The sequence below is a fragment of the Cellvibrio mixtus subsp. mixtus J3-8 genome (assembly GCF_000766945.1).
GTDB lineage: Bacteria > Pseudomonadota > Gammaproteobacteria > Pseudomonadales > Cellvibrionaceae > Cellvibrio > Cellvibrio mixtus_A.
In genome coordinates this window covers 538,531-636,491 of the sequence record NZ_KN266207.1, presented here as the reverse complement: position 1 = coordinate 636,491, position 97,961 = coordinate 538,531, and the positions used below count along the sequence as shown (strand labels likewise).

Genomic DNA, 97,961 nt, shown 5'->3' with positions numbered 1-97,961 from the left:
GCAAATGACTGTTAATCATTGGGTCGCTGGTTCGAGTCCAGCAGGCGGAGCCAAATTTTAGTTTGCAGAATATATTGTGCAAACATTGCAAAAAAGCCGCACTATTGCGGCTTTTTTGCTTTTAGCTCTGGCCAGGGCAGCAACCAGGGCTCATACCACCCCGCCATTGCCGTATCAAAATTCAATGAACAAAAATACTCCCCCTCCCGCGGCGTCACAGTAAAACGGTACTGCTCGCCTTCGAATAAAAAACCCAGGCTAAATGCGTGAAGATAAACGCGATCCACAGACATGCCAATTTGATCGCCACCATAAAGCTCATCACCTAAAATAGGTGCACCAAGGCTTTTTAATGCAACACGAATTTGATGGGTTTTTCCAGTATGCGGTTTTACGATAAACAACCGCAAACCATCGCCAAGGCCTTTATTAAAAAATTGCGTAATTGCAGGATTTTCACTACTGGGTAATAACTTCCAGGCGCCGCGCCTTGCCGGTGCCATATCACCTTTTACCAAGCCTTGTTTCTTGAGCGGTTTTTTTGCGCTAATCGCTAAATAAAATTTTTCCACTTCGCGATTAGCAAATGCCTGCGTTAATGCAAAATTAGCGGCAGCATTTTTTGCCATCACCAATAAACCCGACGTCACTTTATCCAATCGATGCACAGGAAAAAGCTCGGTAAAACCCTCGCGTTGTTTGAGTATTTCAAATATGCCAGGCGCGCCGGATTCACTGTGAAAACTGGTGCCCGGTTTTTTATAAATCACAATAAAATCCGGGTGATTTTCAATAATTTCGTACATAAAAACAGGCCGTGAAAACAGGAAGGCCAGAATATCAGTCATAGATTTTTTCGACTATAAAAAGCCGCTCAATGTGACACAAAAGACTAAACCGCCCCTAGCGGCAAAAATCGACATGGCTATAATCAATTCAGGTGTCCGCCTCGGTTGCCGTAATGACGGGTTCACCCTATGAGTGCTTATGTCAGCGCTCCATGTTTTGATTTGTGCCCAGCTTACCGTTATACGGGAAGCATCAGCGGCCAAGCAAACAAACCAATCACCTGCAACCGGCGGCCACCTTTTTTATTTATAATCTGCACACTATTTTGCTGTGTGCCTGCCATGACAATAGATCCTTCAATTACCGCTGTGCCGGAAAACAACCCACCCGAAAAATCGCCCGCTGAGACCCAGACCTATCGGACCCAACATAAGTTGCGTTCGAGTTATATGCCCTGGCTGTATGAACGGCTTAAACCTTTACATCGTGCCTGGGCCCAGGCATGGCAAGACGAAGTGCAAGCCTATTTCCGGGCGATGGAGACCATCACTATTGGCACTAACTGTTTTATTGCTCCGGAAGCCCGTCTGTTTGCCGAACCCGGCCGCCCGATTGTCATTGGCGATAATTGCTGGATAGCAGCGGATACGGTAATCCATGGCCCGGTGACGCTCGGTAGCGGAGTATCTATTAATCACCATGTAACGTTGGATGGAGGTAGCAAAGGAATAGTTATTGGCAACAATTCTCGCCTGGCAGCTTACAGCTGCGCCTATGCATTCAACCACGGTATGGAATCGGACCGGCTTATCAAAAACCAGCCAGTAACGTCTCGTGGAATTTATATTGGTGACGATGTCTGGGTTGGCGCCCATGCCGGGATCCTTGATGGCGTCAGCATCGGCACCGGTGCAGTAATTGGAATGGGAAGTATTGTTACCAAAACAGTTCCCGTCTATACAAAAATGGCTGGAAACCCTGCTCGCCCTATTGGTGTAAGGCTTGCTACAGGACTTGCTACAAGAGATCCCGATAAAAACATCCCACGCGGATAATCACCCACTAGAATTAGTCGAGACAAAAGACTTCGGATTCAGCCATGGTTTTTTTCCAGCGAAATATCTTTCTTATTGGTGTATTACTGCTTTTAAGTATGCGAGTAATAGCAAAACAACAACTCAATATTCTCGCATGGGAAGGTTATGCCTTAGTGTTGCCGACGGTATTCCGCCGCAGGAAAAGGCGCATTTTTCCTGTAGCACAACACCTTGAAATTCAAAGCCGGTGAAGTATGTATTTCATCAATCAAATTAAATAAAGAGCGAGGCTTATTAGATGGTTACGGTAAACCCGGCATCATCCTCGCTACACCGATTTATTCAGCAGATAGCAAAATATTCGGGCACTGCAGCCAATTAGGAGCAACGGCATTAAAAAGTGCACTGGCACTTAGCGTGATATTTATGTTGCCCTCACTGTTTCTCGCGCAAAAAATATCAACACCCTTGCGCCGAATGGCAACTACTTTTGCCCGTTTAAAACAAGGCGATCCAGTGCTGGAAGTAAATCTGCAACGAAATGATGAGCTGGGTTTACTGGCCCGTAATTTTTCTATAATGGCTAAGAAATTAAATGCTCAATTGATGGAACTTAACAACCAACGCCAATATTTTCACAAGGCTGCACACCATGCTGCATCAACCGGTTTGCCTAAGGGAAACTGACACGGTAGAACATTTGGCGGCGATGAATTCATGATTATTATTCTGCCCGCGATCTGCAGTTGCGGGCATGAGTACTCACCTTATCAGCCGGCAAGTCGCGGATAAAATTTGCTATGCATTAAACCTGGCATTTGTAATTGATGACCTGGAAATACATATTTCCTGTAGTATTGGGATTGCATTATATTCCCAGGATGGCAACGACAAGAACACGTTAATCAAACACGCTGATTCCGCCATCTATATGGCAAAATCCCTCGGCAAAAACTGTGTTAAACACTTTAGTGATATCGATTAGGAAAATTTTCCCATGATAAATTCTCACTGGGCGCTTACCTTGCTTACCTGGCTGGAAGTTGTTTTTATCGCAATACTCGGACTCGCATTATTGGTCGTGGTGATTATGTATGTTACCGATATCACCCAAAATACCCATGCTATACGCAAAAATTATCCGGTGCTGGGGCGTTTCCGCTATTTCTTTGAGCATCTGGGTGAGTTTTTTCGCCAGTATTTTTTTGCGCAAGATCGCGAGGAAATGCCGTTTAATCGCGCTGATCGCTCCTGGGTTTATCGCGCTGCGAAAGATATTGATAATAATCTTGGTTTCGGCTCAACACTCGATTTGAATCAACCGGGAACACTGATTTTCCTGAATTCAGCATTTCCTATCCAGGAACAAGATGCATTAATGCCATCACCGGTTACTGTCGGGCCATTTTGTAAATTCCCTTATACAACCCATTCAATATTTAATATTTCCGGCATGAGCTATGGGGCCATTTCAAAACCCGCAGTACTCGCACTATCGCGCGGTGCCGCTAAAGCAGGTTGCTGGTTAAATACGGGGGAAGGTGGTTTATCGCCCTATCATTTAGATGGCGGATGCGATCTGGTATTTCAAATCGGCACGGCAAAATACGGCGTGCGTGATTTATTGGGAAACCTGAGCGATGAACATTTGCGTAATTTAGCCGCAAAATCACAAATCAAAATGTTTGAAATTAAATTAAGCCAGGGCGCCAAACCCGGTAAAGGTGGCATCCTTCCCGCCGAAAAAGTATCAGCAGAAGTAGCGCAAATTCGCGGCATTACTGAAGGTGAAGCGTCCATCAGCCCTAATGGCCATACGGATATTCGCTCCGCAGTTGATTTATTGAATATGGTAAATCACATCCGCGATGTAACCGGCAAACCCGTTGGCTTTAAAGCAGTTCTGGGCGAAAAACGTTGGCTGATGGAATTGATCAACGAAATCCGCACGCAGGGAATTGAATCTGCACCGGATTTTATTACCCTTGATAGCGCTGATGGTGGCAGCGGCGCTGCGCCGCAACCACTATTGGACCATGTCGGTTTACCGATCAAGGAAAGCTTGCCCTGGCTCACAGGATTGTTGCGTGAAGCAGGATTAAAAGAGCGCATTAAAGTGATTGTTGCCGGAAAATTAATTACGCCGCATATGGTTGCCTGGGCACTGGCATCCGGTGCAGATTTTGTAAATAGCGCGCGTGGTTTTATGTTCGCGTTAGGGTGTATCCAGGCATTGCAGTGCCACAAAAATACGTGCCCTACCGGTATAACCACCCACAACGCAAAATTGCAAAAAGGGCTCGATCCCACCGATAAAGCGGAGCGTGTAGCGGCCTATCAGCGCAACATCACCAAAAGTGTAGCGATGATTGCACATTCCTGTGGTGTTGCAGAACCAAGGCAATTGCGGACAGAACATATTAATATCGTCGGTGCAAATGGCTTTTCTGTTCCATTGGATGAAGTGACCCCACAAGCAATCATTATTTTGCCGCCGCAATCCCATAGTTCATCTATTGATAAACTGGCTGATAAATCCTAAATGCATCCCATGAAAGCAATACTCCTGCTTTGTGTACCCGTGCTACTGGCAAATATGAATATCGCCTGTGCACAAACCGTATTGAATACCGAAGGAAAAAAAACAGCATCGGATATAGCGCCGCCGAAAAGACAAATTGAAGAGCTCGATTGGATCGATAAAAAGCACATGGACGAAGCGGAACAAAAAATTAATGCATTATTTCAAGCCAAACTAGGCACAGGTATTCGCCACGATTTAACTGACCTGAACTCATTACAACGAATTTTTGATAGTAAACTGGTAAAGACCGATGATTATAAAACCCTGCAAGCAATGGGTATTGTTTTAGGAAATGTTATGCAGGCAGATTTTCCCAATGCACTGGAATGGAAGGTCTACAGTGATGACCTCGGGCGCAGCCGTGCATTGTGCGTAAAAAACACTGCCAATTGCTTGTTCCCTGTCACTATGCTGGAACGCCGTGTGGAAGCCGGCATACATCCCGATGTGAAAAAGATTTATTCTGATGCGATATTATCAATGGAAAAGCACCTTCCCCAATTACCCTATGGGGGCGGCATTATGTATAGGCTGCCACGATAATTAATCCCTATTGTCGAAAACAACCTGGCTGGCACGACTAATACCAGGCATTGCAACTCCTGATTGTATCTCCAGGCACCGTTTTACATTTACTGACATTTGCTGGCAGCAAAAATCGTTAACCTGTGATTCCTCCACGGATTAGCATTTAATTAACGGAAGTACTTTATGACTGACTATTCTACCCACCCGGTCCCCTCACGGATTTCATCCGGGGAATTCACGTTACTGGTCGCCCTGATGATGTCGATTGTTGCAATTTCAATTGACGCGTTATTACCGGCATTGGGATTCATCGGTAGAGAAATTACGCTAAGCCACCCCAATCAAATCCAATACGTGATTAGCATGCTTTTTTTAGGCATGGCATTTGGCCAGCTGGTGTGCGGCCCGTTATCAGATGCAACGGGGCGCAAAAAAGTTCTTTATGGCGGAATCACATTATTTTTCTGTGGTAGTGCGATATGTTTTTTTGCAACAACGATTGAAGGTTTATTACTTGGTCGATTTATCCAGGGACTGGGCGTTGCAGGGCCATATATATCGGCCATTTCCATCGTGCGCGACAAATATGCCGGCAATGAAATGGCTCGCATTATGTCGCTAGTGATGATGATTTTTATTATGGTGCCCGCGATTGCACCCAGCCTTGGCCAAGCCGTGCTACTGATTAGTTCATGGCATTATATTTTTGTGCTTTATATTGTCTACGCACTTATTATCGGAGTCTGGATTTTCTTGCGATTGGAGGAAACCCTGCCCAAAGAGTATCGAATCCCCTTTACCCGCACCGGTTTTTTCGAAGGCTTCAAAGAGGTTGTCAGTAATTATTCCACCATGTGTTACACCTTGTGCATGGGATTATTTTTTGGCAGCTTCATGGGCTATTTAAATTCATCACAACAGATTTTTCAGGAGCTATTCAACACTGGAAAAATGTTTACCGTTTATTTCGGTGTGCTCGCGTTATTATTCGGTGCCGCATCAATGGTAAACGCCCGCTTTGTACAAAAATGGGGAATGGAGTTTTTGTGCAGCCGTGCGACTTGGGGGATTATTGGTAGCTCCGGTATCTTCCTCATCCTGCAATTGCTAACTCCACCTAACCTCTGGGCATTTTTACTCTATGCAGCAGTATTGTTCTTTTGCTTTGGACTAGTGTTTGGCAATGTGAATGCAATGGCAATGGAACCTATGGGGCACGTTGCGGGAATTGCCTCGGCGGTAATCGGTGCAAGCTCTTCGATTTTATCGATGGCAATAGGTACTGCCATAGGGCAAATGTATAACAACACACTTATTCCTATGACCTGCGGCTTTTTATTCCTGGCCACCCTCTGTTTGGTTATTTTAAATCTGGCCAAACAACGCAAACTTGCAGAAGCCGATCCTGTCGCCTAAAAAACCATAAAAGTTGCTGGCTTATTGAGCAGCAACTGCGTACTATGCGCGGCGACACCCTTAGGTCAGTGTCGCCCTCCCATGCAGCAAACCCACGTGTTTGCCCTATCTCCGCTCGCCAGACCTTGCCCGCAACGCGGGAGGCCGAGCCACAGGAATTATCTATGTCGTTTGAAAGTCTCGGTCTGCGGGCCGATATTCTGCGTTCTATTGCCGAAGCGGGTTACAACACCCCTACTCCCATTCAATCACAAGCCATCCCCGCTGTTTTGAAAGGCGGTGATATTCTTGCTGGTGCCCAGACCGGTACCGGCAAGACAGCAGGTTTTACCCTTCCTTTATTGGAAAAACTCAGTCAAAAAGCGGTAGATAAAACCGCCAAAGGTCGCCGCCCGGTTCGCGCACTTATCCTGACGCCCACACGTGAACTGGCCGCACAGGTGCACGAGAGCGTGCGCACCTATGGAAAATATCTACCCTTGCGCTCCACTGTAGTATTTGGTGGTGTCAGTATTAATCCGCAAATGATGAACTTGCGCGGCGGCACCGATGTGCTTGTCGCCACACCGGGACGCCTGCTTGACCTGGTAAACCAAAATGCAGTGTCGTTGCGCGAAGTTGAAATATTGGTATTGGATGAAGCGGACCGCATGCTAGATATGGGGTTCATTCACGACATTAAAAAAGTGCTGGCATTACTACCAAAACAACGCCAGAACCTGCTGTTCTCTGCAACCTTTTCCGATGAAATCAAAGCACTGGCTGATAAATTATTGAACCAGCCAACATTGATTGAAGTGGCACGCCGCAATACTGCATCAGAGCGCGTCACCCAACGCGTTCATCCAGTTGATCGTAATCGCAAGCGTGAACTTTTATCGCACCTGATAAAGCAAGGCGATTGGCAACAAGTATTAATTTTTACTCGCACCAAACACGGTGCGAATAAATTAACTGAACAATTATTGGATGACGGCATTAGTGCAGCTGCAATTCACGGCAACAAAAGCCAGGGCGCACGTACAAAAGCACTTGAGGATTTTAAACGCGGTGAAATTCGTGCATTAGTTGCTACCGATATTGCCGCACGAGGCATTGATATCGATCAGCTGCCCTATGTGGTGAATTATGAATTGCCTAACGTACCGGAAGACTATGTGCATCGTATAGGCCGTACAGGTCGAGCTGATGCGGAAGGTATTGCGGTATCACTGGTATGTATCGATGAAGACAAATTTTTGCGCGACATTGAAAAGTTAATCAAACGCACAATCGACAAGCAAATCCTTGCCGGCTTTGAACCTGATCCGAATGCAAAACCGGAACCGATTGTACTGGGTCGTCGTATGACAATAGGCGCCGGCACCGGTAAACCAGGAAAGAGTCGCAGTGGCAAACCGGGATCATCAACTCCTTCCCTTGGGCAAAAACCCAAAAATGGTAACGGCAAAAAAAGCTCAACAGGAAATCAACAACGCACAGCCAAACCCGTTAGTGCTGCAACCCAAACGCATCGCAAGGGAAATTCGAAGCCGCAAAATCGCTCACAATCTGCCAATTAAAATATTGGCAAAAAAAATCCCCCTCAGTTCTGCCAAGGGGGATTTTTTTATTTCTCAATATTGATGGCGAAAATCGGGGGCATTAAACCAGTTGCCCCCGAACTACTATCAGGCTTCCGCCAATTGCTCCAGATCCTCACGATCATGCTGGTGATCTTTAGCAAGCAACATGTACACAGAAGGCAACACAAACAGAGTAAAGAAAGTACCAATCGTCATACCAAGTACCAATACAATACCAATTGAGTTACGCGCTTCTGCACCGGCGCCTGATGCAAAGATCAATGGTGTATGACCTGCAATAGTTGCCACGCTCGTCATCATTACCGGACGTAAACGTAACGCTGATGCTTCACGAATAGCTTCCAGCTTGGCCATGCCCTGCTCTTGCAATTTATTGGCAAACTCCACCACCAGGATTCCGTTACGGGCAATCAATCCCATCAAGGTCACCAATCCCACTTGTGAATAAATATTCAAGGTACTGGTAAAACCATCAGTGAAGAACGGAATCGGCATCGGTATTTTCCAGAACGTAAACAAGAGCGCACCAAACATCGCCAAAGGTACGGAACCAGCTAGAATTACCAATGGATCGCGGAAGCTGTTGTATTGTGCTGCCAACACCAGGAAGATCATTACAATCGCCATAATAAATGCAGGCAGGAACGTATTACCCTCACGCTTCAACTGACGCGACTCACCGGTGTAATCAATAGTGTAGCTTTTGGGCAGGATCTGACGCACTTCCCCTTCCAGGAAAGCCAATGCTTCTCCCAAGGGCACGCCAGGAACACCACTGATTTTTACCGCATTCAATTGCTGCATCCGGTTGATCGTGCGCGGCTCGGTAGAATGCGTGATGCTCGCAACCTGATCCAGGCGAATCAAACCACCATCCGGACCGGTAACATACAAGCTTGCCAGGTCATCTGCATTTAAACGCTCAACACGCTTCACTTGTGGAATCACTTTGTAGCTTTGTCCGGCCATGTTGAAACGATTTACCCAACCGCCGCCAAGCAAAGTACCTACATCATTGGTAACGGTTTGCAGATCCAAACCAAGGTCGGCAACTTTTTCCCTATCGATACTCAACTTGTAGTCCGGCTGATCTACTTTTACATCCAGCGTCTGGAAGTAGAATTTGCCTGACTTCATCATGATGTCCTGCACTTTCAAGGCGTATTCGTAGATCTCTTTGATATCAGCAGTAGAAGCCAGAACAAATTCCACCGGGAATTGCCCACCACCGGGTAATGCCGGGGGAGTAATTGGCAGAATCTTCACGCCGGAAATCTCGGCAAGCTTCTGTTGTACCTCAGGCATGATCTGGAACACATCGCGATCACGATCTTCCCATGGTTTAACCACCATGCCAGAGAATCCGCCAGTCGGCATTGTCAACTGAAAGGTAAAATCAGTTTCAGGTAAGCTCATAAATGCTTCATTGACTTGCTTACCAAAAAAAGAAGATTGATCTACGGTGGAGTTCGACTGGGAATCGACGATCCCGAAAATAACCCCCTGGTCTTCTGTAGGTGCAAGCTCTTTGGGAGACTGCATATACAGAGGGAAACACATCAATGTAATGCCGCCCCAGAAAATATAGACACCCACGCGATTCTGCAGGCTCACTTCTAATTTGCGCTTATACCATTCACGGAAATTTTCAAATGGCTTTTCCAATGGCGCATTCAGGCCCTTATGCGCCTTCAACATACGCGAACCCAGCATCGGTGACAGCGTAATTGCAACTATCGCAGAAATAGTCACTGCCCCCGCGAGAGTAATTGCAAATTCCCTGAACAGGGAACCAATCAAACCACCCTGTAAACCAATCGGGATATACACTGAAGCCAACGTGACTGTCATCGCTAAAATCGGGCCGGCCAGCTCACGAGCAGAAACGATTGCGGCCTGAAATGGTTTCATGCCGTCCTGGATATGGCGCTCGATGTTTTCAACCATCACGATCGCATCATCAACTACCAACCCAACGCAAAGCACGATAGAAAGCAGAGTGAGTAAATTCAGCGAGAATCCACATACCTGCATAATAAAGAGCGCACCCACGAGTGAAAGCGGAATTGCTAACACAGGAATAATCACTGACCGACTAAAACCAAGGAACAGGAAAATTACAATAACGATAATTAACAGAGTTTCAGTGAGGGTTTTAATTACTTCATGAATTGCCGCATCAATATATTCAGTAGAATCGTAGGCAACTGTACCGGACAGGCCTGTGGGCAATTCGGATTTAATTGCGTCCATTTCTTTATTAACAGCCTTCATTACATCCAATGCGTTGGCATTAGGTGCAACCCAAACCCCCATAAATACTGCAGTATCGCCGGAGTAGTTAACGACCGTGTCATAATTTTCTGCGCCAAGGGCAACATCCGCAATATCGCTCAAACGGATAATACCTTCAGCAGAATTACGGATAATTAATTGCTTAAACTCATCCACGCTTTTTAAATCCGTGTCAGCGCGCAAATTAACTTGTGTATAGGAGCCGCGTGTTTGCCCTACCGCTGCCTGTACATTGTTAGCTTGCAATGCCGCACGCACTTGAACAGGTGTTACATTCAATGCAGCCATTCGTTCCGGTTTTAACCAGATACGCATTGCAAATGTCCGCCCGCCCAGAACCTCTGCTTTTTGTACGCCATTAACAGCGGTTAAACGCGGCTGAATTGAACGGGTAAGAAAATCAGTAATCTGGTTTTGCTCAAGAATTTCTGAACTGAAACTCAAATATGCCGCAGCAAATTGTGAATCAGCAGCTTCAATTCGAATTGCCGGGACTTCCGCCTCTGGTGGTAACTCATTACGTACCTGATTCACCTTGGCCGAAATTTCGGTCATGGCTTTGAGTGGATCATAGTTCAAACGCAAATGCGCAGTTACGGTAGACATCCCCATAGCACTTTGGGACTCGATGTAATCAATACCGCCCGCTGATGCAATAGCACGCTCAATGGGTGTTGTAATGAATCCTCGCACCAGTTCCGCATTCGCACCTACATAAACGGTATTGATGATAATCACGGAAATATCACTACGGGGATACTGACGCACCGTCAGATTGCTCCCCGCCTGAATTCCCAGGATCAAAATAAGCAGGCTCACCACTATAGAGAGAACCGGGCGCTTAATAAAAATATCGGTAAATTTCATAAGTTAGGCTCGTTGGCTTTTTGGCTTATGTGTTTAATCGGTTGATTAGAATGTTCGCTGTTTGTATAAAACAGCGAACAATAAAACGAATGGATTAACTATCGGCCGGAGTTGGATCCAATTTGTACTCTGGTACAGGCTTGGTGCTTACCGTCACAGTCTGGCCATTTAATAATTTAAACGCACCAGCACTTGCCACAACGTCACCGGCCTTCAAACCATCAACAATCTCAATGAAATCGCCGCGCGCTTTACCCAAACGCACAAATTGTTGGCGCGCTTTGAAAGTACCTGCTTTTTTATCTTTTTCGATAACAAATACGGTATCTCCAAAGGGGGCGTAGATCACAGCAGTTGAAGGAACAGCAAGGACTTCCTGAGGATCTGACAAGGTTACCTTGGTCTCAACAGCCATACCCGGAATCAGTTGGCTCTTCTCATTATTCAAATACGATTGAACAATGGCATTGCGGGTTGCGGTGCTGATCTCTGCACCAATAGCTGTAATTTGGCCTTTCATGGTTGCATCAGAACCGTCACCCACATTTACTTCCACCGGTAAACCACGATTCATTTGTACCAGCCAAAATTGCGGTACTGGGAAATTTACACGCACGCTGTTTGTCGCTTGCAACGAAACAATAGCACCGCCGACTTGCAAATCTTCACCCAGGTCAATTTGGCGTATACCTAGACGACCATCGAATGGAGCGCGAACCAGCTTTTTCTCCAGGGTAGCCTGCAAATCGCCTACGTCCCCTTCTGCTGATTCCATTTGTTGCACCGCAGTGTCCAACTCACTTTGTGAAACAGTATTGCGCTTACGCAATTCGACCAGGCGTTCATGATTGGATTTTGCCAAACGTAACCTGGCTTCAGCGGCATTTAGTTGAGCTTGTTCATTGCCGGATTCCTGTATCAAAATCACAGTGCCTTTTTTAACTTGCTCGCCGGACTTAAAGTTGATTTGTTTTACCTTACCCGCCACTTCTGCGGTAATCATGATGCCTTCAGAGGCCTCCACGGTTCCCATTGCGGTATAGGTATTAGGCCAATGTTGAACCTCTGCTGTAAATGTACTCACGGTTTCCGATGGCGCGGGGGTATTTTTCCCTGCCTCAATCATAGCCATGACCTGGGTTGCTTTGATTCCGGCAACCACTACAAAAACCCCAAGCAGACTGGCAGCGGCAATAATTGAAGATTTCACCTTAGTCATATATGAAGAACCATTTATGAAAAACTATTGAAAGGATGAGATAACTAAATCGAAGGGCCAGGCATCATTACAGGCGGGAAGGTATGTTTGAACGGTATCCCAACCATAATTCCAGCTCTTATTGAATTGAGTAAGCGCAGGAAAATTGTTGCATAGCCACAAATAAAACCAAAATCAACAAATGTCACAAAGTGTAATAAAGGATTAGCTGATTTGGTTATCAAAAAACCAGCCGACCATCTGGTCGGTTGGTGAATGATATTCCCTTTTCAATGTCAGATCCAAGAAATTGTTAGGCTTAACAACAATTCATGACATTCATCATCGGAATAGCCTGGCCATTATGGACATGGTAATGCCAGGGGCTGTCAGTAGACTGAATCAGGTTCAGGGAGTCAGTATTAAATAATCTACATGCGGCTCTCGAATTCCAAGGCAGCCAATTTCAGGAACACGATCAACGGTATAGTCATCTCCGGTTATTTGTTTCAAAAAATCACACAATTTTGAACACTGTAATTTGGAATCGATAAACGCGTCACCTTCTACAACAACCAGATTGGCATGATCCATCTTTTTAGCCTTTTCACCAGACAACCACTGACTCACAGCAACCACATAAATGCGAACAATCCCATAATGGTATCGCTGAATAGTTTCCTGCTTTGGAACAAACTGTCGATAAGCTGTGCCCGCCGTATAAGCAGATGATGCGCGAAAGCGGCTCCCAACAATTCCAGAGGAAAGTAAATGCCGCTCAATGAGCTGGGTTTTATTAAATCCGACAAAAGATACAGGATGGAAAACCATTGCAGTTTTATACATAAATATCCCTATAAGTAATCCAAATTTTGAGAGGGCTGAGCCTAACAAAAATAAAATACAATGGCTAATAATTGAAATAATTTAGAAGACAAAAGTTTTTATATCTATCTAAACCGGCCCAAGCTTGAACCGATAGCCCGATCCAAGCATGAGCCAACAGTCAAAAAGGATTAGCCTACTCCCTGTTGGCTAATTTATAACCTGACGGAATCATAAAAATGCTGTCGTTGCGCTGCTCAAGCCCCACAGAAGTAACATCATAAACAAAACGAATTAATGGCTTGGCAGGGTCACGTTCAACTTTTTTAGATGCTGTGGTTTTTGCCTTATTCTTCAAAAACCCGCCCGCCAAACTACCTAAAGAACCAACGGGATCTTTAAAATCAATTTGTTCATTATTTTTCTCAGTATTTGCATTACGCTTTTCCAACGCCTCGCTGCAAGTATTACCATTCGCCAAATACCACTCCAGTTTAATGGAGATGGGATATCCTTTGAGCGCCGACAATTTTCCATTTAACACTTTCATTGTGTTACTTTTTTCTGTGTCACCGCTAATAGCGGCTAACGGTTTATATACTTGCTCACCCAAAAAACGCCCTAATGCAGAATCATTAGCTCCAACTGCTTTCAGGTAATTATTCTGAAATTCCTCATTAATTCTCCATGCATCTTTCATACCCTCATCAGGAGCGGTCATCCAAAAATCCATAACGATTTTATGCTCGTCTTTACGACCTTTATCATCAGTGTTAGTTACATTCCAAACCAATTGATACTGGCTTGCATTAAATCCATTAACCTGACGTGAATTTTTTTTATCAATCACATCAAATGTAGCTTTACTAGTTAATGAACAAGTTGCGGAGGTATTAGGAAAAAAACTTTCTTCTTCACTTTCTTCGTCTGATTCTTCATCAATTAATTGTTTCCATACATTTGTAGCGCAACCAAATAAAGGGCATTCGATATAGGTTTTCTTGGGATTGTTAAAATGCCAGCTCAAGTTCTTCTCGGTAAAACCAATCTGTGTCTCGTTTACATTTCCCAATACCTTGCGCGACACCCAGCTCTGGCGATTCCAGATGTTATCAATACGACGCACAGTACCGCGCGTATAAACGGTTTGAGTGCCTGTGCTATCAGGTAAGATATAGCCACTTATTGCTGTATTAGCGGTTAAAACAACTGTTGGATTTTTAGGCGTTGTATCGACGGTTTCTTTTTTTGTTGCGCAACCAACAAGCCCTAATCCAACAAATGATAAAATTATGTATTTTTTCATGATTAACTCTTATGAAGTAGGCGACTTATTCGCCAGATTTATCCAATAACAACATAGAACCCGCCACAAAAATATCATCTTCAGGGTCTGCAACATCAAATGTAAATTCCAAACCATCAACGGTATCCACATCTCCGCCCTCGGAATCGGCTTCCTTCCACTCACCACTGGTTGAACCCCATAACCTAATCCAAATTGCATGCTCTTTATAACCTAAGGCCGCAGCTTCAAAATTAGCGCTTACCTTAAACTCTGCCAAATATCGGCCAAGTGTAGAGATAGCTATGCCTCCATCTTCCTGTTCACGCATCGGCAAAATATATCCGTGATGCTCTATCCAGGAGACTTTGCCTGACTCAAGATCTTTCATCTTGCGAGAGCTATGGCAAATGGATGTAGATTCAACTTTAGGAAGCTTTTCATGAGATGTTTTAAAATCTGCCATACCACCTGAGTAATTCAACTCCGAAGAATCCCAAGTGAGAGTGATCGCTTGCATAGCTTCTGCCTGGGGAGAATAGCGGGCACCTTTAATTATTTTTGGATTGGCCGGACTAGCGTTAAAATAAAGATAATCGTATTTAGCATCATCACCAACAAATACAGGATTACCAATAAAGAATTGACCGCGAGGCAAATCTCCCTGCACCACATTCTCACTTACAAAAGCGTTTATTGATGGATCTCCGCACCAATCGATTACAGGATTAAATGACCAGCTTCCATATTCCTTTACCCAAACCTCATTCATAACAATACGAGCATCAATTGTACTCTCTTCAAAGTTTCCCACAGCAGCCAAATGTAATTTGTACATACCCGGATAAAAACCATAACGATCGAAAAATGCATCTTTCGCAATAGTTTTAACAGCTACAGTCACAGAAGATGATGAGAAAAAGGAAGAGGAACTGCTGAAACTGGTTGATGAAGAAGAGGATTTTGCAATTGTCGCACCGCCCATCCCAACTCCTCCATCGTCCCCCGAACTACTGCTTCCACTGCCGCCACATGCGGATAAAGCTGAAATCATCACAAGCAAGGATGAAAATCCTTTTTTTGAAAATTGCATAAACACTCCAAATTTAAAATTAAGAAAGCACAATATCGAACTATAACTAGTTAATTACTTATTTCTTGAGTTATTTCCGCCTTAATATCAAAAAATATCTCAAATAAATCACCGATGATACACTTAAGCTCGTAATAATTTGAATACATAGGAACATTAACTTTCGCCTTAAAATCAGCAAAAATTTTTTTAGCAACACCATCAAATCTACCATAAAAAAGCCAGTTATCATCTTTAATTAAAAAAATAAAAGCCTCAACAATTCCATCCTTTAAAACAAATCCAATTCTCAATAGAAAGCAGTCAAAGTCAGATTGACAAAAAAATATTTTTTCCTTCGCCACGTATTTAACTTCAGAATCAAACTCTTTTAGAATTTCTAAAAATTTATTTTTATCACTGCCGGACATGCTTTCGGAGAAATTACTGTGTTCATCACAAATTTTCCCATAGCGCTCAGAAAACTTTACTCGCTCTAATATGGCTAAAAAATCAATAAAGTTACTCATCTAAAAAAATCACCTCTACATTATATTTTTTGGCCAACTCTTTCATAGCCTCATTTGAATCATAAAAATCTTTATTTGATGAAGGAATTTCAAGTGCGCGTATTCACTGACAGAGTATCCATAGCAATCCAGCTTCCGTATTGCGCGTGCGACCCTTCTCCTACAAGTGAGGTTGCGCCTCCTCTACGCAGCTCTGCTTGAAATACCAACAGATTTACTTTAGGTATCGCTGGAATATCATCATCGCGTCGCTGAAAAAATCCATCTACAGAATTCATAGTAATAGAGCGAAAACTATCCATTCTGGCTTTATTGCGATTATAGTTTTTTATACCACCCGATTTTTTTCGAACAACGTCAGGATCATAACGACCGGTAAAACTATTATGTTTGTTTGCAAACTCACTCACTAAATAAACATCACTTAGCGAAATCGAAGTATCCACATCAGGATCATTTTTGTTAACAATGTCTTTAAGGGTTTCATCAGCAACAACCAGAGTTGCTGCATGCATACAAAACTGTGCTTTTTCCAGAATGGTGATCCAGGCATCTAATAAAGTTGCCATCCCTTGCATTGCAGGTTCAAGGCCTTCTTTACCAGCCTCAACAGCAGCATGAATCGCAGAAGTAATTGCACCAACAACAGGAATCCAACTGGTGATATCCGCAATTCGCTCAGTAGAAAGTTCGAGAAATCTAATCCATGACACAACACTAACAGCCTGCGCAATAGCAACCTGATTGGCCACCATTGCACGATTTGTATAGGCTTTGAAATTGAGGTCTTTAGCTTCTACCATAGCAACGCTATAAGCAGCATCAACAGTATTCTGCAGACGTGTTTTTTCGTTAACTACTTCAAAGGAATTCAATGCGTAGGCTACAGCTAGTGATATAACACCAATAAAAGCAATTAAATAAACAATTGCTTGGCCTTTTTGATATTTTTTAAACGTCATATAAAAACCATCCATAGCATTCACCAAAAATATCCAATAAATCGGAGTTGATTTAGCAGCTATTTAGCACATTTTAATTATTTTGCGGTCTTGGTATTCCCATCGTTGTAACTACCCAAATCTTTTTCAGCTTCTTCTTTTGCTGCATCAGCTGCGTTTCCAGCTTCTTTGATTGCATCACCACCGTCCTTGCCTCCAAGCTCCATAGCCATACCACCCATTTGATTACGAGCAGTTTCACCAAAAAAACTTGAATACCCCAATTGCCGCAATAGCAATCAGCGCAACGATAATGATGTATTCAGTCATTCCCTGACCCAGAACTTTATTCTTCATAGCAATATTTTTCATGGAAAACTCCTGTATTTTTAATCCCTACAAATGAGAGGGTGAAAATAGAAAGATAGTTTTTAAAATCGACAGATCTGCAAACATAGATCAGAATAGGAGGGATGTAGCATTGAGCGATTCCCTTCGTCTGTTTGCACGACACATTATCCATATAAAAAAAATCAATTCATCTTCCACTTTATAACCATTTATAATTTTGCGAACAAAATCGCACAATTTTGTATTTGACAAGTCTAATCGAATAAAAAATTTAATTTTTCTATTCGTGAAAAAACATATTTTATTTGAACCCACACCCCGACAAGAGATGAATTATGACCTGGGCACCCCACGTAACAGTCGCCACTATTGTTGAACGCGATAATTGCTTTTTAATGGTGTATGAAGAATCTGATGGAAAAAAAGTTTACAACCAACCGGCAGGCCATTTAGATCCTGATGAAACATTGCATGAAGCAGCTGTTCGCGAAACATTGGAAGAAACAGGATGGAAAGTTCAATTAACAGGGGTTGTCGGTGTAAATCTCTACACAGCACCAAGTAATGGTATTACTTATTTTCGAACCACCTTTATTGCAGAAGCGTTAAATCATGATGCAAATCGCCCATTGGATACCGGCATTATTGAAGCTGTTTGGTTGACATATGAAGAGTTACTGGAGCGCAAAGACCAACTGCGCAGCCCCATGACCTTGCAGATTATTGAGGACTACCGGGCTGGCCGCCGCTTCCCCCTGAATGTTGTAGGTTAAACCTTATCCACCATTGAGGTGGCAGTGGCAGTGGCCGGCGCAGGCGGGTAAAATGCCCGCCTCTTTTTCTGAACTGCTGCCATTTCCTTATGACTCAATCTTCCAAACCTGTAGTTTCAGCCGGTGCTCGCGTTATTGTGGGCATGTCTGGTGGTGTGGATTCCTCTGTATCAGCGCTTTTGCTAAAACAACAGGGTTATCAGGTCGAAGGCCTGTTTATGAAGAACTGGGATGAAGATGACGGCACCGAATATTGTACGGCCAAGGCTGACCTGGCCGATGCACAAATGGTTTGTGACCGTATAGGCATAAAGCTGCACACAGCCAACTTTGCTGCTGAATACTGGGACAATGTTTTTGAACACTTCCTTGACGAGTACAAAGCCGGACGCACACCCAACCCCGATATACTTTGCAATCGCGAAATCAAATTCAAGGTATTTATGGAGTATGCGCGCATGTTGGGCGGCGAGCTTATTGCCACTGGCCACTATGTACGTCGCGCAGATCGCGATGGTAAAACCTATCTTCTAAAGGGACTTGACCCCAACAAAGACCAAAGTTATTTCCTCCATGCAGTGGGTGAAAACGAATTTGCCCATACCCTCTTTCCGGTTGGTGAGCTGGAAAAGCCTGAGGTCCGTCGCATTGCAGAAGAACATGGACTTATTACCCACAACAAAAAGGACAGTACCGGCATCTGCTTTATCGGCGAGCGCCGCTTCAAGGACTTCCTGCAACAATACCTGCCAGCCCAGCCAGGTGAGATACAAACCCCCGATGGCAAAGTAATCGGTGAGCATACCGGCCTGATGTACCATACGATTGGCCAACGCCAGGGCTTGGGTATTGGCGGTGTGAAAGGTGCCAATGAGGAACCCTGGTTTGTCGCGCAAAAGGATCTGACCCGCAATGTTTTGGTGGTTGTGCAGGGTACGGACCACCCCCTTCTATTTACCAATCATCTAATTGCCCAACAGGCCCATTGGATTAATGGTATTTCGCCCTCACATGAGGTGAGATGCACCGCAAAAACCCGTTATCGCCAGCCAGATCAGGATTGCCTCGTAAAAATCCTGGCTGATGGCACACTGGACGTCATCTTCGATCAACCCCAACGCGCCGTTACGCCGGGGCAATCAGTGGTGTTTTATCAGGATGATATTTGCCTGGGCGGCGCCGTCATCGAATCTACCGACAATCGCTAACCTGGCTGTCGTTATTTGTTCAAATCTGTTTTAAGCATGAGAGAGATCGCGTGAGCAAAAATTGGCAAGACATTACCCTCGCCCTCGCAGGCGTATTCCAAAGTGCAGCATTGGTTGAGCAAATAGCCAAAACCGGTTATGTGCAACCCGAAGTACTTAAATGCAGCATCGAATCCATGCTGGATCTCAACCCTCCCAGTACACTGGATGTCTACGGCGGCAAACTTGAAAACCTGCGGACAGGGTTAGAAGTTATGAGGGAGCTGCTAAAGCCTAACTCACAAAAGCATCGAGAGACCCTGCGCTATGGGCTAGGCGTGCTCCATTTACAGAAAAAACTGGCGGGTCGCCGGGATATGCTGAATGTGATTGCTACCCGCCTTGAACAAGTTAACCAGCAAGCACAGCATTTTTCATCTACACACGACAATGTGATTGCCAATTTAGGCACGCTTTACAGCGAAACAATCAGTACCTTTCGTTTTCGCATTCAGGTGAACGGTGACTACAATTATTTGCAACAACAACGTATCGCCAATCAGATTCGTGCGCTCCTGCTAGCATCAATCCGCTCTGCGATTCTATGGCGGCAAGTCGGTGGCAATCGTTGGCAGTTGCTTTTTAATCGTAAAGACATCGCCCGTCAGGTAGACGATTTACTGCGCCGCATTTAAAAATTTTTAATTATCTTTCTTTTAATTTTTCTTTTTTGTTGAGAAACACAATGGATAACTCTTTCAATACCCTTTCAGCACTCAATGCGGTTTCCCCGGTGGATGGCCGCTATGGCAGCAAAACCATTGCATTGCGCAGCATATTCAGCGAATTTGGCCTGATCCGTTTCCGCGTTGAAGTAGAGGTGCGTTGGCTGCAACAACTCAGCCGTCACTCCGGTGTTCCGGAAGTACCTGCATTTAGTGAGGGCACCAACGCCCTGCTCGACTCCATTGTCAACAATTTCAATGAAGCCGATGCACAGGCAGTTAAAGATATTGAACGTACCACCAACCACGATGTAAAAGCCGTTGAATATTTCCTGAAAAACAAATTCAAAGGTAATGCTGAACTGGAAGCCGTTTTGGAGTTTGTTCATTTCGCTTGTACATCAGAAGATATCAACAATCTCTCCCACGCATTGATGTTGCGTGAAGGTCGCAAGGTTTTCATTAAAGATGCAGAAGCAATCATCGACGGCATTGTAAAACTTGCGCACGATTACGCTGCGGACTCAATGCTGTCACGCACACACGGCCAAACTGCTTCACCTACCACTGTAGGTAAAGAAATGGCCAACGTTGCCGCGCGTTTGCGTCGCCAATTGAAAGCAGTAAAAGATGTAGAACTGCTGGGGAAAATCAACGGTGCAGTAGGAAACTACAATGCACATTTATCCGCGTACCCCCAAGTAGATTGGCAAACCAATGCTAAAGAATTTGTAGAAAGCCTGGGCCTGAGCTGGAACCCGTACACCACACAAATTGAACCACACGATTATATCGCTGAACTGTTTGATGCAATTGCCCGCTTCAATACCATCGTGATCGATTTTGACCGCGATGTTTGGGGTTATATCTCTCTCGGTTATTTCAAACAAAAAACTATTGCCGGCGAAGTGGGTTCATCCACAATGCCGCACAAAGTTAACCCGATCGATTTTGAAAACTCCGAAGGTAACCTGGGCATTGCCAATGCAATCTTCACCCACCTCGCACAAAAGTTACCAATTTCCCGCTGGCAGCGTGACCTGACTGACTCCACCGTACTGCGCAATATGGGAGTTGGTTTTGGTTACAGCCTGATTGCTTATGCATCGACCTTAAAAGGCATGAGCAAACTGGAAATTAACCGGGCACGCCTTGCGGAAGACCTGGATAATTCCTGGGAAGTTCTGGCTGAACCCATTCAAACCATTATGCGCCGCTACGATGTGCCCGAGCCTTACGAGAAATTAAAAGCTCTCACCCGTGGCCAGACTATTACCCGTGAAGTGTTAGCGGCTTTCGTGGAAACGCTGGATATTCCTGAACACGCCAAACAAACCATGCGTGATTTAACGCCGGCCAATTACATTGGCAATGCAATAGAGCAAGCGAAAGCGATTTAAATAAATCAAGGGCTCGAATGAGCCCTTGATTTTATTGATGCATTGCAAGTGCGGTTGGGCCAGCGATATAGGCAGCAATGAGCAACCTGTCCGTTACCAAATTATTTTACGTACATAGCTTGTGTTGGGCATGGCTGCCCAACCTACATTAATTTTCAGGTGCAACAAATGACAACACCACTGACTCATCTCGGCGATATGCCAATTGAAGAATTCCTGCGCGATTACTGGCAAAAAAAACCATTGCTGATTCGCAATGCGTTTCCCGGTTTTGAGTCACCGCTTGCGCCAGATGAACTCGCGGGCCTTGCGCTGGAAGAAGAAGTGGAATCGCGCATTGTGTTAGAAAATGGCACTACTCCCTGGGAATTGCGCAATGGGCCTTTTGATGAAAAGACATTTGAAAAATTACCGGAAACCCATTGGACTTTATTAGTACAAGCTGTTGACCAATGGGTGCCTGAGGTAAATCAATTGCTGGATTATTTTCGCTTCATTCCCAACTGGCGCCTCGACGACCTGATGATTAGTTACGCTCCCGACAAAGGTGGTGTAGGCCCGCACTTTGATTATTACGATGTATTTTTATTGCAAGGCCTGGGCAAACGCCATTGGAAAATTGGACAAATGTGCGATAGCAATTCACCACGAGTTGAAGGCACGCGCCTTAAAATCCTGAGCGAATTCCACACGACTGATGAGTGGGTGCTCGAGCCCGGCGACATGCTTTATATCCCACCGGGCATCGCGCATTGGGGCAATGCGCAAGGTAATGATTGCATGACCTACTCTATTGGTTTTCGCGCACCCAGCCACGCTGATATTATTTCCGAGATAGGCCAGGACATTGCATTATCCATTGCGGATGATTTGCGTTACTCCGATCCGGATTTAACCTTGCAAGATAATCCCGGTGAAATTAATGCAAAAGCGCTTGAGCAAGTGCGCAACATTGTTTTGCAACATTTGACGCAGGAAAATATTGCGTTGTGGTTCGGTAAATTCATGACTGAGCGCAAATATCTGGAGCAAACTCAAGAAGAGCCGCTGGAAATAGATGCTGATGAATGGCAATCTGCATTAGCCGATGGAGAACTCCTCTGGCGGCATCCATCAGCCCGCATTGCTTTCCATAGCGATGAAAAAGGCACCCTGCTGTTTGCTGATGGAGAAGCTATTTGCTGCACACGTGAATTAGCCGAATTAGTTTGCAAAGAAGTGGAAATCAGCTGGCGGGAATTAAAAACGTTAGTACAAGATCCCGTTAATCGTGCGGCTATTACTCAATTAATTAACCAGGAAACACTTTTAGTTGATGAGTAAATAGCATCCCCAGGATGGGTATAGCACACGCGCTATCCATCCTTCCTGATACGGGAATACATCATGCACACAATAACAATCACTGACTGGCAAACCAATTCCCGCCAATTATCAACAATCCGCGCTGAAGTGTTTATAGAAGAACAGCAAGTCCCCATTGAAGACGAATGGGATGGGTTGGATGAAACAGCAATTCATTTCCAGGTTCACAATGAGCACCAACCCATAGGTTGTGCTCGCCTGCTCATTGATGAATTAAATCATCAAAAACATTTCCATATAGGTCGTGTAGCCATCTTAAAACCATTTCGTGCTGCGGGTATTGGACGAGAACTAATGGAGTTTATTTTGAACTATTGTTCAAAAGCCGCACCCTATCCTATTTACCTGCACGCGCAAATCGAACGCCGCACTTTTTATGAGCGTTTGGGATTTGTTGCCCGGGGCGATGAATTTATGGATGCAGGCATTCCTCATATCACTATGTATTGGCAAGCAAAGGAGTAACTCCATGGCGGAACAAAGCAAGGCAAGTGAAAACCTGTGGCTGCTGGATGGCCTTGAAGACTTTTGCCATTACTCATCGATGCTCATTAAACAAAATCGCCGTACTTTAGCTATCCTTTCCAAGGACCTTGACGCTTTACTGTATGGCACACCTGATTTTGTTGACGCAATTTCTGCATTCTCCCGCTCAAGTCGTCACACCCACATCCAAATATTGATCAAAGACACCAGACCTGCAATTGAGTCAGGCCACCTGCTGATTCGCCTCGCACAAAAACTCACAGCAAAAATTCTTGTGCGGAAAATGACCGTTGAACCAAACAATAAAGACATGGCTTTTATATTGGGTGATACCGATAAACTCCTGTATAAAAATAATGATGCAGCTTATCGGGGCTTCTTTAACAACAATGCTGCGCGTGAACTGAAGCCATTGCGTGAGGAATTCAATTATCTCTGGCAGTATGCTGAACCAGAGCCTGAATTTCAGCTGCTCTATATTTAACGCCTGCAGATTCCTAAAAACCCCTGTTTAAGGTCACAGCCTTAAAAAAAAGCGCTTTTAGCGCCGAAAAAAGGCTATTCTTTGTTGCCGATTCATTTTTTATCCTATATATATAGCGTCAATCCGTATTCAGTGCTGTTTTAGCCTGTAAATACAGGGGTTTTCGAATGCGGATCAGCAAGTAATGGATAAAAATTGAATGTTGAGCTATCACTGACAATTGAAATTCATCTTGCTGGTTACGCGGATGTTCTTCCGGACATCCAGGCTAGGTAAATGTTTTACACGAGAGTCTTTTGTTTAAAAGATAACCTTAATCAACATTCAAGAATCATAAGGAATCCATTATGGCTGCCAAAAAACCTGCTGCTCCCAAAGCTGCCGCCCCTAAAGCTGCTGCTGCTAAAAAAGCTCCTGCTGCTAAAGCTGCGCCTAAAGCTGCCGCGAAAAAAGTTGCTGCACCTAAAGCTGCTGCTAAAAAAGCGCCAGCGGTAAAAGCAGCTCCAGCCGTTGTCAAACCAATTGCCGAGCGTCAAAACAAAACTCAAATTTTGCAACAAATTGCTGATGCTACCGAGTTGAGCAAAAAGCAGGTTCAAGCTGTATTGGACGAGTTGACCAATGTTATTGAAGGTCATATCAAGAAGAAAGGTATCGGTGAATTCGTTCTGCCAGGCCTGCTAAAAATCACTACCGTTAAAAAACCAGCGACCAAAGCACGTAAGGGTATTAACCCATTCACTGGCGAAGAAGTTACTTTCAAAGCCAAACCAGCCAGCACCTCGGTAAAAGTGCGCCCGCTGAAAAAGTTGAAAGAATTCGCCGTGTAATTAAAGTAGCGATTCAAGCACTAAAAAAAACCCGCGCTGTGCGGGTTTTTTTATCAAGGTGGTTTTTATTGTGGCATCTATAAAACCGTAAATCCTTCTCCAACCAGGGCGTTCTGCAAACGCTTGATGCGCTCGGCAAAGTCTTCCCCAGAGTATTCCCCGGCGGGTAACTTGCCCCAAATCGGTTGTGGCCACGCGGGATCATCAGTAAAACGCGCAATATGATGGACATGCAATTGGCGCACTACATTCCCCAGGGCCGCTACATTCATTTTGTCAGCGTCGAACAAACTGGTCATCACTTCTGACAAGCGACAGGATTCACGTATCAGCTGCAGTTGTTCTTCCTCACTTAAATGGTGGATTTCATAAATATCTTCGCGTTTGGGGACGAGGATACACCAGGGATAATTGGCATCGCGACTGAGTAACAAGAGCGAGAGTTCAAACTCTCCAATAACGACAGAATCCTGGGCGAGGCGCGGATGTAATTCAAACATGGGATTATCCTTTTAGTTAACACAAACATGCTGATACCGGATCTGAAAACACCACTGAAATTCACTTTCGCAGTGCTATACCAATATCATTAACCGCCGTAGAATAGGCGGCTTTCAACCATTATAGCTATCAAGAAGCCATCATTATGCGTTCCAGCCGATATTTAATTGCCACCCTCAAAGAAACTCCTTCCGACGCGGAAGTAATCAGCCATCAGTTGATGTTACGTGCGGGCATGATCCGCAAGATGGCCTCCGGCCTGTATAACTGGCTGCCATTGGGTTTACGGGTATTGCGCAAAGTAGAAAATATCGTGCGTGAGGAAATGGATAAATCCGGTGCCCTGGAAGTATTGATGCCGGTAGTACAACCCGCCGAACTCTGGGAAGAATCCGGTCGCTGGCAACAATATGGCCCAGAATTATTGCGTATCAATGATCGCCATGACCGCCCTTTCTGCCTGGGCCCAACCCATGAAGAAGTCATCACCGATTTGATTCGCAACGAGATCAAAAGCTACAAGCAATTGCCGTTGAATTTTTATCAGATCCAAACCAAATTCCGCGATGAAATTCGCCCGCGCTTTGGCGTAATGCGCTCGCGCGAATTTATTATGAAAGACGCCTACTCTTTCCATACCAGCCACGAATCCTTGCAGCAAACCTATGATGTGATGCACGCAACCTACTGCAGTATCTTTACTCGCCTGGGTTTGCAATTCCGCCCGGTATTGGCCGATACCGGTTCAATCGGTGGCGCCTTCTCCCATGAATTCCATGTGCTGGCAGAAAGCGGTGAAGATGATATCGCCTTCAGTAACGGTAGCGATTACGCAGCAAATATCGAAAAAGCCGAAGCATTACCACCTTCAACACCACGCCCTGCCGCACAGCATGTCGTACAGGAAGTGGCGACGCCCGGTAAGCATTCGATTACTGAGGTGGCCAGCTTCCTGAATGTGAGCCCGCAACAAACTGTTAAAACCCTGATTGTTTTGGGTGAAGTGCGCGACGACAAAACCCAGCCATTGGTGGCACTGGTCCTGCGTGGCGATCATGAACTGAATGAAATCAAAGCCGAGAAATTAACCGGTGTTGCATCGCCACTCACCCTTGCGCCAGAAGCGCGTATCAAAGCTGAATTGGGCGTTGGCATCGGCTCTATTGGCCCGGTCGGTTTAACTATCCCGGTGATTGTTGATCATTCTGCGGCGCATCTCGCCGATTTTGTTTGCGGCGCAAACAAAGATGGTTTCCACTTGACCGGTGTGAACTGGGCACGCGATGCACAACTCACATTAGTTGCGGATATCCGCAATGTAGTTACCGGTGATGCAAGTCCCTGTGGTAAGGGCACGTTGGAAATTAAACGCGGTATCGAAGTTGGCCATATTTTCCAACTGGGAACCAAATATTCCGAAGCCATGAAAGCCAGGGTGCTGGATGAAAATGGCAAGGAGCAAACCATGATTATGGGTTGCTATGGTATCGGTGTTACGCGCGTTGTTGCTTCTGCTATCGAGCAAAACTTTGATGACAACGGCATTATCTGGCCAGATGCCATCGCACCATTCCATGTTGCGATTGTGCCAATCAACATCAGTAAATCTGCGGCTGTCGCGCGTAAAAGTGAAGAACTGTATAACGCATTAACCACCGCCGGTTTGGATGTGTTGTTTATGGATGACGAAAAAGCACGCCTTGGTGGCATGCTTGCCGACACGGATCTTATGGGTATTCCACACCGTATCGTGGTTGGCGATCGCGGCCTGGAAGCAGGTACTATTGAATATAAAGGTCGCCGCGATGCAGAAAAACAGGAAATTGCTGTAAACGATATCGTTTCTTTCCTGGTAAGCCGAATCCAACGCTAACAACCCTTCGCGGTTACTACTGGCAATTACAGTTGCAATTGTTGCAACTGTAATTGTCCACTCTCCCTGTGCACCCTCAAAAAATACTTGCAAGATCACATACATTTTAATTTGCTACTGATCAAACCCGGCTTCGTCATTAATCCTGATTCGTTATTAATGAAATCATGTTCGACTTTTTTCCATCACCGAAACCACGCCCGGCATGCGCCAAAAAAAGTTCGAGTTCCGGCAACACCGCGTCTGTTTCCCACTGAAATGTCCCAGTTTGCAAACTGGCATACCCATCAAGAATTGATTTTCCCATCGCCCAAATTCCCACTTTTATTTTTAACTGGCACCTTTTCAACGCTGTGATGCACATTACAAAGGCATTTTTCCCTTCAATGTTAAGTTTGGCGGGTTGTTTGGTAAGCATTTTTCGCTAGATAAAAAATAAATATGCCTATGAACAACAGGATTTCACCCGATAAACAATCAAATGGGCGATTGTCAGGTGGAACCACCGCATTGATAACACTCCACACACAATAAATGAGAGGAATGCAATGAAATCAGGTATCGCTACTAAAGCAAAACAATTACTGCTGCTGGGGCTCGGCAGTTTTGCAATGGCAGGCAATGTGCAGGCAGCAACCGTCGACCTGCTGGTTCTCTACGATAACTACACCAGGAATTATTTTGGCGGCGACCCGCAAACAGCGATGAATAGTTGGGTCAATCAAATGAATGCCGCTTATGCCGACAGCCAGATTGATGTGCAATTGCGCCTGGTTGGTGTACGGCCTATGGAACAAACCGGTGCCGATATGGGCGCGGTGCTCGGCAATTTACGGGTTAATAGCGCGGCGATTGCATTGCGCGATCAACTGGGAGCGGACTTCGTATCCCAGCTCCATGAAAAAGGCGCTTGCGGTGTGGGTTATGTTGCCGTCGATAAAAACTGGACCTGGAACGTTACTGCGCCCGGTTGCGGCCCTATTGTTATGGCCCATGAGCTGGGCCATAACATGGGTTTGAATCACTCGCGCAAACAAGGCGATCAATCCGGTGCCCGCTTCCGTTACGGTGTCGGTTACGGCGTTGATAACGTATTCGTCGACATCATGGCTTACGAAGGCGTTTTCAATACCACACGCGTTAATCGTTTTTCCAATCCGAATTTAACCTGCCGCGGACTACCCTGCGGAATCCCGGTTGGCCAAACCAATGAAGCCTACGGCGCATTGGCAATTCACAATGTGCGCGATGAAATTGCCGCTTTCCGCCCTACTGCCGGTTCTTCTGGCCCGGTGCAGGTTGCGCAGCATTGTAATTACGGTGGCTACAACGTTGCCCTTACCCCCGGTAGTTACACCTTGTCGCAATTGCTCGCAAAAGGAATTCTTAACGATGATGTGTCATCGTTGCGTGTGCAATCAGGTTACAGCATCACACTGTATCAGCACGATAATTTTGCCGGGAATTCCATCATCAAAACCGGCGACGATTCCTGTTTGGTTGATGAAGGATTTAACGATTCCGCCAGCTCAATTGTGGTGAGTGCCAGCGGCTTTAATACCCTTATTCAGGCAGAAAATTATTTTGCCAATAGCGGCGTACAAACTGAAACGACCACTGATACCGGTGGCGGCCAAAATGTTGGCTGGATCGACACCAATGACTGGATCGCCTATAGCAATGTAACTATTCCAACCTCGGGGACATACACCATTGAATATCGCGTTGCCAGTCCAAGCGGCGGGCGTTTGTCGGCAGATTTAAATGGTGGTGCCATTTTGTTAGGTGAGCTGGCTATTCCTGCGACGGGTGGCTGGCAAAATTGGACCACCATCAGCCACACCGTCAATATCAATGCTGGCACTTATAATTTTGGTGTATTTGCAAAAACCGGTGGCTGGAATATCAACTGGATTCGTATTAAACGCTAAACAATAAATTCCGGTGCGCAGCATTCTGACGCACCGGAATTCGTTAATAACACTAAAAAAGAGCGTGAATTATGCAAACCCAATCAAGTTTCTGGTTAAAAACACTGACGGCGGCGGTGTTAGCTTTCGGTGTTATTTATTTTTACGGTTCTGAACGCGAAACAGTTGTTACACCACCGTCCAGCACAGCAACATCCGCAGCAAACACAACCACAAAACCACTCGCAGCAAATAATAATATTGAACAGGATATTCCCGTGACATCTGGCAATACTACCTCAAATGCCAGCTCATCGCTTTCTGCGATGGTTGGCCCTGAACTGCAAGCAAGAATGGATAGCATCAAACAGCGTCGCCCGGGATTAGATTATTCCCCCGAAGAAGTAGCCGCCGCCGTTGCACGCGATACCTCCTGGAGCCCGGCAGAAAAAACACCGGCCAATTTACCACTAAAACTGGAAGAGTTAACGGATGGCCGCCAATTTATCCACCTGGATACGGTAAAAATTGAAACGCTAATGCCGGGTGATGCGATCAATGTGCGCGTAGCAGAAAATGCGAAAGACTACGAAGTTATTATCGACAACGTAGAAAAACATGATTACAACAGCATCAGTTGGTATGGTCACATCCAGGGTGAGGATGGGCAAAAATATTCGGTGAGTTTTACCCGCGGGGAAACATTAACCGTTGGCGGATTGGATACACCCGATGGTCATTATGTTTTGCAAGCACATGGCAATAACGGCTGGGTTGCATCCAGCCAATTATTATTTAAAGCGGATCCCAAAGTGAGCGATGCAATTCATCCGGCAGATGTTGATCCAAACTATGCCCATACGCGCGATTCACATCAACACCCGCATTGATTAGTAAAGTAGTCCGGGGTGTGCCGGACTACTTTACTACCGGTAAACAGTGCATTGGATAAACATGCCCGTCCTTTACCTTTGAACGGCAGCCTATTCATTTGAGATTTTTTAATTGTCCTTATTTGAATAGCCTGCTTGTTGCTGTAGTAACTCACGCTCAACATCACCCGGTGATCCGGTTTTTCGTGCTAATAAACTGTAGGCAACAGGGACGAAAAAAAGCGTTAATAACGTGGCAACCAATACTCCGAAGATAACCACAATACCAATCACAAAACGTGTCTCGGCACCAGCCCCCGATGAAATAACCAACGGCAAGGCACCGGCAACTGCCGTAAGGCTGGTCATTAAAATGGGGCGCAGGCGCGCAGAAGCGGCTTCAAGTAGTGCCTCGGTAAATTCGACACCGCGATCCCGCAATTGGTTGGCAAATTCGACAATTAAAATTCCGTTCTTTGCCGCCAGGCCAATCAGCATAATTAACCCGATTTGTGAATATAAATTGAAGCTGTTTCCCGTCACAAACAAACCAAGCATTCCCCCCAGTATCGCGAGCGGCACAGTCAACATAATTACAAACGGATGCACATAGCTTTCAAATTGCGCGGCGAGAACCAGGAAGGTAATTAATATTCCTAACAGGAAAATAAACATTACCGAGCTTCCGGCAGTTTGATAATCGCGCGACATTCCTTTGTAATCCACAATCGCTGTGGGCGGCAAATGCTCGCGCACCAATCCATTCAAATGATCCAATGCATCACCTAATGAAAGATTATCCGCAAGATTCGCCTCAATAGTGATGGCGCGTATGCGGTTGTAACGATTCAATCGGCTTGCATCCGCTACTTCTTTCAGCGTCACCAGATTAGCAAGTGGAATTAATTCACCGGAGTTTGCCGAGCGCACATACATATTTTGCAAACTGGTTGTCGTGCGTTGCTCATGGCGCTCCCCCTGCAAAATAACATCGTATTCCTCACCATCATCAATATAAGTTGTCGCCCTGCGCGACCCGAGCATCGCCTCCAGTGTACGGCCAATGTTATTGACACTCACACCCAGGTCAGCTGCGCGATTGGTATCAATCACTACTTCAATTTGCGGCTTGGTTTCTTTGTAATCCCAATCAATTCCCGTTAAGCCCGGATTGTTTTTTGCGATTTCGGCCAACAAGGTATCGCGCCACGAAGCCAACTCTTCATAAGTGCCGCCGCCAATTACAAATTGCACGGGCTTTTGCGTGCGCGAACCAAACCCCTGGCGCATAACCGGGGATGCAGTAACACCGGGAAGATCTGCCAGATCGCGCCGTATTTCCTCCATTATTTCAAAACCATTGCGCCGCACACTCCAGTCACTCAACACCGCCATCACCTGACCGCTGTTAAAACTTTCTGCCGTACCGAAACCGGGCGCACGCAACATCAACCGGGAAATTTCACCGGAATCCACATACTTCATCATGCGGCGCTCAACTTCTGCCATATATTTTTCCATGTAGGCATAGCTGGCGCCTTCCGGGCCGTTAACCATTACTGAAAAATTACCGCGGTCTTCACGCGGTGCATATTCAGAAGGAATAAACATACTGAGAAATACCGCACAGCCCAATAACGCGGCGAATATCACCACGAGGATTTTTGAATGCAGCAAACATTTGCGGATAACTTTTTTGTAGTTATCGCGCAAACGCAACATCGTGTTATCGACTTTTTGGATGAAACGGTTTTTATGTTCGTGATGCTGCAAAATTTTGGAAGCCAACATCGGCGAGAGCGTCAATGCGACTATCGCCGAAAATCCAACAGCGGCAGCCATGGTGATGGCAAACTCGGAAAACAATCTGCCGATATCCCCCTTCAAAAATACGATAGGGATAAAAATGGCAATCAATACCAGGGTGGTTGCAACCACCGCGAACCCTACTTCGCGGGTTCCATCATATGCCGCTAGCAACGGACTTTTATTTTTTTCATGAATATGGCGCATGATATTTTCGAGCACAACAATCGCATCATCCACCACCAAACCAATCGCCAGCACCAGTGCCAGCAACGTCAGCAAGTTGACTGAAAATCCCAGCGTGGCCAACACGGTAAATGTAGCAATAATCGATACCGGCACAGCAACCGCAGGCACCAGCATGGCCCGCACACTTCCGAGGAATAAATAAATCACCAGCACCACCAATACCAGTGCAACACCAAGCGTGATGTAGACCTCATGGATTGCCCGCTCTACAAACACCGAACTATCAAAACTGTTTTCAATGCGCATACCTTTCGGCAAGGTTGCATTAACGCGATCACGCTCTGCTTTTACACCGCGCGCCACATCCATGGTGTTGGCGGTGGATTGTTTGATAATCCCGATGCCCACCTGGGTAACACCGTTGCCGCGAAATATATTGCGATCTTCCTCGGTGCCTTTTTGTACTTTGGCAATGTCCCCCAAACGAATTAAATAACCATCATCGCCGCGTTTTATTACGAGCTGGCCAAAATCCTCCGCCGAGCGATACGAGCGCGCCATGCGCACGGTAAATTGCCGTTCCAGCGATTCAATACTGCCCGCAGGCAATTCAATATTTTCAGCACGCAATGCGGTTTCTACATCATTCACAGTGAGATTGCGCGCAGCAAGTTCGCGGCGATCCAGCCAAATACGCATTGCATAGCGTTGCTCGCCACCGATGCGTATACGCGCTACCCCGTTAATAACTGAAAAACGATCCACTAAATACCGCTGCGCATAATCAGTCAGTTCCGGCATCGTCATGTCATCACCTTCCAGGTTGAACCAGATAATGACATCCTCATCAGAACTTATTTTTTGTACTTCAGGCATTTCAGCTTCTTCCGGCAAGCTGGTGGATGCGCGTGCGACGCGATCGCGAATATCATTTGCAGCTGAATCAATGCTGTAGCCGACATCAAATTGCACCACAATATTCGAGCGGCCGTTTTCACTGGTCGATTCAATATATTGAATACCTTCAACACCGGAGATGCGATCTTCAATAACTTTGGTAATGCGTGTTTCTACTGTTGTTGAGGCCGCGCCCGGATAAACCGTGGTCACCGAAACCACTGGCGGATCGATATTGGGGTATTCACGCAGGGTTAAACGATCAAACGCAACCAACCCGAACGCAACTAACAGAATGGACACTACCGATGCAAACACCGGTCGCTTGATGGAAATATCCGAGAGCATCATGGCAACTCACCCTCAGTTCTTTTTGCGCTGGAGTAATTCAGAAAAATTGGTTGCTTCACCAATGTGTTCCGCTGCCGGTTTTTCCTCCGAGATTACGCTGACCTTTTGCCCTGCACGGATTTTTTGCAACCCATGGGTAACAATTTTATCGCCTTCCGCCACACCATTGAGAACTTCGACCGCGCCCGCCAAACGCTCACCAATTTCAATTTCGCGCCGCTCAACAATAGTTCCACTGTCTGATTTTTTTAGCACGAATACAAAATTATTGCTCCCCAGAGGAACCAGGGCAGATTCAGAAATTACTTTTGCCTGACGCTCTGCAGCCAGCAAATCCACTTTCATCAACATACCTTGTTTTAATTCGTGGGATTTATTGTCCAGCAACGCACGCACTTTAATTGCGCGCGTTACTTCATCAATCTGGTTATCAATACTGACGATTTTTCCTTCAAACACTTTGTCGCCGAGGTCACGGCTTTTTGCCACCACAGTCAAGCCTGTAGCAATGCTGCGCAGATAAATCGCAGGTACAGTAAAATCCAGTTTCATTTTTGAGTCGTCGTTCAACGTAGTGATCTGGTCACCGGGGGAAACCAGCGCCCCGACGCTGACCTCACGCAAGCCCACTACACCGGAAAACGGCGCTACCAGAATTAAATCTTTCAAGCGCGACTCAGTTGCGTTGTAACGCGCACGCGCTGCTTCGTAGGTGCGCACTTGTTGATCCAGTAATGCCTGGGAGGCGGCTCCACGCTTGGTTAATTCACGCAAACGGTCCAATTGTTTTTTTGCTTCATCTGCATTAAAACGCGCCTCTTCCAATAATGCCGACTCCTCACGGCTGGTCATTTCTACCAGCACCTGCCCGCTTTCTACGCGCTCGCCATCTTCAAAATTAATACGCGTAATTTTTTTGGTGCCGTTGGAGGTCAGGGAAATAAATTCATTAGCCCGCAATGTTCCGAGGGCTTCGATATGGGTGGTTAGGTTTTTTACACTGACCGATTGGACAATCACATCGACCGGTTTATCGGCCGGAGCCTGGGCATAAGCTCCCACCGCCAATACTGCACTGAGCAGGCCGGCAATACCGCTTTGTAAAAAGCGCGGCGACTTTTTCATAAATCACTCCTGGAAACTGGGCATCGCCTTGGTTAATTAATTATCAGACGATGTAGCGCACGCGAACATTCACTTGAAAAAGCGAGTAGTCAGCATTCAACATGATTAAGGATAAGGTTTCATGGTGCACTGCCAGCAATTAACACTTGTTAACAAATGCAAACCGGCCCATGCAATTGTGCAAAGACTATGAAACCTTAAGATTCCCGGGGTGACCCCGGGAGACCATTACTTTTTATCCTGTTCGTCAGGTACAAAAAGAATGGAGGCGGAATTGATGCAATAGCGCAACCCGGTAGGTGCAGGGCCATCGGTAAACACATGTCCTAAATGGCAGTCACAATTGCGGCATACAACTTCAGTACGATGCATTCCATGGCTGGTATCCAGTAACTCCCGTATCGCCACTTTATTTACCGGAGCATAAAAGCTGGGCCAACCACAGCCGGCATCGAATTTGGTATCCGCATCAAACAGCAGTTCGCCGCAGCAACGGCAACGGTAATCACCCGCGTTGAATTCTTGCCAATATTCACCTGTAAAAGGCCGTTCTGTGCCTTTTTCCCGGCAAATCCGGTACTGCTCGGGAGTTAGCGTTTCGCGCCAGTGGTTATCATTAAATTTTTCGTTGGCAGCCATAAGGATTTCCTTGACAGATCAACTAGTTAAGGTCGATTATTCGTGTGTTTTTCAACCGCATTCACGCATTACCCGCAATCAAGGCATCTTACTGCAAATGAACCCAATTAAGAAATCCGACAAACTCAACGGAGTTTGTTATGACATTCGCGGCCCGGTACTGGAGCACGCTAATCGCCTCGAAGAAGAAGGCAACCGCATTCTGAAACTGAATATTGGCAACCCTGCCCCGTTTGGTTTCTCGGCGCCGGATGAAATCATCCAGGACGTCATCCATAACCTCGCCAACGCCGAAGGTTATACCGCCTCCAAAGGCCTGTTTGCCGCACGCAAAGCGATTATGCACGAATGCCAGCGCCTTGATATTCCCGGTGTTGAAATCGAAGATATTATTCTGGGTAATGGTGCCAGCGAGTTAATCGTTATGGCCATGCAAGCGCTACTGAACAATGGTGACGAAGTATTAGTCCCCGCTCCGGATTACCCGCTCTGGACTGCCGCTGTAAATCTGGCAGGAGGTAAAGCCCGCCATTATTTGTGCGACGAACAATCCGATTGGTTCCCGGATCTTGCTGATATCGAGAGCAAAATTACCGATAGAACCCGCGGCATTGTCGTGATCAACCCCAACAATCCGACCGGTGCGGTTTACAGCAAAGAATTATTGGAGGCGATTGTTGAGCTCGCGCGCCGCCACAACCTGATTATTTTTTCCGACGAAATTTACGGCAAAATCCTCTATGACGATGCGGAATTTATCCCGATGGGTCGCCTGGCACAGGATGTTCTCTGCGTAAGTTTTAATGGCCTTTCCAAAGCCTATCGACTGGCGGGTTTCCGTTCGGGCTGGATGGTTATCAGCGGAGCAAAACACCGCGCCCGCAGTTATATCGAAGGCCTGGAAATGCTTTCCTCTATGCGCTTGTGCGCTAACGTACCGGCAATGTATGCCGTACAAACGGCGCTTGGAGGCTATCAAAGTATTAATGAATTAATTATTCCCGGTGGCCGTTTACGCGACCAACGCGATACCGCATTGAGAGCCATCGCGGAAATTCCGGGACTTTCCTGTGTAAAACCAAAAGGTGCGTTGTACTTGTTCCCCAAACTGGATTTGAACATGTACAAAATTAAAGATGACCAGCAAATGATTCTGGATTTCCTGTTGCAAGAAAAAGTATTGCTTGTACAAGGCACTGCGTTTAACTGGCCAAACCGCGACCACTTCCGCATTGTGTTTTTACCGCGCGAAGATGACCTGACCAAAGCGATTCAACGCTTCGGTAATTTCCTGTCACGCTATTCGCAATAATTTTTTTGATGCACATCCAGGTCACATAAAAAAACCAGCTGAGAGCTGGTTTTTTTTCACCGATAAGGTGTAGTCCTGATTTTCGGTCACTATTCGAAATAAAGACCTCGCGCCCTATCAAGCATCCAACCGATACACGAGCAGCTTCAACTGCTGCCCGGGATGTACATCGGGAAAATCACTATGGGGTTGCAAGCGCTCAACAAATTTTGCTGCAGGGCAGTTATCTTCGAATGCTTCCATTAAGAAACCTTCGCTTAATTCCGGTGCATTCAAACAAGCAAGCACTAATCCACCGCCCGGCATTAATTCGAGCAAACGACGGATCACTTTTGCATAATCCTTTTCTGCAATAAAACTACCTTTTTGGTAAGACGGCGGATCGATAATCACCAGATCAAAAGGGCCACGCTTTTTAATTCGCCCCCAGGATTTAAGGATATTTTCGGCTAGAAATTCACTGCGGGTTTTCTCAAGGCCATTGCGTTGATGGTTGCTACGACCAAGGTTTAATGCAGCGCTACTCATATCTACATTAACTACAAGTTCTGCTTGTGCAGCGACTGCAACAACTGAAAACGCACAAGTGTAAGCAAATAAATTTAGAATACGTTTTCCAGGCGCATTTCTTTCTACCCATGACCGCCCTGGCTCCATATCAAGGAAAAAACCACTGTTTTGCTGCTGTGCGAGGTGAAGGGAAAACTCCAACTTACCGCGGCGCGCACTACAGTGCTCAGGCAAAGATCCCCACAAAATTTCACTTGGTGCACCGGCTATATACCGACGCTGCACAAGCAAAGCGGTCTTTTTTTCATCAAATAAAACACGCGATCCAATAAGTAACTCGGCCAGCCAACCGTGCGGTGGCTCGGAAAATAATGTGAGCAGAATTACTGGCTGGAAAAAATCGACAGTGACGAATTCCAGCCCTGGAAACACTTGTCCACGGCCATGGAAAACACGATAACTATCAATTATTTCACAAGTGCGAATCTTTTCTGCAAGAAGTTCCAGGCGATCAAAAACCACATTCATGATTGTTTTCCTGTAATGGTATAACCCACTGGATACATAATAGTTTCGTTATATCCGGTGATAACGCGAGTGTAACCACTAAAGGATTGATCCAACTGGAGATCATTGGTATCGACTAGTAATGGACGCCCATTAAGCGCAAGTATTTTCCCGCGCGCGGCAATAATAATGATATTTTCCTTACCAACACGCTTTAAAATATCCGGTGTGAATTGCTGGTTGCCTCGCCCGAAAATATGGCCCTGCCCACCAATGGCAGTAACAATTATTTTTACCGACCCCAAAAATTTCTCAAGGTGGGAAATAATTTGTGGCGCACTGACATCCACTGCAATCAACTCATTGTTAAGTAAAATATCTACACCGAGTAAACTGCCATCCAAACCCAATTCTGCAAGAAATAAATGGGTGGTGGAACCAGGGCCAACGAGATACAGGGTATCCTGCTGAAGCTGCTCAATCATTTCCTGCGCGACATCCAGTTGCGCCAATTCATCACGCTCTGTACCAGCATTTTTTACTTGCTGTAAAAACTGTGAATCCTCCGGCACTAGCAAGGTCCCATAAAAACGTGCACGCACCTGTCCATTGCGGAACGCATCTTCATCAATATCTTTTACATCACGCTCAGCAATATTAACCAATTGCCCCGTTAATAATTGCTTAACAATTTCACCCGCTGCTTCCGGGGAAATAGCATAAACACCGGAATGCATTTTCACACCGGATGGGACACCCAGTACAGGTTGGCGAGTGCCAATAACATCAGCTATTAAACGAGCAGTTCCATCACCCCCCGCAAATAAAATTAAATCCACCGATTCATTCATTAATGCAGTAGCAGCGGCGCAAGTGTCTGCCGCTTCGCTTGGTTGATGGTGCGCCACACCAATAATGCTGGTATGAAAACCCGCATCACGCGCACAATTTTCACCCATATCGCCCGCAAAACAAAAAACCTGGATTTGATCGCGAAACGGCAATAAAAACTGTAATGCCCGAGCCATTCGTTGAGGCGCACGTATTTCCGCTCCACGCGCTAACGCTTCTGTGCGAATAGCTTCACCATCAGAACCTTTTAAACCAACACTTCCGCCCAACCCTGCATAAGGATTAATAATTAGCCCTAACCTAAACACAACGAAAACCTAATATTTGTAACCAGCGTTTATCCGCTTCACTAACTGACTCCAAATGCACCTGGTAATTATGGAATTCGCGGCGCTTGGGATAATGCTTGCGCAAATTATCAAACCCTTCACCGAATTTTATTTCACCAGCCAATGCTTTTCGCGCGGTTTCGCGCAAACGTGCGTCGTCAGCAACAATGTCATAAACTTGTTTAATGAGCGATTGGGCAATTTCAAAAACCGTTCTGTTTTCATCATCAACACGCAACTGATTATTTTCCAGCGGAGGAACAAGTGCGGCAAGCGATGCCTTAGGTTGGGTATCGATATGCTTACACAAAGCTTGATAAACGATCTCAGTTCCGTTGAGTTTTCCGTCATAGCTATAACCGGCAATATGCGGACTCCCCAATAAAACCTTGTCGAGCAATTCCAGCGAAATATCCGGTTCGGGTTCCCAAACATCCAGCACTACGCGGAGGTCCGGGCGAGCATTCAGAATTTCAAGCAATGCCTGGTTATTAATGACCGCGCCGCGCCCTGCATTGATCAATACAGCATCGGGTTTTAATTGTGATAATTCTTTATGGCCTAATAAATGAAAGCTGGGGTATGGGCCGGTTACCACTAAAGGCGTGTGCATACTGATCACATCACATGCCAAAACCTCCTCCAGAGTGGTAAGGTCAGGATTTTGCACAGGCGATAAATTCGGGTCATAACAACGGACATCAACTCCCTGGGCCTTCAGGCGCTTATACAAAAGTCCTCCCACATTACCGCAACCAATGATCCCGAACTTAACCGGTAACCAATTAATATCCAGGTGACTTAGCGCTGCATACACGAACTCCACAACGGAATTGGCATTACACCCGGGGGCGCTTGACCAGCGAATACCCTGAGCAGAAAGATATGCCTGATCGAGATGATCTACCCCAATCGTACAAGTGCCAACAAATTTCACGTTGCTTCCGGCGAGCAGCGCCTCATTGACCCTGGTTACAGAACGAACAATTAATGCGTCAGCATCTCGCACATCAGCGGAGCTCAAGGTACGCCCCGGCAGGCAAGTAACTGTACCCAGGCGACTGAAAAACTCATTGACCAGCGGTATATTCTCGTCCGCAACTATCTTCATAAAAACTCGCTTACATCCAAAAAAATAATCTCTATAGATCAAAACTACAGAAAGAATAAACTGTCGATAAACTCAGGGAATAAAAAAAATGCCCATAGCAGTTGTGCTTTAGACATTTAGCATATACTTTATATAGTGATGGTGACGTTAAAACCATTGTCCGGCGTCCGGTTTGTTGATCCGGCTCAGCCTCACTTTAGGGGGTGGTATTATGAAGACCTCGCACACTGGCCACAACATGGATAATGTGGTTGATCTCTTCACCAGGAAAACCTATTCAGCCCTGCACGATGAGCGTTTTATCCGCCTTGCTCCTGAACTGGACGGGCTGGAAATGCTCTACTCCAACGATACCAGCTCCGAAAAACTTTACAGCCTCAAAATCCTCTGCTGGGGCCTTAGAGCCAATGGCGAAGTAGTGGGTTTGGTTCCCTGGCTAAATGATATTGTCCCCTGCCCTGATTTGTGCGATCCGCTCAATGGTCATTGGGAAGGTTATTATGATCCGGGCATTGATGAGTTATTTTTTGAAGCTCCGATGCACAAGATCATCGAACTTGAAACGGCAGCGGAATACTACGAAGTGCAATGCGATAGCGGTGATGATGTTATCCAGGAGCTACCAGACACTATAGGTACCCATGCAGTTTTAGCAGTTCCTGATAACAAGCGTTTGTCGCTCGTTGAGGTTGTCAGCTGGTGCCTGCATTATGATGGCAGCGTATACGCGATGATCAGCGACCCCAACAAGGTCATTAGCACTCCGGTTTTGCCGGGTGATGAATCCTTGTACGAAGCTCAAGCCAGTGAACAATTTCGCTATTTTTTCCAGCATCAAATTGCGAACAAAATTAAAGCTGAAGATCCTGAAGCGTTAGCCGCAATTTCATTGCTGGTTGATGGAATGCAAACCTGATTTATTGTAATTTCACAGTTTGAAAAAATAACGCCGTATTGGCGGCGTTATTTTTTTTAAGTAGCATTACGCTATTTATTTTTACGAATGTAATAAAAATATTGCGCCTCTGTTTTTTTCTGCCCGACCAATTCATGACCAAGAAATAAACAGAACTTGGGAATATCACGCTGTGTTGACGGATCCGTTGCAATCACTTCAATTAAATTTCCAATCGCCACCTCTTTGACTGCTCTGTGTAACATCATTACCGGCTCCGGGCAAAGCAAGCCAGAAGTATCCAAAGTTTTATCAATTTGTTCATTCATAGTTTTAAATCGTCTATAAAAATTCCTGCAAATAGCAAAGCGATTGCTATGATTAGATCAATGGAAAAAATAGAGTCAGGAGAAGATTTCACCACCGAGGAACATTATTTGATGTCCCGGAAACCGATAAACGATTATATGCCCTCTGATTTTTTTAGTCGCCAGGCGCTGGAGCTTACATTTCGCCTGCTTCACAACAACCACCCATTGTTAGCCCACGCAGTAAAGCAAACCATCGACTCTACTACAGCAGTCTCTTTTGAAGATCTCCAATCTGCATACACGGGCGAAATGTTACTCAATAAAGATGTGCTTAAATCCCTTAAAGCCCACACTATCGGTAAAATTGTTGCTGTACTCACCGCGATAGGTGAAGAAGCACTCAAACAACATAACCTTCCTCCCAGCCACATGACGCTGTTGCGTTCATTGATTGAGGATTGGGTAACGCTGACTGAGTGGGTTTTGCAACATACCGCTGCCGATACCGGTGACCGTACCGCTTATCATTAAATCCGATAATGGCTCGTCAGGAAATTAAAAAACCCGCAAGTGGCCAGTCACCTCTTCACGATCGTGATAAAGTTGTTTGAACTGGATATCCACGCGAAAACCGGCTTTTTCCAACTCATTGCGAATTCGTTCTTCACATTTTTTCACCTCGGCGTAGCGTTGTTTCATTGGCAACTTCAAATTAAACACAGCTTCGCGGCAATATTTTTTGGTGAACCATTTAATAATCATACTGGTTACACGCGCAGGTTTATCCACAATGTCACACACTAGCCAATCTACAGGTTTTTTGGGTTCGAATAAAAAACCATCGCTGAGTATGTGCTGAACCTGCCCGGTTTCCATCAGGTTTTTATCCATCGGACCATTATCAACAGCCTCTACAAACATACCGCGCTGTACTAATTGCCAGGTCCAGCCTCCGGGCGCAGCACCGAGGTCAACCGCGCGCATACTCGCAGCCAAACGAATATCCCAATCTTCCGCCGCAATAAAATGATGCCAGGCCTCTTCCAATTTCAGTGTTGCACGGCTGGGCGCTTCTTTTGGTAAACGTAAACGGGTAACACCCATAGGCCACGGCGATGAATTATTGATTGGACTAACACCTAAATATGCCTGGGTACCCGAGATAAAAACAAGGTGCAAACGCATTCCACTTTTTTGGGAAAAAAGTGATGCTGCACGCAGTGCTTTTTCAAATGGTGCAGTAAATTTTTTGCTCAAACCAGACAATTCCTTGCCTTCATTGGTATCCACAGTTTCAATAAGCAATTCGCGCACTTCTGCTAAATTTTTTGCAGCAGCCAGCAATGGTGTTACGCGATCACTAACCGGTAATCCATCAATCACTCCCGCACAGGCAAACCATTGGCGGGTAAAAATAAATTTACGGAAGCGCAAAATTTTCAACAGCTGCGCAGCACCATCAGGCTCATGGGTAATAAATAACACATAGGCACTGTTGTCCTTGGTTTTACTGTATCCATAAATACCCAGCTCTCCCGCCAGGTCAGTAATTTCCGCCGCACATTCTTTTTCAAAACCGGGTCGACAATGTAAAAATAAATGATTCACAATTTTCTCTTTGTTAATGCTTATCGCAGGTTTCAACCAGTTACTGCTATTCAAGCAACTCGGCATCGCGGCGCGATAAAATACTGACCGATTCACTGGCAGTATCAAAAACCACGACAATTTCCCGACGCCTGAGCTGTTGCTTTATTTGTTCAACTTTTACACCGAGCGAAAGCTCTTCCTCACCATAATCGGTGCCCTCACGGGTAATGAATTCTTCAATCAATCCTTGCAACGCGTCGCTCGATAATTGTTCATAAGGAATAATCATCTAACACTACCAATTTTGATTGCATTTCATTAGATTCGAACAAAGCCGGTATTTCCGACTTGTTCGGGTAATATAAGCGGAGTAATCTTTGATAACCCACTTCATAAACGTTACATCAGCAATTTAACAATAAGGAAGCAACGTGAACACGCAACTTGTATTGACTGTCCTCAGCGATGACCGCCCCGGTGTGGTGGAACAATTGGCACAAACCATCAGCCAACACCATGGCAATTGGCTGGAAAGCCGCATGGCGCAATTAGCCGGCAAGTTTGCCGGCATTTTACAAGTCGCTGTTGCACTGGAACATCAGGACCAACTAAAAGCAGCACTCAACGAACTAAATAGCAAAGGATTCAAAATCGTTGTCGATACTGCGGTCAGTACCGCCAAGCCTGAATGCCGTGAATTCAGCTTTAGTGTTGTTGGTAATGATCGCCCGGGTATTGTGCGCGAAATCGCCCAAGCCTTTGCTGGCCGACATATTAACATGGGAGCGCTGGAAACTGCCTGCTCCAGTATGCCATGGTCCGGTGAACCACTGTTTGAAGCCACTGGCGTAATTGAGGTACCCAAAGCAGTAGATATGAATGAACTGTACGACTACCTGGATAAAATTGCCGATGACCTGGCTGTGGATATCCGGCTGGAGTCGTCAACCGAAAAATCTTATGCATAGATTCCGGGAGCAAAACAGCTCCACACAATAAGGATAAAAATAAACAGCCTAGTGCTGTTTATTTTTACCTATCAATTTAGCATCAAATTTTTCCAGCTCGATATTAATTGCCTTTGTTGAAATATTAACTTCATATAAAGAAAATGTTAACGAAACAACCAAAAGCAATAAACTAACCGCAAATAAAAATTGCCCTGTTACAGACCATGTCAATAACAATGAAAACATCGACATGGTACATAAAACAAATGAAAGCACACCATAAGCCTGCATTTTACGAATTACTTGCACACGCAGACGCAAGTTATCTATTTGACGCACCACTACATCTTTTGAATGGGCGTCTTCAAGGTTGCTTAATTGCCGAATGACATTGGTTAATACAACAAAACGATTTGTGTAGGCCAGCATTAACAATGAAATCGCCGGGAATAATAAACTGGGAGTAGTAATCGTCATTTCCATAAATACATCGTCATGGTTAGTAACTATTAAAAAATTTCACGCCAATAGATTACACGGTCATGACCACGGTAGCTACCGAAACCAAAGCGTGCAGGCGGCAAACTAACATCTGAATAAATATTATCTTGATTCCAATCAAATCGCAGCCAGGGATACGCGGTTAAATCCACGGTAACATTAAATACGCCTTGCGCTGCATTTGTAGGTGCTGAAAAATATTGCCGTGCATCACCATTGATAAAGCTGACCTGTGTTGCATCCATGGAACCATAATTTCCCGTAGTGGTTCCACCTGTTAAAGCTACCGTTAGATTTGCGGGAGTGAGGATGTTACCTGCCCTGTAATTAATAGCACTGCGTAAAATTTTGGTGCAGCTATCGTCTGTATTTTTCACGAAACGATTTCCCAACCAATGTTCTGTATAAAAATTTACAGGTAGATAGGCCGTTTCGGGCCCGAATGCATCATCCAAACGCAAACGGCCATAACGCATGTTTATAGCACTGCCAATCATTTTGCCTGTGCAAGTTGATCCGGAACATATGCCGGTTGTAGTTGCATTCATATCAGGATTTTTTATCAAGCGCCCATCCAATATATCATCAACTCTTAAACCCAACTGTAATGAAGGATAAGGTCCATCTACATAGGGGCTAACAGTTAAACGCCTGAAACCCGCAGCAGGGCTTGTCATGGAAAAAACGCCGTTACTCCAGTTTTTTATAGCACCGTCATAAACTCGCCCACCAAGATCAACTCCACCATCCTGGTTTTCCGCAACATAATTGACCGTTGGCAGATTTGTGTTTGCGGGTAGGTACCCTGCTCCATAATTACTCAGCACAGTATTATCAAGTCCGCGTGCCTGAATAACATAATTCATTGCAAAAGGCTGATCCATATAGGTAAAGGCTGAACAGGATGGAGTCAGGCCAGCATTATTAAGAAAATAATGATCAGGATAAAAACGGCCGGCATTCACCAGTGGTTTTACACTGGCCGCGCCGCCCGTTAAATAATCTCCATCGGCTACACGGGCAGATAATTTGATCGTTCCAACATTATTCCAATTCACTGTCGTGTTGAGGAACTCCCCAGGTGTGCTAGTTAACGAAAACGCAGCATTATTATTAAGCACACCAAGGCTTCCCCCAGTCGGGGTTACAATACTGTCGATATCAATAGCAACATTTTCCGGCACCGACTCCTTACCATAATTAGGCGTGATACTGCCCAATGCGTTCAGAGCTTGCACCCTTACACTGAAGGGTTCGCTAGCAACAACAAAGGCGGTGTTATGGACGTTGTTATTTGCGGGCACTGCCAGAGGAATTATTCTCGTACCGGTTGCATTACGAATATCCGTTATTGCCAAGGAATAAGGTTTGACAATAAATGGATCGCTGGAACCTGCCAGCGTAATTGCGGGGTCAACACCAGAGGCCGCAATCGATAATTGCCCTAACAATCGTATTTGTCCAACATCGGTATAGTTAATTGTAAATGGCGCCTCGCCGGAAGCGTTAAATGTGAGTGTAACTGGTGAATAGACTATCGAAGACGCCGCATTATTATTCCCTTGGATAGATGTTCCCGAGACCCGGAAAAACTCTGTTGCAATATTGCAGGAATTGGGATTTATACAGGTATATGCCATATTTACCGTGCGTGTACCCGCACCGATTCGCGCTTCACACGCACCGGTTGTAGTACTGGTGCGAACAGCCCTTATAATCGCCGGACCATTAACCGCTGCAACTTGTGTTGGAATAGGATTCAATGCTGTATTTAACGCAATTTTCAATCCCGTATCGGCAAATGTAATTGATGAGGCCCCCGTTGCAGTAGTGCTATTGGCGGCAATTGCCAGCGCAGCCGGTGTAGTCTGCTGCAAGTATTTGGTAAAGGATGATTCTGTTCCGGTAAATGTATAGGTAGCACCACCCACCCATACCCCTGTGGCCGGATTTGTAGACATAGTAACTACTGTTCCTGCCGGAGGAGCATAAGCTGCATTCGCTGCATTGAGTGCTGTTACTGTTACTGCTTCAGCCGCGCAAGTAATTCCTGTTGAATTATTAGCAAGTAAATAAGATGCCGGTGTTGTAACACACTCATACAAGCCAGCAGTGGATACCGGTGTAGATCCTTTGGGAATAGCCGTATAAGCGCCGCCCGCCGGCGTTTGCCATAACAATTGCGCAACGGCGTAACCGCCATTTTCATAAAATTCCAATTTAATCGGATATGAATTTCCCGCCACTAAATTAACCGCATTACTTGTGTGGGTGGTCACTGAATGATCGTTCCATTGGTCAATGATTAAATCGCCATTAACCCTTAAACGAATACCGTCATCAGAATTTGTCTGGAAACGATAAACACCGGATTGGGTAATACGCAAATATCCATCCCAACTCACCGAAAAATTATCTGCATTAACACCCGTTGGCCCGGGCGCCCCTCCTCCCCAATCAAAATTAATCGGGCCATCAGAACGCGTAGCCACAACAGTGCCTGAGGCCAGCATATTATTAAAATATTTACCGGTTATACCTGCCGCTAAACTTGTCGAACAGGAGCTCACCGGTGGCTTTATAACAGCCATACATTCATACAAGCCAGATCCCAGGGTTGGTGTTGGCCCTGCCGGAATTGCCACATAAGAAGCAGCGCCCGGAGTCTGCCAACTCAACTGCATAGTTGCGCTGCCAGCATTCTCGTAATATTCCAATACTAATGAATAGGATTGGCCGGCCACTAATGAAATATCTGCACTTGTATCTGTGGTAGGCGAATGGTCATTCCAACGATTAATAATTAAATTACCGTTAAGGTAGAGACGAACACCATCATCGGACACAGTTCTAAAACGATACGTTCCTGACGTTGTCGCTCGCACATAACCGCTCCACCGCACAGAAAAAGTATCAGCAGTAACACCGGTTGGGCCCGGGGCACCGGAACCCCACGTGAAATCTATTGGCCCATCACTTCGGGTTGCAGTTGCAGGTTCAGTTAATGATGTATTGTTGTAATAATTTCCTGTAATCCCGCTGGCAATTCCCGAAGGGCAAATACTTGCCGATGAACCACTACAAGCATTTGCAGGTGTTGACCCGGGAGTGCAGGTTCCATATACCTGAGCACCGTTAGTAACATTGACAGTTGAATAATTAGGAGCAGTTAAATTCCCATAGACAGTAGAATTATTTACGGTAATTGCACCGCTATTACTGCTAATTGAAATAGCGCTTGAGCTTGAACCTAACACGCTGCCATTTTGAATAGTGACAATACTGGATCCCGAAATACTGCCACTCGTCATTGTTACACCGGAAAGCGTGATAGCGTTGTAAGCAGTCATTGTGAAATTACCGGCTATTGTGCCACCCGTAATTGTCATACCGGATTGTGCAGTGGCACCCGCCAATAAATTAGTGCCATTGGTAGTAATCGTATTGCTTGAACTGGTGACCAATCCGCTAACACTCCCGCCGGTTAAATTCACATTACCCGATGAAGTTAAAGCACCATTGACATTAGTATTGATTAGCGTAACAACGCCACTTCCTGCGTTAACAGTGCCATAAATACTACTGGTACCACTGGATGTAATTGTTCCGTAATTTGATATCAAATTAATATTGGCCGATGCTGAACCAATGGTGGTATTACTGCTTAATGAAAACCCATCGTTTGCAAAAATAGTGACATTGGTATTTGCGATAACGATGTCCCCGGATGCCAGACTAACCCGCCCATTGCCGCTACAGGTGTAGGTAGAGCCGGAAACAGCCCAGCTGGTATTGCAAGGAGGATATGAGCCACTGGTAAGGTTGTAGGTAGCAGCATGTACTGTATTTGCTATCAATATGACGGCCAAAATCCACAGCAATAAAATCGCTTTTGATTTTATAAAAAAAAGCTGGAGAGGATTTCGCATCGTTGCATTTTCCTATTCCAAAAAGGCGCCAACCTGAATGGTTCGCACAGACGAATATTCTCCAGTTCCACAAGTTGCAGTACTGGTTAATGTATATGTACTCGCAGTAACGCCAACTGCGGCAGTTGCTAAATAATTTGCGCCATTGCTGGCGTTGCAAGCGCTTCCGTTTCTATAAAGACATTGGCAAGCAACTTGTGCGACGCATGCTTGTAAGCCATTTACTCCTGCAAAATTATGGTTAATCGCAAGATTAGTGCAGGTATTATCTGTAGTTTGTCGATTTGCATTTGCCAGAAACAGCGCCTGCATACCCCGTTGCGCACCGCTTTCCGCAGCATAGAATGCTTGCACGTTAATAAGCTCCTGGATACTGGATGTTTGTGTTTGCATACTGGTACGTGAAATTGTTAACGCCAGCGCCCCCATTACCACAATAATAAAAATTGCCAAGGGTAATAAAAACCCGCGCTGCTCACGATAGGGATAGAATTTGCGCTCAAGGTACATTACGAATCAACACTCCCTGAGTGAAATTAATAGACTCGCCCCCACTTGAAAATTTTAAAGCAATATTGATACGGGTATTGCGATTCTCACTGCCCATTTCCAACGAAAATGGAGCCGTAACCGAGTCGACAACTGCAACATTACGGGCAATTATACTAGCGCCGGTACCGACACTTACCGAAGCACTGGTAATGGGTATGTCGCTATAAAAATGCAGGTCTGCGCCTACCAGGCAAAACGCTTGAGGATCTGCCAACAAATAAAAACGCTTATTAAACGAATTTCGTTGCCAAATTTTCGCAGCCCCTAACTGGACAAGAGTGTTTGTTGAAGCATTATTATAATTCGCACGAGATACATACGGACTGATATAAATTTCATCACGATTCAGCGCACCAATCGCAACATGCCTTGCAGCGCCATAGGTGGCAACACTGGTGTAAGGTGCCACAGCAATTTGAGTAGCGCCCGGAGCGCCATTGGAAGCATCAGGAACCGGATTAAGATAATTCCCCCCGGCAACAATCGGCATAAATTGAATGCACTGGCCGCTGTTGAGAATACGTACAGAGTAAGGCAATGCGATACGCAACTGGCGGGTCATGCGCTCCAACGCTTGGCGGGACGTATTCACTAATACCGCGCGAGCTTGGGTGCTTTGATAGGACTCCGTTGTTTTAACAACAAAAGTAACACCCATAGAAGCCAACACAGCAAGAATTACAATAACCGCAATCAATTCAATGAGGGTAAATCCTTTTGCAGCGATTCCATTATTGCGCATGCATCCCTTCAATCTTCGTACGAAACATTGCATTAAAAATTGGCTCGCTCAGCAGCTAACAACACTGCATCACCCGACGGCGTGGTAACCCTGACTTGAATTAACTTGATTTGCGTCGATGTGTTGGTGGTAACTGTTACCGTACGGTTATAACCCGGATAAGGAGTATCTACTTTCCCGTTGTAATCATCCACATCATTCATATTGGCATCGGTGGTGTTATTACACGCGGTGCACGCAGGAACACCACCGGTTGGTGTCATTTCATCGTACTTCAGGGATAAAATTTCATCGAGCCGGGATTGCGCTGCTTCCAATGCGCGGGTACGAATAAGCGGGTCAACATTTCGCTGGGAGGCCTGCCGATAAACACCAACCAGGGCTGCCATTGCAACACTAACTACAACAATAAACACAACCATCTCAATCAAGCTAACGCCTGATTCAGGTTTCTTTTTTGAAAGGAAAAAATTAGTTTGCAAAGGCATAGCCACTTGTCTCAACCCTTACGGTTGCACTTACACCACTACTATTACCAGATCCTGTTACAACAATATTCGCTGCAGTTGTTCTACCGAGCCTGTCATAACTCAATGTTACTACTGGTGAGGCTGTAACCCCGCGAGCAAACGTTGATACCCTTATGGGATTACCGTTGCGATTGACACTGACTGCAGTAGAAGCTACCACCAACGTAATACCTGGTCGCATCATGGCTTGTTGTTGGGCAAAAAATAAAGCCGCGATGAGATCATCGCGGCTTGATTGAACAGGTGCAGTTCCTGTGGAACCAATTCGGCTAAATAATGAGATAGAAATGACTCCGATCAAAATCATGACCGTGATTAACTCTAATAAGGTAAAACCATGTTCACTCTTTCTCATTAATTTTGAATTGCGTTAACAGCCATAGGGTAATCAGGGATTAACTACACCATAGGCTACAAAAGTTGCCGACTTTCCTTTATAGGTTACTGTACAAGTAGAAGCGCCCCCTTCATTAGCGACTCCACCGCCAACAGCTGCACCAGCCAGAGGAGTACCATTACCAGCGATAATCGCATAATCAGAAGACGGCAACGCTCCCCCTTCTAACAAGCCTGCGACAGCTTCACAGGTCGCTATTGGTGTTGGAGTCGGACCTGCAAGCCCCGCATCTTTTGCAATATTGTTCGCGTGATTTAATGCTGCAGCACTCGCCAGGGCTCCCGCCACACCTTTAACGGCCGCATCTTCCGCTGCATCCGATAAATCAATAAAGCGAGGCAAAGCGGTAGCCGCCAAAATGCCCAAAATAACAATGACAGCAATTAACTCAATTAACGTAAAACCAGATTGTTGTTTCATAATTAACGCTCCAACTTAAATCATGAGGTAAGTGATTGCAGGGAATTGCAAAAAAAGCAATCTATGCTTCCATGACATTTACAATTCACTCAGGTTGCAAAAAAACATTCAGTGTAGGGGAAATATAGCTAACACCCTCGAAATTACCAGTTTTTAAACTAATTAAAATTTAAACACCTACCTGTTAATAGCTGAAAATAACAATCGTCCGCTGAGCGGGAAATAATCAAAAAATGCTTCGCCGCTCACTAGTTCATAACGACAGTGATTCAAATAAGCAAAAGCTCTGTATTTATCTTTACTTATTGAAAATTGGCCAGTAGAGATAGGTGCCGGATTTTGGAGCAACACCTGCCATAACTGATAACAATCATCGTCCGAAGGTTGAAAATTATCAGAAACAGGGGTGACGACGGAAACTGGCCACCCCTGATCAGAAACAAAAATTAATTTTCCGTCAATTGACAGTGCTTTTTGCGTGGATAATGAAGGGGATGTAATCCTTGATGTCAAAAACTCAATGCGCATATTGACAGCAGCAATCATGAAATGATGCGATATAATTTCCAGGCGTAAAATACGCGCGTCTTTTGCTATTAACGTATAACGATCCAACGCGATAAGGGTAACCAGGGCAACGATAGTCGCCACAACAAAATATTCAAACTTTCCCCTGCTGTAACTTTGATTCAAAAAATTTCCTCACTTTTGAATACTGTACATATCCCACATTGGAAGGAAAATTCCCAACGCCAATATGGTGACAAAGCCAGCCATAATGACGATCATGATCGGCTCTATGCGATCACTTAATTGCTTTACGTCGTATTCCACTTCACTTTCATAAAACACTGCAACTTCTGCAAGCAGTGTATCTACTTGCCCGCTCTCTTCTCCCACCGAAATCATTTGCAATACAAGAGGGGTAAACATTCCGCTAACCAGATGGGTTTGATACAAACCTTCACCACGCTCAATACCGGAACGAATGGAACGAATTTTATCGCCAAGATATGGGTTATCAATTGCGCGCGCACTCAATTCCAGTGCAGCCGATATAGGTAAGCCGGCATTTAACATCAATCCAAATGAACGCGCATAACGCGCCAGTGAGGCGCGTTCGATAATATCGCCAATTACAATCAATCGAAGCTTTTTTTTGCCCCACACACGGCTACCTTCCGGCGTATTAACGTAGTGGTATGTCCACGCGATCAACGCCGAAACAATAACAAACAGGTATATCCAGTAATTAACAAAAAAATCTGAAACACCAATCAGGATTCGTGTTGGTAAAGGCAACTGGGCTTCAAATTTTTCAAATAATCCGGCAAATGCTGGTATTACCTTTATATTAATAATGGTAATTGCGATTGAAATGGCGATTAACACAAAGATTGGATAACGCAATGCAGTTTTGATACTTTTGATCGTACTCAAATCACGCTCCATGTAGTCACTGAGCTGCTTAAATACCAAATCAAGACGACCAGAGTTTTCGCCCACACTGACCAAACTAACAAACAAATTATTAAAAATTTTCGGATGTGCACGCATGGCAGCCGACAGTTCCACACCGGCCTCCAATCGCTCCACAATATCATTTAGCGCTCGCTGAAACGCATAATTACGCAAGGAAGCCGATAAGCCACGCAGCCCCTTCACTAACGGAATACCCGCACGCGAAATAGTATGCATCTGCCGGCAAAACATAATCAGCTCCACCGCCTCCACTTTGCCGCGATTGGTAGCGCGTGCGAAACGTTCAGAGAAACTGAGCCGCTCAATAAATGCGTTTATTTCTACCGGAGTAATACCGCGCCCCAATAGCTGGCTGGCAGCAGCATCCTGATTGGATGCATCAAGTTGCCCGGTAATTAAACGCCCTTCGGCATTTCTACCTTTAAACTCAAAAAGTGCCATTGTTATTTACACCACATTTTATTGCTCACTTAAAAATTATCAGCGTGCAATTGATTCAAATCTCATCGACCTGCGCAGAAATTGCCATAACCTCTTCCAGTGTTGTCCCGCCCTCGATTGCATAACCTAACGCAGCCTCACTCAAGGTTACAAAATTCGGCGTTGCGTAAGCTGCTTTGGTAAATCCATTAATGTCATTCATACGCAATGCTTCAGCCATCGGTTGGGTAAGTTCCAGCATTTCAAACACGCCAATACGGCCGCGGTAGCCCGTATTATGGCAATGGGGACAACCGGCACCCTGTTTAAAAGTGATATGGCTAAAATCACGCCCCTTCCCTATGGTGGCCAATAATTGCAATTCATTAGTATCAGGTGTGTAATTTTGCACACAGCTACTGCAAATGCGGCGAATCAAGCGTTGCGCCACAATGGCCTTCAACGCCGTTGCCACCAAATAACCATCCACCCCAATATCCATTAAACGCAATGCAGAGGTGACAGCGTCATTGGTATGCAATGTTGATAACACCATATGGCCGGTCATTGACGCCCGCAATGCGATTTCGGCAGATTCTGCATCGCGAATCTCGCCAACCAATAAAATGTCCGGGTCTTGCCGCAATGTTGCACGCAATACGCTCGCAAAATTCAAACCGATTTTTTCATGCAATTGCACCTGGCTAATACGCGGCAACCGATATTCCACCGGGTCTTCCACTGTAATTATTTTTTTCTCCGGCTTATTTAATTCAGACAGTGCGCCATATAACGTAGTTGTTTTACCGCTACCTGTCGGCCCTGTTACCAATACAAGTCCATGCGGGCGAGTAATGACTTTGCGAAAGCGTCCAATTAATTGTGGCGGCATACCTACGTTATCCAATGGGCGCACACCGTCAGTTTGATCCAGCAAACGCATTACTACCGACTCACCAAACTGAACCGGCATGGTAGAGATACGCACATCAATATTGTGGTGTTTGACTTTAAGATTAAAACGTCCATCTTGTGGCAGCCGCTTTTCAGAAATATCCAAACCGGACATTAATTTCAAACGCACCACCAATGCCGACGCAATGCGTTTTTCATTCATCACCTGTTCAAGTAAGACACCATCGATACGATTGCGAATGCGCAATACCTTTTCGTCGGGCTCAATATGGATATCAGAGGATTTGGTGTTAATTGCTTCTTCAAATATTTTTTGCAGCAGTTTTACAACCGGAGCTTCGCTATCAGTAGCATCCACCGCAAAATCAGCGAGATCTACTGCTGACTCCTGCAATTCTTCATCCAATTCCCCTGCCAGGGTCGCAATTTCACTGGCGCGCGTGTAGGCGATATCAAGGATGTCCAGCAATTCAGATTCGCGCACCACAGCAGGCTTTAAATTTTTTTGTAAGATGCGTTGCAACTCATCCAATCCGAAAATATCGGTTGGGTCAGCCATACCTAATAACAGCCCATCAAAATCTTCGCGTAGCAAGATAACGCGATAACGACGTGCGCTGGTTTCAGGAAGCTTTTGCACTAATTCACGATCAAACCGAAATTGCTTTAATTCGACAAAGGGAATGTTTAATTGAGCTGACAACAAACTGAGCAACGCATTTTCTTCTACATACCCTAATTCCACCAGGGTGGCGCCCAGCTTGCGGCCAGTCAGCTTTTGCTCCTGCAAGGCATGCTGCAACTGGGATTCTGAAATCATATTCTTTTCGACTAATAAATCGCCGATACGAATACGCTTCTGCGAAAAAGTGTTCATCATAAAATGGCTCTGTATAAACGCAAATTATTGCAAAGCAGCCAAGCGCTGCTGGATATAAGTGCGAACCTGAGGTTGCAAATCAGAATAATTAGCTAGACGCAAATACGCCTGTTTTGCCGTTTGTGGTTGATCGAGAGAATCTTGCGCAAGCGCAAAACCTAACCAATAGGCAGCTTTGTCACCTGCGCTGGTTAACAAACGGCGATACAAGGTTGCAGCTTCCTGGAACTTTCCTGCTCGCTGGTATAAGCCAGCGAGCAATGCGAGGTAATTTTCCTGTTCATTAGCTTCCGTTAAATGTGATTCCAACAATTGAATAGCATCCGTCTCTTGCTGTTTAGCTATTGAAATTTTTGCCGTATAAAAATATTGATCTGTTGGTGGAAGATAACTAGCAGTAGCCAACAATTTTTCCATTCCTGTAACATTTCCTTGCGCATTAAAAATATCCAGCAATAACTTTGTTGATTCACGCGGTGTTTTTGCACTGGCTATAAATGCTTGCAAACTAATAATTGCCTCAGGTTCCTGACCTTGCATTAACAATTGCCGCGCTTGCTCGGTTTGGCGCTGGTCTACTGCAACAGCATTGGGTGAAATTGATAAATGTGCATCTGCGGGAATTTCAGTTGTCGCGGGAGTAACTTCTGCTTGTACCCAAGGTTCTCCTGTATTAATGAACGGATCTTGAATACTTTCTGATTCATTCTCTGCCGCGTATTCTTTGTCATCAACAGGAGCATCCTGCACCCGGGACTCGAGAGAGGCAGGGGTTTCCGCTGCAACATACGAGATCGCCACATTGGCTTCTTCAATTGCCGTGGATTTTTCAACAGCTGTCGACAACCGGGTTAACGCAAATTCAAGTGCGGCCAGGCGTTCATCCAATGCATTTACCGAGTGCACAGGTGCAACGTTTGGCCCTACCGTGGTAGCGGACGGATTTGAAGATACAATCCCACCCACTTGAACAATATCCACTTGATTTTGTTCTAGTAATGAATAATCTGCAGGTGTTACCTGTACTGGATTATTTGTTACTGGAACAGCGCCTTCCATATCTCGTGATTCTGACGCACCTGATAACCAAAAATTTTGCTTCCATGCCAGTAACAAAATTATCACAACAAAAAATACGGCAATACTCGGTAGCATAGTCCCGCGAACCGGCCTTACTACGCTGGTTTGCTGCAACAACTCACGCTGTTCATGCGCACCAAAATCCAGATCATTGGCCCGGGCATTGTTTATCCCATCAGACGTTTTTTGCTCCAGGGATAGATCTCGCAACATATCATTCAATAAACTCATGATGCACCGCTCAATAAGCCAGGCGCCAATACAATAAGCACCGCTGCGCCGGCAGCAAGTGATGGCCATAACCAAAAATCGCGCCGCGCCAACCAACGCCCTAACGAGCGGCTTTCAGCTGTATCCATAATTGCGCGCATCATGTGCTGTCGATTGACACGTTCTGCGCCTTGCCCATAAGCGGCCAATAATGCTTTATGCGCAATGACATTAATCAACCGGGGAACACCGGCAGATGCTTTGTACAATAAACCAATTGCCGTCGGCGAAAATAATAATGCGCCGCGATAACCCGCTGAACTTAAACGATAAGACAGATAATCGCCCAAACTGGATTTGGGAATAGTCTGAAGATATTCAGCAAACACAATACGTTGTTTAAGCTGGCGTAAATCAGGTCGATCCAACAATTCGTCCAACTCGGGTTGCCCGAATAAAACAACTTGTAATAATTTACTTTTTTCAGTTTCCAAATTAGTTAACAGGCGCAGGGCTTCTATTGTCTCACGTGGCATTGCCTGGGCTTCATCCACAATCAAAACAACTTGCCGTTTTTGTTGTGCAAGTTCCACCAGGCGCAAATTGATTTCTTTAAGTAATTGATAGGAAGGTATTTCCGGTGAATACGCTATCCCGATTTCTTCCGCAAGAAACCATTTAAGCTCATCAGGTGTTAAATAAGGATTGGGAATGTAAGCAGTAATAAAATTTTCACCCAGGCTGGCAAGCAACTTGCGACTGAGAAGTGTTTTTCCGGTCCCCACCTCTCCCACAATTTTTATGAAGCCTTCACTGTGGCGTAATGCCAAAAGCAAAGTACTCAACACTTCGCGGTGGCTTTGGCTATTAAAATAAAATTGCGTGTCCGGTGTTAATGAAAAAGGGTGCTCGTTTAATCCAAAATGTTGTCGATACATGGGAAACCTCGCCTGCAAACATGTATTAATGTTCGCTATTTGTTTCTATAGGCCTCGCCCATTTGTTGCATAGTGTTTTGTACTTCATTGAGTTGCTCATTCCAGGTATTTTGCTCTACGACTATAGGGCGCAACAAAATAACCAATTCGGTTTTTGCTTTGGATTTTTGTTTGGTGCGGAATAACGCATTAACACCTGGAATATCACCCAATAATGGGCGCTTGCCATTAGTCGCATTCGAGGATTCTGTCATTAATCCTCCCAATACGATGACCTGCCCGCTTGATGCTTTAACGATGCTATCCGATTCACGCACACCACGTAGCGCCAAAGGTAAAGAAAACTCCTCATCTCCAACGGTAAATACTTTCTGCTGATCAGTGACTTCACTGACAACGGGATGGATGTGTAATATCACTTCACCACTTTCAGAAATTTGGGGCGTTACATCCAAGGATATTCCACTAAAAAATGATGACAATTCAATATTGGGTGTACTCGTGATAGCAGCCGCGTTGGCAGTTTGATTGCTGGAAATCCCGGTTACAAAATATTCATCAGAACCCACACGAATTACTGCTTTTTGATTGTTTACTGTGGATACACGTGGACTGGAAAGCACTTGCACGGTCCCTTGTGTTTCTAATAAAGAGAGAAGCTTGGTGATATCCGTCACCTGAATTAACCCGGCAATTGTGCCACCTATTTTTTCCCGTGCAGGAACTTGTGTGGTTACCAGATCACCATTGCTATTAAAATAAGTATAAGTTCTGGTAAGCGATCTAAACTCACCAACTTCAGACGAGCCATCGGTATTTAGCAAAAATCCATCTTCCAGATTTTTTGCGGCCGCTATCTGCCCACTAATTGCCCCCCAGTTAACACCGGCCTCAAAACCTTCGCTCAAACGCACTTCGAGAATTTTTGCCTCAAGAATAACCTGGCGCTTTACACTCAACTCTGATCGCTCCAGAAAACTACGGACTGCGCTCAATTCGTTAGGCATAGCTTTTACGACAATCATACCCGCCTGCGGCGTAACCATCACTGACCGATTTTGACTTTCACCACCAATGATGGAAACAATTGTTTTCTCCAGGGATGACCAGAAATCAGTGCGATTCAACGTTTGTACGCGGGAGCCGGGCGTGAGCGCTGAACCACTACCACTGTTACCATTGCCATCCTGATTTTGTTTCTGCACACTTTCGATCATGGATAGCAAATTGGCATTTTCATTTGCAGTAGCATTGTTACCACCGGAATTCGCATTGGTATTATTGCCTCCGGATGTTTGTGCACGCCCGATCATCACACTGGTGTCAGAAACGCCGACGCGTTGCACATCCAGGTAATTAATTTGAAAAACCTCGGTTCGCAAAGCATTTGCATAAACCGTGTAAATACCACGCTCCAGCTTGAATTCATAACCGTAAATATCACGCGTCACTCGCAACACTTCATCCACAGTGACATTTTTTAAATCCAGTGTAATGCTGCCATTTACTTCCGGGTGCACAACCAGATTGACCCCTGTGCCATTCACCAATCCCAGAAAAAAAGCCTGGGCAGGAACATTTCGCACAGAGACATCAAAGCGATCACGGCTATTTTTTATTGCACCTCCAGTCGCAATAGCCTGATTATCCAGCAGCGTTTTACTAACCTCCCCTGGCACAGCGGCTGGTGTTTTTCGCTGTTCCCGCTGCTGCTCTACAACCTGATCAACTGCATCTTCCGTAATCAACTTTTTATTAGTGTTATTGGATGAACAAGCTATCAACATTGACAGGCTTAATACAATTATCACATGCAGCAACCACCGCGCGGGCGCAGCAAATGATGGCTGATGAAATTCGGATCTGATGAGCATTATAACTGCCTCAATTAGGCTTACTGCCAATTAATGTTTTTTCATAACGCCAGGGGACATACTTAATACCCAGGTCTTTTCGCCTTGCTGCAACACCACCGTTTGCGGAAGGATGCGTTGCACTTTTATTCCATTACTGCCAGGTAAAACTTGTCCTTCTCGCAATGTTTCACCATTAATAATGGCAAGTTTGCGTTTGGTGCCAATCAAAACGGAATCAAGCACCAGGGTTGCTTCGCCTTGATTACCTGCAAATCCCGACATATGTCCAAGCGGAGTTGTTGGATCGCGTACGCCATCATTTCCACCAGGCTCAGCCCAAACAGCAGTGGAAACTACCACGAGTAATAGGGTCAGCCACTTAAACACCGAGCAGCCCCTCCTCTGAACTTAATGTAAAGACACGAATGTCGATTGTTGCGTCCGGATAGCGGGTTACCCGGTAGTCCAATGACTCCCAATAAAATTTCCATTGCAGCGATTCAATTTCCGCCATTAATTTCAGGAGTTGAGAGTAGCTACCGCTGACACGAATCAATACAGCATGCTTATAAACACCTGTACCACTTTCTTCTTGTGGTGCTGGTGATGTCGATGGAGAAGTTTCTACTTTTTTGGCGGCCAGGCGTAGTTCACTCGCGGGTAAAGTACGCACTTGCAGGACATTGATAGCAGCCGTTTTTTGTAACACGTCCTCCAGGGCTTTAGGTAATTGGCTTGCCCTAATCAAGCCTTGGGATAAACCGGACACATTAGTTTCAACATCTTTAATGCGCTGGTTTAGTTGAATAATTTCATTCTTTTTTACCACTGTCGGATCATTGACCAATGCTTGTGTTAATTCGGAGATATGAACCTCAAGCGCTGTTTGCTCGGCGCTGACACGTTGAGCTTCAAGTTCAAGGCGTTTGTGTTCATCATCAAAACGCCCTTGCAATAACAAATTCCACAATAAAAAAATTATTGCCAGTAATGTGATAAAAATTAATACCCGTTCACGCAGAATACGGCTATCTATTTTTTCCATTAATTGCTGGATCGCGTCTGGCATTAGTGTTGTCCTCGCGATTGCCGGTTAACTTCCTCATTTTCTTCCAATAACATTTGAACCGCTGTTTTTGGTTCATCCGGCACGCCTATAGTGCTTTCTTTTGTCAGTGAGAATTCGAAAACACCGGCATTTTTTTCTTGCGGCCTGGCATGTAATACGCCAAATGCTGCGCTGCTAAATACCGGCTCGTTCCGCAAACGCTGAATGTATAACGGGATTTGATCTACTGAACGGGTTTTACCCGCGAACTCCAGGTAATTTCCCCCATACATCAACGAGAAAGCCTCAAGGCTAACAGTGCTCAACGATTGCCGTCCCAAAGCCTGCAAATGCGCAGAGAAACCAATGTTGTTACCAATATTTTTGTTGGCAATTACCCGGAAGACCTGATCGCGCCGACTTAACTCTTGGGAAAGTTTTACAATCTGGGCATCGAGATCAACAATATTACTCGCGGGTTTTTGCTGCTCCAATTGTGTTGCCTGGCTTTTTAATTGATCCAGTTGCGCACGATTCCTATCAACTTGTTCTGCTAATGTACGATTGCTGCGCGCGCTGAAATAACTCACCAGTAATAACAACCCGATAAATATCACCACTCCCCAGAGCATATGCACGCTGCGTAATGGTTCGCGATTGGGTTGAAATTCCGGTAAATATAAATTGATCTGTTGCATGTTAGCTCACCCCACCTGGTCCTGGCGCAAGGCAGCACCTACTGCATGCAAACACAGGGATAAGCTGTGGTCGGGAATACCATCGGCAACTTGCAAACCATTTCCAAGGTTTAGCAGATTGATGCTAACGGCCACCGCATTACGAATTTCCGGAGTGAGTTTATCGGCAGTAACATTTTCACCACACAAATAAACATGACTGGGCGGAACCTGGCGCATTTGCCGCTCAAAATAATCCAGCGAACGTTGCAGTTCCAATACAAGGGAATCAGTCGGTAGGTCGTCCAGTAAGCCGGCGTTGTACGCCAGTGAAAATTGACGGGATAAATAAAGGTTTCCATCACGAATAATTTGTAAGCTACCACCACCTTGCTGCAACTTGACAATCGCCACACCACGTTTGGTATCGCAACAACTCTCCGCAAGGTTACGTAACACAAGTTCGGCAATATCAATATTTTTTAATTCAAGGCCACTTGCCCGTGCCAGGCTGACTTGCGCTTCTACTTGTTTGCGCTGGGCAACTACCGCATACGCCATGCGATTACCACCACGCGCGCTGTCTTCCGGCAAAAAAAACGCGTCAACAACCGCTTCTGCAATAGGGAATTGCACCAGGTCTTTTACACGCCAACGCAATGCATCAGCCAATTCCTCCTGTGGAACTTTAGGTGCTTCACCCAGAATTAATTGGTAATTACCGGCAGCCATTACTAAATTGCACGGCACATTATGCACTCCCAGTTTTGTTAAACGGGAACGCAATATATCGGCTTGGTCAACACCGTCTTCGATTGGCAAAAACTCACAATGGGATAATAGAGGTTGTTGTGTGGCAGGCCGTTGAACATGGGCGAAAGCAACACCCTCAGGGGTAAACTCAACCCCTAATGTTTGATTCTGGCTACGACTAGCACGCAAAATCCTGGTTATTTTTTCCGCAATCCCGTTCAAAGTTGATTCTCGTTTTCCCGTTAGCCGAGCTAAGGTGCGTGAATGAATGGCCGAAAAATTGTGCAAACGATTTAATAACTCTTGCTTATAATTGGCGCCGGAAACATAACGTTTAACAAAAAACATAGACCATAAAGGGTGAAAACGCCAAATGTTGAACATAGTTCTTTTTGAACCGGAAATTCCCCCTAACACCGGAAACATCATTCGACTTGCAGCCAACACCGGTTGTCAGTTGCATTTGATTGAACCCCTGGGATTTAAATTGGACGAAAAAAGCGTAACGCGAGCGGGAATGGACTACGCCGAAACACAGGACGTACATATTCACGCAAATTGGGATGCATTTTTAAATACGACGAACGCGACGCGAATTTTTGCATTGAGCACAAAAGGTGTGCGCTGCCACAGTGATGCACAATTCCAACCAGGCGATTATTTATTGTTCGGCCCTGAGTCCCGTGGCCTGCCCGCCTCGATTCGCGCGTCATTGCCAACCGATCGGGTATTGCGCATTCCTATGGTGGCAAATAGTAGAAGTATGAATTTGTCCAATGCCGTGGCCGTAATGGTTTATGAAGCCTGGCGTCAATTAGGGTATGCTGGCGCGCTTTAGCAGCAGCGCCTGAATTAAGGCGAATCCATGAGACTAATCCCATGAGCAAAGTGCAGATTTTTATCGGTAGCGTCTACGGTGGTGCAGAGCAGGTTGGCGAATTGGTAGCCGATGAACTCCGTAAATTGGGCCATGATGTATCACTGAATACCTACGCCAGGGCTGAAGACCTCGCGCGTGACCCTGATGAAATTATCCTGTTATGCCATTCAAATACCGGTTCCGGAGAATTGCCCGACAATATCCAACCCCTCTATTTACATCTCACCCGCGACTATCCACGTATTGCCGGGCGCCGCTACGGGGTGATTAATCTGGCAGACAGCAGCTATACAACCTTCAACGAAGGCGGCAAAGCGCTGGATGCAGCGTTCGAAGATTTAGGGGCACAGCGAATTGGCGATCCGCTGGTAATTGATGCATGCAGCGGCGATGATCCCGCTACCCTTGCACGCGATTGGGTACAACAATGGGCACAACTGATTTAAAAATGATTTAAGTGATTGCTATGAGCGATATCAAAACGATCGGTTTGTTTTACGGCAGCTCTACGTGTTATACCGAAATGGCCGGTGAAAAAATACGCAACGTTATTGGCGAAGATCGCGTCGACTTTTTCAACATTGCCGACGTACCCATTGCTCAAACCCAGGGCTACGATTATTTAATTTTTGGTATTCCGACCTGGGATTACGGTGAGCTGCAAGAAAATTGGGAAGACATTTGGGATGATCTGGACTCATTGGATCTAACCGGCAAAAAAATTGCGCTTTATGGTTTGGGCGACCAAGTCGGATACCCCGAATGGTTCCTGGACGCCATGGGTTATTTGCACAGCAAATTAGTGCATCGCGGAGCAATTCCCTGCGGTTACTGGCCGCGGGCAGGCTATGACTTTGAAGCATCCAAAGCACTGACACCCGATGGCAATTATTTTGTGGGCCTGGCGCTGGATGAGGAAAATGAATTTCAATTGAGTGATGCGCGAATTCAACAATGGTGCGTGCAAGTACTGGAAGAATTTGGTCTGTGAGCAGCAATCCATACCAGGACCAAATTCATTATGCCCAATTAAATTGGGATGAAGATGGGCAACCATTATCCAGTGTGTTTGGCGATGTTTATTTTTCCCGGGCCAATGGCCTTGCAGAAACCCGCCATGTTTTTTTGCAACACAATCACTTGGCGCAACGCTGGAAGGCCCTCCCCGATAAAGCACATTTCGTCATTGCTGAAACCGGTTTTGGTTCAGGCCTGAATTTTTTAGCCGCGTGGGAATTATGGTTAACCACTGCGCCCTCTTCCGCACAATTACATTTTGTGAGCGTAGAAAAATTCCCGCTGAACAAAAATGATTTAAAGCGCGCATTGGCACTTTGGCCTGAATTAGGACATCTGTCACGACAACTAATTGAAGCTTATCCCTGCATCGTTGGCGAGGGATTTTATCGCTTATCGTTTTTGGATGGGCGAATCAAACTCACGCTAATCATCAATGACGCTGCGCGTGGGTTTTCCAAATTATTGACAACTACAGACCCGCTCTATTCCCAATACTCTGCAAAAATTGATGCCTGGTTTCTGGATGGTTTCGCTCCCTCCAAAAACCCGCAAATGTGGAGTGAGGATTTGTTTTCTTGCATCCATCAATTAAGTGATGCGGGAACAACCGCAGCCACATTCAGTGCGGCGGCGATAGTTAAAAAAGGTTTGAAATTTGCCGGATTCACTATCGAAAAGGTAGCAGGATTCGGGCGTAAACGTGAAATGTTAAAAGCGGTTATGCGCAATGGCCGCCAGGATTATTTTTATCCGCAACCTGCACATAAAAGTGCTTCAGTTTTTCCTTCGCCATGGTCGATTAATACGAATTCATCTGCTTATAACGAGAAGCATGCGCTGATTATCGGGGCCGGGCTAGCCGGCTGTACCAGTGCGCGCGCGCTTGCAGAACGAGGCTGGAAGGTCACGCTAATTGAGCGCAATAACGCAATTGCATCCGAAGCATCAGGCAATCCCCAAGGGGTGTTGTATGCAAAACTATCGCATAAAGAAGAAGCCCAAGCCGAATTTAACTTAACCAGTTTGCAATTTGCACAATCCTTTTATTCAGGATATTGGAAAAATATTGGCGACAAAACCGGTGTATTGCAATTGGCACACAGTGATTCAGAACACTTACTGCAATCGCAATTACGAGAAAAATTTGCAGCAGCGGACGAACTGGTGCAATTCGTTTCTGCCGCCAGCGCCAGTGAAATTGCCGGTGTGCCGCTGCCTTTCAATGCAATTTATTTTCCGAACGCGGGCTGGATAAACCCGGCAAAACTCTGCGAGCAACTTGTTAATCACCCACTTATTCGCATTATCACGGATACAACTGCATTTGATATTCACCCTGAAGAGAATAGCTGGTGCATTAACAAGGATTGCGAATTACAAGCGCAGGTTTTGATTATCGCCAATGCACGTGATGCACAACGTTTTGAGCAAACCCAACATCTACCGATTAAATCTATCCGCGGGCAAATTACTTACCTGCCAGCTACAACACCCAGCCAGGCAATAAAAAGTGTGATTTGCAGTGAGGGCTATATTGCTCCCGAGAATGCCGGAGTACATTGCACTGGAGCAACATTTAATTTGCGAGAAGAGTCCAGGGAACTTCGCGTTGAGGACCACGAAACCAATCTGGAAAATTTGCGTGCGCCTTTGTGCAGCATCATGGCTGAATGGGAAAATTTGGATAAAAGCTCACTTGAGGGCCGTGTCGCCTTCCGCTGTACCCTGCCCGATTATTTACCCGCCGTTGGCCCTGTGGCTGATGAACCAGCAATGCTGGACAGTTTTGCCCCGCTACGCAAAAACTCACGCGCATTTATTCAGGCTACCGGGAAATATCTGCCCGGCTTGTATCTCAATATCGGCCATGGCTCACGCGGCCTCGCCTACACGCCGCTGTGCGCCGAAATACTCGCCGCCTACATCAACAACGAACCCCAACCCGTCGCCAGTGACCTGGTCAATGCCTTGAATCCGGCTCGTTTTTTAATTCGGGATTTGATTAAGAATAAACGTTAGTAGCGTCTATACTCCTTAACATCCCACAATAAAACAGCCAAAGAGAGGCAGTTCCGATGCTGACTAACCGTACCTATGTTCTGGAAGATGAAGTGGATTTCCTGCATAACTACTATGAGCGATTGGTAGTTCAGGAGGTTTATGACCAAAGTGAGCGGGTACAACAAGGGGACCGGGACTTTTTGGCCGATGTGGCTTGCGTGGCATTGAACCGCCTGCCACCGCGCTATATTCGCCACGATGTGGACATGACGTTCTTTATGTCGCCGCAGGATATGGTAGAGATAGAGCGCAAAGTTACCCAGGCAGTGACCGATGCACTGAATTATGTAGAGAGCCGCGAGCGCGGCGAAAGCCCGCGCCTGCCACCGGTTGAAGTATCCCTGATTTCCACGCGTGCCGATAAACCTGCCAAAACTACCAAACCGGACGTAAAAGAAAAGATAGAAGCAAAGGGTGGAAGCGACAGGCCAGATAAAAATGCCAAAGGGAAATCCAAAAAGAAAGAATGACCCTGTTGCATACATGATTCACAACAAAGGCCGGTTACCGGCCTTTTTCATTTACGAATCGACTTTCCTGTAGCGCTCAGGGATTTCAGAAATTACCTGCGAACCGGAACCACACGCAATCACCGTACGCATAGCCTCTTCAACGCTGACATGAGGCAACATGTCTACACAGTCCGCGGATAGGTGATAAACAAACCCGGAGGTGGGAATGGGAGCTGTAGGTGCATATACGGTATAGTCGCCATTCGCATGCTTGGCGGTGACGATTGCCGTTACCGACACACCAGCTGCACGTCCCATCAAATAAGCCCGGCAAACATCGCCCTTCAATAACGAGGTATTACCCTCGCCGCCCAATAATTGGGACACGACTTCACGGATGGTTTTATAGCCCGGAGCGAGGCGGGTTAACCAGGCATCTATCTGGTCATGCACCCATTCACCTACGCTGGTTTTGATAAACAAGCCAATCAGGAAACAGCCTGATAACAACAGCAATACCCCCAGAACATCTGCCATATAATTGGTGAACGCCGTTTGTTCGACCAACCAATGGCTCAGCGGCTGGATCAATGAACGGACCACACCGAGCAGCCATTCCACTAAAAATACAAAAATCGCGATTGGCAAAATAACCACCAATCCGCCCAATAAAGTAATACTGACAAACGACCGCAAACGCTTCATTATGTGCGCCTTCCAATAAAAATGTTTCGAACCTTATGATCCTTACAACGTTACTTTCCCGCTCACTATTGTGCATCAGCTTGCTGGTGATTACGAACATCTGGTCGTCATTTGCAAATGCGGCGGAGGAATTGGGCTATGAAGTTATCGCCGAGCGCACGCACAAGCCGGTCTTGTTCACCCAGGGCTTGCTAGTCGATGGCGATCATTTTTACGAAACCAGCGGGCTCTATAACCAATCGCTGCTGGTTAGCTACCCGATCGCAGAACCTGCCAGCACCTGGGCCAAAATCTCTGCACCCTTTACCAAAAAACAACCCATCCCCAATCAATATTTTGCCGAAGGCCTGGCGCTGCTGGATAACAAACTGTATGTGCTGACCTGGATGGAAAAAACCTTGCTGGTGTATGACAAATCCACACTCAAGCATGAAAAAAGCTTGAGTTATAGCGGCGAAGGCTGGGGCTTAACGACCGACGGAAAATCACTGATCCGCAGCGATGGCTCTGCGACTATCTATTTTCACCACCCCGAAGATTTCAATGTGATCAAAACGTTGACAGTGAAAGATGGCGACAGGGAAATCAACCAGCTCAATGAACTCGAATATGCCAACGGCGTTTTGTGGGCCAATATCTGGCATGATGACCGCATACTGAAAATTGATCCGCACACAGGCAAGGTACTGGCGCAACTCAACCTGGCGGCGCTGAAAAATAAAGTAAAACTGGATAATAGCGAACAAGTACTTAACGGTATCGCGTGGGACCCAAACCACAAGGCTTTTTGGGTTACCGGCAAACAGTGGCCTAAAATGTTTTTAGTGAGGATCACCAATTAGCCTCATAAAAATGAAATGCAATTAATCACCACGGCGGATAATGAATTGCATTTCATCAAAGTAAAATAAAATCGAATAACTATTTTATCCTTCAATAAATAATTTATTTACTGGCAGATATTACCGGTGACTATTGGTATTGAGGCGGCTGCCGAATTTTTGCTGCCTTGAAATCCAAATTCTATCGTTTGACCTGGCTGTATTGCAGAATTCCAATTTAAGTTTTTAGCACTGTAAGGATTTGCTCCACTCAAGTTTGCATTCCACAAATTGGTAATTTTTGAACCATCAGTGTATTGCCAATTCACATCCCAACCATTAATGACGGTATTGGAAATATTCTTGATGCGAATTGATGCAGTAAATCCATTACCCCACTGGCTCTGGATTTGATAACTGCATTGCGCCTTGGTTTGCGCAATCGACGAGCTTGAAGAAGTTCTTATCGAACTGCTACTGGAAGTGCGAATCGAACTGCTGGAATAAATTGAAGAACTTGATTTATCCGGTACAGAACTGCTTGAGAAGCTGCTTGAGGAATTGCTGGATGTATTGCCATAAATGCTGGCAGTTTTTGCAGTCGCTTTGATTCCATTTACATCATTGAATAGTAAATTACCCCAATCGGTCAAACTATTCGGATCCCAATTGGTTACCACATCCAATGCCGGATTTTTATTGCCACTCCAACTCCAGCCAAAATATCCGACACCATATTGTTCGGCATATTGCATAACAGCTTCGGCTGGAAGCTGTAGCGCAACATGCGGAATCGACACCTGGTTATGTGGATGATAGTAAGGTGTCCGCGCAAAACCGCCAATGACCAAAGGCGCTTTAATCTCTGCAAAGCTGGCAATGTAATCATGAACTTCTTGCGGTGTGGTGAACGCATCAAACATATCCACAGAATAAAGCAGATAGGGGCGATTAATTCCGTTGCTGGGATATTGCCGGGCAAATTCATACATGGCCTTATCTGCATCCTGCCCCCAATTACTACCATCAACCATAATGATAAATTTACTCAGGGTGCTGTAAGAAAAATCCCCCAGGTACGTCAGCATGCGAGCTATATATTCCTGCTGTGGCATCGGCCCTAAATATTGGTTACCAAAACCCAGAATAATGTAACTCTGCTGCCCATCAATCGCTTCGCGAATACCGGGCCATCCCCAAAAATTAGCGGCCGTCGCGGGAATACCGGCGCCCGCTGCGTCCGGATAACCGGCGACGTCATTAGGCTCCAGCACACACACTACTTTGCTCTCTTTACACGTTTTAATAATTGCACTTAATTGTTCACCAGTAATCATCGTTTCCTGACGATATAAATTTCCGTTAATTTCTACTTGCACAGCGTTAGCACCGAGCGTCGCGGCGTCTTTAATAGCCTGTAACGCTTGTGCAGGTGCGAGATTTTGCTCCACAGTGACACCACGAAATACAAAAGGCTTGCCATTAGGGTCCAATAGTTTTCCATCTTGCACTTTCCAAAATGGTGATGTTGGCGGTGGAGATAACGCAAATACAGGTAATGCGAGCGCACTCAAAGTCGCTATAACCAGTGATTTTTTTAACAATGAGTTCTTTTTTAGAATAGAAATTTTCATAACATTTCCTTTTGAAAAGCAGCAGATAATTGATGGAATCTGTGATTTATAAAAGGTCACGCATCATCCTGTCAGGGCGCTATTGCAAACAACGAATAACACGGTGCAATGATGATAGAGACCTGGCCCTCTCACCGTCGATGAAAAAACATTGTTGATACTGGAACGAAACGCTCGATAATTATTGTTATGGATAAAAATGGAAAAAATAAAATGCTGTCTTGCTTTTTTTATAGTTATCGAGCACAGCTTGCACGGAGAATAACGAAGACGCAATTGGTTTGAAATTTAATTAACCGGCAGATTTGCGAAATGGTTTGCAAATTCTGCCGGTAATTGTGGAGGAATTTTGCCTATGGAAATGCACACTTAAATCTATTTTTGTTTTGGCGTAGCTTTTAACATTTCAGCCAAGCCAGCACCAACCAGGGCTGCACCGCCTTGTGCCCAACCACCATCGACAGGAATCACGGCGCCGCTAATGTAACTCGCAAAATCCGATGCCAGGAATAAACAGGCATTAGCAATATCATCCGTTGACCCCATGCGCTGCAATGGAACTGATTTAGTCACTGCCGCGCGCAAACCTTCCGTGGGAGCCAAACGTTTCATCCCTTCGGTATTATCAATTGGGCCGGGAATAACTGAATTAACACGAATACCTTCTACGCCCCACTCCAGACACAATGTACGTGTAATCATATCGACACCAGCCTTGGCCGCACATACATGACTTTGCCCCGCCATGGGAATTTCGGCTTGTGGTGCAGAAATATTAATAATCGATGCGCCCGGTTTTTTTAAATGCGGATACACCGCTTGCATCACATGAAATGTTCCCAGCAAATCGATTTCAATAACAGAACGAAACCCATTAGGTGACATTCCCATCGCCAGTGCCGGAAAATTTCCTGCTGCCCCGGAAACTACGACATCCAATGCGCCCCAGTCAGCGGCAATTTTATCGATGCCAGCTTTTATTGCCTCCACTTCGCGCACATCAGCAGCGAAGCCGGTAGCATCAGCAACACCATGATTTTTTAATGATTGTACGGTGTCATCCACTTTTTCCTGTGAGCGACTCACCACGGCCACGCGCGCGCCAGATTTGGCAAAGGTTTCTGCAATACCACGATTGATTCCGCTCGTACCACCAACAACTAAAACATTTTTGTTACTGAAATCAAATGAAATCGCCATTACGAATCTCTCACTGAATAGATTACACAATTTACTGACAATTAAAGAGACACTTAAAAACGGGAAAAGTCCGGTGCACGTTTTTCAAAAAATGCAGTGACAGACTCTTTGCATTCATCTGAATTCAACCCCTCGGCAAAACCGGCATATTCTGCATGCAGAGCTGATTCTACCGCTTGCAGTGTAGCCGCACGCAACAAAGCCTTGGAGCGACGAACTGCCGCCGGCGGCTGTTGTGCAAGCCGCTGGATTTTCAGGTGGGCATAATTATTCAATTCATTTGCAGGTACAGCCTTGGTCGCCAGGCCAATATCCGCCGCCTCCGCGCCGGAAAATGGCTCTCCCAATAAAAATAATTCTGCTGCTTTTTGTTGGCCAACAACGCGCGGCACCAGGAAGCTGCTTGCGTATTCCGGACACAAACCCAAATTCACAAACGGTAACTGCAAACGCGCGTCATCCGCCACATACACCAAATCGCAATGCAGCAACATCGTCGTACCGATCCCCACTGCGTAACCACGCACTATAGCTACCACCGGCTTACCGCAATGGCGCAACGCGTTTATAAAACGTACTACAGGGTGTTGTTCATGAATCTGCGGCTCATTCATAAAATCCATCAAATCATTACCGCTGGTGAAAAATTCGTCAGTGCCGGTCAGTACAATCACGCGTATTTGTGGATTTGTATCCGCACTTGAAATCAGCGCTGCCAACGCTGAATACATAGCCAGTGAAAGCGCATTTTTGCGCTCGGGGCGATTGAGGCTAAGCGTGAGGACGCGGTCTTGTAACTGGCTCACCACGTGGGGAATCGGGCTTTCGATCATCGTCTTATCCTTATACAAGTTGAGGGGCTACTCATTTAATTAGGTAAGGGTAATAGCAAGGGAACAGTGGCTTGAGTATAGCCATAACCCATGGCATCCCCCACCCCGCGCAGGTACAATTCCCCCTTATTTTGCCATCACCTTATTTGACCGCCCCCATGGGCCATTTTCCCAGCTGACTGCGACCCCGAATTTATGAATATCCGCGAATTACTGAACCAGAGAGTCCTTACCGCCATGGCCGCTTGCGGCGTACCCGCCGATCTGCCAGCCCTTATTGCTCCCGGTAAAAAAGCCGGTTTTGGCGATTACCAAGCCAACTGCGCCATGGGTGCTGCCAAGGCGATGGGTACCAATCCGCGCGAGTTGGCGGCCAAAATCGTAGCGGCACTGGATCTGGAAGGCATTGCTGAAAAAGTAGAAATCGCCGGCCCGGGCTTCATCAATATTGACCTGAAGCCCGAATGGCTGGGCGAACAAATCGCCAGTGCACAAACGGATGCACGCTTGCAAGTCAGCGCTACCGAACAACCGCAAACCGTGGTAATCGACTATTCCGGCCCCAACCTCGCCAAAGAAATGCACGTAGGGCATTTGCGTTCCACCATTATCGGTGACTCACTGGCCCGCCTGCTGGAATTCCTGGGCCACAACGTAATTCGTCAAAACCACGTGGGCGATTGGGGTACCCAGTTTGGTATGTTGATTGCCGAATTAGAGGAACAACTTGGCGCTAACGGCAATGCCGAAATGCAATTAAAGGATCTGGAAGTCTTTTACCAACAAGCCAAAAAACATTTTGATGACGATGAAGCCTTCGCCAATAAAGCACGCGACTATGTTGTGCGCTTACAAAGCGGCGATGAAAAAATGTTGAAACTCTGGCAACAATTCAAAGAAGTTTCACTGCATCACTCTACCGAGATCTATGAAAAATTGAATGTCACGCTGCGCGATGAAAATGTGCGTGGCGAAAGTTTTTACAATGATGATCTCGCACCCATCGTTAAAGAGTTACAAGATAAACAGCTCGCGGTAGAAAGTGACGGTGCGCAAGTCGTATTCCTGGAAGAACTCGCCGATAAAGAAGGCAATCCATCACCCGTCATTATCCAGAAACAGGGGGGTGGATTTTTGTATGCCACTACTGACCTGGCAGCGTTGCGTTATCGTGTGAATACATTGAAAGCAAACCGCATTATGTATTTCATTGACGCGCGCCAATCACTGCATATGCAACAAGTGTTTACCATTTCACGCAAGGCCGGTTTTGTCGACAACAGTGTCAGCCTGGAGCACCTTGCGTTCGGCACCATGATGGGTAGCGATGGAAAGCCGTTCAAAACCCGGACCGGTGGCACGGTTAAACTCGCTGAATTATTAATTGAAGCCGTTGAACGCGCAGAAGCCGTCGTTAGTGAGAAAAACCCGGAATTGTCTGCAAACGATATTGCAGAAATCTCACGCAAAGTCGGCATAGGCGCAGTGAAATACGCCGACCTGTGTAAAACCCGCACCAACGATTACATCTTCAGTTGGGAATCCATGCTCAGCTTTGAAGGTAACACTGCGCCCTATTTGCAATATGCGTTCACTCGTGTACAGAGTATTTTCCGCAAAGCCGGTGTTGCTCCGGAGTCTTTGCAAAATACAATCGTCATTGGTACCGAGCAAGAAAAAACGCTCGCCATTAAATTGTTACAATTCAGTGAAGTTCTGGATCAAGTAGCGCGCGAAGCTTTACCACATTTGCTCTGCACCTACTTATATGAAATTGCCAGTTTATACATGACCTTCTACGAAGCATGCCCGATTTTGAAAGATGGCATTGAACCTGAAATTCGCGATAGCCGTTTACGCTTGTGCCACCTGGTAGCAAGAACCATCAAGCAAGGGCTGGACTTGTTGGGAATTGAGGTTATGGAAAGGATGTAATTTCATCCTGGAAGCCACGCTTATCGCGTGGCTTTTTTTCAACACTTATTTGCTGATGCCTGATCCATTAATTGCTTTTTTAATTAATTCCATAGTTCAGGATTAGCTTTAATATAATGTGTTAAAACCTCAGCTGCATTTTTGTGGTCTGCTTCTGAAGGATGCCATTGGCATGCTGAAAGCGCTACCGGTTTTATACTGACCACATCAACCTTGTCCTCACCTTTTATTTTCAATTTTTCAACCACACGTGTAATTTGGCCTTCCAATTCCTTATTGACCGGATCGTACGAGAGCAATATAAAATGCGTTTCAGGATGCTTTTTGCGTAAACCCAGAATAAAGTTTTTATAATTTTCTACATAATCATCCTGCAATGCTTCGCGTGTTTTCCATCGCTCACCAGGATTTAATGGTGTAGCAAAATCATTCCCACCCAAACCGATAACAATAATATCGGGTGACCAATTACTTTGATAAAGCGCCCCCTTGTCATTAAGGGCATAAGGGTAAAGCGATAGGAATGTTTGCCCTGGCACGCCACCATTATAGTTACGAACCACACCAAAACCGGATAACGCATTAATTTGATAGTCAGCACTAAACGCTTTTGCAGTCAGTGCAGCGTAAGTTATTTGCGTATCAGAGAAAGAAAAAATCTCTTCGTCGCTGCACTCACGCCCGGGTGATCGAATTCCATAACCAGTAACAGCCGAATCACCAATAAATTCCATACTGCGCTTCGGCTTTTCCAATGTAATTGCCTGACTATGGCGCGGAACAAAAAAGCCTTCAAATGTTCCGGTGCCATATTGTGTTTCAGTGCGTTTCTCAAGGCGAATATGGTGTTTACCTTCAGTTAAGTTGTTAATGGAGTAAGTTTTCTTACCTGGCCTTGCCAGCACGACAGGCGCTTGCCCATCAACAATAATATTTAAGATGTTATTGCTATCATTTAATTTTAAATCCACTACTGTACCAACAAAGGCTGCCTCAAAATAAACACCAGGCCACGAGTAAGTGTAAGTGGGTGTATTATCCAATTCACCGATAACCACCCTGCCACCATAATGAACGGGTAATGGCTTCTTATCTTCAATGTTTAGTGAAAATACAGGTACTGAAAAAATAGTTAGCGCACATACAACTGCACTAATTATGCATTTGAAAAAAGTATTATTCATGAAACGATCCCTCATCAGGTATTCTCATTATTTCGCGTCCAGGTAGATGTGTGGGCGGCATTTATAGTGCGGCTCTCATTCCGCTATCCGTCCCGGCCGTTGAATATATAGGTCTTTGTACCCGGCAGGTAGCAGTTTTTGAGAAGTGTAAAGGTGCCATCCATGCATGACCATCGGATGAGTTACGCGGTAGGATTGTGTGGTACAGGATCGGCTGCTAAATAAATACTTTATGAATATCTTCCAAACTTCTCTATTCGCCATTGCCATGGGCTACTGCCTGCTCAGTGCAGCAGGGTTGCGGAATTTATTGCCACAGTGGCGGTTGCGGTATTTCTCGGTATTTTTGTTATTGGAAGCATTGGGGTTCGGGTTTGAGTGGTTGATGTTACACCCGGATACCGGATTCAAATCCCTGTGGTTGGGGGGATTAATGCAGCTGTCATTGCTGATTGCGCCCTGCCTGTGGTTGTGTACGCTGGAAATTACACAGCAGCAAGCTCCTCGTCCAGTTACACTTCCCGGTTTACACAAATGGTTGTTACTGGTAGCGAGTTTGTGTTTACTTCCCCTGCTCCTTTCTGCGCATGCGGGCACCGGATTTGGTAATCCCCTGGAACCGGTGTCGGCTTATCAGGCAATGTTTATCCACGGCACTATGCTGATATGTATTGCGATATTTACCCTTCAGGTTCCCATGTTTATCGCCCGGATTCGGTTGTTATTACAGGCCTATGAGCAACGAATCGCAGATAACTTCTCCAACCTGCATGAGCATTCCCTGCATGCGCTGCACTGGTTACTGCTGATTTTGCTGGTCAAATGGTTGATGGCAATTCTACGCACGCTGCATTGCATGTATATCGGTCCGGTGGGAGGGCTGGGTATTAATCTTTTTATGACGATTGAAATTCTGTTTACCTTGCGTGCGCTCTTTGCCCTATCCCGATTAACGCCTGTACCACCCATTGCTGCGCAAGCATCCGTTATCCACGAAACCCTGGAAACAGCTACAGCGGAAAAATACGCAAACTCAGCGCTGGACGACGCAACCCGACGACGTATCCTTGGCAAATTACAAGACGTAATGGAAGCCCAAAAGCTCTATACGGATGCCAGCCTTAACCTGCGACAACTAAGCGAACAATTACGCGAAAGCTCGCATTATTTATCGCAAGTCATCAACCAGGAACTTGGCACCAGTTTTTACGAGTGGGTGAATCGTTACCGTGTTGAAGCGGCTAAACAGGCGCTACTCAATGAGCCCGATAAAACTATCCTTAACATTGCTGAAGAAGTTGGATTTAATTCAAAGTCCACCTTCAATACCGCGTTTCGCCAATATACGCAGATGACACCCAGTGAATATCGCCGGCAAAAAACGAACATAGTTGTCGATTAAATTGTTGATCGAGTTCGCCCCGATCGGGCCGGACGCCACCTTCACAACAATCCCCTAACCTCCTGCTATCAACAATAACGCTGGAGGTACCTATGAAATACATTGCTAATCTATCTGCATTTTTCCTGATGTATGTTTGCCTGGCACTAAACTCACACGCCGAAAACAGTCGTATTGAAGAGCTCATCATTACATCCACAGCGCTGGATGGAAATCTTATAGGCCTAAACCCGGAACGAAAAATCCGCGTTTACCTTCCTGCTTCATATGCCAGGGGCAAGCATAAATATCCGGTGATTTATTACTTTCATAGCCTTGGCTGGAGCAATCAAAAATTATTTGCAGACGGCAAAGTACAACGCACATTAGACGACGCCATCAAGAACGGGAAATTAATTGATTGCATACTCGTTGCTGGTGATTTTACGGGTCCCGGCCTGGGTAGTTTTTACGGCAATGCACCAAGCAGCGGGCGCTGGATGGATCACATTACCCGGGAACTTATTCCCACCATCGACCAGCGCTTTCGCACACATAAATCGGCAACAGCACGCGCTGCTATCGGGGACATGATAGGTGCCTATGCCGCTATTAAACTGGCGATGGACTATCCCGGTTTATTCGGCAGTGTTTATGCCATGCACCCGTTTGGGACGGCAACAGGAGAAACGTTGATGTTATCCCGCCCCGACTGGAAACAAATGAATGCGGCAAAAAATTGGGCAGACCTTGAATCCAATATTTATTCACGTGTATTTATGTTAATGGCGCAGGCCTATTTACCTAACCCGGACAAGCCGCCTTTTTATGCTGATTTAATGGTTGAACAACACGGCAACCAATTCATTGTTAACGCAAAAAACGTCGCACTATTACAGCAAAACTTCTTATTGGATGCACGATTACCAACGAGTGCCAACAACTTGCGGCAACTAAAAGGTTTCAAAATGGATTGGGGCAGATACGATGATAATCCGGATCACGTTTACGCCAATCAGAAATTCACACGCGCGCTTGATGATTTTGGGGTCATCCATCAAGCCGAAGAATATTCTGGCAATGCCTGGAATCAGTATTGGGAAGGCGAAGAACGTTTTAAAAATGAAATTATTCCCTTTTTAAATCGCCATCTCCGCTCAAAATAAACCAAACCGGGGCGATGATTACATCGCCCGTTAAAACCACCTGGCAATACTCTTACAGCGTTAACAAAAATGCCACCAGATCATCCTTCTCCTGTTTTTCCAACTTCAATTCCAACACCAGATTAAAAAATTCCACGGTGTCCGCCAGGGTTAGCAAACGATCATCGTGTAAATACGGTGGTGAATCTTTAATGCCACGTAATGGGAAGGTTTTTATTGGGCCATCAGCAGAGGCTTTACGGCCATTGATAGTCACTTCTTTAAAGAAACGCTCGACTTTCAAGTTATGCATCAGGTTATCAGTGTAATACGGTGGAATATGGCAGCTCGCGCATTGGCCTTTGCCAAAGAAAACATCCTGCCCGCGCAATTCACTCCCGGAAGCTTTGGTAGCATCAAGCTTGCCATAAATATTTAATTTAGGCGCTGGAGGAAAATCCAGGATGGATTGGAATTCAGACATAAAATGCACCTGGCTTCCACGCTCCAGAATATTAGTTCCCTTCAGGGTTGCATCTGCAGGTGCACCATCAAAGTACGCCGCGCGTTGTTCAAACTCAGTAAAATCCTCTACAGTTTTCAACGCGCGCTGGGAACCAAATAACCGCTGGATATTCAGGCCACGCAAGGTTGGCGTATCAATTCTATGACGATGTTCATTGGGGCGAATATCGCCCACTGTGTGCGTTGATGCATTGGTATGCCCATTTGCATGGCAATCGAAACAGGCAACACCCTGATGCGGTTTCAAACTGCGCCTGTCACCAGTAGCATTAAATTGTTGTTGCGGAAATGGTGTAACCAAGAGCCTCAATCCTTCCAGTTGTTTCGGATTGAGAATATCTTTGAACAGATCATAAAAGTTCGTCAGCGTCACCAATTGCCCCTGTGAAACATCACCAAGATCGGGACGCGTCGTTAAATAGATTGGCGCGGGAAACTCTGGCAATAAATGATTGGGCAAATCGAAATCCAGATCAAAACGGGTTAAATCCCGATCCGTTTGTTTTTTTGTTTCATCAATAAGAAACCTGGGGAAAATCATTCCACCCGCCTCATGGTGAGGGTGCGGCAGGGGTAAAAAACCGGCAGGCCATAAATTTTTATTTTTTATTTCCTCCGGTGAAAGTGAGGCAAGTTTTTCCCAGCTTGTACCGGCAGGTAATTTTACGCGCACACCGGCCTGGACGCCTTTACCGCGCGACATGGTAACGCCCTGCACTATCCGATCCGCCAGATCATAGCGTTCGTTAAGCAAATTTTGTTGTCGCTTGGCAAATTTTGGTTTATCCGCCTGCAAACGTTTGACTAGCGAATTAAAATCTTCTTCTGCAGCGATTGAAGTGTTGCTAAACAGCAAACTGGTGATAAATGAAATAACAATGTAAAACAATGGATGTCGAATTGAGTTCTTCATGGGTAACATTCCTTCTAGATTGACAATGTGGATGTCCGGGAATGTGAACTTTCAGGCAAGCGAAAGCCCGTCCGCTTGCTGAATGCTACACGGAACTTTTATTGCTGGGAGTAAAGATTAAATATTGCTATTTTATGTTGCGCATAATCAGTGCGCTAACGAAACCACTATAGAGCAGAGCTTTTTAGGTAAAAAATAAAATATCGCTATCACAGTTGTGTCGCATGGTTTTTCATAAACCAAAAAATCATTTATAAGCATTTTTTAAACACAAAAAATACTTTACATGATACAGCTCGTAAAGAGCGAAACATGGAAGGCTTTATACGAGCTGCACACCACCCCAATACCACTTCACATTAACGTGATAATTCGATTGAATTGCATTTTGTCGCTTGCCAGCACATAGAAAATGTAATTTAATCGCCAACGCGGGCCCACACATAAAAACATCGCTTATTCCTGCGGCAAATTCCGGTCAAATTTACCTAACAACCACAATAATGATTCCGTAGTTACAAAGGTAAAAATGAAAATTCTTTGTGTTTTACTCTCCATCACCTTAACTATTCTTGGTACACATCACATCGTGCTTTACCTGGATCATCAAGCCCTGCGCCAGCAATTTGCCCGGCAACAGGCTGATTTTGATACTCGCCAGCAACAGCAACGGGCTGATTATCAAAAGAAAATTGATAGCTTGCAGGAATTTATTGCTTTTGGACAAAATAACCAACAACCGGTAACCACCCGCCCAAACTCACCCGTCAACAGCCCGGACCGGATTAGTGAACTTTCAGCAATCCAGCAAGAAAACCTGCAGCGGACACTGGAAAAAAAGTACAGCCTTTTAATGTCTCGCCTGGGTTTGTCCGGACAGATCCAAAGCCGGTTGCAAAGCTTGCTAGCGCAGCGTGAACAAATCCTCAATGCGAGCAGCGTAGGTTATTACTCATCCCAAAAAGAAATTGAAGAGGCTGTAAATCACCAACAACAAGGTCTTGCTGAAATTGATCAACAGATAGCACAACTGCTCAACTCCCCCGAAGATCGAAAAACTTATGACTTGCTCAAAGATTCCGCCTATGAACAATATCAAATGAATAATTTCTTTGATCAGGCACAAGGAGAATCACCGATTCCTGCTGAAAAGCGCGAAGCGTTACTAATGAGCAAATTGGAACAAAAACAGGAATTTATGCGATACATGGAATCCGCCGGCACAGGAATACAGAATGCCACTTCCGAAGAAAAACCGTTTCTCATCGAAAAAGCCCACGAAGCATTACACGATTACAAAGATAATTTTCTGAATAGTGCACGCACTAATTTAACACCGGCGCAATACGACACCCTGCGCGAACGCGAACAAAAACAATTTGATGAAATGTGGGAAAGCTTAAAAGCCGGATGGGGGGCGCAATAAAGCACGAGTTGATCGGCGCTGGTGAACGGTTAATACAGGTTTCATTACTAACCCGAAATAATTAATGTGCGTTGCAGGATTATTATGAAAAAAAACATTATCAATTTTATATTATCATCGACTGTAATTTTATTTGGCCTTAGCGCCTGCAAATCACTAACCACCACAACCACCATTACCGGGCTAGCGTATGAACGCCAGCCACTACCTAATGCGCAAATCACACTGATAGATGCTTCCGGAAAGCAATTCAAGACCGAAACCAATGCATTGGGAATTTATAATATTTCAACCCGCGGAGTAACATTACCCATATTGGTTTCAGTTGTTTCACAAGGAAAAGCTGAAGATTGTGCAAATAATTCACGCCTGCGCCCGATTTGCCTGGCAGCGTTGGTTAACCAAATACCTGAAAATAAAAACCTGGTTGTAAATATTAATCCACTGACTGACCGCGTGGTCTCTGATATTGCGGTCAGCAAAGGTTTTATTGGCCCGCAACAATGGGTAGATTCAAATGCTGTTGGTGCAGTAGATACCCAACTGGTTAATCAGGCGCTTACATCTATGCGCAATGGTTTTTCGGTTGCACTAACCATGGCCGGTATAGAAAATACTGCCGGGTTTGATCCCGCTACATTTGCCATGACTGACACCAACCCGGTAACCGAAATTTTTTCACTGCTGCATCACAACAGGAATTATGACAACAATACTGGCAGCACTGGCCACACGTCATTGACCGATTTTAGCTTTCGCCCGATTGTCGGATTAATGCCAAATGGTGCTTACGAACCCTTTGACCTGCAACGCGCTCGCGATGAATACCAACGCGTTAAAAATGCGAAAACCCGAATTTTTATTGTAGGGGACTCAACGTCGGCAGTGTATGAACAATTACGTTATCCGCGCATGGGATGGGGCCAGGCATTGGCTGCACAATTCAAAACCGGCAGTGGAATTGAAGTAATCGTTGGTTCACGTGCAGGCCGCAGCTCCCGGGATTTTTATAATGGCCGCTGGTTTACACAAATGGATTATTTAATTCAGGTGGGCGATTATGTATTTATCAATCATGGCCACAATGATCAAAATTGCGATAGCCGCAAAGCGCTGCGCGGCCCAGCGGATGTTAAAAATTTATGCACCTACCCTAACGACCAAACAGCAAAACCGCAGTTCCCTGCAGGACACCCTGAATTATCATTCCAGCATTCCCTTGAACGCTATATCAAGATCGCACAAGAGCGCGGTGCACATCCGGTAATGTTCACCCCTACAGCAAGAATTAAAAATAAAAATGGAGAGCAAACCACACCGGTGGTACATACACATTTAACCCGCCAAAACGCCAGCAACGGTTATTTACTTACCGGTGATTACACCGAAACCATTAAAACCACGGCTAAACTGCATAAATTACCATTGATTGATCTGGAAGCAGCAAGCATTGATTTCGCCAACAAAACCGGTGAACCAGGCTGGAGAAATTATTGGTTAGTGGTAGATCCGGCCATCAATCCTTTTTATGCAAATAATGCAGCGGGCAGTATCCAAATGCCAGACGGCACACATTTCCAAAAGAATGGTGCGGAAGCAATTGCAAAATTGGTGGCGGAAGCGATCAAGAAAAATCAGGAATTGATTGGGCTGCATAGATATTTAAATTAACCCTGCTAATGTGGACTCAATGCCGGGCGCATCTATTGGGCGCAATTTATTCAACCCGAAAAAGTATTTAGCGAGAATGGGTCAATAGCTCATCGATCTTTTGCAGGTGCGCTATCAATAAAGAAGAATGCACATTTAATCCGGAAAAATATTGTTCTGCCATCGGCGCAATACCACAGTTGCCAGGCAAAGGCATTTGTTGATCCAGCATAAAATACAGGCGAGGCAGGAAAATAAACTGTAACCATTGCGGAAGGCTCATGGTATCTACCGCAAATGGCTGCTCGCTCATCAACGCTTCGTCCGGAAGTATTTCGGATTGCCACAGGCGCAGCTCGCGCAGTTCTTTTTCGATATCAATTAACGTTTCGGCGATGGTGATGTGAAGTTGGTTCATGGGTTCAGGTATGAGTGTGGGTGTGTGTTGATGATAATGTGTTGGGCATCGCTGCGCGTGCGCCAACCTACACGGTGCTTCGTAGGTTGGCGCGCAGCGATGCCCAACATGACATTCGACAAATACACAATAAACTTATTTATGCACAATCTGCGTAAATGGCGGCAATGAATTCAGAATCGCTTTACCGTAACGTTTGGTGATGATGCGGCGATCCAGCAAACTGATACGTCCGGTGTCCGTTTCCGTTCGTAGCAAACGCCCACACGCTTGAATTAATTTTAACGAGGCATCCGGCACCGTGATTTCCATAAACGGATTGCCGCCGCGAGCTTCTATCCAATCCGATAAAGCTGCTTCAATGGGATCATCCGGTACAGCAAAAGGCAATTTGGCGATAATCACATGGGTGCAATATTTGCCAGGTAAATCCACACCTTCCGCAAAACTTGCCAAACCAAAGAGCACACTACCCTCGCCTTCATCAATACGTTTTTTGTGTTGGACCAACATTTCCTGTTTGGAGTTATCACCTTGCAGCAAAATAATATCGCGCAGGCTTTGCGGCATTTCCTCGAAGACATCCAGCATTTGTTTGCGCGATGAAAAAAGCACGAGCGAGCCTTCCGCTGGATCGATCAAATTGGGCAAATCATCGATAATTGCCAACGTATGAGCATCAGCATTTGTAGCCTCTACGGTGCGCGCCGGAATTTCCAATGTTGCCTGTTGGAAATTAAATGGGCTGGGAACAACCTGGTAATTTGAATCCGGGGGTGTGCCTGCACGCATTTGGAAGCGATAAAAATTACCTAACGCCGTAAGTGTTGCCGAAGTAATAATTGCACCACAGGCTTTTTCCCACAAACTGAATTCCAATGTTTTGGCAGCGAGTATCGGGCTGGAGCAAACTTCAAGATCCATATTTCCGCTGGCATCCACCGGTGTTAACCAACGCGCTTTAGGTACACTGCTAATAGAATCCGGAGTTGCAAAGCTCGCCCATAAATCGCGATTCGCTTCCGCACGCGCTTGCCATGCACCGAGAATCGGATAATGATTTTCCAAATCAACTTTGGGCACCGGACAATGCATATCTTCCATTGCCTGGCTGACTTCATCGATCATTTTTTTCAGCAAATCGCACAAGCGATCAAAACCTTTGTAGAGCTCCACACACGGTATTAATAAATCCTGTGGCACCACACCACCGTCAAAACGATAATGCGATTGGCGATCATCAAATGCGATAGATTGTGCAAGCGACTCAAACACAGGATACAACTGATCCAGGCGTTGCTTGCAGTCGATTAACGCCGCAGGTAGTTGCTCACCGAAGCGATCCACATTGCCTGCCCCACTGATAACACCGAGCATCGCACCAAGCGCTTTATTACATTGATCCAGCCATTTACTGGTGGAAAGCATGCGGCTGTGATGCGCAAAATGATTCAATGCTTTTTGTGGGAGGTGATGACCTTCGTCGAACACGTAAATAGTGTCTTCCGGTGCAGGCAAGATTGCTCCACCACCCAATGCCAGATCCGCAAGCACAAGATCGTGATTAGTGACTATACAATCCACTGAATGCATAGAGTCTCGCGCTTTAAAAAAGCTGCAGGCAGTAACGTTAGAACAACGGCGCCCCGTACATTGGCGATGGTCTGTGGTTATTATTTGCCATTCATTTTGTTCCAGAGCTTGCGGCCAGGTATCGCGTTCGCCATTCCATTTATTGGATGCAAGTGCATCCATCATGGATTCGTAAAGCTTAAAACCTTGTGCTGACACACCGGGATATTCATCTTCGTAAAGCGCACGCGTTGGATTTAAACCGCTTTGGTATTCCGCGATGATATTATCCAGCTTGCTTAAACACAGGTATCGGCCACGGCCTTTGGCTAGCGTGAAGGTAAATGACAAGCCGCTATTGCGGTGCAACTCAGGCAAATCTTTATTAACGATTTGTTCTTGCAGTGCGACAGTCGCAGTCGACACCACCAATTTTTTACCCAGCGCTTTTGCCATAACGATGGCAGGTAACAAATAGGCAATTGTTTTTCCTGTACCTGTACCAGCCTCTACCACACAAATGTGGGTGCCGGCATTTTCTTCAGGGATGCGATGGTTGTCGTCATCCAGTGAAATTTTGCCGAGCGTTTTTGCAATCTCGGCAATCATCAATTTTTGGCCGTAGCGGGATTTCAGGCCTTTGTTTTCCAGAAATTGGCTGTAAGCGGTTTGAATTTGCTTTTTCAGCGCATCCGTTAACATTCGGCGAGTTTACTCACAACAGGATTGGCATAAATACCTAACGCAATATCGCGCTGTTCAGCAGGGATTGCATTGATACGCGCTACAAATTCAGCGCGCTCTGCGGCAAGCGGAATCGGATCATAGGCAATGTTTTTTGCGCTGTAATTTACGTTGGGTACAACGCCGTGCAGCATTTCATACGCAAAGCAGTTAGTTGCATGTAGCACATAATTACCGAGAATCTGATGATCCATGGCGGCAACTAACTCATCAGTATCCTGATAATCACCATCCAGGACATCGCCAAATGCCAGGTGGATATTGCCTTTATTACCTGCGATTCCCATTGCAATACTGCGCACATCTTCGTGCTCTTCTTTTTGGTAACTGCCTTCGGTGCGATGCAAGTAAAGCTCACGCGCTTTCGCTGCATCGCAAGGATCAAGCTCATAAGAAATAGAGACAGGGACGATACGCAATTTTTTTGCGTAATCGGCCAGCGTTTCACTTTTTGGCTTATTCAGCATAATCATACCCAGCACTGCTGAATTGGTTTTGTCCTTGCCGTCTTTGGCGCGCCCCTCGCGCTGGGCAATCCAGATATTGGCATTTTCATTGACAATTGAGTGGTAAATATATGCACTCAAATGCTTTGCAGCTTTTAATTTCTCGCGTGGTGCCTTGGCAGAGCGATTAACGATAAAACTTTTATTCAAGCGCATCAGATCTGATACAAAAGGTTTGGTGAGCAAATTGTCACCAATGGCGATACGCAACGTATTGTAATCATTGTGATAAAGAACCCAGTTAACAAAAGCCGGGTCCATAGTGATATCGCGATGGTTGCTGATAAATAAATACGCGCTGTGTTTATCCAGCTTTTCCAATCCCGAGACAGTCAGGTCTTTTACGCGAGTGGACATCATTCCTGACATGTATTTTTCCACTACCGACTGCAAGCCTTGCACATCATGGATGGACGCCAGTTGCTGCGTTAATTTGCTGCGCACCAGCGGCTTTAATAACCAACCCAACCAGCTATGTAATTTGGAAAATTTCAGGCGCGTCACCGCATCAATAAGTTCAGGATCAGCCAGCAGGCGATCCAGAATCGGGCGCACCTCATCATCGCGGTATGGGCGGATATCATCAAATTCTGTCATAGAGAAATCTTTACTTAAGGCCTTTCGTTTTTGCCCTGCGCCATAATTTCTTCTGGCGACAGGGGTGAGCTAATCAGACCGCGATTGAACGCATCCATTTGTTTTGCACGCAACGCTGTCTGCTGTTCTATGGGTAAACTGTGTAAATAATCAACCAACTCCCGCGCCGAGGTCGCATCCAGCTCACCAACAGCAATGGCCTCATCCATCAATGATGAAGCCTTGTGAAAGATATCCTTTTGTTGCTCGACGGGAATGCCTGGCGCTGCACGAAGCGAATCTTGTTTTGCTGCAATCTGCTCCAGCATTTTTAATTTGAAATCCTGGAGCTGCAAGGCAATTTCCTCCCTGACCGCACGCGTAAGCACCGCTTCATCGGCTGCTAAATTCCGGGATTGACCGGTGTCGTGCATAGGCATCGTCACAGGAGATGCCGAAGGTACAGGGTTTGGTAGCGGTGTATCATTAAACCGGGTACCGATAACGATACCCAGCCCCAGACATACTGCACTGCTTATCCAGGCAGATGCTGAAAATGCCATAGTTATAGATCCTTGGTCTGTATGGCCGAATTGTTCGTTACTATCAAGGTTGTGCATTGGCCTGCATTGATGGAGACATTAATAAAAGCATCAGAATTAGCTGCACGCAGTTGCGCCATCTTCACCGCATCAGAGGTAACGCAGCTGCCCGAAACACCAGTGGAACCCTGCAGTCCACGCACATAAATTGCGGAGCCCTGATCAGAGATTTCAATATAATCCGTGGTATAACCTGACGCACGGGTAGCTCCCAAAGAACCCCAGATCGCCGTAGCCGACACAGCAACCGGAGAACCATATTTGGCACCCGCCATTGCGCCCATGCTCAACGTGGCCGCACCACACAATGCCACTACGGATAAAGTCTTTAATAATCCAAACTGTTTCATTACACACTCCTGGTTAAGTAAGTTTTACTTTTGCTACATTCCTGTCCCTGCAATTTCCGCATGAACAAAAATTTGGATTAATCACCGAACCGAACAGCAGAATAGGCTGGCGCCCTATATCCAATCCGGTGAAAATTGGCTCCGCCAAAAACAGGCGCACAAAATACCGAAAAGGACCACAAAATGCCATCGAAAACACCAGCCTTTAACTCCCAATTACCCTGCCCTTGCGGGAGCCAGAATCCCCTTGCCAATTGCTGCCAACCTTATATCCAGGGCCAATCCTGGCCGGAAACGGCGGAACGGCTGATGCGCTCCCGCTACGCCGCCCATGCACTTCTGGCAATTGATTACTTATGGGATACCTGGAGCCCCGAGCAACGCCTGCGTTCCAGTAAGGCCGACATCCAACAGTGGGCGCAAAGCTGTGACTGGCTAGGCTTGCAAATTCTTGCCACGCATAAGGGCCAAGCCGATGACCAGGAAGGGATTGTAGAATTTATTGCCTTTTTTCGTCAGAACGGACAATTGCAACAACATCATGAACGATCCCTGTTCCGTAAAAGCCTGGGTAAATGGCTATATGTAGATCACCGCGATTAATTCTGCAATTTGACTGTGAACCAGACGGCGCAACGGATAAATATCCGTCAACATGCCCGTAATCCATTCGACGCCGACGCCAGAGCAACGTAAAATGACGTTTAATTGCGCGCCACCACTCAATGGTTTGCATTCAGAATAAAAGTAATCGTCCAAAAGAAAGTTGCTGTTCCAAACAAAGTAGCTGTTTCAAATAAAGTAGCTGTGCCAAATAAATTAACTACACTCAGGTGACCTTTTGAGCTTCCGTAATCCCTTGTCTATTTTTCGCACGGCCTTATGAAAATCCTTCTGGTTGAAGACAGCGCGACCCTTCGCTATGCCATGCGTAACTATATTATTGACGCGGGACACGAACCCTTATTGGCTCGCAGTGGCGAAGAAGCGTTGCAGCTGCTGGAAAATACGCCTGTCGACATGATCATCATGGACGTGGAAATGCCCGGCCTGAACGGCTTTGAAACCACGCGCCTGATTCGCGAATGGCTAGCCGGCCATTGGATTCCCATCATTTTTGTTACCGGTTTGAACGAAGACGAAAATTACCGCGAAGGAATTGACGCTGGCGGTGATGATTATCTAATCAAACCCGTCAGTTTTATGATCATCAAAGCCAAGATTCGCGCGATGGAACGGATTGCCGAAATGCGCGATCAATTGAGCCGCCTGAATTCTGAACTGGAAGCGCTCAGCCAGCTTGATAGCCTCACCCACATTTATAACCGTCGTACCTTTAATGAGTTAGCACAGCAGCAATGGGCATTGGCGAAACGCCATCAACAACCCATTAGTGCATTAATGATCGATGTGGATCATTTCAAATTATTCAACGATCACTACGGACATCCGGCAGGCGATACCTGCTTGAAAAAAGTCACCCAGGCAATTAAAAGCTGCCTGCATCGCACTACCGATATTTTAGGCCGCTACGGCGGTGAAGAGTTTATCGTACTGCTACCGGAAACCGATGCCAAAGGCGCCATGTGTGTAGCACAGTCTATTGGTGAAGCAATCAATGCATTGCAATTACGCCACGATGTTTCACCAACTGCCTCCTTCGTAACTGCCAGTCTCGGCGGTGCAACTTGCTTGCGAACCACCGGACATGATTTGGAAGAGTTAATTAAAAATGCTGACCGCGCATTGTATAAAGCCAAACGCGCCGGCCGTAACCGTAGCTGGGTAGATGAAGTAGCCACCCATAAAACCTTACTGCTAGCAGACAATAATCCGGAATTGATTCGACATTTCACTACTCATTTGCAAGCACATTTCAATTTATTAACGGCAGAAACCCAAACTGAATGCCTGGAACTCGCGGTAGATTTACATCCGGATTTAATTTTGCTGGGCACCAATATCGCCAATACCCAGGCAGGTGCTGATTTGTGCAAAATTCTTGCACGTACCCCCAAAACCGCAGGTATCAATCTGGCACTGGTAAGCGAGGCACAGGATGAAAAAACCAGCGAATTGGGCAATACACTGGGCATCAAACATCATTTTGATAAGTCCCTCAACGGCCCTGCACTATTAAATAAAATCGTCGGGTTTATTCATTAAACCTGCCTTTTCTTTTTTCCAATCCGCTTCATCCATCTTGTCTCACCCATTTCTTCTTTTAAGACCTATTTCATTCCAATAGAGCTTAGGGTTAACCAGGCATCAACATTTATAACCAAACAATGTTAAGCCGCCACAGGATCTGCTTGACTATACAGCACCTCAAAACGATATACTGTATTTAAATACAGTATCACTTCAATTTCCATTCATCATGAACCAGCAACTGCCTACCAACCTTGAACAATTATTGCAGCGTGGAGATATCTGGCGCGGCACCAAAGCATTTTTTCAGGATAACAATGGACAGGATACAGGCCATCCGGAACTGAATAATTGTTTGGTTCATCACGGTTGGCCACGGGCTTGCCTGATCGAAATAAACCAGCAGGAATTAGGGCAAGGAGAATGGTTATTACTGGCACCGGCATTGCGCAATAACACCGAAGGATTGCAAATATTAATCAACCCGCCTGCACTGCCATTTGCCCAGGGCTTCCTACAAGCCGGATTAAATTTGGACCAGATATTGATTGTGAATGCACCGGCTAAAAATGATTTCCTCGCTGCGTTTGTAGAAATTGCCCGCGCCAAGGCCTGCAGCCATCTGTTAGCCTGGCAACCACAACAAGCGCTGAATTACACTGAAATTCGAAAATGTGTATTAGCCAGTAATGAAGGTTCCGGTATTTATTGGTTGTTACGCCATTCACGCACTACACCACAATCCTCACCAGCCCATTTGCGTTTACGTACACAGATTTATGCAGAATATCTGGAGGTGCTCATCACCAAACAAAAAGGTGGTGAACAATCATTACTGAATAAACCACTTGAATTATCGCTACCGCGCGAATGGATGGGTTATCTACCCCATGCAGACCTTGATAACTATCCGGATAACATTCCTCACATCCATCCCCAAAAGCCTGTTCGTTCATCAGGAAAAATTACCAACAACATATCCAGACTGCGGAGCCGTTAATGAGCCGCGCCAGTACACTATCACCACCGCCAATGCGCTTGTGGTTAGCCATTCGTTTATCCGGAAATAATGACAACAATGGTCACCCAACAAAAAACAACATTGATAGTACAATTGAAAAAAAATTAATGGTGTTGTGTGATGCGCTATACCAATTTACACCGCACCTGCAAATGTATATTTCTCAATATACCCGTGAGCACGGGGTATTGCTGGAAATATCCCGTTCATTAACATTATTTGGTGGCATTACAACGCTGCTTGATCTCATCCATAAGCAATTGCATGCAAAAAATGTGACGGACCATTATTACCATGCACTGGCTCACACAGCACAAGCAGCCTGGTTGTGCAGTTTTTTAGAGCATGCTGATAATATCATTCAGCACATTGAGCAACCAATCAACCATCATAACGCTGAACAATTACGTTATTTTTTTCGCGACCGGTTACAACAATTACCCGTAACCTGCCTGGAAGAATTCCCACATGAAATTACTGTATTGGAACAAACCGGTTTTATCTCATTAGGCGATGTAATCCAGCAAATACAGGCCAGTGGTTTGCGCAGTTTTTCCAAACGTTTTGGCAATGAATTCAGCCAGTATTTGAGTGACATGCTGGATATTAGCCCGGATATGCAACAACCCGGTTTATTCTCTGCACCAGTTCCCCTGTTCCATCCTGAAATCCGTTTTATTGAACGGGTAGATCTGGAATTTCCTGTGACCCAACTGGATTTATTGCAACCGGGACTCAGGTTACTGTTGCAAAAATTAAGTTATCACCTGCAACAGCGCCAACATCAATGCCAGATGATTGAATGGCATCTCATCAGTATTTATCAGGAGCGTGAAATTATTCGCGTGCATTGCGATACCCCGCAGCAGCAAGGGCATTTATTGCTGGATTTGAGTTTGATCCAATTTGAACAATATGCATTTCGTTTTGCGGTAGACCAAATGGAACTGTACTGCCCTTTTACATCGCCAGTGCAAGCACAAACCTGCCCTCTGGATTTTTCCCAACAATCTCCAAACCCAAAAACCACTCAGGATTTCACCCTCACCACCGCCAAACTGAAAGCGCGCCTGGGTAATAGTGCAATTTATAAAATCAGCTACAAGGATGACCATTTACCGGAGTTAAGCAATGACATCATCAGTTACCAGAAAACGGCCTGGCAAGTATTACCCGCTTTGCAACAGCAAGCATTGCGCCCCAAATGGTTATTTGCGATCCCGCAAACGATTGGGCAAACACCGGCAGGATTAAACTGGCGCGGCCAATTACAATTATTAGCCGGCCCCGAACGCATCCATACGCATTGGTGGGATACGCCCGTTGCACGCGATTATTTTATGGCGCAACGACACGATGGTTTAAGGTTATGGATTTTTAAAGATTTGCAACAACAATGCTGGTTTGTGCAAGGCGTTTTTTGTTAGGGAATTGCCACATATTATGAATTACACACACCTTCATACCATTACCAATTTTACATTTTTAACCGGCGCATCCCATCCGCACGAAATGGTTGAACGCGCAAAGGAATTGGGCTACAGCGCAATTGCTATTACCGATGAATGTTCATTGGCAGGCGTCGTAAAAGCATTTGCTGCCGCCCAACGTTGCGAAATGGAAATAATTATCGGCAGCCGTTTTTTATTATCCAATGGGATAACCGTAATTGCGATCGCTCCGACTCGTATCGCTTATGCGGAATTATCCGGTTTTATTACCCTCGCCAGACGACGCGTCGATAAAGGCAGTTACGAAGCCCATCTGGAAGATTTGCGTTTTCGCTTGCAGCATTGTTTGCTTATCTGGTTGTGCGGCCCAATCACCACTAATAATGAAGCAAGCATCGAAGCCCATGCCGATTATTTAACGCGCGCGTTTAAAAATCGCCTATGGCTCGGTATTAATCATCAATTGCACAGTGGCGAACAACAACAGTTTGAACGCTGGCAACAATTAGGTAACGAATGGGAAATTCCACTGGTAGCTGCCGGCCAAGCCCTGATGCACAGTAGCAAGCGTAAAATGTTATTGGATTGCCTCAGCGCAATTCGTTTGAATAGCGAAGTACAACAATTAGGAACGAATACACAGGCAAATAGCGAAGCTTATTTAAAAACCCTTGGGCAATTGGAAAAATTGTATCCGGTAAAGTTATTACAGGAAACCGAACGCATCCTGGAGTTATGTGATTTCTCAATGGAGGAATTACAATATCAATATCCACAAGAATTAGTGCCAGCTAATCTTTCACCTGATGAATATTTGCGCCACCTGGTGCAACAGGGGGAGAAAAAACGTTATCCACAAGGTACGCCGACAGCAGTCACGCAACTGATTGAAAAAGAGTTGCACCTTATCATCGAAGAAAAATATGAGTTTTTCTTCCTGACGGTATACGACATCGTTGAATTTGCACGCTCACAAGATATTTTATGCCAGGGGCGTGGCTCTGCCGCTAATTCAGTCGTATGTTATTGCCTTGGCATTACCGAAATTGCCCCCGGACAAATCAATGTGTTATTTGAACGATTTATTTCCAGGGAACGCAATGAACCACCGGATATTGATGTCGATTTTGAACATGAGCGACGCGAAGAGGTTATTCAATATATTTACCAAAAATATGGCCGTGAACATGCAGCATTGGCCGCAACGGTTATTACCTACCGCCGTCGTAGTGCGGTTCGCGACCTGGGTAAAGCATTAGGTTTTGAGCCAATATTTATAACGCATTTGGCTTCATCGATTGCCTGGTGGGATGAGCGTGACGAATGGGAACAGCGCCTTGTTCGCTTGAATAAACAATTACAAGAATCCGATCAGGCGTTTACATTGCCTTCACAGAAAATGTTGTATTTATTTTTTCATCTTGTAAATGAGCTGCGGCGGTTTCCACGGCATTTATCCCAACATGTGGGCGGTTTTGTTATCGCACAGGATCGCATTAGCGATCTGGTTCCAATTGAAAATGCCAGCATGCCCGAGCGCACTATTATTCAATGGGATAAAGAAGACCTGGAAACCATGCGTTTGTTAAAAGTGGATGTCCTTGCATTGGGCATGTTAACGGCGCTGAAAAAAACACTAAAAATTATCCAAAAATATCGCCCTGAAATACAACGGATTTCAGATATTCCCGGTGAAGATGACGCCACCTATAAAATGTTGCGTATGGCCGATAGCATTGGTGTGTTTCAAGTAGAATCACGTGCACAAATGTCGATGTTGCCGCGCTTAAAACCCAACACATTCTATGACCTGGTTATTCAAATTGCCATTGTACGCCCAGGCCCCATTCAAGGTGGAATGGTTCATCCCTATTTGCAACGGCGCAATAAAAAAGAGAAAGTGACTTATGAGCACGATGATTTGGAACCTGTTTTAAGAAGCACATTAGGTGTTCCAATTTTTCAGGAACAAGCTATCAGGCTTGCCATGGTTGCAGCAGGTTTTAGCGGTGGCAGAGCAGATGAATTACGGCGCTCAATGGCAAGCTGGGGGAAAAACAGCGATCTGGAAAAATTTGAGGAAGAATTTATTGCCGGCATGTTAGCGCGAAAATACTCTCGCGATTTTGCAGTGCGATTATTCGATCAAATCAAAGGCTTTGGTGGTTATGGCTTTCCGGAATCCCACTCCGCCAGTTTTGCGTTACTGTGTTATGCCTCCTCCTGGTGTAAACGTCATTATCCCGCTGCCTTTTATTGTGCATTGCTAAATAGCCAACCAATGGGATTTTATTCGCCCTCACAATTAATTCAGGATGCAAAGCGCCACGGCGTTATGGTACTACCTGTCGAAATTAACCACAGTAGATACGATAATCAACTGGAAATTATTACCACCAATAATTTACATTCTGAATATTTTCCTAATCCACAGCCTTTACTCGCTATCCGCCTTGGCTTTAGCCAAATCAGTTCACTCGATACCACGGCTGCACAAGGTATTGAACGCTGGCGCGGCAATAAGTTGTTTACATCATTAGAAAATCTTTCACGTCGCACGCCACTTACAACAACGGATTTGGGCCACCTTGCGGCAGCTGATGCATTTGCACAACTCACAGGCAATCGCCACGAGGCACGTTGGCAAGCAGCAGCCATAAAACCTTATATAGCGTTATTGGAGCAAAGTGAAAACCAACACGATTTATTAACTATGCCTGCGCCATCGCTGGAAAAAGATATGCAGGATGACTATGCCAACCTTGGTTTAAGTTTGCGTGCACACCCTATGGCATTATTGCGCAATCAACCGCCCTTTAATCGCTGCAAAACCCGGCGAGAATTAGCCGGTGTGGGCCATAGGCGTTTTGTACGCGTTGCCGGCCTGGTCACTGGCAGGCAACGACCTGGTACGGCAAAAGGCAGTATGTTTGTGACATTGGAAGATGAAACAGGCAGCATCAACGTGATTGTCTGGCAACAAACCCAGGTTCATTTTCGTGAGCCATTGTTAAATTCACAATTATTATTGATCAAGGGGGTATTGGAAATTAATGCAACGGATAGTGAAACACCGGTAATCCATTTGGTTGCAGGCCATCTGCAGGACTATACCCATTGCTTGAAAAACCTGACGGTAAATTCGCGGGATTTTCATTAATCTATTTTTATGAAAAATATTAAATAACATTTTTTATTGTATTATTTTTTTGAGTTATCGAAAACCTTACAGGATTTACAAATTCGCCGGATTAATTTTTGCAGTGAGGATATGATCTTCCCAATGACCATTAATTTTCAAATATCGCCTGGCATAACCTTCCTGCCCAAAGCCTAAGGATTTTAGCAAATTCCCCGAACGCTCATTGTGTGGTAAATAATTGGACATCACGCGGTTTAATTGCAATTCCTCAAATGCATAATCCACAACATGCACGCATAATGCTTTCATAATCCCTTGCCCTTGATATGTTTTGGCAACGGCATACCCCATATATCCAGCCTGAAAAACACCACGCACTATATTGGTCAGGTTACATACAGCCCCTACATTATCGCGATCATCCACTGCCATAAAATATACCGCCCTCCCTTCCTGCATTTCTGCTGTGCGGTTTTGCATTTGTTCTTGCCAATAGTCGAGCGTATAAAAACGATCACTGCGTTCAGGTTCCCAGAGCGCAAGGTGAGTGCGGTTTTCCACATAGAAATCAAGCAATCGTTGTGCGTCAGCATGAGCTGTTTTCCTGAATTCCAATTTTTGACTCCATAGAAAAAAATCCGTACTACCAGGTAATACGGATTTTTCGCAGTAAATTTAAATTGCTTATTAATTGGAGCGAAGCGAATTATACCAATTCACTTCACGCGCATATTTATCTACCTGGTCTGCTACATCTAACACCAATGCAAATAGCGCCATACGCACCAACACACCATTATCAGTTTGACGGAAGATGGCGAGATTGGGATTTGCATTGAGGTCATTGTCGAGTTCATTCGCATCGGCACGCGAGTCACGCGGGAGTGGATGCATAATGACGGTGTTAGGTTCGCAGTACTCCGTGTAGATGGATTGATTCAAACGGAAACGACCGCGATATTGATCCGCCTCTTCCTTACTTGCAAAACGCTCTTCCTGAATACGGGTTGAGTATGCAATATCAATATGGGTAATGCTGGTAGGCAAATCATCGGTAATGTGGACGGTGTGACCTGCTTTGCGCAACTCTTCCACAATATATTCCGGCATTGCCAATTCCCCGGGTGATACGAGGGTTACGCTGATTTTGTCGAAAATGCACAATAGCTTGCACAATGAATGCACTGTACGTCCATGCTTTAAATCGCCAATCATGGCAATTCGCAAACCATCCAGGTCACGCCCTTTGGAACGAAGCTCCTTGCGGATCGTGTATAAATCCAGCAAGGCTTGAGTGGGATGCTCATTAGGGCCATCGCCACCATTAATCACCGGAACACGGCTGCCTTCAGCGAACTCGGCAACTGAACCCGCTTGCGGGTGACGCATACAAATTACATCGCTATAACCCGAAAGCACACGCGCCGTATCGAACAATGATTCGCCTTTAGTGAGCGACGAACTTTCAAAACCTGTTGTTTCACGTACATTGCCGCCGAGCAAATTAAACGCTGCGCCAAAACTGACACGCGTACGAGTACTGGGCTCAAAAAACATATTGCCGAGAATGGCGCCTTCTAATACGCGCGTAACTTTACGGCGCAAGGCGTAGGGTTCCATCGCATCGGCCACGTCAAAAATACGCTGGATGTCAGCACGTTCAAATTGGGTAATGGAGAGAATGTGGGCACCGGTGAAGTTCACAGGAGAATCCTTAGCGGAGACCGCTGGTTGGGGTGACAGGAAATCGGGCGCCATTCTAGCGGTAGATACCGTTCAGACCAACGGCAATGGCAAAAATATCCGCAAGATTAATAGCCCAAGGGAGCCATTTGCCGGTTTAATGGACGGGAATAAGTGAGACCAGGGCCGTGTCTGCGCGGCGCTCTTTAGTCGGCAATGATGGCATGAGTCGCTGCATTGCCTGCTCGGCAGTCGCGCGGTAGGTAGTCAACTTTCCACCCATTACGGATAAAACCCTTGGCCTGGCTTCATCATCCACCGCAAACATGACTTCCCGTGGGCGGGAAAATGCGCGTTTATCGCTTTTTGGTAATACACGTAGACCCGCAAATGTTTCGACCTGCTCTGCAGGAATCACCAGTTGCGGAAAGTAATAGCGCAATGTGTTCAGTAGATATTCCCTTTCCGCACTTGAACATACGGCTTTCTCTGGAGCATCTTCATGAATTTTTTCGGTAGTACCAACCAGCAAACGCCCTTCCCACGGCAAGACGAAAATTGCTCGTTTATCGGAGGGAGCCTCCAGATAAAAGTACTGATCCAATAAAGGCGGAAGCAGAAGGTGGCTACCCTGCACCAGCTCAACCCCGGGTACGGGCAAAGCCGGTGTAATCTGGCCCAAGACTTCCCGCACCCAGGGCCCCGCACAATTGACCAGCGCCCTGCAACTTACCGATTCATGCCCGCGAGCGGTTTCAATATCCACCTTACAACATTGTCCATTGCGCTCAGCGGCCACAAAACGCGCCGGCATCATTAAATCTGCACCAAGTAACACCGCCGATTGCAATACAGCACGAGTAAGCGCCGCATCATCGGTCTGGGCCTCATGGTAGCGGAATACAGCACTGAGCTTGTCCTGGCGCAGACCAGCCAAACGCGGCCACTCTTCTTTGGATATTTGCCTGAATAATGAATCCTTATCCAAACCAGCCAGCACAGCATAGAGGCTCAATCCCGCTCGAATGGTCAACGGTGACCGGGTTGAATCCTCATAAACAGGAATGTGCAATGGCTTCAACTTCACCAGTTCAGGGGCAAGCTTCAATAACAAAGCCCGCTCACGCAAGCTTTCACGCACCAAACCAAACTGGGCCGATTCCAGATAACGCAAACCGCCATGAATCAACTTTGAGGATTTGCTGGAAGTACCTGCTGCTGGTGCGGTTTTTTCCACCACCAATACAGAATAACCAGCCGCCGCCGCCGCTTGAGCAACACCAGCCCCCTGAATACCCGCTCCGATCACGACAATGTCGTATTTCATTGTTTTTATTCCGGCAATTAATAGCTGAGACGTTAAAGACCTGCTGAGTATAGTCCAGCGCTGTAAAGATGTTCGACAATATATTGTCGTCATTATTCACGTCCCTGGTCATTAACCGGTTATTTTTTATTGCTAACCGGAGCATGGATTCAGGAAACAGTAAAACCCTGGTTTTTGTCCGCTCCCCCGGATTAATCGTTACGCAACCCGACACAGCAGTAATACACGTTATTTTTCCAATAAAAACTAAAATTTATTTCCGAGCATTCAAAACCATACCAACGCACCAAACAATTACATACATTCCCCTTAAAAAACCATCCATGCACCAGGTAAGATCAAACCGGTTTACGAAACCAATTGGTATCAGTATTTTTCTTCAATTCTTTTCCATATTTTTTTGAATTTTTTTATACCAGGGCAGTCAATGCATTTAATTGGTGCAAACAGGAAAAAACGCACCTGCTTTCATTGTAGTTATCGGGAGAACCACCCTATTGAAAAAAGCATTCTTCTACCCATAGACTTGGCACACAGGAAACGTGTAAGCATAAAAATTCCTGAAAAAAAATTAACTACCACTGCAATTCCCTCCAGCATCACTAACAACTGTTAGTGCACTAAGAGCGCTCAACGAATACAAAAACCTTTCATGAAAAATATTCGTGGTGGTTTTTGTGAATTTTTAACAATCACAATGTCGCCCTTATTTGGCAGGTGAAATATAATGATCAATTCCCTTTTGGTTTATATTCATTTACTCGCTGCGTGTGTTGCGATAGGAATTTTATTAATACAGGACTATGCACTTTTTCAAACCCATGGCAGGCGCCTGACAACACTTGAAATAGCCGAATTGCATTTGAATGCGAAAAGAGTATCTATCGCATTACTGTTGTTATGGGTAACTGGAATCGCTATTGTGATTAAAGGATATATCGGCCACCCGGATTACATCATCAATCAAAAACTCTGGGCAAAATTAAGCGTAGTTGTAGTGCTAACAGTAAATGGATACTTATTGCATAACTTCTGCTTCCCACGCTTATGCAAACCACAAGGTCTGAATGAGTTATCCTCTTCAGAAAAAGTACTCCTTGCCCTTGCAGGTAGTTTGTCAACAACATCATGGCTTTATGCCAGCTATCTCGGTATAGCACGTCATTGGAGCTTTTCTGTGAACTACACAGATATGATGGCAATATATGCCGGGACATTCCTGATGCTGTTTATAATCGCGTGCCAATGCCTTTGGTATTTTTCAAAAGTTTCGCAAATAACGCAACAAACGGATCATTTGACCAGAGCCTGGAGTGAAAATAAAAAGAACATTGAACAGCCAACCGTACAAGCATTGCACGATACCCGGTAGAAGGGAAAAACACAGAAAAAGCAGAGTGTTGCGAATGAGGGAAGATAAGGATGTGCTGTTAAATATCACATCCTTGTGATTCGCATGGTCGATCAATATTCCATTTGTAATCCGGTTTTGATCGCTGGAGTTTTTTGCACTTGACGGTCCGTCAGCAAACATTTTGCATAATGCTCTGCAACCGCAATTGCAGCACAATTAATAATATCGAGGTTACCTGCATACTTCGGTAAATAATCTCCCAACCCCTCCACACTCAAATCGATACGAATACCACCATCAATCACCATTGGATTGGACTCCAATCGATAACCCGGCACATAACGTTGAATACGTAACAACATTTCGTTCAGTGGCCCCTGGAGTGCATCCAGATCTGCGGCATCACACCACGCCATAACAGTGGTGAACATGCGAGTTTCCAGATTCACATCATCCACATGAAGCTCAACATCAAATTCGCCCACTCCAGTATATTTGCGCAAACCCGCTTTTGTGTTGTGGTAATACTCATCAATATTAGCAAGCGTTCCCGGGCCAATTGAATTGGCAGAAACGATAGAGGAAACGGATATTTTTTTAACATCAGGAATACAATCAGCCAACACTTTAGCAATAGGTATGGATGATTGACCACCACAGGAAATCATACTGATATTGCGATTGCGCAACGCCTCTTCCATTCCCAAACCAGGGACACAGCATTCACCGATGTGTGATGGAGTCATATCAATAGCCAATATGCCCAGCTCCTCAAAAAGCTTGGCGTGTTCTTTATGATAAGCCGCCGAGGTAGCATCAAAAACGATGTCACAGGAATTATGCGGATCCAAAAATGCATTAATGCCTTTATCTGAAACCTTAACA

Annotated in this window: 91 protein-coding genes and 1 tRNA gene (1 of these 92 running past the window's edge); 40 read left to right on the top strand and 52 right to left on the bottom strand. The window is 45.5% G+C overall.

The annotated features are described in order from the left end of the window. A tRNA-Asn gene (locus A596_RS23340) sits at positions 1 to 53 on the top strand (it extends 107 nt beyond the left edge of the window). Positions 54 to 101: 48 nt separating this feature from the next. On the opposite strand, the gene A596_RS07750 is transcribed toward A596_RS23340, so the two are convergent. Continuing rightward, positions 102 to 848 carry a TIGR01621 family pseudouridine synthase gene (locus A596_RS07750; protein ID WP_235425644.1) on the bottom strand — a complete coding sequence of 249 codons (747 nt, stop codon included), beginning with the start codon at positions 846 to 848 and terminating at the stop codon, positions 102 to 104. A gap of 282 nt (positions 849 to 1,130) precedes the next feature. Between A596_RS07750 and A596_RS07745 the strand changes: the two genes are divergently transcribed. The 7 genes from A596_RS07745 (at position 1,131) to rhlE (ending at position 7,916) form a co-directional block, all read left to right on the top strand. Further along, complete coding sequence (locus tag A596_RS07745; RefSeq protein ID WP_084128136.1) at positions 1,131 to 1,844, top strand: acyltransferase; 714 nt, start codon at positions 1,131 to 1,133, stop codon at positions 1,842 to 1,844. 213 nt (positions 1,845 to 2,057) lie between these two features. After that, the gene (locus A596_RS07740) at positions 2,058 to 2,513 is read left to right on the top strand and encodes a HAMP domain-containing protein (protein ID WP_039913545.1); all 456 of its coding nucleotides are present in this window, start codon (positions 2,058 to 2,060) and stop codon (positions 2,511 to 2,513) included. 67 nt (positions 2,514 to 2,580) lie between these two features. Continuing rightward, entirely contained in the window at positions 2,581 to 2,811 is a 231-nt protein-coding gene (locus tag A596_RS07735) for a diguanylate cyclase domain-containing protein (RefSeq protein ID WP_039913544.1), read from the top strand. A gap of 12 nt (positions 2,812 to 2,823) precedes the next feature. Further along, the gene (locus tag A596_RS07730) at positions 2,824 to 4,368 is read left to right on the top strand and encodes an FMN-binding glutamate synthase family protein (RefSeq protein ID WP_039913543.1); all 1,545 of its coding nucleotides are present in this window, start codon (positions 2,824 to 2,826) and stop codon (positions 4,366 to 4,368) included. 9 nt (positions 4,369 to 4,377) lie between these two features. Continuing rightward, positions 4,378 to 4,953 (top strand): DUF3806 domain-containing protein, encoded by a 576-nt coding sequence (locus tag A596_RS07725; RefSeq protein WP_235425643.1) that lies wholly within the window; start codon positions 4,378 to 4,380, stop codon positions 4,951 to 4,953. Between the two features lie 168 nt (positions 4,954 to 5,121). After that, positions 5,122 to 6,354 (top strand): multidrug effflux MFS transporter, encoded by a 1,233-nt coding sequence (locus A596_RS07720; RefSeq protein ID WP_039913541.1) that lies wholly within the window; start codon positions 5,122 to 5,124, stop codon positions 6,352 to 6,354. 164 nt (positions 6,355 to 6,518) lie between these two features. Then, a complete protein-coding gene (rhlE, locus tag A596_RS07715; RefSeq protein WP_039913540.1) occupies positions 6,519 to 7,916 on the top strand; it encodes an ATP-dependent RNA helicase RhlE in 1,398 nt (465 codons plus the stop codon). 108 nt (positions 7,917 to 8,024) lie between these two features. Here rhlE and A596_RS07710 read toward each other — a convergent pair whose 3' ends face one another. The 8 genes from A596_RS07710 to A596_RS23725 form a co-directional block, all read right to left on the bottom strand. After that, positions 8,025 to 11,102, bottom strand: a complete 3,078-nt coding sequence (locus A596_RS07710; RefSeq protein ID WP_039913538.1) for an efflux RND transporter permease subunit — start codon at positions 11,100 to 11,102, stop codon at positions 8,025 to 8,027. 94 nt (positions 11,103 to 11,196) lie between these two features. Then, complete coding sequence (locus tag A596_RS07705) at positions 11,197 to 12,321, bottom strand: efflux RND transporter periplasmic adaptor subunit (RefSeq protein WP_052417334.1); 1,125 nt, start codon at positions 12,319 to 12,321, stop codon at positions 11,197 to 11,199. A gap of 387 nt (positions 12,322 to 12,708) precedes the next feature. Continuing rightward, a complete protein-coding gene (locus A596_RS07700) occupies positions 12,709 to 13,146 on the bottom strand; it encodes a hypothetical protein (RefSeq protein ID WP_039913537.1) in 438 nt (145 codons plus the stop codon). Positions 13,147 to 13,321: 175 nt separating this feature from the next. Beyond that, entirely contained in the window at positions 13,322 to 14,431 is a 1,110-nt protein-coding gene (locus A596_RS07695; RefSeq protein WP_039913535.1) for a hypothetical protein, read from the bottom strand. Positions 14,432 to 14,456: 25 nt separating this feature from the next. Then, on the bottom strand, positions 14,457 to 15,503 hold the full coding sequence (locus A596_RS07690) for a hypothetical protein (RefSeq protein WP_039913534.1): 1,047 nt from the start codon (positions 15,501 to 15,503) through the stop codon (positions 14,457 to 14,459). A gap of 50 nt (positions 15,504 to 15,553) precedes the next feature. Further along, complete coding sequence (locus A596_RS07685) at positions 15,554 to 16,012, bottom strand: hypothetical protein (protein WP_039913533.1); 459 nt, start codon at positions 16,010 to 16,012, stop codon at positions 15,554 to 15,556. A gap of 89 nt (positions 16,013 to 16,101) precedes the next feature. After that, entirely contained in the window at positions 16,102 to 16,989 is an 888-nt protein-coding gene (locus tag A596_RS07680; RefSeq protein WP_039913531.1) for a hypothetical protein, read from the bottom strand. 62 nt (positions 16,990 to 17,051) lie between these two features. Further along, positions 17,052 to 17,180, bottom strand: coding sequence for a hypothetical protein (locus tag A596_RS23725; RefSeq protein ID WP_268745680.1), 129 nt, complete (start codon positions 17,178 to 17,180; stop codon positions 17,052 to 17,054). 459 nt (positions 17,181 to 17,639) lie between these two features. Between A596_RS23725 and A596_RS07670 the strand changes: the two genes are divergently transcribed. The 8 genes from A596_RS07670 (at position 17,640) to A596_RS07635 (ending at position 24,554) form a co-directional block, all read left to right on the top strand. After that, on the top strand, positions 17,640 to 18,077 hold the full coding sequence (locus A596_RS07670) for an NUDIX hydrolase (RefSeq protein WP_039913530.1): 438 nt from the start codon (positions 17,640 to 17,642) through the stop codon (positions 18,075 to 18,077). 89 nt (positions 18,078 to 18,166) lie between these two features. Beyond that, positions 18,167 to 19,285: a tRNA 2-thiouridine(34) synthase MnmA gene (gene mnmA / locus A596_RS07665; RefSeq protein WP_039913529.1), complete on the top strand. Its 1,119-nt coding sequence runs from the start codon at positions 18,167 to 18,169 to the stop codon at positions 19,283 to 19,285. 50 nt (positions 19,286 to 19,335) lie between these two features. Further along, positions 19,336 to 19,959 (top strand): high frequency lysogenization protein HflD, encoded by a 624-nt coding sequence (gene hflD / locus A596_RS07660; protein WP_039913528.1) that lies wholly within the window; start codon positions 19,336 to 19,338, stop codon positions 19,957 to 19,959. 50 nt (positions 19,960 to 20,009) lie between these two features. After that, positions 20,010 to 21,389, top strand: a complete 1,380-nt coding sequence (purB, locus tag A596_RS07655) for an adenylosuccinate lyase (RefSeq protein WP_039913527.1) — start codon at positions 20,010 to 20,012, stop codon at positions 21,387 to 21,389. Positions 21,390 to 21,557: 168 nt separating this feature from the next. Further along, a complete protein-coding gene (locus A596_RS07650) occupies positions 21,558 to 22,712 on the top strand; it encodes a cupin domain-containing protein (RefSeq protein WP_039913526.1) in 1,155 nt (384 codons plus the stop codon). Positions 22,713 to 22,775: 63 nt separating this feature from the next. Beyond that, positions 22,776 to 23,219: a GNAT family N-acetyltransferase gene (locus A596_RS07645; protein WP_039913524.1), complete on the top strand. Its 444-nt coding sequence runs from the start codon at positions 22,776 to 22,778 to the stop codon at positions 23,217 to 23,219. Positions 23,220 to 23,223: 4 nt separating this feature from the next. After that, positions 23,224 to 23,724 (top strand): DUF7931 domain-containing protein, encoded by a 501-nt coding sequence (locus A596_RS07640; RefSeq protein WP_039913522.1) that lies wholly within the window; start codon positions 23,224 to 23,226, stop codon positions 23,722 to 23,724. A gap of 347 nt (positions 23,725 to 24,071) precedes the next feature. Continuing rightward, positions 24,072 to 24,554, top strand: coding sequence for an HU family DNA-binding protein (locus A596_RS07635; protein WP_039913521.1), 483 nt, complete (start codon positions 24,072 to 24,074; stop codon positions 24,552 to 24,554). Between the two features lie 77 nt (positions 24,555 to 24,631). On the opposite strand, the gene A596_RS07630 is transcribed toward A596_RS07635, so the two are convergent. Further along, a complete protein-coding gene (locus tag A596_RS07630) occupies positions 24,632 to 25,054 on the bottom strand; it encodes an HIT domain-containing protein (RefSeq protein ID WP_039913520.1) in 423 nt (140 codons plus the stop codon). 146 nt (positions 25,055 to 25,200) lie between these two features. Here A596_RS07630 and A596_RS07625 point away from each other — a divergent pair, with 146 nt between their 5' ends. Further along, entirely contained in the window at positions 25,201 to 26,928 is a 1,728-nt protein-coding gene (locus A596_RS07625; protein WP_039913519.1) for a proline--tRNA ligase, read from the top strand. A 139-nt stretch (positions 26,929 to 27,067) separates the two neighbouring features. Here the strand turns inward: A596_RS07625 and A596_RS07620 are convergent, their stop codons facing one another. Then, complete coding sequence (locus A596_RS07620; RefSeq protein WP_039913518.1) at positions 27,068 to 27,346, bottom strand: hypothetical protein; 279 nt, start codon at positions 27,344 to 27,346, stop codon at positions 27,068 to 27,070. A gap of 130 nt (positions 27,347 to 27,476) precedes the next feature. On the opposite strand from A596_RS07620, the gene A596_RS07615 reads away from it, so the two are divergent. Both A596_RS07615 and A596_RS07610 read left to right on the top strand, forming a co-directional pair. After that, positions 27,477 to 28,859, top strand: a complete 1,383-nt coding sequence (locus A596_RS07615; protein WP_235425642.1) for a carbohydrate-binding protein — start codon at positions 27,477 to 27,479, stop codon at positions 28,857 to 28,859. 71 nt (positions 28,860 to 28,930) lie between these two features. Continuing rightward, complete coding sequence (locus A596_RS07610) at positions 28,931 to 29,728, top strand: hypothetical protein (RefSeq protein WP_039913517.1); 798 nt, start codon at positions 28,931 to 28,933, stop codon at positions 29,726 to 29,728. Between the two features lie 111 nt (positions 29,729 to 29,839). Here the strand turns inward: A596_RS07610 and A596_RS07605 are convergent, their stop codons facing one another. From A596_RS07605 to msrB, 3 genes are all read right to left on the bottom strand, one after another. Beyond that, the gene (locus A596_RS07605) at positions 29,840 to 32,953 is read right to left on the bottom strand and encodes an efflux RND transporter permease subunit (RefSeq protein ID WP_039913516.1); all 3,114 of its coding nucleotides are present in this window, start codon (positions 32,951 to 32,953) and stop codon (positions 29,840 to 29,842) included. 12 nt (positions 32,954 to 32,965) lie between these two features. Beyond that, entirely contained in the window at positions 32,966 to 34,078 is a 1,113-nt protein-coding gene (locus A596_RS07600) for an efflux RND transporter periplasmic adaptor subunit (RefSeq protein ID WP_052417333.1), read from the bottom strand. A 228-nt stretch (positions 34,079 to 34,306) separates the two neighbouring features. Further along, entirely contained in the window at positions 34,307 to 34,717 is a 411-nt protein-coding gene (gene msrB, locus A596_RS07595) for a peptide-methionine (R)-S-oxide reductase MsrB (RefSeq protein WP_039913515.1), read from the bottom strand. A gap of 97 nt (positions 34,718 to 34,814) precedes the next feature. Between msrB and A596_RS07590 the strand changes: the two genes are divergently transcribed. Beyond that, positions 34,815 to 36,029, top strand: coding sequence for a pyridoxal phosphate-dependent aminotransferase (locus A596_RS07590; protein WP_039913514.1), 1,215 nt, complete (start codon positions 34,815 to 34,817; stop codon positions 36,027 to 36,029). 117 nt (positions 36,030 to 36,146) lie between these two features. Here A596_RS07590 and A596_RS07585 read toward each other — a convergent pair whose 3' ends face one another. The 3 genes from A596_RS07585 to A596_RS07575 are packed head-to-tail and all read right to left on the bottom strand — an operon-like array spanning position 36,147 to position 39,338. Continuing rightward, a complete protein-coding gene (locus A596_RS07585; RefSeq protein ID WP_039913513.1) occupies positions 36,147 to 37,067 on the bottom strand; it encodes a class I SAM-dependent methyltransferase in 921 nt (306 codons plus the stop codon). After that, positions 37,064 to 38,206, bottom strand: coding sequence for an ATP-NAD kinase family protein (locus A596_RS07580; protein WP_039913512.1), 1,143 nt, complete (start codon positions 38,204 to 38,206; stop codon positions 37,064 to 37,066). Before A596_RS07580 ends, A596_RS07585 begins: the two co-directional genes overlap by 4 nt. After that, on the bottom strand, positions 38,199 to 39,338 hold the full coding sequence (locus tag A596_RS07575) for a 4-phosphoerythronate dehydrogenase (protein WP_039913511.1): 1,140 nt from the start codon (positions 39,336 to 39,338) through the stop codon (positions 38,199 to 38,201). The genes A596_RS07580 and A596_RS07575 overlap by 8 nt, the downstream gene beginning before the upstream one ends. A gap of 211 nt (positions 39,339 to 39,549) precedes the next feature. On the opposite strand from A596_RS07575, the gene A596_RS07570 reads away from it, so the two are divergent. Next, positions 39,550 to 40,254: a hypothetical protein gene (locus tag A596_RS07570; protein WP_039913510.1), complete on the top strand. Its 705-nt coding sequence runs from the start codon at positions 39,550 to 39,552 to the stop codon at positions 40,252 to 40,254. A gap of 71 nt (positions 40,255 to 40,325) precedes the next feature. Here the strand turns inward: A596_RS07570 and tusA are convergent, their stop codons facing one another. Beyond that, on the bottom strand, positions 40,326 to 40,562 hold the full coding sequence (gene tusA, locus A596_RS07565; RefSeq protein ID WP_039913509.1) for a sulfurtransferase TusA: 237 nt from the start codon (positions 40,560 to 40,562) through the stop codon (positions 40,326 to 40,328). Between the two features lie 48 nt (positions 40,563 to 40,610). On the opposite strand from tusA, the gene A596_RS07560 reads away from it, so the two are divergent. Continuing rightward, positions 40,611 to 41,075, top strand: a complete 465-nt coding sequence (locus tag A596_RS07560) for a hypothetical protein (RefSeq protein ID WP_235425641.1) — start codon at positions 40,611 to 40,613, stop codon at positions 41,073 to 41,075. 24 nt (positions 41,076 to 41,099) lie between these two features. On the opposite strand, the gene rlmM is transcribed toward A596_RS07560, so the two are convergent. Further along, positions 41,100 to 42,152: a 23S rRNA (cytidine(2498)-2'-O)-methyltransferase RlmM gene (rlmM, locus tag A596_RS07555; protein WP_039914439.1), complete on the bottom strand. Its 1,053-nt coding sequence runs from the start codon at positions 42,150 to 42,152 to the stop codon at positions 41,100 to 41,102. A gap of 46 nt (positions 42,153 to 42,198) precedes the next feature. After that, the gene (locus A596_RS07550) at positions 42,199 to 42,423 is read right to left on the bottom strand and encodes a YheU family protein (protein ID WP_039913507.1); all 225 of its coding nucleotides are present in this window, start codon (positions 42,421 to 42,423) and stop codon (positions 42,199 to 42,201) included. A 142-nt stretch (positions 42,424 to 42,565) separates the two neighbouring features. On the opposite strand from A596_RS07550, the gene A596_RS07545 reads away from it, so the two are divergent. Further along, positions 42,566 to 43,102, top strand: coding sequence for a glycine cleavage system transcriptional repressor (locus tag A596_RS07545; protein ID WP_039913506.1), 537 nt, complete (start codon positions 42,566 to 42,568; stop codon positions 43,100 to 43,102). Positions 43,103 to 43,150: 48 nt separating this feature from the next. Here A596_RS07545 and A596_RS07540 read toward each other — a convergent pair whose 3' ends face one another. From A596_RS07540 to pilM, 17 genes are all read right to left on the bottom strand, one after another. After that, the gene (locus A596_RS07540) at positions 43,151 to 43,567 is read right to left on the bottom strand and encodes a DUF2721 domain-containing protein (RefSeq protein WP_039913505.1); all 417 of its coding nucleotides are present in this window, start codon (positions 43,565 to 43,567) and stop codon (positions 43,151 to 43,153) included. Positions 43,568 to 43,593: 26 nt separating this feature from the next. Continuing rightward, positions 43,594 to 47,514: a PA14 domain-containing protein gene (locus tag A596_RS07535; RefSeq protein WP_039913504.1), complete on the bottom strand. Its 3,921-nt coding sequence runs from the start codon at positions 47,512 to 47,514 to the stop codon at positions 43,594 to 43,596. 12 nt (positions 47,515 to 47,526) lie between these two features. Then, positions 47,527 to 48,024 carry an MSHA biogenesis protein MshP gene (locus tag A596_RS07530; protein WP_039913503.1) on the bottom strand — a complete coding sequence of 166 codons (498 nt, stop codon included), beginning with the start codon at positions 48,022 to 48,024 and terminating at the stop codon, positions 47,527 to 47,529. Beyond that, the gene (locus tag A596_RS07525) at positions 48,014 to 48,808 is read right to left on the bottom strand and encodes a PulJ/GspJ family protein (RefSeq protein ID WP_039913502.1); all 795 of its coding nucleotides are present in this window, start codon (positions 48,806 to 48,808) and stop codon (positions 48,014 to 48,016) included. Before A596_RS07525 ends, A596_RS07530 begins: the two co-directional genes overlap by 11 nt. 32 nt (positions 48,809 to 48,840) lie before the next feature. Continuing rightward, complete coding sequence (locus tag A596_RS07520) at positions 48,841 to 49,296, bottom strand: type IV pilus modification PilV family protein (RefSeq protein ID WP_039913501.1); 456 nt, start codon at positions 49,294 to 49,296, stop codon at positions 48,841 to 48,843. Continuing rightward, a complete protein-coding gene (locus tag A596_RS22650; RefSeq protein ID WP_084128134.1) occupies positions 49,280 to 49,693 on the bottom strand; it encodes a pilus assembly FimT family protein in 414 nt (137 codons plus the stop codon). The genes A596_RS07520 and A596_RS22650 overlap by 17 nt, the downstream gene beginning before the upstream one ends. 33 nt (positions 49,694 to 49,726) lie before the next feature. Further along, the gene (locus tag A596_RS23790) at positions 49,727 to 50,155 is read right to left on the bottom strand and encodes a type II secretion system protein (RefSeq protein ID WP_039913500.1); all 429 of its coding nucleotides are present in this window, start codon (positions 50,153 to 50,155) and stop codon (positions 49,727 to 49,729) included. Positions 50,156 to 50,332: 177 nt separating this feature from the next. Beyond that, entirely contained in the window at positions 50,333 to 50,806 is a 474-nt protein-coding gene (locus tag A596_RS07510; RefSeq protein ID WP_160280106.1) for a hypothetical protein, read from the bottom strand. 51 nt (positions 50,807 to 50,857) lie between these two features. Beyond that, the gene (locus A596_RS07505) at positions 50,858 to 52,078 is read right to left on the bottom strand and encodes a type II secretion system F family protein (protein WP_039913497.1); all 1,221 of its coding nucleotides are present in this window, start codon (positions 52,076 to 52,078) and stop codon (positions 50,858 to 50,860) included. A 55-nt stretch (positions 52,079 to 52,133) separates the two neighbouring features. Beyond that, positions 52,134 to 53,852, bottom strand: a complete 1,719-nt coding sequence (locus A596_RS07500; RefSeq protein WP_039913496.1) for a GspE/PulE family protein — start codon at positions 53,850 to 53,852, stop codon at positions 52,134 to 52,136. 24 nt (positions 53,853 to 53,876) lie between these two features. Beyond that, the gene (locus A596_RS07495; RefSeq protein WP_039913495.1) at positions 53,877 to 55,163 is read right to left on the bottom strand and encodes a tetratricopeptide repeat protein; all 1,287 of its coding nucleotides are present in this window, start codon (positions 55,161 to 55,163) and stop codon (positions 53,877 to 53,879) included. Continuing rightward, entirely contained in the window at positions 55,160 to 56,080 is a 921-nt protein-coding gene (locus A596_RS07490) for an ExeA family protein (protein ID WP_039913494.1), read from the bottom strand. The genes A596_RS07495 and A596_RS07490 overlap by 4 nt, the downstream gene beginning before the upstream one ends. A gap of 35 nt (positions 56,081 to 56,115) precedes the next feature. Then, positions 56,116 to 57,954, bottom strand: coding sequence for a pilus (MSHA type) biogenesis protein MshL (mshL, locus tag A596_RS07485; protein ID WP_084128132.1), 1,839 nt, complete (start codon positions 57,952 to 57,954; stop codon positions 56,116 to 56,118). A 30-nt stretch (positions 57,955 to 57,984) separates the two neighbouring features. Further along, positions 57,985 to 58,323: a hypothetical protein gene (locus A596_RS07480; protein WP_039913493.1), complete on the bottom strand. Its 339-nt coding sequence runs from the start codon at positions 58,321 to 58,323 to the stop codon at positions 57,985 to 57,987. Then, entirely contained in the window at positions 58,316 to 59,005 is a 690-nt protein-coding gene (locus A596_RS07475) for a hypothetical protein (protein WP_039913492.1), read from the bottom strand. Before A596_RS07475 ends, A596_RS07480 begins: the two co-directional genes overlap by 8 nt. Then, complete coding sequence (locus A596_RS07470) at positions 59,005 to 59,682, bottom strand: MSHA biogenesis protein MshI (protein ID WP_039913491.1); 678 nt, start codon at positions 59,680 to 59,682, stop codon at positions 59,005 to 59,007. The genes A596_RS07475 and A596_RS07470 overlap by 1 nt, the downstream gene beginning before the upstream one ends. A 6-nt stretch (positions 59,683 to 59,688) precedes the next feature. Next, positions 59,689 to 60,636 carry a type IV pilus biogenesis protein PilM gene (pilM, locus tag A596_RS07465; protein ID WP_039914436.1) on the bottom strand — a complete coding sequence of 316 codons (948 nt, stop codon included), beginning with the start codon at positions 60,634 to 60,636 and terminating at the stop codon, positions 59,689 to 59,691. Positions 60,637 to 60,787: 151 nt separating this feature from the next. Between pilM and trmL the strand changes: the two genes are divergently transcribed. Genes trmL through A596_RS22645 form a run of 5 tightly spaced genes read left to right on the top strand, consistent with a single transcriptional unit; the run spans position 60,788 to position 64,845 of the window. Further along, positions 60,788 to 61,252 (top strand): tRNA (uridine(34)/cytosine(34)/5-carboxymethylaminomethyluridine(34)-2'-O)-methyltransferase TrmL, encoded by a 465-nt coding sequence (gene trmL / locus A596_RS07460; RefSeq protein ID WP_039913490.1) that lies wholly within the window; start codon positions 60,788 to 60,790, stop codon positions 61,250 to 61,252. A gap of 41 nt (positions 61,253 to 61,293) precedes the next feature. Then, entirely contained in the window at positions 61,294 to 61,740 is a 447-nt protein-coding gene (locus A596_RS07455; protein ID WP_039913489.1) for a flavodoxin domain-containing protein, read from the top strand. 20 nt (positions 61,741 to 61,760) lie between these two features. Continuing rightward, positions 61,761 to 62,285, top strand: a complete 525-nt coding sequence (gene fldB / locus A596_RS07450) for a flavodoxin FldB (protein WP_039913488.1) — start codon at positions 61,761 to 61,763, stop codon at positions 62,283 to 62,285. Then, positions 62,282 to 64,333 carry a bifunctional tRNA (5-methylaminomethyl-2-thiouridine)(34)-methyltransferase MnmC2/FAD-dependent 5-carboxymethylaminomethyl-2-thiouridine(34) oxidoreductase MnmC1 gene (gene mnmC, locus A596_RS07445; protein WP_235425640.1) on the top strand — a complete coding sequence of 684 codons (2,052 nt, stop codon included), beginning with the start codon at positions 62,282 to 62,284 and terminating at the stop codon, positions 64,331 to 64,333. The genes fldB and mnmC overlap by 4 nt, the downstream gene beginning before the upstream one ends. Positions 64,334 to 64,389: 56 nt before the next feature. Beyond that, positions 64,390 to 64,845: a late competence development ComFB family protein gene (locus A596_RS22645; RefSeq protein WP_084128127.1), complete on the top strand. Its 456-nt coding sequence runs from the start codon at positions 64,390 to 64,392 to the stop codon at positions 64,843 to 64,845. Positions 64,846 to 64,896: 51 nt separating this feature from the next. Here the strand turns inward: A596_RS22645 and A596_RS07435 are convergent, their stop codons facing one another. After that, on the bottom strand, positions 64,897 to 65,532 hold the full coding sequence (locus tag A596_RS07435; protein WP_039913487.1) for a DUF502 domain-containing protein: 636 nt from the start codon (positions 65,530 to 65,532) through the stop codon (positions 64,897 to 64,899). Between the two features lie 35 nt (positions 65,533 to 65,567). Here A596_RS07435 and A596_RS07430 point away from each other — a divergent pair, with 35 nt between their 5' ends. Next, on the top strand, positions 65,568 to 66,374 hold the full coding sequence (locus A596_RS07430) for a glutaminyl-peptide cyclotransferase (RefSeq protein ID WP_039913486.1): 807 nt from the start codon (positions 65,568 to 65,570) through the stop codon (positions 66,372 to 66,374). A gap of 107 nt (positions 66,375 to 66,481) precedes the next feature. Here A596_RS07430 and A596_RS07425 read toward each other — a convergent pair whose 3' ends face one another. The 3 genes from A596_RS07425 to A596_RS07415 all read right to left on the bottom strand — a co-directional run bounded on the left by A596_RS07425 (position 66,482) and on the right by A596_RS07415 (position 70,020). Beyond that, on the bottom strand, positions 66,482 to 67,987 hold the full coding sequence (locus A596_RS07425) for a cellulose binding domain-containing protein (protein ID WP_039913485.1): 1,506 nt from the start codon (positions 67,985 to 67,987) through the stop codon (positions 66,482 to 66,484). A 375-nt stretch (positions 67,988 to 68,362) separates the two neighbouring features. Next, positions 68,363 to 69,187 (bottom strand): SDR family oxidoreductase, encoded by an 825-nt coding sequence (locus A596_RS07420; RefSeq protein WP_039913484.1) that lies wholly within the window; start codon positions 69,185 to 69,187, stop codon positions 68,363 to 68,365. A gap of 53 nt (positions 69,188 to 69,240) precedes the next feature. Further along, complete coding sequence (locus A596_RS07415) at positions 69,241 to 70,020, bottom strand: enoyl-CoA hydratase (RefSeq protein WP_039913483.1); 780 nt, start codon at positions 70,018 to 70,020, stop codon at positions 69,241 to 69,243. A 195-nt stretch (positions 70,021 to 70,215) separates the two neighbouring features. Between A596_RS07415 and argS the strand changes: the two genes are divergently transcribed. Then, a complete protein-coding gene (gene argS, locus A596_RS07410) occupies positions 70,216 to 71,955 on the top strand; it encodes an arginine--tRNA ligase (protein WP_039913481.1) in 1,740 nt (579 codons plus the stop codon). An 83-nt stretch (positions 71,956 to 72,038) separates the two neighbouring features. Here argS and A596_RS07405 read toward each other — a convergent pair whose 3' ends face one another. Further along, on the bottom strand, positions 72,039 to 73,139 hold the full coding sequence (locus tag A596_RS07405; protein ID WP_052417331.1) for an SGNH/GDSL hydrolase family protein: 1,101 nt from the start codon (positions 73,137 to 73,139) through the stop codon (positions 72,039 to 72,041). Positions 73,140 to 73,371: 232 nt separating this feature from the next. On the opposite strand from A596_RS07405, the gene A596_RS22020 reads away from it, so the two are divergent. Both A596_RS22020 and A596_RS07395 read left to right on the top strand, forming a co-directional pair. Beyond that, positions 73,372 to 74,541 (top strand): helix-turn-helix domain-containing protein, encoded by a 1,170-nt coding sequence (locus tag A596_RS22020; RefSeq protein ID WP_052417330.1) that lies wholly within the window; start codon positions 73,372 to 73,374, stop codon positions 74,539 to 74,541. Positions 74,542 to 74,633: 92 nt separating this feature from the next. Then, on the top strand, positions 74,634 to 75,686 hold the full coding sequence (locus tag A596_RS07395; protein WP_039913480.1) for an alpha/beta hydrolase: 1,053 nt from the start codon (positions 74,634 to 74,636) through the stop codon (positions 75,684 to 75,686). Positions 75,687 to 75,738: 52 nt separating this feature from the next. Here A596_RS07395 and A596_RS07390 read toward each other — a convergent pair whose 3' ends face one another. Then, complete coding sequence (locus A596_RS07390; protein ID WP_039913478.1) at positions 75,739 to 77,103, bottom strand: cytochrome b6; 1,365 nt, start codon at positions 77,101 to 77,103, stop codon at positions 75,739 to 75,741. Between the two features lie 529 nt (positions 77,104 to 77,632). On the opposite strand from A596_RS07390, the gene A596_RS07385 reads away from it, so the two are divergent. Further along, positions 77,633 to 78,529, top strand: a complete 897-nt coding sequence (locus A596_RS07385) for a hypothetical protein (protein WP_039913477.1) — start codon at positions 77,633 to 77,635, stop codon at positions 78,527 to 78,529. Between the two features lie 84 nt (positions 78,530 to 78,613). Then, positions 78,614 to 80,200: an SGNH/GDSL hydrolase family protein gene (locus tag A596_RS07380; protein WP_039913476.1), complete on the top strand. Its 1,587-nt coding sequence runs from the start codon at positions 78,614 to 78,616 to the stop codon at positions 80,198 to 80,200. A gap of 67 nt (positions 80,201 to 80,267) precedes the next feature. Here the strand turns inward: A596_RS07380 and A596_RS07375 are convergent, their stop codons facing one another. The 5 genes from A596_RS07375 to A596_RS07355 form a co-directional block, all read right to left on the bottom strand. Continuing rightward, positions 80,268 to 80,597, bottom strand: coding sequence for a YqcC family protein (locus tag A596_RS07375; protein WP_039913475.1), 330 nt, complete (start codon positions 80,595 to 80,597; stop codon positions 80,268 to 80,270). Between the two features lie 135 nt (positions 80,598 to 80,732). Beyond that, complete coding sequence (gene dinG, locus A596_RS07370) at positions 80,733 to 82,871, bottom strand: ATP-dependent DNA helicase DinG (protein WP_039913474.1); 2,139 nt, start codon at positions 82,869 to 82,871, stop codon at positions 80,733 to 80,735. After that, entirely contained in the window at positions 82,865 to 84,016 is a 1,152-nt protein-coding gene (locus A596_RS07365) for a 1-acyl-sn-glycerol-3-phosphate acyltransferase (protein ID WP_039913473.1), read from the bottom strand. Before A596_RS07365 ends, dinG begins: the two co-directional genes overlap by 7 nt. Before the next feature lie 14 nt (positions 84,017 to 84,030). Then, positions 84,031 to 84,558: a hypothetical protein gene (locus A596_RS07360; protein ID WP_039913472.1), complete on the bottom strand. Its 528-nt coding sequence runs from the start codon at positions 84,556 to 84,558 to the stop codon at positions 84,031 to 84,033. Positions 84,559 to 84,560: 2 nt separating this feature from the next. Continuing rightward, positions 84,561 to 84,947 (bottom strand): hypothetical protein, encoded by a 387-nt coding sequence (locus tag A596_RS07355; protein WP_039913471.1) that lies wholly within the window; start codon positions 84,945 to 84,947, stop codon positions 84,561 to 84,563. A 183-nt stretch (positions 84,948 to 85,130) separates the two neighbouring features. On the opposite strand from A596_RS07355, the gene A596_RS07350 reads away from it, so the two are divergent. The 5 genes from A596_RS07350 (at position 85,131) to A596_RS07330 (ending at position 92,730) form a co-directional block, all read left to right on the top strand. Beyond that, positions 85,131 to 85,550, top strand: a complete 420-nt coding sequence (locus A596_RS07350) for a YchJ family protein (protein ID WP_152600124.1) — start codon at positions 85,131 to 85,133, stop codon at positions 85,548 to 85,550. 279 nt (positions 85,551 to 85,829) lie between these two features. Then, entirely contained in the window at positions 85,830 to 87,113 is a 1,284-nt protein-coding gene (locus tag A596_RS07345) for a diguanylate cyclase (RefSeq protein ID WP_039913470.1), read from the top strand. Between the two features lie 214 nt (positions 87,114 to 87,327). Further along, positions 87,328 to 88,098: a translesion DNA synthesis-associated protein ImuA gene (gene imuA, locus A596_RS07340; protein WP_039913469.1), complete on the top strand. Its 771-nt coding sequence runs from the start codon at positions 87,328 to 87,330 to the stop codon at positions 88,096 to 88,098. Further along, positions 88,098 to 89,546: a DNA polymerase Y subunit UmuC family protein gene (locus tag A596_RS07335; protein ID WP_052417328.1), complete on the top strand. Its 1,449-nt coding sequence runs from the start codon at positions 88,098 to 88,100 to the stop codon at positions 89,544 to 89,546. Before imuA ends, A596_RS07335 begins: the two co-directional genes overlap by 1 nt. A 16-nt stretch (positions 89,547 to 89,562) precedes the next feature. After that, a complete protein-coding gene (locus A596_RS07330; protein WP_039913468.1) occupies positions 89,563 to 92,730 on the top strand; it encodes an error-prone DNA polymerase in 3,168 nt (1,055 codons plus the stop codon). Between the two features lie 75 nt (positions 92,731 to 92,805). Here the strand turns inward: A596_RS07330 and A596_RS07325 are convergent, their stop codons facing one another. The 3 genes from A596_RS07325 to A596_RS07315 all read right to left on the bottom strand — a co-directional run bounded on the left by A596_RS07325 (position 92,806) and on the right by A596_RS07315 (position 95,722). Further along, complete coding sequence (locus A596_RS07325; protein ID WP_039913467.1) at positions 92,806 to 93,327, bottom strand: GNAT family N-acetyltransferase; 522 nt, start codon at positions 93,325 to 93,327, stop codon at positions 92,806 to 92,808. A 72-nt stretch (positions 93,328 to 93,399) separates the two neighbouring features. Continuing rightward, positions 93,400 to 94,416 (bottom strand): aspartate carbamoyltransferase, encoded by a 1,017-nt coding sequence (locus A596_RS07320; RefSeq protein ID WP_039913466.1) that lies wholly within the window; start codon positions 94,414 to 94,416, stop codon positions 93,400 to 93,402. Positions 94,417 to 94,552: 136 nt separating this feature from the next. Then, on the bottom strand, positions 94,553 to 95,722 hold the full coding sequence (locus A596_RS07315) for a glycerol-3-phosphate dehydrogenase/oxidase (RefSeq protein WP_039913465.1): 1,170 nt from the start codon (positions 95,720 to 95,722) through the stop codon (positions 94,553 to 94,555). 727 nt (positions 95,723 to 96,449) lie between these two features. On the opposite strand from A596_RS07315, the gene A596_RS07310 reads away from it, so the two are divergent. Then, a complete protein-coding gene (locus tag A596_RS07310; protein ID WP_052417327.1) occupies positions 96,450 to 97,094 on the top strand; it encodes a DUF2214 family protein in 645 nt (214 codons plus the stop codon). A gap of 92 nt (positions 97,095 to 97,186) precedes the next feature. Here A596_RS07310 and A596_RS07305 read toward each other — a convergent pair. Continuing rightward, on the bottom strand, positions 97,187 to 97,961 hold a 775-nt coding region (locus tag A596_RS07305; protein WP_235425639.1), incomplete at its 5' end, for an acetylating acetaldehyde dehydrogenase.

What these genes read in the sequence shown, in the direction of transcription:
- A596_RS07750 (WP_235425644.1), bottom strand. Translation starts at nt 848, where the DNA reads ATGACTGATATTCTGGCCTTCCTGTTTTCACGGCCTGTTTTTATGTAC.
- A596_RS07745 (WP_084128136.1), top strand. Translation starts at nt 1,131, where the DNA reads ATGACAATAGATCCTTCAATTACCGCTGTGCCGGAAAACAACCCACCC.
- A596_RS07735 (WP_039913544.1), top strand. Translation starts at nt 2,581, where the DNA reads ATGAGTACTCACCTTATCAGCCGGCAAGTCGCGGATAAAATTTGCTAT.
- A596_RS07730 (WP_039913543.1), top strand. Translation starts at nt 2,824, where the DNA reads ATGATAAATTCTCACTGGGCGCTTACCTTGCTTACCTGGCTGGAAGTT.
- A596_RS07725 (WP_235425643.1), top strand. Translation starts at nt 4,378, where the DNA reads ATGAAAGCAATACTCCTGCTTTGTGTACCCGTGCTACTGGCAAATATG.
- A596_RS07720 (WP_039913541.1), top strand. Translation starts at nt 5,122, where the DNA reads ATGACTGACTATTCTACCCACCCGGTCCCCTCACGGATTTCATCCGGG.
- rhlE (WP_039913540.1), top strand. Translation starts at nt 6,519, where the DNA reads ATGTCGTTTGAAAGTCTCGGTCTGCGGGCCGATATTCTGCGTTCTATT.
- A596_RS07710 (WP_039913538.1), bottom strand. Translation starts at nt 11,102, where the DNA reads ATGAAATTTACCGATATTTTTATTAAGCGCCCGGTTCTCTCTATAGTG.
- A596_RS07705 (WP_052417334.1), bottom strand. Translation starts at nt 12,321, where the DNA reads ATGACTAAGGTGAAATCTTCAATTATTGCCGCTGCCAGTCTGCTTGGG.
- A596_RS07700 (WP_039913537.1), bottom strand. Translation starts at nt 13,146, where the DNA reads ATGTATAAAACTGCAATGGTTTTCCATCCTGTATCTTTTGTCGGATTT.
- A596_RS07695 (WP_039913535.1), bottom strand. Translation starts at nt 14,431, where the DNA reads ATGAAAAAATACATAATTTTATCATTTGTTGGATTAGGGCTTGTTGGT.
- A596_RS07690 (WP_039913534.1), bottom strand. Translation starts at nt 15,503, where the DNA reads ATGCAATTTTCAAAAAAAGGATTTTCATCCTTGCTTGTGATGATTTCA.
- A596_RS07685 (WP_039913533.1), bottom strand. Translation starts at nt 16,012, where the DNA reads ATGAGTAACTTTATTGATTTTTTAGCCATATTAGAGCGAGTAAAGTTT.
- A596_RS07680 (WP_039913531.1), bottom strand. Translation starts at nt 16,989, where the DNA reads ATGGATGGTTTTTATATGACGTTTAAAAAATATCAAAAAGGCCAAGCA.
- A596_RS23725 (WP_268745680.1), bottom strand. Translation starts at nt 17,180, where the DNA reads ATGGAGCTTGGAGGCAAGGACGGTGGTGATGCAATCAAAGAAGCTGGA.
- A596_RS07670 (WP_039913530.1), top strand. Translation starts at nt 17,640, where the DNA reads ATGACCTGGGCACCCCACGTAACAGTCGCCACTATTGTTGAACGCGAT.
- mnmA (WP_039913529.1), top strand. Translation starts at nt 18,167, where the DNA reads ATGACTCAATCTTCCAAACCTGTAGTTTCAGCCGGTGCTCGCGTTATT.
- purB (WP_039913527.1), top strand. Translation starts at nt 20,010, where the DNA reads ATGGATAACTCTTTCAATACCCTTTCAGCACTCAATGCGGTTTCCCCG.
- A596_RS07650 (WP_039913526.1), top strand. Translation starts at nt 21,558, where the DNA reads ATGACAACACCACTGACTCATCTCGGCGATATGCCAATTGAAGAATTC.
- A596_RS07645 (WP_039913524.1), top strand. Translation starts at nt 22,776, where the DNA reads ATGCACACAATAACAATCACTGACTGGCAAACCAATTCCCGCCAATTA.
- A596_RS07640 (WP_039913522.1), top strand. Translation starts at nt 23,224, where the DNA reads ATGGCGGAACAAAGCAAGGCAAGTGAAAACCTGTGGCTGCTGGATGGC.
- A596_RS07635 (WP_039913521.1), top strand. Translation starts at nt 24,072, where the DNA reads ATGGCTGCCAAAAAACCTGCTGCTCCCAAAGCTGCCGCCCCTAAAGCT.
- A596_RS07630 (WP_039913520.1), bottom strand. Translation starts at nt 25,054, where the DNA reads ATGTTTGAATTACATCCGCGCCTCGCCCAGGATTCTGTCGTTATTGGA.
- A596_RS07625 (WP_039913519.1), top strand. Translation starts at nt 25,201, where the DNA reads ATGCGTTCCAGCCGATATTTAATTGCCACCCTCAAAGAAACTCCTTCC.
- A596_RS07620 (WP_039913518.1), bottom strand. Translation starts at nt 27,346, where the DNA reads ATGCTTACCAAACAACCCGCCAAACTTAACATTGAAGGGAAAAATGCC.
- A596_RS07615 (WP_235425642.1), top strand. Translation starts at nt 27,477, where the DNA reads ATGAAATCAGGTATCGCTACTAAAGCAAAACAATTACTGCTGCTGGGG.
- A596_RS07610 (WP_039913517.1), top strand. Translation starts at nt 28,931, where the DNA reads ATGCAAACCCAATCAAGTTTCTGGTTAAAAACACTGACGGCGGCGGTG.
- A596_RS07605 (WP_039913516.1), bottom strand. Translation starts at nt 32,953, where the DNA reads ATGATGCTCTCGGATATTTCCATCAAGCGACCGGTGTTTGCATCGGTA.
- A596_RS07600 (WP_052417333.1), bottom strand. Translation starts at nt 34,078, where the DNA reads ATGAAAAAGTCGCCGCGCTTTTTACAAAGCGGTATTGCCGGCCTGCTC.
- msrB (WP_039913515.1), bottom strand. Translation starts at nt 34,717, where the DNA reads ATGGCTGCCAACGAAAAATTTAATGATAACCACTGGCGCGAAACGCTA.
- A596_RS07590 (WP_039913514.1), top strand. Translation starts at nt 34,815, where the DNA reads ATGAACCCAATTAAGAAATCCGACAAACTCAACGGAGTTTGTTATGAC.
- A596_RS07585 (WP_039913513.1), bottom strand. Translation starts at nt 37,067, where the DNA reads ATGAATGTGGTTTTTGATCGCCTGGAACTTCTTGCAGAAAAGATTCGC.
- A596_RS07575 (WP_039913511.1), bottom strand. Translation starts at nt 39,338, where the DNA reads ATGAAGATAGTTGCGGACGAGAATATACCGCTGGTCAATGAGTTTTTC.
- A596_RS07570 (WP_039913510.1), top strand. Translation starts at nt 39,550, where the DNA reads ATGAAGACCTCGCACACTGGCCACAACATGGATAATGTGGTTGATCTC.
- tusA (WP_039913509.1), bottom strand. Translation starts at nt 40,562, where the DNA reads ATGAATGAACAAATTGATAAAACTTTGGATACTTCTGGCTTGCTTTGC.
- A596_RS07560 (WP_235425641.1), top strand. Translation starts at nt 40,611, where the DNA reads ATGATTAGATCAATGGAAAAAATAGAGTCAGGAGAAGATTTCACCACC.
- A596_RS07550 (WP_039913507.1), bottom strand. Translation starts at nt 42,423, where the DNA reads ATGATTATTCCTTATGAACAATTATCGAGCGACGCGTTGCAAGGATTG.
- A596_RS07540 (WP_039913505.1), bottom strand. Translation starts at nt 43,567, where the DNA reads ATGGAAATGACGATTACTACTCCCAGTTTATTATTCCCGGCGATTTCA.
- A596_RS07535 (WP_039913504.1), bottom strand. Translation starts at nt 47,514, where the DNA reads ATGCGAAATCCTCTCCAGCTTTTTTTTATAAAATCAAAAGCGATTTTA.
- A596_RS07530 (WP_039913503.1), bottom strand. Translation starts at nt 48,024, where the DNA reads ATGTACCTTGAGCGCAAATTCTATCCCTATCGTGAGCAGCGCGGGTTT.
- A596_RS07525 (WP_039913502.1), bottom strand. Translation starts at nt 48,808, where the DNA reads ATGCGCAATAATGGAATCGCTGCAAAAGGATTTACCCTCATTGAATTG.
- A596_RS07520 (WP_039913501.1), bottom strand. Translation starts at nt 49,296, where the DNA reads ATGCCTTTGCAAACTAATTTTTTCCTTTCAAAAAAGAAACCTGAATCA.
- A596_RS22650 (WP_084128134.1), bottom strand. Translation starts at nt 49,693, where the DNA reads ATGAGAAAGAGTGAACATGGTTTTACCTTATTAGAGTTAATCACGGTC.
- A596_RS23790 (WP_039913500.1), bottom strand. Translation starts at nt 50,155, where the DNA reads ATGAAACAACAATCTGGTTTTACGTTAATTGAGTTAATTGCTGTCATT.
- A596_RS07505 (WP_039913497.1), bottom strand. Translation starts at nt 52,078, where the DNA reads ATGGCACTTTTTGAGTTTAAAGGTAGAAATGCCGAAGGGCGTTTAATT.
- A596_RS07500 (WP_039913496.1), bottom strand. Translation starts at nt 53,852, where the DNA reads ATGATGAACACTTTTTCGCAGAAGCGTATTCGTATCGGCGATTTATTA.
- A596_RS07495 (WP_039913495.1), bottom strand. Translation starts at nt 55,163, where the DNA reads ATGAGTTTATTGAATGATATGTTGCGAGATCTATCCCTGGAGCAAAAA.
- A596_RS07490 (WP_039913494.1), bottom strand. Translation starts at nt 56,080, where the DNA reads ATGTATCGACAACATTTTGGATTAAACGAGCACCCTTTTTCATTAACA.
- mshL (WP_084128132.1), bottom strand. Translation starts at nt 57,954, where the DNA reads ATGCTCATCAGATCCGAATTTCATCAGCCATCATTTGCTGCGCCCGCG.
- A596_RS07475 (WP_039913492.1), bottom strand. Translation starts at nt 59,005, where the DNA reads ATGCCAGACGCGATCCAGCAATTAATGGAAAAAATAGATAGCCGTATT.
- A596_RS07470 (WP_039913491.1), bottom strand. Translation starts at nt 59,682, where the DNA reads ATGCAACAGATCAATTTATATTTACCGGAATTTCAACCCAATCGCGAA.
- trmL (WP_039913490.1), top strand. Translation starts at nt 60,788, where the DNA reads ATGTTGAACATAGTTCTTTTTGAACCGGAAATTCCCCCTAACACCGGA.
- A596_RS07455 (WP_039913489.1), top strand. Translation starts at nt 61,294, where the DNA reads ATGAGCAAAGTGCAGATTTTTATCGGTAGCGTCTACGGTGGTGCAGAG.
- fldB (WP_039913488.1), top strand. Translation starts at nt 61,761, where the DNA reads ATGAGCGATATCAAAACGATCGGTTTGTTTTACGGCAGCTCTACGTGT.
- A596_RS22645 (WP_084128127.1), top strand. Translation starts at nt 64,390, where the DNA reads ATGCTGACTAACCGTACCTATGTTCTGGAAGATGAAGTGGATTTCCTG.
- A596_RS07435 (WP_039913487.1), bottom strand. Translation starts at nt 65,532, where the DNA reads ATGAAGCGTTTGCGGTCGTTTGTCAGTATTACTTTATTGGGCGGATTG.
- A596_RS07430 (WP_039913486.1), top strand. Translation starts at nt 65,568, where the DNA reads ATGATCCTTACAACGTTACTTTCCCGCTCACTATTGTGCATCAGCTTG.
- A596_RS07425 (WP_039913485.1), bottom strand. Translation starts at nt 67,987, where the DNA reads ATGAAAATTTCTATTCTAAAAAAGAACTCATTGTTAAAAAAATCACTG.
- A596_RS07420 (WP_039913484.1), bottom strand. Translation starts at nt 69,187, where the DNA reads ATGGCGATTTCATTTGATTTCAGTAACAAAAATGTTTTAGTTGTTGGT.
- A596_RS07415 (WP_039913483.1), bottom strand. Translation starts at nt 70,020, where the DNA reads ATGATCGAAAGCCCGATTCCCCACGTGGTGAGCCAGTTACAAGACCGC.
- argS (WP_039913481.1), top strand. Translation starts at nt 70,216, where the DNA reads ATGAATATCCGCGAATTACTGAACCAGAGAGTCCTTACCGCCATGGCC.
- A596_RS07405 (WP_052417331.1), bottom strand. Translation starts at nt 73,139, where the DNA reads ATGAATAATACTTTTTTCAAATGCATAATTAGTGCAGTTGTATGTGCG.
- A596_RS22020 (WP_052417330.1), top strand. Translation starts at nt 73,372, where the DNA reads ATGAATATCTTCCAAACTTCTCTATTCGCCATTGCCATGGGCTACTGC.
- A596_RS07395 (WP_039913480.1), top strand. Translation starts at nt 74,634, where the DNA reads ATGAAATACATTGCTAATCTATCTGCATTTTTCCTGATGTATGTTTGC.
- A596_RS07390 (WP_039913478.1), bottom strand. Translation starts at nt 77,103, where the DNA reads ATGAAGAACTCAATTCGACATCCATTGTTTTACATTGTTATTTCATTT.
- A596_RS07385 (WP_039913477.1), top strand. Translation starts at nt 77,633, where the DNA reads ATGAAAATTCTTTGTGTTTTACTCTCCATCACCTTAACTATTCTTGGT.
- A596_RS07380 (WP_039913476.1), top strand. Translation starts at nt 78,614, where the DNA reads ATGAAAAAAAACATTATCAATTTTATATTATCATCGACTGTAATTTTA.
- A596_RS07375 (WP_039913475.1), bottom strand. Translation starts at nt 80,597, where the DNA reads ATGAACCAACTTCACATCACCATCGCCGAAACGTTAATTGATATCGAA.
- dinG (WP_039913474.1), bottom strand. Translation starts at nt 82,871, where the DNA reads ATGTTAACGGATGCGCTGAAAAAGCAAATTCAAACCGCTTACAGCCAA.
- A596_RS07365 (WP_039913473.1), bottom strand. Translation starts at nt 84,016, where the DNA reads ATGACAGAATTTGATGATATCCGCCCATACCGCGATGATGAGGTGCGC.
- A596_RS07360 (WP_039913472.1), bottom strand. Translation starts at nt 84,558, where the DNA reads ATGGCATTTTCAGCATCTGCCTGGATAAGCAGTGCAGTATGTCTGGGG.
- A596_RS07355 (WP_039913471.1), bottom strand. Translation starts at nt 84,947, where the DNA reads ATGAAACAGTTTGGATTATTAAAGACTTTATCCGTAGTGGCATTGTGT.
- A596_RS07350 (WP_152600124.1), top strand. Translation starts at nt 85,131, where the DNA reads ATGCCATCGAAAACACCAGCCTTTAACTCCCAATTACCCTGCCCTTGC.
- A596_RS07345 (WP_039913470.1), top strand. Translation starts at nt 85,830, where the DNA reads ATGAAAATCCTTCTGGTTGAAGACAGCGCGACCCTTCGCTATGCCATG.
- imuA (WP_039913469.1), top strand. Translation starts at nt 87,328, where the DNA reads ATGAACCAGCAACTGCCTACCAACCTTGAACAATTATTGCAGCGTGGA.
- A596_RS07335 (WP_052417328.1), top strand. Translation starts at nt 88,098, where the DNA reads ATGAGCCGCGCCAGTACACTATCACCACCGCCAATGCGCTTGTGGTTA.
- A596_RS07330 (WP_039913468.1), top strand. Translation starts at nt 89,563, where the DNA reads ATGAATTACACACACCTTCATACCATTACCAATTTTACATTTTTAACC.
- A596_RS07315 (WP_039913465.1), bottom strand. Translation starts at nt 95,722, where the DNA reads ATGAAATACGACATTGTCGTGATCGGAGCGGGTATTCAGGGGGCTGGT.
- A596_RS07310 (WP_052417327.1), top strand. Translation starts at nt 96,450, where the DNA reads ATGATCAATTCCCTTTTGGTTTATATTCATTTACTCGCTGCGTGTGTT.